Below are 115343 nucleotides of genomic sequence, written 5' to 3' on the forward strand. Positions count from 1 at the left end.
AGCATGCCATGGATGGCGCCGGCCACGCCGGCCTCGGACTGCATCTGCACGAGCTGCGGGATGGCGTTCCAGAGGTTCGGCTGGGACTTGCTGGACCATTCATCGCACCACTCGGCCATGGGGGAGGACGGAGTGATGGGATAAATGGCGATGGTTTCGCTCAAACGATAGGCGACGGAGGCGACCGCCTCGTTGGCATCCAAAGTTACTGGGGCCTTCATAGTGGAGCCCAACGTAACGCCATCAATCCCAAACCGACTCTGCGTGTGTTGGCGAAGACTGTGCGGGAATTGTCACTCGGGACAACGGAGGTTGTACGGAAAGAGCGCGGGGGCGGGCGCGCGTGAGGGGGGTTTTCAAAAGAAGCGTCCTTTGTGGCTAGAAAAGGGGCGGTGCTGCCGGGTCGGAGGATCTCGAGGATGGAAGCTGAGAAAATAACCGGGCAGAGATGAAGAAATGAGGGGCTTGGTTCTGAGAAGGGAGGCGTTATGCCGGAGCGATGGGATATGTGACTCGAGCGCGGCTGCATGGACGCAGTGCCGGAGGCTCCACGAAGGAGCTGGCAAGCGAACATATTGCAGTGCCGCACATGAAGGCTCATCGAGCGGGGAGGCTGACCGGTTTCCATCTCTCGATGAAATGACGCGGTGGCCACAGGACAGGCTCACCAGGCGAAAAGCGAAGATGTGAGGCGTAGCGTGGCAAATGAGGAGATGAGAAGGCATCTTGGGCTGGCATCAAGGCCGGGCGAGCGGAAGTGCTCGTCCTCATCGAACGAATGCCCCGTCCTTAGCGAGTTCGGCTCCAACTCCCTCATCCCTACGCTAATGATGAGATGCCCGATGGCATAACGAATTTTCGAGTGCTTTGCGGAGACGGGCGCCCGGTTGTGGACGTTTCTCGTGATGCTGTTCAAAGCCGACTCGGTTTAGTGAGCCAAAAGGGCCGAGCCGGCTGTTTGCATGTTTGCGAGTGTTGCATCCCTAGCATGGTTTGGAGCGGATTATTGGGAAATAGATTGGTTCGCTGAATGTTTCGGCTTTCATCCTTTAGAGTCTTATGGTATTTCTCCTTATAACCATGAGCGTACAAAGCGAAACAAATCGTGTGCAGTACTGGGGCAACGGGACGACGACGACGGCCTATCCGGTGCCGTTCTATTTCTTTGAAATCGGCGATCTCCGAGTCGTAGTGACGGATGCCGAGGGGGCTGATATCAAGCTGGCGGAGGGTAGTGACTACTCCGTCTCGGGCGCAGGCAATGAAAGTGGAGGCGCGATATGGACTGTTGCAGCCGTTCCGCCGACCTCGCGAGTAACGATCTATCGCGAAGTTCAGGCAGTGCAGTCCACAGTCTACGAGGAGAACGGGGAATTTCCCGCCAAAACCCACGAGCGGGCCCTTGATCGGCAAACCATGCTAAGCCAGCAAAACGCCCGGGCATTGGGCCAGGCACTGAAGGTGCGGGAGAGTGATGGTGAAAAATCGCCCCTGACCACGGTGACAAACTCGGTCATTGGATTTGGTGGAGACGCGCAGCCTAGGACATTTACGCCAGAGCAACTCGCGGTATGGCTGAATTTGACCCAGCAGTTCTTCGGCGAAGGAACCAAGACATGGCTGATGAACTCTGATCGGACCTCAGTGGTTCCAGAGTTTCTCGGGCAGGTGGGAGTGCAACTGGAAGACTTCACGATCTGGGTTGCGACCGGGACTTCGGCGGGAGCATGGGTCGCCCCGAAAGCGGGGATTCCGGACAACTCTATCCTTACGACCATGCTGGCCAACGGCGTGTTGTCCGCGGATTCCGCCGGTCGTGCGAAAATGTCCGACTCATTTCTCACACTGGCAAAGATCGGATCTGGAATCTTCACGGCGGACGCAGCAGGCCGAGGAAAGTTCGGCTCCGGTTTCGTGGATTCCAGCCTTTGCGCATCGGGTTTGTGGAATGCCATCGCCCCGGTAGGGGCAATTATTCAGACGGTAGGCGCATCCAGTAATGCGGAAACGACGCTTAGTGCGCAGATTCCATTCGGCAATGCGAAGCCTCAGATTTCTGATGGGACGCAGGTGATCTCTGTGTCAATAACTCCGATTTTATCATCAAGTAAGATTCGAGTTCAATATAATGGGCCATACTCAGCGTCATCTGCAACTGGAGCCTGTTTTGCTATTTTTCGTTCTGGCGTAAATGACTGTTTAGTTAGTTCCTACTGTTCGTTTGGTTCCGGGGATTATGGGGTTAATGTGAATTTGGATATGATTGATGTGCCGGGAGGAGGGGTTAAAACTTACTCTATCAGGGTTGGGCCTGTTGTTTCGTCTGTTATTTATTTGAATCGCCTTCACACTTATGGTTCTAAGTTTGGAGGATCGCTTGCGCAGGTGTTAACTGTGCAGGAAATTAAGGGGTAATTTCGGATTTGTGAAACTCGCGAGCGCTGATTGCTCTTTTGTTGAGCTTGAGGTGTCTGGGGTCGGGTTGCATGTATTTCACTGGATGGATGGTGTGGCGTATTCTTCGATGTGTTGATTCTTGGTTGGATGAACTTCGTTTCGCTTTGGCTTTTGCGTGCGGGGTTTTTGAGGAACTTCTTACTTTATATCTTAATGTTGTTGCATTTGTTGATCTGCCTAATTTTGTGGCAGGATTTGCAAAGCAGGCATTCGCTTGTCATTAAAATGTGTGGTCATTCAAGGAGTCGATGTTGCTTGAGTAATCTGCGCGTCCGGCAGGTTTTGGATACACGGGCCGATTCACATTCCCGAGTTTTTTGAGAAAATTGCACTATTTTTACAATTATGATTATTGAGAACTTTCGAACCATTATTGTTGATTTAATCCCGACGCTCGATGTTGGTATCTATGCCGCAGGCGACGTTTTGTTTGATCGCTCTATTCTCGATATCGGGAACTATGCGAATCCAGGACAGAATGCCGTGCAAAAAATCCGTGGCCGTATTCTCTCGGTTGGAGTTCTTGATAAGGATGACCAGGGTGTGACAATGGACCTGTGTTTTCTTAAGGCTGATGTCAGTCTGGGTATAGTTAATGCCGCACCTTCCATTACGGATGCGGACGCCGAGAATATTGTTGGGTTTGTTACCGTTGCTGCGAGCAAGGACCTTGGTGGTTGCAGGTTTGGTCAGGCTGACTGCGATATCCGGTTCTCCATTACCGGTGAGACGCTCTATTTGGCGGGGATTACGCTGGGCGCGCCGACGCACACGGCCTTTGGGTTGAAATTTCGCATCGTGCTTGAGCTTGAGGAGGGATACTGATGGCTGTTCCCTGGCGATCCTCTGGAAGGATGGATGCCGATGTGCGAGGCTATTGTGATCGCACAGGGGCAACTGCTTCGACAGCGATCAACAATTTTGCCCGCGGGCTGAAGGGGATGGGAATGTGGGAGAATTTTGCATGTTTCCTCATGCCACAGACTCAATCCATTGGCTCAGGGTCGTTTCTGCCGTGTTTTGGCGGATCGGGTGCGGGAATCACTGGGACTCTGATAAATGGCCCGACGTGGGGCTTACAGGGTATTACATTCCCGTTTTCCTCATATATTGATGTTAGCGGTGCGAACAGTCTCTTTCGCAACAAGGGTGCCGGCTGGGTCTGCGCAGTGTATTCAGATGGCGATCCGTCGGGTGGTGACTCGGGACGGTCAGTGGTTTGGTTCTCGACAGGTATCAATACCGCAGTTCGTCTGGCTCTCTGGTCTCGCAGAAACATGACGTATTCGGTGGGGTTATCCAGGCGACTCGACACGGAAGGCGTTGTTGAGAGTTCCTCGGGCACAGCCCCCGGAACGGGATTTCATTACCATGACTGTGTCGCCCAGTGGTCGGCCAACACTCTTGCGAGTCGCATTGACGGCGCTGCAAACCCGGTGGGGGCCTTTTCCTCGGCGGGTGTAACGGCCGACATAGCAAGCGCATCTGTGCGCATCGGGTCATCGGCTCCAGGGGCTAACCGTTTTAGCGGAATCATCTCGATGATCGCGTTCTCTGACCGGGCGGTTACGTTGGCAACCTCGGAGGCATTTCGAAGCCTTTATAAATCCACCGTAGGAAGGGAACTTGGGCTGCCATGAGCTTTCAGCAAATTGAAAGAATAGTGGCATTTGACTCCATGCAGGTTGGCGCACTGTTGGGCACGGCGTTGGAATGGTTTGGTGAGACGGTCCCGGACGGCGCGGAATCTATCAGAACCATCGGCGCATTTTGGGACGATGAAGGGAGGACCCGCATTCGCGCAGCCAGCCTGGTCGATGGAACGATTTCGGGAATTCCTCTCGCGGACGGGCGGGTTGCATTCCAGTGTCTCTGGCAGAGCGATCTCGTTGACGCCTGGCAGGAGGGGCTGTTTCCCGGTGTAGTGGAACTGACAACGGAAGAGCTGTCGGCTCTTCGAGTAGTGGAGGTGGAACCGTGACAGAGGAACTCAAGGCTGCCGCGCAGGCAGGAGACCGTTTTGCTAATATTATCCTTCTGGCTTACAAGCTGGGCGGATGGGGTGTGTTATCGTTGGCGCTGTTGGTGGCTCTTCGGTACGTCTGGGACGAACGGGCGACGACGAGCCAGGTGCTTATCGCGGAGTTGCGTGACGGAAAGCAGGCGCAACTCGAGGTGATCACGCAAAATTCGCTCGCTTTGCAAAAAAGTGCGGAGTCGCAGCAGCAGGTAGCACGCGCGGTGGAGCAGCTTGCTGCCGAGGTGCGGAGAAAGTGAGAAAGATGAAATTGAAAACAGGTATTTCCAAGGTCGGAGCCGTGGTCTTTGGAGCCGCGGCCGGGGCGATCGGGGCAGTGGTGACGGGAGGCGTGACTGCGGCGGTACAGTATGTGCAGGCCAATGGCGCGACGCAAAACTGGCAGGCGGTGGGGGGTGCGGCGGCAGCCGGAGCGGTGCTCGGCGCGGCTGCGTACTTCTTCCCGTCACCGCTGCGGGAGCAGTCAGCACAATGATGAAAACGGGTTTTCTGGAACCTCTTCCGGGTTTCCGCTGGATGAGCTACAAGGACGGGCGGCAGACGCTGATTGATTCGCTAGTTTATGTTTCCCGGGGTGGTGAGCGGTTCGAGGTGCCAGCGGGATTTGTCACGGACTATGCTTCTGTGCCGTCGCTCTTCTGGAATATTCCAGGTTTCGATCCTTACGGCCCGGCGAAATTTCCGGCGGTGCTTCACGACTGGCTGTATTCCCTGCGCGGAGGCGAACCCCATGAAAAGAAGCGCGAGGAATGCGATGCGCTCTTCCTTGAAGCCATGCAGTCGGTTGGGGTTGGTTGGTTGCATCGACGGATCATCTGGGCGGCGGTACGGCTTTGTGGGGGACTCTGGTCGATGTCTCAACCCTGGGTGAAATGACGACGAAACCCATGCTGATTGACGGATCTCTGGCGAGGCTGATACCCACACCGATCGACATCGCTGCCCGCCATGTCGGGGCACGCGAGACATCTCGCAACAAGGGGCCGGAAATCGCGCTGTTCTGGAATGACACGACCTACCCTCGGGGCAATGAAAACCGTGAACCCTGGTGCGCAGCCTTCGTTTGCTATTGTCTGGCGGAGGCGGCCCGGCAGGGTTGGCGACCAAAGGTCAAGACACTCCCGCGCGAGGCGGCGGTGCGGTATTTCCTCGACTGGTGTCGAGGTCGCTATGGCGTGGAGGTCTGGGCGAATGACGGGAGGCGATTGCCCCTGGCGGGAGACATTGCGGTGTTTCTGCCTCGCCTATCCCACATCGGGTTCGTCGAAAACGTCTCGGGGAGGACGCTCGGCACGATCGAGGGGAATACCGATGACGGAGGCGGCCGCGAAGGGGACGGAGTGCATCGCCGCCAGCGTGCGCTCTCTTTTCCGGGGTGGTTTGTGCGGTTTCTTTCCTTCGCGTAATGCGTGGTCTTGTGTACTGTTCTGGCATGTTCCGGGTGGCAAAATTCCTGCTGATTTCTCTGGTCGCGCTGGCTGTGGAGGTTCCAGCGATCCGCGCCATTGGGCCATCCCGGGACCAGGACTATTTTGTCCGGCCGCAGCCCAGCCCGTTGGCCACACCGTATTCCGCACCTCTCTCGGGTATCGGCGCGGCGATCTCCGAGGACTCGGGCGTATGCCGGATCATGCAGATATTGCCGGATTCCGGAGCAAAGGCCGCGGGCCTTCTGCCGAACGACGAGATCGTGCGTATTGATGGAACCTTGATTGCGGGGTTTCCTCTCGACGATATTGCCTCGCTCCTGCGGGGGTCTCCGGGGACTCGCGTACTCGTGACGATCAAGCGCCCCGGTGTGGAAAAGCCTCTCGAGATCTGGGTGATTCGCGCGCCGATCAAGGTGCGTTGAGCTGTACGCCTCTTGCGGGCGATACGGGTTTTTGGCTTGGTTCCGAAATCGATATTTGATAGTTTCTCCTTATATATGTCGGGAAAGCAACGGATGAGACGAAGCGCGGCCCTCGGCGAGGTGATCTGCGAACGTCTGGCGGCTGGGGAAAGTCTGCGACGGATTTGCCGGGATGCCGGGATGCCGTCCCTGGCTTCCATTTATCGCTGGCTCCAGGCGGATGAGGCGTTCCGTGCGCAGTACGTGCTGGCGCGAGAGCACCAGGCGGACGCGCTCTTTGACGAGATCCTCGACATCGCGGATGACGGGACGAATGACTTTGTGGAAAAAGAATCCAAAACCGGCCTACGAACCATCGTGCTGCGGGAGGAGGCAATATCACGCTCTCGCCTGCGGGTGGAGGCTCGGAAGTGGATGATCGCCCGCCTCGCCCCGAAGAAGTACGGCGAGAAGCACGAGCCCAAGGGCGAATCCTCCGATACGCTGCTCGACTTCCTAGATGGAATCCGCGCGGCGGGCGAGCGCCGGGAGGGAGCGGAATGAAGATCGACCATCTCAAGGACCGCCTCTGGAGGCTGCGCAACCTCTACTCGATCAAGGATGCCGAGACGGGGCGGGTGATCCCCTTCGTGCCGCGTCCCGAGCAGGAGGCAGTGTTTCAGGCCCTCGCCGGGGGACATCGCAAGATCATCATTCTCAAGGCGCGGCGCCTTGGGATGAGCACGGCCATCGATGTCTATGCGGCGGACGAGGCAATATTCCACGCCGGGCGGCAGATCAGCATCGTCGATCGCAACCAGGATGACGCGGGCAAAAAGCTGAGCGGCATTTGCAAGGTGGCCTTTGAGTCGCTGCCGACGGCAATCCGCGAGCGCTTCCTTATCGTGCGGGACAACGACAGCTCGTGGCAGATCCAGACGCTCTCCGGCGATACCGTGAGCGCGATCTATGCTGGGAAAAACGCGCGAGGCGGGACGAACCAGCTCCTTCACATTTCCGAGTGGGGCGTGATCCAGGCGGATGATTCCGGGCGTTCCGAGGAGATCCTCACCGGGGCGCTGCCCTCGGCGGAGCATGGCGTAACAATTATCGAGACGACGTGGAAGGGCGGGCGCAACGGCCACCTCTGGACGCTGGTGAAAGATGCCCTCGCCATCCCGGCGGAGCGGCGCACACTCCAGGACTGGCGCTTGTTCTTCTTCCCCTGGTGGAACGATCCCACCTACCGCGAGGCGGGCGACGAATCGCGCATCGATCCGGAGCTGCGCGCCTACTTTGCGGAAAAGGAGGCCGAGATCGGGTGCACGTTCGACCTCGCGCAAAAGACCTGGTACGCACGGCGGCGGGCGAGCCTCGGAGTCTTCATGTACCGCGAGTTTCCCACCACGTTTGACGAGTGCTTCCGTGCGCCGATCGACGGGGCCATCTACGCGCCGCTCCTGGACAACCTGCGGCGGCAGGGTGCGATCACCGGCGGGCCGGTCGATGGGAGTGGACTTGTCCATACGTTCTGGGATCTCGGGAGCCCGCTGAATACTGTCGTGTGGTACGTGCAGTTCGTCGGGCGCGAGATCCGCGTGGTCGATGTCGATCTCTCAAGTGCGGACACGCCGCTCGACCTCACTCCCGTGCAGCGTGTCTCCCGCATGCTGGCCAAGGGTTACGTTTACGGAACCCACTACCTGCCGCACGACGCGGCGGTGACGGAGCGCAGCGGGAGGACCTTCCAGAGCGAACTCACGGCGGCGGGCCTGGTCAATACCCGCATCATTCCGCGCACGGCGGACATCTGGGTCGGCATCAACCGCCTGCGTCAGCTTATGCCGCGCATGTCATTTCGCATCCCGGCCTGCGAGGCGGGTCTGGATGCGCTGGCAAATTACCACACGCGCAGCCAGGGCGAGGGTGGCCGGGCCAGCGACGAGCCCGTGCATGACTGGTCGAGCCACGCCGCGGACGCCCTGCGCATGATGGCCGAGGCGGAAATGGCGGGGATGATCTCCTCCGGCGGCGCGGCGGCGCATTCCGGCCGTGTGGCGGTGAAGATGGCCGGCCGCACCAGGCGCTTTACCGCGCGGCATTAGCTTTATGAAACACCGTGAGCCGCCCGTGTTCCAGATCGCGGAGATGTACCGTGCCCAGGCCACGCGTTTGTCGTTTCGCGAGGAGCTCGATGGGTATTTGCAGCATGGCTACGTTTTCAATACGCCCGCTTTCTTTGTCATGGGGCGTGCAGTGTCCCGCCACGCGAGCCTTGAGGAAATCGTCGACCCGTGGCGGGTCTTCGCCCGGGAGGAGCAGGATGCGTGGTTCCTGGCCGCGCTGGCGGGTGACTGGCGCTCGCCGCTGCACCTCTTTCCGTATTCCCTCCCGTGGATCGGGTGGGAGAGGGGGCTGAAGAGCGGCTTGCGCTTCTGGCCGCTGGCGAGGGTGGCGCGCTATCGCGCCTGAGGATTGCGCCTTTCGCGGAAACTTTCCGCAAATTTTTTCACCAGCTGCCGAGCATCCCTTGCATGGGTTGCATGACTTAGGTTGCGATTAGCGTTCGTGGCTTAGTTTTTACTTCCTGTTTCTCCTTAAATGTGTATTGTTAAGGATGTCGAGCGGAGAACTCCTGGTGAGCCCGCCCACGGCGATTCCCGAAGGCTGGGACCTGCACGGTTGCAGATAATCCAGTCGGCCGAGGGGCGAACCAATTCCAACCAAGGAAAAAAACCTATGGCAGCTATCAAGAGCATTCCGGAATACTATGTGACGGAATACGAGACAAACTGGAGCCACAAGGCCCAGCAGAAAATCTCCCTGCTCAAGGATCAGGTGATCCTCGACAACATCGACGGCAAGGAGAAGAGCTACAACAAAATCGGCACGGTCGAGTTTCAGCGGGTGACCGAGCGCGCGGGCGCCACGCGAGTGAGCGACCTCAGCCTCGAGAAGCGCTGGCTGCGCCCGTTCCCGTTTGACGACACGAAAGTCTTCGACGAGTGGGACGAAAAGTTCCTCGGCGAGATCAGCCTGCCGTCGAGCCAGCTCATGGAGGCCCAGGCGGCCGCCTATGCCCGGCTCGCCGATAGCATCATCCTGCAGGCCGCCGTGGGCGATGCCTACACGGGTGAAAACGGCGCGAGCGTCGTCTCCCTGCCGTCCTCGCAGACCGTCGCGGTGAACTACGTGGAGAGCGGCACCGCTGCAAACAGCGGCCTCACCATCGGCAAGCTGCGCCGTGCGAAGTACATCCTCGACGACAACGACGTCGACGACATGGAGCCGCGCACCGTCGCGTACTGCGCGAAGCAGCTCCAGGATCTCCTGCGCTCCGTCGAGATCGGCAGCAAGGACTACAACGCTGTGCAGGCGCTGGTCGACGGCCAGGTGAACAAGTTCCTCGGCTTCACCTTCAAGCGTGTGTCGAGCAAGGTGCTGCCCATCTCGGGCGGCGTGCGCCAGGTGGTCTTCTGGGCGAAGAACGGTCTGCGCCTCTCCGACAGTGGCAAGCAGACCCGCATGGACATCCTGCCGACCCAGTCGCACGCGCTCCAGGTGCGTTCCGTGGGCGTGCTCGGCGCGACCCGCGACGAGGAGGCCCGCGTGGGCATCATCTACTGCGACGAGACGGTCTAAGCAACCGGCGAGGAACCTTAGAAATCAAGTAAACATCATGGCAACAGTGAAAACTGACGTGGCGACCGCGCAGAGCTCGAGCAATCCTCGGGACCGCGGCGATGGCAACAAGGTGACGGGCGACCTCCGGATTGCGGAGGCTGTCTATACAACCACGACGGCCCTGGCCGCGAACGACGTGATCGATGTCGTGACGCTGCCCGTGGGAGCGATCGTGCTCCCCGAGCGCAGCTGGGTGGCCAGCGAGGGCACCGGCGGTACCGGTACGGCGATCGCCAAACTCGGCGACGCGCTGGACGATGACCGTTACTCGGCCACCAGCGTGGCGATCGCCTCCGCCGCCTCCTCGGCGGTGACGGCGGCTGCGGCGACCAGCGTGGTCGTGCGCACTCCGGTGACGAAGGACACGGCGACCGTGAAGGCGACCGTGGCCCTCTCCAGCGGCACGGTGACGGCGGGCAAGGTGGTGCGCTTCAGCATCGCCTACCTCCTCCCGTAAGGGCGGGCGTCCTGGTTGATACCCCGCATCCCGGCCTCGCGCCGGGGTGCGGCAATCAGCCCGGAGCCTTCGCTCCCGCATTCCCTAATAAAAATCATCATGGCAGCAAACCCGACCACCATCTGCAATCTCGCCCTGGCCCACCTCGGCGAGGATCACCTCATGAGCCTCGACGACGACTCGCGCGAGGCGCAATTCTGCAAGCGCTTCTACGACCAGACGCGGGACGAGGTGATACAAAGCCACCCGTGGAATTTCGCCATCCGCCGCGCCGTGCTTTCCCGGCTCGCGGAGGCTCCCGCCTTTGGCTGGGCCTGGCAGTATCAGCTCCCCGCCGACTGCCTGCGCATCCTCCAGCTCAACGGCCACGATGTGTCGAAGCGCGAGGGCCGCTACGAGGTCGAGGGCGGCCGCCTGCTCACGAACGACGACGAGTGCGCCGTGCGCTACCTGCGCCGCGTGGAGGATGCCGCGTTGTTTCCTCCGCTCTTCGTCGAGGCGGTCGCTCTGAAGATCGCCACCCGCCTGGCGAAGCCCCTCACCGGCAGCACCTCCGAGGTGGAGCGCCTGCTCATCGAGTACGAACGAATCACCAAGCCTCTCGCCATGCGCGCCGATGCGCTGGAGGGCCGTCCCGCCGTGCGCCCGGCCTGGGTCGAGAGCGATTTCGTGCGCGCCCGCCGCGGAGGCATCTAAAGATCATGGCCTATCAGCTCATCCCCAGCTTCAACGCGGGAGAAATCTCGCCCTATCTCGACGCCCGCAGCGACCTGGAGAAGTACGCCTCCGGCTGCCGCCTGCTTGAGAACTTCATCATCCTGCCCTACGGCGGCGTCTACCGGCGTCCCGGCACCGAGTACCTCGGCCGGGCAAAGCATGCCGACTCGCGCTGCCGCCTCATCGGGTTCAACTTCTCCATCACCACGCGGTTCGTCCTCGAGTTGGGGAGTCAATACGTCCGCTTTTGGTCGAATGGCGTCCCGGTTACCACCACCGGCGGGCTGCCGCTTGAGCTCGCCACGCCCTACCTCGAGAGCGAGCTGCGCGACCTCCAGTACGTGCAGATCAATGACGTGATGTACTTCGTCCACCCCGCGCACGAGCCGCGCAAGCTCACGCGCCGGGCGGATACCGACTGGACCTTCGCGCCTGTCGCGTGGGACTGGCCTGCCTTCCTTGATGACAATACCGACGCGACCACCATCACGCCCAGCGCCACGACGGGCACGGGAATCACGCTCACCGCGTCGGCGGCGACCTTTGAGAGCGGCCATGTCGGCGCGTACTGGCAGATCGCCCACGCCCGGGCCAATGCGTCGGTGACCGTCTCCATCACTGCGAGTAATACCTCGTCCTCCCTCGCCGTCATCGGCAGCTGGGAAATCACCACCTACGGCACGTGGGCGGGCACCGTGCAGGTGCAGCGCAGCGAGGATGGCGGCGCGACCTGGGAGACCATTCGCTCCTTCGCCTCCGAGAGCAATCGCAACGTCTCGGCCACCGGCAAGGAAAACAAGGAGGTCCTCCTGCGCCTCGCCGTCGCCTTTACCTCCGGCTCCGGCACCGCGCGGCTCGAGGCCGTGCAGTCGCGCGAGTACGGCTTTGTGAAGATCACCGAGGTCACCGACTCCACCCATGCAAAGGCCGACGTGGTCAATGCCCTCACCGCCACCACGGCGACCAAGGCCTGGGCCGAGGGCGCATGGTCGCAGCGCCGCGGCTACCCGCGCACCGTCACCCTGCACGAGCAGCGGCTCTACTTTGGTGGCACCAGCGCGCGCCCGCAGTCGCTCTGGGGCAGCGTCATCGACGACTTTGAAAACTTCCGCGTCTCCTCGCTGGACGACTCCGGGTTGTTCTTCACCCTCTCCGCGCAGGAGTCCAATCCCATCCAGTGGCTCCTCTCCCAGGACCAGCTCCTCATCGGCACCGCCGGCGACGAGTGGACGCTGGGCAGCAGCGACAGCAACTCCGCCCTCACGCCCACCAACGTCCGCGCCGCCCGCCAATCCAGCTACGGGTCAAAGTCCCTCCGCGCCCTCATCATCAACGACGTCGTCCTCTTCGTCCAGCGCCAGGGGCGCAAGGTGCGCGAGCTCGTCTACTCCTTTGAGAAAGACGGCTGGGTCGCGCAGGATCTCACGCTCCTCTCCGAGCACATCACCCGCGGCGAGGTGCTCGAGTGCGCCTTTCAGCAGCAGCCCGACGCCATTTACTGGACCATCACCGGCGCGGGCCAGCTCGTCGGCATGACCTACGAGCGCCTGCAAAACGTCGTCGGCTGGCACCGGCACACCACCGATGGCGCGTTTGAGAGCGTCGCCACCACCTACGGCGCGAATGGCGCGGACGAGGTCTGGGTCGCCGTGCGCCGCACCATCGACGGCCAGGAGGTGCGCTACATCGAGCGCTTCCGCACCGACTTCCGCGAGACCTTTGAGCAGGAGGACAAGGTCCACTGGTGGTACCTCGACTGCGCCCGGAGAGTAGTCAATACCCCCGAGTCCGCCACCGTCTCCGGCCTCGATCACCTGGAGGGAAAGAGCGTGGAAATCCTCGCCGACGGCGCGGTCTCGCCCGGGCGCGAGGTCTCGGGCGGCGCGGTCACCCTGCAATCCCCCGCCGGCATCGTCCTCGCCGGGCTGCCCTTCACCTCCACCCTGCGCCCGATGAAGCTTGAGATGCCCGACCAGCAGGGCGCCTCCCGGGGCCGCAAAAAACGCATCCACCGCATGCTCCTCTCCCTGCACAAGTCCCTCGGCGGCGAGGTCTCCAGCGACGGCGGCGCGCGCTGGGGAGCAGTCTATTCCCGCTCCACCGGCGACCACATGGACGACAGCCCGCCCGTCTTCACCGGCGACAAAAACGTCGTCGTCGCGGGCAGCCATGCCACCTCGGCCGACATCGCCGTGCGCCAGGCCCAGCCCCTGCCGCTCACCGTGCTCGACCTCGTCCTGAAGTGGGAGGTCTATGGAGACTGAGGCCGCATCGCACCGCCCGATGAAGCCGTACCTGCAGCTACGAGAGTTCGACCCCGCGCGGGATTACGCCATGATCGAGGAGTGGCACGCGGAGCATGGGCGGTGCGCCCCGCCGCTCCAGATGCTCCCGCGCCTCGGCATCATCATCTACGAGCAGCCCTCGGGCCGCGACCTCGCAGCCATCTGGCTCTACATGGACAATTCCGTCGGCGTCTGCTTCCCCGAGCAGATCGTCACGCGGCCCGGGTTGGGAATGAAAGCGGCGCGCGCCGCGCTGCTCACGGGGCTGGATTTTTTGAAGCGCCGGGCGAGGGCGCTGGGTTACTGGGCCATGGTCGTGCACACGCTGCCGGCCATCGCCCGCACATTGAAATCACGCGGGTGGGCCGCCACCTGCCCGCCGGAAAAGATCACCATGATCACGACACTATTGGAGGAGGAAAACGATGGGTACGGGAGCTGAACTGGCACCTTATTTGATTGCGATGACTGTGACCTCGATTGCCGCATCGGCAGCGAGCACCGGCATCAGCATGTACTCGCAGCAGGAGCAGGCCAAGACCGCCAGCGCCATTGCGGATTACAACTACGACATCGAGCGCCAGAATGCCGAGGTGCAGGCCAAAATGGCCCAGCAGCAGGCCCTCTGGCGGCAGCAGGCCGCGCAGGTCCAGTATCAGCTCGACCAGAACAACGCGCAGTACATGGATCAGCAGGCGCGCGCCGTCCAGATGCAGGCGGAGGAAAAAGCCCGCCGCGTCCGCGAGGAAGGCGAGCGCACCCTGGCCAAGCAGCGCGCGCAATACGCCGCCTCGGGAGTCGTTAATGAAGGCACTCCGCTTGCCGTCCTCAGCGAATCCGCCGGGCTGATCGAGCTGAATGCCCAGGACGCCATTTACGAGGGCGACGTGCAGTCCCGCGACTGGCTGCGCAAGGCCGAGGAGGCCCGGTATCAGTCAAAATTCAGCCTCTTCGACCAGCAGACCGCCGGTTATGAGGCAGCCGCCGCCAAGGCGGGCAAGGTCATCAGCCTCCAGACTGCGGAGTTGAACCGCGCCGCTGGCAAGGCCCAGGCCGAGGGCTACCGCATCAGCTCCTACGGCACTCTGCTTGGCGGAGTCTCCGACATCGCCAGCACGGCCAGCTATGGGCTCGACCGATACTCCAGCCTGCGCAAGGACGACGCGCTCAAGTCCACCGCCGCGAAAACTTCCACCAACTAAGCAACCACCCATGTCACGAGTCTATTTGCAGGAAATCCCCAACGCGCCGCAGAGCGTGGGCGGAGGGGTGATGATGAGGGCCGACGTGCGCGTGCCGGGCAATGTGGCCGGGAGCCTGTTGCAGGCCAAGATCCCTCAGGGAGCCTTTGACGGTCCGGCGCAGGGCATGGCGGCAGTGGCGCGCGGGCTGGCCGAGGCGGGGAAGATCCCGATGAAAGCCTATGCCGCCATCGAGCACTGGCAGCAGACCGAGCGCGAGGTGCGCGATTTCAAGGGGCTGACCGACATCGAGCTGAACTACCGCAACGCCAATGCCTCCCTCGACGAGCAGCTCCGCACCCAGCCCGAGAGCCAGTGGCCCGCCGCGATGAGCGCCTTTGCCAAGTCCACCCGCGACTACGCAGCCAAGCAGCCGCTGAGCGACGCCGCGCGAGCCCGGGCCGACCAGTACGAGCGCAGCCAGCTCATCGGGGCGCAGCAGCGCATGGTGAACCGCAGCCGCTCCGACCTCATCCAGGGCGCGCGGGATTCCGCCATCACGCTCAGCCAGCAGCTCAACGACACGGGCCGTTACGAGGACGCCGTCACGCTGATGACCCAGGCGCGCGACAGCGGGCTCATCACGGTGGACGAGGAGGAGCGCTTCCACCAGCAGGCCATCGTGCGCCTGAACCACCGCAACATGCAGCAGCTCATCGGCTCCGATCCCTGGATGGCGCAGAGCGTGCTGGAGGAGGATGAAAAGCTGAGCCAGCACCCCGACGGCCGCGAGCACATGAGCTACCGCGCCCTCACCGACGACGACCGGGCCAATTACCTCACCGCCGCCCGCCAGCAGATCACCGAGCGTCAGCGCACCACGACTGCCGGGCTGGATACCGCCATCACCAGCGGCCAGCTCCGCGACGCCGCCGACCTCAGCGCCCGCGCCGCCCAGGCCCATTTGCCGAAGGAAGAGGTTGCCTCGCTCAAGCGCAGCCTGCGCGACATCCCCGTCGACACCGAGCCGACGCACGCCCGCTACCTCGCGAATCAATCGCTGCTCACCACCGCCCTGGAAACCTACGACCCGCAGGCCGATACGGGCGACGCGGGTTACGCCGCCCTGCGCCGCAGCATCCGCGAGAATATCCCGCTGGCTCGGCGCGAGGAGTGGTTCCAGCGCCTCGACGCTCGCCGCCAAAAGGGCCGCAGTGAAACCTCCCTCATCACCGGCAACCTCTACGAACAGCTCGATCTCGTCGCCCGCCACATCGGCGGCAGCGAGAGCGACCCGCGCCGCGTCGCCACCCTGTGGTCCGGCGTGCAAGCCGTGAAAACCGCGCTGCCGGAGTATATAAGGAGGAACGCTAATGCCACCCCGGCGGAAACGAAGCGCTGGATGATGGGATTCCTGCGTCCCGACGTGATGACAAGCACCCTCAAAAGGAATCGCTGACGATGTTGATTGAGACACCCGGCTCGAATGAGCCCATGGACGAGGTATTGCCGCGTCCCTTCACCCTGGAAACCCCGCCGCCCAGACTGGACTCCTCGCCCGGCCAGCCGCAGGGAGCGGAGACAAACCTGCTGCCGACCTCGCCCAGCCCGGCGGGCGACCGCTGGATGAATATCTTCCATGGCGACGAGACGTGGCAGGGGCGCTGGAATCCGGAGAACGACGTTCTGCTTTCGTTCGTCGACGACCCCGAGAGCTTCAAAATGTCGGTGGGCAACGCGCATTGGATCGCCGACCAATACGGCGAGACGCTGGACGCGGTGGGAGCGGCCTACCCGATGGCGCAGATGCTTGTCTCGCAGGAGCTGCTCGGCCACATGGACGGGAGCGACGAGGACGTGTTTCGAGCCATCGGCGACAGCCTCGTGCCGACGCTGACCATGGAGGACATCACGGGCGTGCGCGAGCAGCCGCTCAGTCGGCTGGAGAGCTACGTGCCGCGCTCGATCTACCTGAGCAACCGAGTGTCGGAGCTGGAGGAGGCGATTTCCTACAGCGATCTCGGGCGCAAGGTCTTCACCCTATCCTGGTCCGGCGGGCTGCCTCCGGGAGTGTCGCTCAGCGACGCGGAGGCCGAGCAGATCGGAAGGCAGGCCTGGCGTGAGAAGAGGGCGGAGGAAAAACGGCGCAAGTCGTTTGAGAACTACGACGAGTTTCAACTGGAAAAGACCCTCTTCGGGTCGATGGCCGAGAGCAGTCTCACCATGGCTGAGGGTCCGGTCTTCTGGCTGGACAAGCGGCTGGAGCTGCAGCCCGGCCTCGGGTACGAAGGGACGACGGCGGACACGTGGATGAATGCCACGCTGGGCTTCTTTGAGGGCCAGAGAAAGCTGGCGCGGGAATACTACGCGGTGGACCCGGAGTTTGCGGAGAGCTACGCCGGGAAGGTCGCGGGAGCCGTGGGCGCAGCCGTGCCGCAGCTCGTGGCGATGCGCGTCCCCATCGCGGCCGTGGTGGGAATCGGCGGTCAGTCGTTCCTGCACGCCTGGGAGGATGCCGAGAATACGGCGATGCGGCGGGGCGAGGAGTTCGATCCAAACCGCGCCTATGCCTACGCCACGACGATGGCGGCGCTGAATACCGCGCTGACCTTCCTGGAGTTTGACAAGGTGCTCGGCCCGTGGAGGAAGGGGCAGAGCGAACTGCTGGGCGACAACCTGATCAAGCTCTTCCAGAGCGCCACAGGGGCAGGAGCGGTCAATGCCGTGCAGGGAGGAGTCAACGACCTCGGAGCCACCGCCTTCGGCATCGAGACCCGCAATCCCTTCGACCTGGAACGCCGCTGGGACGACTTCACCGTCGGAACCGGCGCAGGCATCGTGCTCGGCGCAGGGGCGAGGGTGGCATTAGCCGACATCCCGGAAACGCCCACGCAACGACCTCCCCTGAAACCAGGCATTACCTTCGTAGATTCGCTCGGGAAGCAGGAGGTGCCTATTCTTCACGAGGACCTTTCGGTCATAAAGAAAAAGGAGGAGGCGGATGTCAGCCTTGATGCCAAAACGCTCGAAGGGACGGGCAAGTTAACGGTTGAAGAAGCAGTTCGTCTCGTTAAGGAACATCCGAGTCATATCGTTACTGAGGCCTTAACCGCATGGTTTGGAAAAGCGCATTCACGTATTCAAAGTGGAAGGCTTCTGGCCTATAAATATGTACTAAAGAGTTTTTTGAATAGATTGCCGCCTTTTCAAGCGGGAGATCGTGTTTTATATCGGGGGTTTCGCTTCCGGACAGAAGAGGAGCGATCGAGTTTTCTAAAACAGTTTTCTGGAGCTGAATGGCTGAATGCGAGGCCTTTCTTGAGCGCGTCAACAGATGTGGCTGTGGCGTATGAATTTGCAACGTATTGGCCGTATCCATTGCTAATGGAAATTCGCAAGTCGCATTCAGCACGAAATATTGAGCCCTTCTCGTTCTTGGACGAGCGATACGCTTATCAAAAAGAGCTGCTTTTTACTGATGATGCGATCTTTCGGGTCCTTGGTGTTGTCAAGCTTGAGGAGAATGGGCGCGTGATGTATCAAGTGATCGTGGAGGAGAAATAATATGGAGGAGAAAAGAAAAAAAAGCTGGGAAGAATTTCGAAAGCGCCTTCCAGAAGGTCCAATCTCAAGTGAACAATTTGAGCAGCTTCTTTTGGCGGCGATGAGGGAAGCTGACGATTTTGAGCCGCCGAGTCCGGAAAGAATGCGGGCTTTCGACAGATTTTGGGACCCGGACTACGATCCTTTTCGAGAAGAGGAGCCGCCCGATCCATCGGGTAACGGCAAGGCTGCGTCGTAAGAATTGATGTGACGCATCTGCTTGACCGGACGAGGATGGGATTCCGTAGGACGGTCGGTTGACGTGAAATCGACCCGGAAGTAGAATATGCAGAACAAAACGTTTTCAGTTCCGAAAGAGGCTTCCCCTGATGTTGTATTGGAAAAAATCAACCAAGGACTGAAGCCGATTTGCCCGGTTTGCAAAGGGGAGATATTGGTTGCTCGTCGCAAGGGCGACGGCAAAGCGGAAGGCGCTGTCTCCAGTTTGAGATGTCGTTCCTCCGACAGTCATTTCTTTATCCATTTTCTATTTATGGAAGATGCTCGACGCCTTGAGGCTATCCTCGAGGAGAAGAAGCAAGGAAACGAATAGTTCTGGGATGTGAAAACTGGGAGACGGGAAGGGATCGGGCCTATAATATACATGTCGCGAGGCGTGTAAGCGGTGATCGGATGCTTCAGAGAAGAGTCGCGATTTGGAGATTCGCTGCGCAAACGCGAACCATGGGAGTATTGCCTAGAATGCGTTCTCCGAGGTCGAACATGTAAATTATAGGCCCGACCCCTTCCCCATACGCCCTGGATCGCCGAGCACCTCGGCGAGTCGCACGACGCCGTCACCCGCGCCTACCCCATGGCCCTCGGCCTCACCTCCCTGCGGCTCCTCGGCCACATGGACGGCACCGACCGCGATGTTTACCATGCTATTCGGCTGAGCCTCGTACCCGAGCTGACTCCGGAGGACGTCGCCAAGGTGAAGACAGTTCCCTTGAGCCTCACTCAGTATTACCTGCCGGACCTCGTGGATGAGGAAAACCGGGTGCCGGAGCTGGACGAAAGCCGCGCCTATTTTCAGATCGGCGAGTTTCCACTCAATCTTCCGATAGCGCAGCATGAGGACCGGACGCCGGGAGAGATCGAAATGCTCGGTCGCGCCCGCTGGGACAAGAGCCTTGAGCAGAAAGGCACGCCTGCGCCGCAGCGCAATGGCAATCTCGCGACCGACATCGTCAAAAGCTTCTTCGGCGGTATGGCGGAAAGTTCTTTCACGATGTTGGGGGGGCCAAGTTCTTTGGAGATAAGGTGGCCGAGTTCATTCCCGGTTACGAGGGGTCATTCTTCGATAAATCGACAAACGCCGAAATCGCCCTCCTCCAGTGGCAGCGAGGCATTATGCAGAACTTCTATCACGTCGACCCGGAGTTCGCGCAGAGCTATGCCGGGGAGCTCTCGAGCACTCTCGGTGCGACGGTGCCGCAGATGTTGTCGATGACGTTGCCGCCCGTGGCTGCGACCATGATCGGCGGGCAATCCTTCCTGTACGCTTGGGAAGATGCGGAAAATACAGCCAAGCGGCTGGGCCAGTCCTTCAATCGCAACCGGGCCTTTGCCTATGCGCTTACGATGGGAGCGGTCAATGCGGCGATGACGATGGTGAAGTTCGACCTGACCGTGAAACCGTGGCTGAACGCGGAGGGCCGATCGCTGGTCAACAACGCCTTCAAGCTCCTCCGCACCACACTCCTCGGCACGGTGACCAATGTCGGCCAGGGAACGATTAATGATGCCATTGCCTCAGGTTTCGGCATCGAATTTCGCAACCCCCTCGACCTGGAGCGCCGCAAGCACGACGCCCTGCTCGGTGCGGGAACAAGCCTCGTCCTCAGCCTCGGCGGCATGACATTAGCTCCCGCCGCCGAAAAAACCGCCCAGCCCCCGCCCGAGAAACCCGGCGTTATCTTCGATAAATCCCTCGGGAAGCAGGAGGTGCCTCAATCGCCCTTGCCGCCGAAGACAGACGTTGAAAATTTACGGTTAACCCCCCAAAGACTTGCGGATAATTTAAACGAAAGATCGGTCGCGTTAAATAATGAAGGAGCGAGATACGTCCTTCCGAAAGATCGAACTGCGGTCAATGAGTTTGTCAGAACTACGCTAGCTGATTTTCGCGCGAATGGAGGAATTATCCGGAATATAAAAACTCCTCAGACCTTTTTTGGGCGATACCATTCGAAGAATAACATTATTGAACTTGCGCCCGGAAGAGGGCTTGATACGCTTGTTGAAGAGTTGATTCATTATCGACAGGCGCAGGAAGATAATCTGGTTGGAAGGTTGTCGTTTCCTGGAATGCCTAATCGTTACGAGGCAGATGCGGTAGATCGACTTATAGAGTTGGGATTTATTCCGGTTAACTAAAATTTAATTTTATGATTTATCAGGGAAAAAGATATGGCGTTTTTGGTAAGGAGCTGGATTTCCTCGTTAAGAGAGTTTATGAAAAAGATGCTTTGGCTTCCATCGAGGCGCATTTATGCCCGCAGTGTTCTGCGCCTTTGAAGGTAGGCTTTTATCCCGATGGCAAAGCATTTCTTATAGGTTGCGAAGGGAAAGTTCCTCACTATACGCAATGCCAGTATATCGACACCCCGCCGGCCTGGTGGCAGGAACGGGTAGTGGAGGTGACGGAATGGCTTGAATAACTCGCTGTTTTGGAGAGATGCAGGGAAATCCGCGGAAGTGAAAGACTACATTTTTAATCAACTGAAAAAGGGTAAGGATCATCTTCGAAACCTGGATATGAATGTCACTCAGGATATTCCAGGAGAAGAGGTGTTGGGAGTTTATCGAAATAACAGTGGAGAGAATATTTCGTTGACGGACGTGGCGTTGCATTCCCCTTCAATCGGTAGAATTGAGTATAAACAGATTGATGATGTTCATTCTGTCGGGGAAGCGACGAAAGTATGTGAGCTCATTTTGGAACTAATGCGGCAACCATAGCAAGGCGGGTGCCAGCTATTTTTGGTAATGGTGCCGGAGGCAGCTTCTTGGAGATGCAGTGGCCGCGTTCTTGCAAGCTTGCCTCGGATTCGCTGGAACATGCCAACACACGGGCCCTCCCTCATCCAGTGTTCGTCCCCGGCAACCTGGGGGTTCCCGTGGCGGGATGTTTCACCGGGGGAACGCCCCGCGAAGCGGGTTAGGCATGCGACTGCTTTCGGCTCTGTCGCTGCGGGGCAGCTTCTCATGGCGGCGGCGAGGAGGCAATACGGGATGATACCTCGGGCGCGCGTTAGGCCGGGCGGTTCGCGCCTGATCTGCGGTGGCAAATGATTCGCCGGGGTTCGTCTCCTGATGGTTTCTGCTCCACCCGGGACCCCCCTTGCTTTTCTGCCAGCGCCCCATGGTCGCTCGTTTTCAGGGCTATGAGTGCGCCGGTCGGGGCGACAGCCCGTATGGCTGGCCCCGTTTCCCCCTCGCCTTCGCCATGCCGTCCACTTTGCCCTGCGACATCGTTCACGATCCGCCGCAGTTCGGGGGCCGCCGCCCCTTGACAGGGCTCCCGACCTTTGCAATGTAGTGCGCGCCATGCAATTGGTTTCGCGTGTCCTGAGGGAGGACGCGTGCCGATCCATTTCAAAACCCCGCCCACGTCCCATAATGTCTGTCCGTCGTTTATCCGTTTTCGCTCCACTTGCCTGCATCGGCCTCGCCCTGTTCGCCGTCGGCTCACCGGCTCGCGCGGGCGGAATCACGACAAACTGGCTGCCCACCGGCCCGGGCGATTTCATGGAGAACGCCAACTGGTCCGACAACGTCCCGCAGATGGAGGGCTACGGAAATACCGGCTTCTTCACCATCAACAACGGCGGCGAGGCGCAGCTCTCCGTCAGCCACGAGGTCGCCAGCGGCCAGCTCGGCCAGACCACCGGGCAATCCGGCATCCTCACCCTCCAGACCGGATCGAATCTCATCCTGAAGCGCAATGACCTGGAGGACGACGCCTACGGCACCATCTATGTCGGCGTGGCGGGGCAGGGCGCGCTGAATCTCACGGGCGGCACCCTCAGCGGGGTGGACCTTCGCGTGGCCAGCGCCTCCGGCGGCACCGGCAGCGTGACCTTCTCCGGCGGCGCGCTGAATCTCTCCGGCGTCCTTTACCTCGGCGACGGCGGCACCGGCACGCTCAACCAGACCGTCGGCGTATCGACTCTCTCCAGCGCCATCATCGGCGCATCCAGCACTGGCTCCGGCAACCTCACAGCCACCGGCGGCCTCCTCGATATTGATTCCCTCACCGTCGGCGGGACAGGGGAGGGAACTCTCTCCGTCGGCGGCACGGCCACCCTCCAGACCGCCTCCGTCGTCGTGGGAAGCAACTCCGGCTCCACCGGCACGGCCACCCTCAGCGGCACCACATGGACAAACTCGGGCAATGTCACGGTGGGCGGGGCCGGGCAGGGCAGGCTCACCATCGAAAATGGCGCCTCCCTCACCGTGAACGGCTTGCTATCCCTCTCCGGCACCTCCGGCGGCAGCGGCGCCCTCGTGCTGGATGCCTCCACTCTCGATGTCGGTCTCTTCCTCACCATCGGCCAGAGCGGCAACGGCACCGCCACCATTTCCAATGGCAGCACGCTTACCGCCGACTCCATCGTCGTCTCCGGCGAGTCCCCCGCGCCCGCCTCCTCCCTCACTGTGACCGACTCCACCATCATCGCCGGGCAGATCGCCGGCATGAGCAATGGCAGCGCCTCCTTTGCCGACTCCACCATCCGCGTCACGGAGGACAATGCCGCCTACTTCCTCGGGCTCAACGAGGTCTCCCTGCTCGGCGCCAGCAATACCTTTGATACCCGGCAGTATCACATCAGCACGAGTACCGCCCTGCTCGGCACCGCCCGCCTCATCAAGACCGGCGCTGGCAGCCTCGCCCTCCTCGGCGCCAGCAGCTACTCGGGAGGCACCTACCTCCAGCAGGGCGAGATCGTGGTAAACAATGCCTCCTCCCTCGGCACCGGCGCTCTTGAGATGGACACCAGCGAACTCCGCTCCACCGCCACCGCCACGCTCGCCGTCACCGAGCTCACCGTGAATGCCGCCCAGGCCGCCACGTTCTCCACCGCCGCCTCCACCACGCTCACGCTCGACCTGGCGTCTCTGGACCTCGGCGACGACGCCACCCTCCGCTTCGGCAGCGCAGGCAATACCGGCACGATCCTCTTCGGGGCCGACACGGTGAACGCCACGCCCGGCGGCACCGGGATTCTCAGCCTGGAATACGGCACCCTCACCGCCACCGACGCCGCCCTCGGCGCCATCGCCTCGCGCGTGAGCAAGGTCTTTGTCAAAGACGGCGCCGTGCTCAACTTCAACGACCAGTCCTCCTCCGTCGACATCGGCATCCTCGAGGGCGACGGTATCCTCACCACCGGCAACAGCGTCCAGACGACCGTCACCGTCCGCTCCGGCCGCTTCGGCGGCCAGCTGGCCACCCCCGGCCAGATCGTGAAGGAAGGCTCCGGCACCCTCACCCTCTCCGGCGCACCGCAGATCTCGGATGGCATCACCGTGAATGCCGGAACCCTCCTCGTGAATGGCGCGGCCAGCAGCGATGTCTTCGTCACCGATGGCACCCTCGGCGGCACCGGCTCAGCCGATGTCATCACCCTCCAGGGCGGCACGATGAATCCCGGCGAGATCGGCGAGGCCGGCACCTTCACCGCCGATTCTCTCGTCTGGGTCGATGGCGACATGGTCTTTGACCTGGGCGCCACCCCTGCCGCCTCCGACCAGCTCATCCTCACCGGCGGCCTCTACGGCCAGGGCACGACCTACAGCTTCCTCTTCAATCTCGCCCCCGGCGCCGTCCTGAATACCACCTACACCCTCATCACGTTCGGCAGCCAGGACATCGCCTTGAACGCCTTCACCATCGCAAATACCGACGGCCTCGACGGCACCTTTGCCTACAACGGCTCCGCCCTCGAGTTCACCCTCACCGCCATCCCCGAGCCCGGCAGCCTGCTGTTGGCGGGAGCGGGATTGGCTGTCATGGCGATCAGTCGGTTCCGAAAGCGTAAGTCCCCAAGCGCTTAAGAAATAGCGGGAAAGGTGTCAGGCGTGTAATATCCGTTTTCGCGAAGCGTGCAGGCTGTGATCCGGTGCTTCACGGACAAAGGCACTGCGATCTGGAGATTTCCTGCGCAGCCCCCCGCCATGGAACATCGCCTCGGATGCCTTCGCCAGTGGAACGCCGCTGCGAAGCGGGTTGGGCATGCGACTGCTTTTGGCCCTGTCGTTTCGCGCCACAGCATCCCACGGCAAGGGCGATGAGGCCATACCGTCGGATGTGCGCTCGGATGGATGGTGTGCCGAGTCGGTCCTCGAGTCGACGGCGGGTGCTCTTCAATGGGTGCCGATCGGTTCCTCGGATTGCGCTGCGCACAGGCCGCGCTTCGTCCGGCGACCGACAAAATCCATGAACATCTTTCCCTCCCGGGTCCAGTCCTCGGACTGACCTGCGTCGATGGCCTGCGTCACGTTTAGCCCGCTCCGGTAGAGCAGCTTGTAGGCTCGCTTTACGTTGGCGCGGTTCTCGGTGCCGATGCCCTTGCGCTTCATCCCGATGGCGTTGATGCCGCACACCCTGTTGATGATTGCTCCGACGGTGAAGGGAGGAATGTCTTTGCTCCAGGCGGTGCCGCCACGGATCATGCACATCGCGCCGATGCGCAGGAACTGGTGAAAGACCGATGCGCCACCGAGAACGATGTCGTCCGCGGCGTCCACGTAACCGGCGAGGAGGCAGTTATTCGCAAAGATGTTGCGGTCTCCGATGGAGACATTGTGGCCGAGATGCACGCCGGCCATCAGCAGGTTGCCATGCCCGACCCGGGTCGATGTTCCTTCCTTCGATCCGCGATGAATGGTGACGTATTCGCGAAACACGTTGTCGTTTCCGATGACGACTCCGCTGGAGATCGAGTCGTTGTGCGCGAGATCCTGGGGGGGCGATCCGATCACCGCGCCGTAACCGATCACATTTCGGTCGCCGATGGTGACTTTGTTGGTCAGGACGGAGTGCGCCTGGATGACGCAGTCGCTGCCGACGGTCACTCCGTCCTCCACGATGGCGTACGGTCCGATTTCAAGATTCTCTCCCAGTCGCGCAGAGGAGCCGACGATCGCCGTAGGATGGATTTTCAAATTCGTGTCTGCGGGATCAATGCCCCGTGGCTTCGCTGGCGGTATATAGTCATCACGCCCAACTAAATCCACCCGATATATTTTGGAAATTATCATTATCTTTTCATCATTCTGATTTTCAGATAGATTCATGGGATGGAACTCCGCCATCTCCGCTACTTTGTGAGCGTCGCCGAGGAGTTGAGCTTTCTCGGGGCGGCCCGGCGGATGAACGTCTCGCAGCCTCCGCTCAGCCAGGCGATCAAAGAGCTGGAGGAGGAACTGGGCGCCCGCCTGTTTAACCGGACGAGCCGCAAGGTGGAATTGACTGACGCCGGGCTGTTTCTGCTTTCCCGGGCGCGGAGCATCCTGGCGCAGATCAGTCGCACCGGAGTGGAGCTTCAGCTGCTCCAGCAGAAGAAAGAGGTCCTGCGCATCGGTTTTGTTCGGCCCATTTCGATTCTCCCGCCTTCGATGAAGGCGTTTCGATCGAAATTCCCGGACGTTCATTTGACCCTCGTCCCTTCGTCGAACAGGAACTCCCGCGATTTTCTTACCAATGACGAGGCCGATGCAAATATCGGCGCCTACCTCCCTCCCGACGCCCAGATCGACTCCGTACTGTGGGCGGAGATGACCCTGCAGGCCATCGTACCCGATTCCCACCCCCTGGCCGGTCGCGCGGAGGTGACGATGAAGGACCTGGCCGATTATCCGCTCCTCCTGCCCGGATTGTCGAACCCGACGCACATGGGCCGCGAGATTCTGCAATTCTGCCGCCAGTCGCGCTTTTTTGATCCGGCGACGACCGTTCATTGCGACGACCTCGATGTTCTCCTGGCGATGGTGGAATCCGAGGCGGGTATCGGCATCGTGCATGGACTTCACTTGAATCGCGCCCCGGGAGAGCACTCGCCCAAGAAACCGGGCCCCTGGGTGCCGATCCTCATCAGCGGCAAGACACCTCCGCTCCAGGTCGGCGTCATGTGGCGGAAGGATCGTGTCAGCCCGGCGCTTTCCGGATTGCTCGAGGAATTGGAATCCCGGCTCGGCGAGGTGGTCAGGGCCTGGGATGCCCAGCCGGGCCTCTCGCCCTTTCGCCGGGCGATCTCCTGGCATCCGATCCGGGCGAGGCAGAGGAGAACCCGGCATTCCCGGGGCGGGAGCGACGTCCGCGAGACGGGTTAGGCCTGTCGTGTTTCATTGCGGCGTTTCCTCGCGGAACGGAGGAGGTAAGACATCACGGAGGGCGGCGGGCCGGATTTGTGGGGCGCTGTATTTTTGCCGTCGTGCGGCCCGATGACTATGGCCGGTCGCTGCTCCGGTTATGCGCTCCCAAGCGGCGGTCGATCCCATGAATGCGGCAGAAATTCCATGAATCCGGCGGGCCAATAAATACCAGGAATCACCCGCTCCTGGGGGTTGACTCTGCTCGCGGGCAGGAATATCTGGCGACTCGATTTAACCAAGAAATCCCAATTAACCAAAATCGAAATATTAGATATGAATCGATTCTCTGTTGTCCTTAGGAAGCATGGCGCAGGCGTCGCACTGAAGGCGGTGCTTTGCCTCGTTGCGGCCGTGACGGCATTGATTGGCTCGGCACCATCGGCGCAGAGTGCGGATGCATTGATCAACCTCCAGTTTGGCGGCAGCGACGCCACGGCCTACACCGGCGCAGCGGTGATCGGGAGCGAGGGGGACTTTTGGAACCTGAAGACCGGAGGCAGCAAGACGAATACAAGCCTGCTAAGCTCCACCGGCGCAAACACGGGTGTCACGGTTTCCTTTACGTCGCAGTATTTTGGCGCGGTGTCTCCGGATCAACCGGGCAGCTTCGGTTTCTATGGTACCTCATATGCGGACCTGATGCAGGGTTATATATATGCCTTCGATGGTACGCCTCGCAGCATCAGTTTTTCCGGTCTCGCGGCGAGTTCCTCCTACAGTGTCTACGTCTATACCCAGGGTGACTCCGGTGCGACCGACCGGCAGCTGACCATTACAACGAACGGAACGACGTACACCGCGCTGCCGAGCGTGGCGACGGAGAGTACCTTCGTGGCCAGCCAGAACTATCTTGCCCTTACCGGCATCTCGGATGCGCAGGGCGTGCTCACGCTCACGTACAACTTTGCCGCAGGTGAGGCGAATATCAACGCCGTCCAGGTTAATGGCCCGGTCGCCGTGCCGGAACCCTCCACCTGCCTGCTGCTGGGGGTCTCTGCCATCGCGGGGATCGGCCTCTTGCGCCGCCGCCGGAGCTGATACCGGATACTCTCCTCATCAAAGGGCGCTGGCTTGAGAAAGTCAGCGCCCTTTGTGTTTTGTCGTCGCGGTGCGAGCGAGCGGGTGGGTCGGCTCGCCAGAGACGGGCAGGCCGGCTCCGGCACCGGGTCTCGATGACGGGGAAACAGGCGGGAGCCGAGACACGGAAACCGGCATGATATTCGGGACGAGGCCGACGGAATATTTCGTGGGCGGTGAGCATCTGGGGGCTTTTTTCCTGACCCGCGATGGGTATGGTGTCGGCGTGAAGCTCGGTGTATCGTTCGACCCGGACCGTCGCGATGGCCTTTTCTGGAGGCTGCAGGTTTTTGGCTGGGGCTTGACGCTGATCATCTCGGTGGCGATGACCAGCTACCTTTCGCTGGAGGACGGACTCGTCCTCTCGCTCTTCCGGACGGCGTTTGGCGTCGGGGTATCGACGTATCTCCTGCGCCCTTTGTACCGGGGCCTGCGCGCTTCCGGGCCGGTTATCACGCCCGTGCGGTTGTTCACGATCGTGGCGATCTGTCTGGCGCTGGGAGTGGCCGATACGATCACGACGCTGGCGCTGGCCGACGTGCTGGGGGTGAGTCGGGTGATGGATGCGCTGCGCGAGGTCTTTAGCGTGAGCCTCCTCATGCGGGCGGCGTTGTATGCGTTTTGGAGCATCCTGTACTTTGGCATCCTTTCGCTGCTCGATGCCCGGCAGGAGCAACTGCGCGCTATCCGCACGGAGGCCGCCCTCCGCGCGGGAGAGCTGCAGTTGCTGCGCTCGCAGGTGAAGCTGCATTTTCTCTTCGATTCCATTTCCTCCGTGCTGGCCGCCTCGGATGACCCTCCGGCCGTGCGACGGCTCACGCTGGCGCTTACGGATTATCTGCGCTTTGCGCTGCAGCGGCGCGCGGATTTTGAGCCGCTCGGCGTGGAGCTGGCGGCACTGGAGAGTTACCTGCGGGTGGAAAAGGCGCGGCTCGAGGAGGCGCTCGAGTATATGGTGGAGGTCGATCCCGGTGCGGGCGACGTGCTGGTGCCGGTATCGCTCATCCCGCCATTGCTGGAGAATGCCGTCCGTTACGGCCTGCTCGCCCCGATGCGCCCGCTGCGAGTGGAGATCGGCGCGGTGGTCGAGGGCGATACGCTCGTCCTTTCCGTGGTGAACTCCGGCTATTGGGTGGAACCTGCGGAGAGCACTTCCCCGGGGTCCAGCCTCGCGAATCTCCGTCGCCGTCTCGAGCTGCTCTATGGTGATCGTGCCTCCCTCACGCTCACGCCGGGCGAGACGAGCGTGGCCGCGCGCATCTCTCTACCCGTCGTCCCGCCGTCGACGACCGCCGTACCAGCTGGCTCGGTCACTTCAAGGAGCGGCTCGCGGAGTGGACATCGGGCGGGGACGATGCCGTGCCGCGCATCCCCTCCGACGAATCTCTCGCGCCCATCCTCGCCGCCATTCTCGCCGGGGTGCCCACCATCCAGCCGGTGGCAGTAGCCAATACAGGTCAGGTGACCGGGCTTCCCACCGGGTCGGTCGTGGAAACCCTGGCCAGCTTTTCCCACAACATCCTCGCTCCGCACTCCTCGGGGCCGCTGCCGGAGTCCATCCGCGCGCTGGTGGAGAAGCATTGCCTCATCCAGGATCTCACGGTGGCCGCCGCGCTCACCGGCGATCGCGAGAAGGCCCTCCAGGCCATGGTCGCCGACCCGCTGAACAGCCTCCTCGATTTCCGCGACATCTCGCACCTGCTCGATGATCTCCTCGAGGCAAACCGCGAACTGCTCCCGCAGTTCTTCGACGAGGCATCCTGTCCCGCCTCTCTGCTTGAGGGCAAGGTCGATCGGGACGTCGTTTTATCTGTCCATGCTGCCTGACAACAGGTCCGCTCCGTTCTGGAGCGGGCCTAGGTGGATCGGTCGAAGGTCTCGAGCGTGATACGGGCGTGGACGGGTTCGCCTGCGAGATAACGTTGGATGTTGGATAGCGCGAACTCTCCGCACCGGGGATGCTCGTCCGACGTGGGTCCGCCGATGTGCGGCGAGAGAATGGCGGAGTTGACGGAAAACATCTCCGTCCTGCTCGTCACCGGCTCCTCGTGCACGACATCGAGCGCGACGCGCAGGCGACCGGACGCGGCCTCCTGTTTCAGCGCGGCTTCGTCCACGGTCAGGCCGCGGCCCACGTTGACAAAGACGGCATCATCCGGCAGGGAGGCCAGCAGATTGCGGGTGACGGAGAGCTGCGTGTGCGGGGTGAGAGCCTCACACTCAAATAGGATCTCGCTCTGCGCAAAAAGCTCTCCTAGCGAGGGCAGCGGCGTCGCGCCGTGGGCGAGAATGCACTCGGGAGGAACGCCATCGGAATACACCGCCACGTCGACCCGGAAGGGATGAAGCAGATCCAGCAGGGCGCGGGCAATACGGCCAAATCCATGAATGCCCACCCGTCTGCCGTACAGCGATTTGGTTCTTAATACGAGGGCCGGATTTGCGCGGAGCGGGCCGTAGTCCCGGATGTAGGAGTGCCAGTCGGAGACATTGCGCAATGCGGCAAGGGCGAGCAGCAGCGCCTGTTCGGCGACTTGTTCGCACACCGCGCTGCCCCAGTTGCTGACGAGCCCGCCTTGCTCGATGAACCAGCGCGGCACCACATTGCGCACGGACCCGGCCAGATGGCAGACATAGCGAGGCAGCGGTTGCCCGGCGGCTGGCTCGGGCAGGAGGGGGGTGGACCAGCAGGCGATGATGATGGTCGGTTGAAAGCGGCGCAATACGCGGGGCCACGGCTCGGTGGTATCCAGCGGATCGTACCACTCCACGGCGACCTCGCCCATCGCGTCGGGATCGAGGCCGGGAAGGAAAAGCTCCTGCTCGCGACGGCTGATGGCAAAGAGCAGCCGCTCCGTGCGACAGGCGGTCGCCGAGGCGGGGGACGGCTGGCTTTGGTCGAGGGTTTTCACGGAGTTTCAACCAAGGGTTCGGATTCGACCGCCGCGGCGGACTGCTTTGCGCGGGTGGAGCGGCGGCTTGTGAAAATAAGCAGTCCGCCGACGCCGGCGATAAAGGCCGCGCAGAATGCCACGGCGATCCGCCCCTCCAATGTATTGGGAACCAGCAGGAGCAGCGCCATGAGCCCTCCCCAGACGACCGCCATGCGGCCGATGCGGAAGGATTGACGCGAGATTTCCGCCGGAGAACACGTTTCCTTCTCGGACAAGGGCCGCCGCATCGTGGCAAAGAATGCGTCGACCTGCTCGCGTCGTGCGGGAGAATGACGGCTGCCCGGCAGGAACCCCGAGCCGAGATACCAGAGCGAGCCCAGGGAGAAGCTGATGAGCGCCACCAGCGCGTAGGAATGCGTGCGGATGTACTCCAGCCAGGGCGTGAAGCCCAATGTCGCCGCCAGCGACTGTACGCCGTGGATGTTGGGCAGCAGCCCGAGCAGAGTGCTGATCGCGAGGCAGAAAATCACCGTCGTCCACGCGGCCCAGTCCGGCGAGCGTCGCGTGATCAGGCACCACAGCGTTGGCACGGCGGTGGGGATGCCGAGCATCACGCTGGCATTGAGCATGAGCTGCAGCACGCCTACGTCTTTCCACGTGCTGTAGAGCAGGGCCAGCGAGATGATGAGCAGGCCGCAGACGATCGTGGCCGCCCGGCCCGCCACGACGAGTTCCCGCTCCCCGGCCTGCGGACGCAGGATCGGCAGGTAAAACGAGCGCACGAAGATTCCCGAGTTGCGGTTGAGCCCGTGATCCATCGAGGACATGGTGGCCGAGATCATTCCCGTGACCATCAGGCCGAGAAGGCCTGCGGGAAGGAAGCGATGCGCTATGGCCACATAGGCTCCCTCGGCAGGCTGCGAGAGTCCCGGCATGAGCGCCGCCATGTCCATGCCCAGCGCCCGTGCCGCCATGGGTGGGACGAACCAGATCAGCGACCCGATGGCAAACAAGCCCGCCGCCAGGAGCGACGCCCGCCTCGCATCGCGGCCATTGCGAGCGGAGAGGTAGCGCGTTGCGCCGAGCAGATTGTTCCCGGCGGAAAGGCGTTCCAGCAAAGTCGCGACCACCCAGAGAATCCCCATGCCGCTGGCCTGCGAGGCCGTGAAATCGAGATGCGTGGCGGGCAGTTTCTCGATGAGTCCGGAGAAACCGCCGACCGCCATCAGCGAATGCGCGAAGACCACCAGCGTGATACCGAGCAGCATCAGGGCCTGGAGAAAGTCCCCCGTCGCCACGGCCCATGAGCCTCCCAGCGTCGTGGCGATGAGCACGACCAGCCCCGCGCCGATGATGACGAGCTTCAGGTCAAATCCAAAGGCTGGCGCGCAGAAGATGGCGAGTCCGTAAAGTGTAATGGCTGATCCGATGACCTGGAGCGGAAGCGTCATCCAGGTGAAGAACTGCTCGTTGATCCGCCCGAGCCGCGCTCGCACCGCCTCCATCACCACCACGACCCGCATCTGGCGGCACGGCTCGGCCAGCCAAATGGCATTCAGGACAAAGGAGAGCGTATTCCCGAGGTACATGACCAGTACGATCGCGCCGTATTGGTAGGCCAGGCCGGCTGCCCCCGTGAACGTCCACGCGCTGAAGGACGCCATGAACGCCGAGGCCCCGACCAGCCACCAGGCCATCTCGCCTCCGCCGCGGAAGTATTCGCTGCTGTTGCGGGCAAAGCGGCGGGAAAGCCACCCCACGCCGAGCAGCAGGACGAAGTACAGCGCGACGACGGCGTAATCGTAGATGGTCAGCATGGATCAGCGGATGCGCTCGATGATAAAGTCGTCGATGAAGAACTCACCCGTGCCGCGCCACAGAAACACCGCCGGACGCATGGCCGTCGTGTCCTCGGGGATGACGAATTCGGCCTCCACCTTGGTCCACTTGGTGGGAAGCGGCGCGGTGGCGAAATCCTTGGGGGCATCCTGGGGAGAGAGGAAGAGGGATTGGCCCTGCCAGTCGATGGTCACGATCCCGACCGAGTCGCGACCGTTCATCATGTCCATCCTCAGCAGCATGCCGGACTGGTTGTTCTGCCCCTCGAAGTTCTTCCCCGCCTTGACCCATAGGGACACCTTGAACTTTTCACCGGGCTCCACCGGGATCGGCGTGCCTTTGGGCGAGATGGAGATCCGCCCATTATCCTCCGAGGCCAGCCGGGCGCAGGCCTTGCCGGCGTGCGGAGAATCCTTCACCACCTCAAACGTGCAGTGCCGGTCGAGGCTGTCGTTGGGGATGTACGGAGCGTTCCAGCCCGTGGTGTCTTCCTCGAAACCCGGATCGCGTACGATATTCTGGGCGAAGAGGGTGGAGGCGGTGAGGGAGAGTGCTCCGGCGAGGAACAGGGGAAGGTGTTTCATAAGGAGGGGTGATGTTAGGATCGAATTAGGCGGAGGCCGCCTTGCGACGAATAAAGCCGATCGCCGCACACAAACCCAGCGCGGCGAGCGCGACCGTGCCCGGCTCGGGTACCGCGGTCACGGTGAACTGCAGGAGATTCCCGTCGCCGCCGTAGGAGAATGACCCCGCCCAACCCGCGGACTGCGTGGCCGAGGACAGCGCAAAGGTGCCCAGCGCGATGCCCTGTGATGTCCCGCCGAAGCTGATCAGGTCGTACGTCGTGCCGATGATGGCGCCGCTCGAGCCGAGAAGGTCAAAGACTACGCTGCCATTGCCTCCCAGCGCCGATCCCGTCATCGAGGCCGATGTCAGCGTGATCATGTCCTGCACCACGCCGAGCCGGAACTCGATCGTCGCCTGGCCCAGGAAGACGAGGCCTTTGGACGACGCGTTGCCGCCCGAGATCGTCATCGTGCCGACAGCATCGGCCGTGCCCGGCTTGAGCGTGCCGCCGCTTTCGATGGTCACATTGCGCGCGGTCGATCCGGTGGATAATGCGATCGTGCCGTTGACCCCGAGCAGCGCACCGTTTTTCACGACATAGTCTCCCTGTCCCGTCACGCCGGTGAATCCGGAGCCATAGGTGCCGTTGAGGAAGAGCTTGCCTCCCTCGACCGTCGTGGCGCCCTCATAGCCGCCGGTGCCGGAGATCGACAGAATGCCCGTCCCTGCTTTGGTAAAGGCGAGCACGTGGTCGGCGCGCGTGAGGTTTTCCCCGATCGTTCCGCTAAAGGTCGTATTGGTCGACTGCTCCACCCGCAGCGTACGCGTCCCTCCGGTGGTGGAAAACTGACCCGGGAACTTGATGTTACCGTTGCCGGAGAGTTCTCCGATCGTTGCGACATTCCCGATGATGCCCGGGCCGATCTCCAGGTTGCCGCCGGAGGCGAGATGCACCTTGGTATTGACGCCTACCGAGTTCACGCCGGTTCCCGTCTGGCTGGCGATGGTGAGGCTTACCGTGGAAACGGTCGAGCCATTCACCGTGATCGTGCCATTCCAGGCGGTGCTGCCGGTGAGCAGGACTTTCAGGTTCAGCGATGTTCCGGACGTGCGCTGATCGGTCAGGGAAAAGTCTCCGCTGCCTCCCTGCGTGATGGTCAGCCCGCGGGTCGTGCTGGTCGCTCCGGAGCCAGAGGCATACAACGAAGCACCGTTTTCGATCGTCACGGTGGTCGCGCTGACGTTCCAGAGATGGATCGGCGCGTTCGATGTTACGATGTCCGCCGCGTTGGCGTTTGTCCAATAGGTCGACGGCGATCCCGTGGAGGTCGTCGCCCAGACGAGCGAAGTGGTCGATGTGGTCCAGTCGCCGCTCGTGCCGGTCCAGTAGTAGGTACTGGCCGGGAGGCACGAGAGCGCCGCGAAGGCGGAAAGGCCCAGGAGGCGCGTGGTGGTGAAAAGTGTCCGGTGCTGGTGGGCGGGGCGGAGGCTGGCGGGGGTGGAGTTCATATGGGTCGGATGGTTGCGTCGGGGGGAAGGTGGGAACAAGGGGTTTGTCTATAACACAGTTTAGTAGAGAGCATTCAGGCTTGGGCGTGAGCGGCGAGGGAGGGTGCCGAGGATTCGTAAAGCCCGTGACGCATGGACTCCATGAGCCAGACGGGCTGGATCGCGTCCTCCAGGCTGGGACGCAAAGGAGCCCCGGCCCGCACGGCATCGAGGAAGGCTTTCATTTGCGCGGCGAATCCCCATTGCACATGGTCCGGCCCGCCTTCGCCGCGCTCCTCGAGGATGAGGGAATCATTATGCCAGATGCGCAGCAGCCCCGGTTTATCGGAGCTTCCCCAGATGGGCAGATCCACCGTGGCGGAGGTTTGTGAGCCGTGGATGGAAATCCGCTCCAGCGTCGCTCCGCCCACGGGGAGGAAGTTGCACCGGACGAGCGCGCCGCTGGCGCAATCGGCCTCCACCGTTGTCGCGGTCACGCCGGGAGGCAGGGACTGATAGTGAAAGCGCGCCTTCGCTGCCGGAGATCGCGCGACGAATCCTGAGGCGTCCAGGCCATGGATGGCTGTGATGGAGAAATCGGCCTCGGTTCGCTGCCAGCGGATCATGTCGTAATTCACCTGCCAAATCGCCTCCGGGTTGATGAGGTCCGACAGAAGCTGCTGGGCGCGGGTCAGCAGCGGCATGAAGCGGCGATTGAAGCCGACCTGCACCGGAGTGCCATGCCGGGAGGCAACCTCATTGAGCATCTCGACATCATGAACCGTGAGCCCCGGTGGTTTCTCCAGGAGGATTGGGATCTGGTGGACCGCCAGGGACCCCATGATGACGACGGCGCGCTCCGGCGGCAGGATCAGGCAAAGGGCATCGGGAGTTTCCTCCTCCAGCATTCGCTCGATGCTGCTGTAGCTGCGCCGGAATCCAAATGTCCGCCGGAAGTCCTCGGCCTTCGCCGCATCGAGATCACAGCACGCGCTCAGGACGATGCCGGATTCCTCCCGTGCCAGGTGGTGGAGGGAGGGTCCGTGGGCCACGGTGGCATGGACCCCGCACCCGATCAGGCAAATCGATACGCTCATGGTGAATCGCGACGAAGCTTCGATCACGAGCCCGCGCGTTGTCCAATGGGCATCTATTCACACAGTTTATAAAAAAGGCCGTTCGCCTTCTGCGCTTGGCGGGTGAGAGATTACACCCTGCGCGATTTTCCGGTGCGTGCCGCCGTTTTGCGCTTCGCGGCAGGCGCGGGACGCAAGGGAGGGAGCGTGGTTCCTTCGACCCATGTGCCCTCGATAAGGAGCCGTTGCGGCACAGGCGGCACGCCGCGCTCGCCCCGCTGGATCATGGCGACGAGGAAGTCCGCGCTGGCCTCCCCGACCAGCCGGGAGTTCTCGCAGACCCCGGCCAGCGGGCCGTTGGGTTCGAACATCATCGGGCAGGCGATCGCCACGTCGCGGGGGAACCGGAAGCCCGCCTCGATCAGCATGTCCCGGACATCGAGACTGATCACGGCGGCCTCGGGGCGTACTTCGCGCATCCAGGCGCTGAGATTCTCCGGAGTCGTCCAGCCCGGCTTGAGCGGCGTCAGGAGAGGCTTTTCGCCATGGATCGCCATTTCCGCCAGGTAGGCCGCGAGGCAGTTGTGATCCACGCGCTCGTCCTGCAGCAGGCTGGAGGCAAAGGCAATACGCTTGTAACCCAGCCCGCGCATGCGCTGCATGGTTTGCAGCGTGGCCCGGTATTGCGTGGCTGCCACGCAGTGGAGCAGCGGTTGCAGCAGGGTGAAGCCAAATGTCACCGCCGAGAAATGCTCCCAGGGGAAATCCAGCGTGGCATAGGGTTTCGGCTGCGGTGCGACAAAGATGCCTGTGATGTTGCGGGATCGCAGGATGCCCGCCATGCGCTGCGGCGAGATGTCCGGCGTCTGGAGATCGAAGACCTCGACCGTGTAGCCATGGCTCTGCGCGCAGGCGACGGCGCCCTCGTAGTTTTGTTGAAAGATGGGAATCTTTCTCCAGTCGTAATGCGGCAGCGTGTTTCCCAGCCAGGCCAGCGTCCCCTGGAAAACTCGCGGACTTTGCTGCCTGCGATACACCGCCAGCGCGGACAGCATGGGGTCGGGCTGATAACCCAGCTTGCGCGCGATTTCCTGGATGCGTTCCCGGGTCGCCACAGGAATGTTGGGATGATTCTGCATCGCCAGGCAGACCGAGGAACGATGCACTCCCGCCGCCCGGGCGACATCCTGCTGGGTGACTCGTTTGGGTTGTTTATTCAACTGTGTTATAAAAATCCCTTTTGCTCCTTTTGTCCAGTGGCAATAGGCTGCACCACGTTACTCGATTCCCCCCTTAGGATATGCCCGCACATTTTCCCCATCGTGACCCGCGCTCCTGCCGCGCGTTCTCTCTGCTGGAACTCCTGGCCGGGATCAGCATCACCGCGCTGCTGGCCGCGCTCCTGCTCCCGATGATTGTCCGGATGAAGACGCAGGCCGCCGAGACCCGGTGCCTTGCCAACCTCCGCACCCTGGCCCAGGGGACTCTGCTCTATCAGGCCGAGAATGGCGGGCTGCTGCCGCCGAACTATGCCTTCTCCGGTGGGACTCCCGAGCAAATCTGGACCGTCGAGCTGCGGCCCTACCTGAAGATCGATGACAAGGGGCGCACCGGGGCCGGCATGGAGCAGATGGCCAAAATATTGACTTGTCCCGCGATCTCCCAGCCTGCGGACAAACCGTCGAAGTGGTGGGAATCCAATTACGCCGCCGGACTCTGTTTCGGTTCGGATGGATCTCCCCAGCGGATCGCAGGTCGCAAGGCCTCGGCCACCGTGATGTTTATGGAAAGCAAAGACAGACTGCGCTCGATGTACGCAACGCCGCTGCCTTGGGAGAGCGTGCCTTACCGCCATTCCGATGCGGTGCAAATGGCATTTCTCGACGGGCACACGGAGGCTCGCAAGCAGGCGGACATTCCGAAGTCCTTCGACGATCCGTTCTGGGGGGCAAAGCCGTGAGAGCAGTCGCGCCCATGGTCGTTGGACTGTGTCTCGCCGGTGCCGCCTCCGCCTGGTGTGCGGACGAGAGCGCAAAGCTGATCACCCCGGATGAGGTGGCCGCCTGCCGCGCTCAGCACGAAAAGGAGTGGCTGGCAAAAACCGCCCCCGGACAGCCTCGCCTGTTTTACGACAAGGACTCCTGGCCGGCAGCGGCGGCGCGTGTCCGGCAACTCGGCGGCGCCGGGGCGAAGTGGCGTGCATTCGCCGAGGAAACCGCGCAGGCGATCATCAAGCAGCCGCTCCCGGTTTATCGTCCTCCGGAGGAGTTTGTGGGAAAGGACAACTCGATCCTCCAGGCCCGGGAGGAGCTGTGGCAGCGCGCCGTGGGCAATAACATCGCCTTCCTCGCCTTCATGGCCCGGCTGGATGATCGTCCGGAGTACCGAGCCTACCTGCGGGAGCTTGTATTGGCCGCTCTCAAGCTGGATTCCTGGGGAGTCGGCATCTGGCGCGATTGCGACCTGGCGGCGGCGCACATCCTGAGGGGCGTCGCCATGGCCTGGGACTGGCATCGGGACATCTTCTCCGAGCAGGACCAGTCGTTCATCCGCGAGACCATCGCGCGGCGCACGCCGACGATGCTGGGTGGTCTCTACGGAAAGATCTTCTGGGGCAGGGAATACCGAGCCAATCACAACCACATCAGCGTGGCCGCGCTCGGGCTCACCGGCCTTGCCTTCCTCAATGACCTGCCGCAGGCGGCCGACTGGCTGGCGGCCTCCATGCTGGACTATGAACGTGTCGCGGCCGACATGAACCCCGACGGCAGCTCCGAGGAGGGTCTTGGCTATGCGAGCTATGGGATGAATTTCATCCTGCAGTTCATCGAGGGGACCCGCACCGTCACGGATTCTGCGAAGTTCTACGACTCGCCGTTCCTGAAACACGCGGCCAACTACCGCATCGGCTCCTCGACCCCCGGCCTGGAGGGCGTCCTGCTCTGGGGAGACGCGACGGGCAAGGACTACTACGGCCCGCAGCAGATCCTGTGTCGGCTGGCCTCGCAGTACGGCGATGGTGGTGCGCAGTTTCTCGCGGAGTCGCTGCCCTTCCTGCCGCGCGGCGCGGGTCCGGAGGGTAATGCCAATGACGTGCTGGCCTTTGCCCTGCTCTGGAACGATCCCTCCGTGCAGGCCCGCGCCCCGCAGCAGCTCGACTACCGCTACAAGGACTGGGAGGTGCTCACCACCCGCAACAGCTGGAAAAACGACGCCTATCTCTTCACGCTCAAGGCCGGGTTGAACAACCTCCATCACAGTCACCTCGATGCCGGGGCGATCGCCTTCAACCTGGGCGGCTCCTGGCTGCTGACTGCTCCCGGGTATGGCGACCACGGAGCGCCGGGATTCTGGGATCGCGAGGGCAAGCGATGGACCTTCTTTTCCAATGCCACCGAGTCGCATTCGACCCTGTTGATCAACGGAAAGAACCAGCGTTTTGATCGCGAGGCGGGTGCGTCCGTCCTCAGCATGGTGTCGGCACCACGGAGCATGTTTGCCTCGGTGGACATGACGCGGGCCTACGATGGGGTGAAGAGGGTGGCCCGCCGGGTCATCCATCAGCGCGACGAGTATCTCCTGGTCCTTGATGACGTGGAGGGCGCGGAGTCCCTGCGGGCGGAATGGCTGGCCCAGGTCCCGCCCCGGGCGATGGTGCAGGACGACGGGGATGTCGTTGTGACCGCTAACTCCACGGCCAGCATGCGTCTGCGATTGCTGGGAGGTGCGGCGGTCTTTGCAGAAAGAGCGCCGACCGTGGAGCATTTCAATCTCCCGGCGGGCAAGATGAAAACCCTGGCTGCCGCGCAGGAGGGACGACAGGTTCGTTTTGCCGCGCTTATCCGGCCCTTTGCCGCTGGGGCGATTTATGAACCCTGGAAGACGGAACTGGCTGGCGACGCCGCGAAGTCCCTCGTGACCATCAGCGGCAACGGCTGGGTGGACACTGTGGAGTCCTTCGCTGATCCCGAAATGATCGGTCAGGTGGGCGACAAGGAGGTCGGCGGCGAGGCGAATGTCCTCTCGGTCCGCCGGCAGGCGGGAGTGATTGGAACGGTGATTCTCGCCGGGGCGAAAAGGTATGCCGGATCGTCCTGGGGGTTCGTCTCGCAGACTCCCGTGGACCTGATCGAGGAACCCTCCGCCGAGGGCGAACGAAAGATCTCGCTCGCCCGCGAAATCAAGGGCGATGTCCGGATCGATGCTTCCCATCAACTCCTGGATGAAAACGGCCAGGTGCTAAGCCCGGGCGAAGGCGCTACCTTAACCCCCGGTGCGTACACGCTGCGCAAGACTGCCCCGGCGGCGAGTTCCTAGCGCGGAAAGGCGCTAGATCGCAAGATCTCTGGGCACCTGCTGGACGCTTAACCCGCCATCGATGATGACGCCTGCTCCGGTCAGCGATGGGGCGGCGTCGCTGGCCAGGAAGAGCACCGTCCTCGCGATCTCATCCTGTCGGGTTGGTTCACCAGCCGGGATGTTGCGCCGCCTGCGCTCCGCCACCTCGGGCGACAATGCGTTCCAGCGCTCTGTCCACACATAGCCGGGCGAGATGGAGTTGACGCGGATTCCCTGCGGCGCGAGGTCCAGCGCCATCGATCGCATCAATCCATCGAGGGCGGCCTTGCTCGTGTTGTATCCGCTCCGGTCCCAGATGGCGCGTTCGCCCGCCAGGGAGGAAATGGTGATGATCGCGCCGCCGCCCCGCTTTACCATGCCTCGGGCGGAGAGTTGCGAGCACCGGAAGGTGCCGAACAGGTTGACCTCGATCACCTCGCGAAAGAACTCCGCGCTTTGCTCGAGAAATCCCGACGTGCCAAGGCCGAGGTGGGCCGCGTTGTTGACCAGGATGTCGGGAAGGAGGTCGCGTCTTTCGAGTTCACTGAACGCCTCGTCGATCTGCGGTTGCCGCGCAAGGTCAAACGAAATCGCCTCCACCCGTGCGGCGGGGATTTCCTCCCTCAGCTGCGCCATGGCCGCGTGGGTTTCCTTTTCCGTCGGACCATGGACGATCACCCGCGCGCCGGAGCGGGCAAATGCGCGGGCAATGGAAAACCCGAGGTTCGCTGTCGAACCCGTGACCAGTACCGTGCGGGCGGAAAAGTCAAACATACCTAATGCGTGGCGCCAAAGGTTGCGGTTGCCGCCTCGGGGCGTATGTCGGTGAGGTGGCCCGTGTAGTGGCGCAGATCATGGACCTGATAGGGATGCCGGGCGATGGCTTCCTCGTTGATTTCCACGCCGAGGCCGGGCGCGGAGGAGATCGTCATTTCTCCCGCCGAGAAGTGGCAGTGCTCCGCCGCGACGTCCTTGCGCCAGGGCACATCGGTGGCCATCGTTTCCAGATAGAGAAAGTTTGGCGTGCAGGCCGCGAGTTGCAGGGTGGCGGCATTGGCCACGGGGCCGGAGGGATTATGCGGGCAGAAGGCCATCTGCCAGGTCTCCGCCATGGCCGCGATCTTGCGCAGCTCCCAGATGCCCCCGGCGTGGGAGACATCGGGCTGGAGGAAATCCGCGCAGCCTTTCTCGAAGACCTCGCGGAAATCCCACTTTGTATAAAGCCGCTCACCCAGCGAGATGGGCGTGGAGGTGCCGGAGCGCAGTCGCGCGTAGTTCTCGAGATTGCCGGGAATGAGCGGCTCCTCGAGCCAGAAGATGTCGAAGTCCTCGAGAGCCTTGGCGATGCGGCGGGCGGTCGGCAGGTCAAAGCGTCCATGACCTTCGATCATGAGCTCCGCGCGCTTGTCCACGGCTCGCGAGACGGCATCGATCACGGTCAGCGCCTTTTTCAGTTCAGCGCTGGAGAGATGGCGAAAGGCTGCGCCAAAGGGGTCCCACTTGAGCGCCTTGTAACCCATCTCCACGGCGGCGACGGCTTTCTCGGCAAACTCCCCGGGCTCCCTCGCGCTGGCGAACCACGCATTGGCATAGCACGGCACGCTCTGCCGCACGGCTCCGCCGAGGAGCTGATACACCGGCACGCCGAGGCTTTTTCCCTTGATGTCCCAGAGCGCCATCTCGATGGCGGAGAGCGCGCTGGTCAGCACCGGGCCGCCCCGCCAGTAGGCATCGCGGTAGGCGTCCTGCCACCAGCTTTCGATCGCGGTCAGGTCGCGTCCCTGCAATCCGCGCTCCAGCTCCTGCAAGGCCGCCACCATGGCGTGCTCGCGGTACTCCAGCGTGGCCTCGCCCCAGCCGTGAATGCCCTCGTCGGTTTCGATTTTTACAAAGACCCAGTTCGTCCGGTAGGCGTCACAGACGTGGGTGGAGAGTCGGCGGAGTTTCATAGCGTAAAGGGTTTGCCCAGCGGCATCTCATGCGAGGCGATGCCGGCTTCGCGGCAACTGGTGATGAAGGGCGCCGGGTCTTCAGTATTCTCGGCGAATAATCCGTAGTGCATGGGCAGGGCGACGGGAGTCTCCAGCCGTCGCGCCGTCTGGAGGGCCTCCTGCCAGTTCATGTTGCCGAGGCGGCCATTGATGCAGATCAGGAGCGCGTCGGGGGCGGTGGTCGTGGTCGAGAAAAGGCGGTCGTCGTATTCGGTATCCGCCGTCAGGTAAAGCCGCCACCCGTCCGCCTCGATGACGAGGCCCACCGCGCTGGGATCGCTGTGGCGGGCAAAGACCGGCGTGATGTCAAATGGCCCGAGCGTCACCGGATGCCCGATTTCCAGGAGGAGGGGGGAGTCGATACCCAGCTCCGCGAGGTGCCGGTGTGCGCGCTCGGGCCCGCCGAAGGCGCACCGGGGGTAGTGCCTCGCGATCATGGCGATCGTCTCGGGATCGAGATGATCGCCATGATCGTGGGTGCAGATCACCACGTCTGGCCGCAGGTCCTCCAGTGCGAGCGGAAACCCGACCAGCCGCGTGACTTTTCCAGCGAGGCTGTCGCTCATGTAGGGGTCCACCACGAGGCGAAATCCGTCTGCTTCAAAAACGAATCCGCCCTGTGTCAGCCACGTGATGCGGGGAGATGACAGGGCTTTCACGCCACTCCGGCTCCCGCCATGGCGTGCGGGGCGGGCTTCCTCGTTTCGGCAGCCTCCAGGCGCAACGCGAGCACTTCCTTGCCCGCGAGCTGGAGGTCTTCAGTGAGATCGCGCTCATCCTCGGTCTGCAGGTCGACCAGCCGGCATCCGGCGATTTCGTCGCGAAGATGCAGGCGGAACCGGCGGCTCTCCTCCGCGTGATTGATGACGAGATACAGGATGCCGCCGGGTCCGCTCAGGCGGGCGACTTCCACATCCTCCGCCTGTCCGGTGAGGGTGGCGGTGGGTTGCGCTCCGGAGGCGAGCACTTCGCCCTGAAGCAGCCTGGTCATTGCCTGCTGCGGGTTGCGCTGGTATTGACGGAAGACCTCCGTGCCGACCAGCAGTGTGGACCCCTTGCCGTGGCGATGCCGCACCGCGGCGATCTTGCCGTCCGCGTACCGGGCCGCAGGCGTCCCGCCCGCGAGCTCAAATTCACTCCAGAAAAAGCAGACCTTCGCCTGCCCGTCCGGACATTGGATGACCGGCGCGGTCTCCTTGCCCTCGCGATCGCTCGTCCAGCAGCCGAAGACCTCGTCCAGCCCGAAGCCGGGCGCCCGGTATTGCAACCGTCCATCCTGGTCGCGCAGGCCAAAGGTGCTTTCCGCGATCACCGTGCCGCCATTGGCGACAAACTGCCGGATGCGCCCGGCCACCTCCGGCGAGAGATTCTCCGCCATCGGGATGAGGAGCAGCTTATACATTGGCAGCTCGTCGAGGTTGTTTTCCGCGATGCAGTCCGCCGGGATCTGGAGGTCCCAGAGCAGCTTGTACGCGCCGACCCGCGAGTCGTGCGCCTCGACATAGGTGTACGGATAATAATCCCCGCAGATCGCCTCGGTCTGGATCTGCTGGTCCTCCAGCGTGAGGATCGCGGCCTGCCGCTCGGGGTACACGGTGTTGATCAGCCGGGCATTGGCCTGCAGCATTCCGGAAAATTCCCCCATGTACTCGGCGCGGCTGCTCGGGCTGCCGTCCCATTTCATCAGGTGAAACAGCGCGACCTGGGAATCCCCGGCGCGGCTGCGATAATTCCACAGGATGATCGACTTCGCGTTGTGCGCGATGAGATGCCAGAAGGTCATGAGCCGCTGCGCGCGGGTGATCATGCGCTTGTTGGGGCCGACTCCCGTCTCGAGGACGAGCATGCGGCGGTTCACATCCTGCGAGGCGCTGCGCAGGCGGCTGAGCTTGTAGGCGGTGAGATAACCGGGGCCGAGATCGTGGAGATGCTCGACCGTGTAGCACGACACGCCCATCATCGTCAGCGCCTCGCCCGCCCGGCCAATGTCGAGCCCATACCGCGGCGTGGAGAGCGGTCCCTCGGTCGCCGCCATGTGGTAGACAAAGTTTGACGTGGTCGGGCGCCCCGATGGATCGATCCGCCGCACCATCTGCGTGATCTCCGACATGGTGTCGTAAAGGCGGAACTGGTTGAATCTCACCCAGTCAAACCAGATCGGCAGACCGCAGGCATAGGCGGGCGCGGTGATGTCCTCCCAGCAGGTGTGCGTCACCGGATACTCCGTGCTCCAGACCGCCTTCAGCTTCTCGATCGTCCCATATTTACGCTCCAGCCAGCGGCGGAATTTCACCTGGGTGTGCGGGCAATAGCAAAACATCGACTGCGGTTCGTTCCAGATCATCCAGGCCGCGAGCGATTCGCGCCCGGCATAGCGGCGCACGGTCTGCTCGAGGAAACGAAACGCGTGGCTGCGGAAAACCGGATCATCCGAGCAGATGATGCGCTGTGGCGTGATGGAGTGCGTCGGAGCTTCCGGCGTGTTCATCAGCGTCTGGCAGCGCGCATCCTTGAGCAGATAGGCTGGGGGATAGAGGCCGCAGAGATTCCAGAAGAGTCCGCCGAAATTCAACACCACGCCGATGCCGTGCTTCTCGGCGAGATCGAAGAGGTGGTCCTGTTTGTGAAAATCAAACTCGCCCTCCACCGGCTCGATGCGATCCCACGGGGCAAAGATCCGCACGGTGTTGAAGTTGAGGCGCTTCATGGTGGCGAGGTCGCGGTCCCACTCCTCCATCGGCCAGTCGAGACCTTTGGCGTAAGGGGCGCAGGATGCTCCGAAAAGAAACACCTCGTCGTTAAGTGGGTTCGGATAAGAGGCGGACATGGTTCTGAAGAGACGCCTCACAATCTCTCGCCGGGACCGTCGCGCATTCAATCGGCGCGCTATCGAACAGTTCGACTCCCGAGGAGAAAATCAGTCATTCTTCGCTCGCGACTTTCGCCTCGTCGGAGTGGGTCCCGGTGCAATATCCCGCACCGTCGGCCCCGGAATCCACTCGCTTTCCAGGAGCAGTCCGGTCTGGAACGGCGGCAGCCCCGACTCGCGGCGATGAATCTGCCCGACCAGCGAATCCACCGCTTTCATGCCCTCGCGCTCGGGACCCTGGTACATCCCGGCGACGCGCCCCCGCAGGGCATCCGGCAGGTCGAGCAGGGCCATCCCCATTTCCTCCGGCACCTTCACGTCGATCTCGCCGATCCAGTCGAGAATGAAGTCATTGAGGCAGATGCAGGCATCGGGCCTGTGCTTTTTCACCCAGTCAAAAAAGCGTTTCTTGCCCTGGGGGCGGGGAGCCTCGGCGGGGTCTTCCAGATAAAGCGGAGGAGGGCCGGAGCGGGAATAGTCTATTCCCGCCAGATAGCCGGAGGTGAATCTCTGCTCCAGCAGTGTGTCGAGCCACTTGTCCAGAACGAATCCTATGCGCGTGTAGCCTGCCGCGCTTAGTCGCCGACACGCCTCCAGCGAGGTGGCATAGTGATCGTTGGCGACAAAGTTCAGTCCGGTGGACTTTGGGTGATTCCCGATCACCACCGAGGGCAGGATCGACCACACCGGGCGGCACCGTTCGATATCCGTTTCATCGCGCGAGCCGTAAATGATGACGCCCAGCGCGCCCCGTGCGACGAGGATGCGACCGAGTCGTTCCGGGGTGACGTCGGGCTCGTGAAGCCAGAAGTGATCGACGCTGTAGCCGAGCAGTTCAGCCCGTTCGCGGGCGCCCTTGAGCCGGTCGCTGACCACCGGCACCTTGAGATCGATGCGCTTGACCTTGGAAACATTGATCAAGGCCAGCATGGCGACATGGTTCTGTTTCCGCGACCGGCGCAGCTCGGCCATGAGCCGTGCGACGAGGGCATTGGTCTGGTACCCCATGCCCTCGGCCACCCGCTGGATATGCTCGCGGGCCTCGGGCGCGACCCGGGGATCGTTGCGCAGCGCGAGCGAGACCGTGGACTTTGCCACGCCGGCCGCTGCCGCGATCTCAGCCATGGAGGGGGAGGTTCTCTGCTTCATCGAACGGTTCGATCCGAACATGCTTGAAGGCCGGTGAAATGTAAATGAACTTTGGACGCGAACTGCAGCACCGCGACTGATAGTGTTAGCGAAAAGCTGCGCGAGCTTCCCAAAGGATCATGCCCCCCATCCGCCATTGTCACTTAGTATTTGCCCGAGCCTTCACGCTTGTCGAGATGCTGGTCTCGATCGCCATCGTGAGCGTGCTGATGGTCCTGGTCTTCGGCGTGCAGTCCAGCGTGCAGGCGAGGGTGAAGCAGGCAAAGTGCGCCGCCAATCTCTCCACCCAGGCCAAGGCGGTGATGTTCTTTGCCGCCGATAATAATGGCCGCTTTCCCTATGGCTGGAATGTCTGGTACCCGACCGTGTGGCAAAAGGACATCTCACCCTATCTCGGGATTCCCACCACTAACACGCGATCCACTCCGGGCATCGTCTTTCAGTGTCCGATGATTACGCAGGGCGATATTAATATCGCGGGTGCAGGCGCGGTCAGCCATGGCATGAATGAGTTTATCATTCCCCAGGTGGCGCTGCAGAGCGATACGCCGGTCAAGACCGTGCAGAGCCTCGCCACTCCGTCCCGGGTGCCGCTCCTCGGCGATATCTGGCTCCAGAATTCCGACCGGATGATCGCCATCAGCAAGGTGCCTGCGGGCAACACGGGCAACGTCGCCTTCCGGCATAACATCTCTCCCGCCGCCCGGCCTGCCAAGGTTCCGCGGCCCTCCGGCTTGACGAGTTTTGGCGGAGGAAAAGTCAATATGGTATTCTGCGACGGCCACGGCGAGGCGCTTTCTCCCGAGGAGGTTGCCAATGCCGGGGACAATGTCCTGGTGTGGAATCCCTGGAAATAGCTGTCTGCACACCCGGTTTTCTATGATACGCAAGGTCACTCTCCTCCTCATCGCTGCGCTCGCCGCCCTGGCCGGCTGTTCCGCCCGGGCCGGTGCCCTCCCTCTGCCGTCCAGATCCCCGGAGTCGCCGGTGATTTTCTGGGCGCACTACATGCCGATGGTTCCGCACGGGCACATGCACGCGCATCCGTACTCCGGCGGGAACCATGATGCGTGGCCCTTTGATGCGCAGCACGCGCTGCTTCAGGAAGACTACGAGGAGGATATTCGCCAGGCTCTCGACAGCGGCGTGAATGGCTTTCAGATGCTCATCTTCGTTCCCGAGGACATCTTTGAAGCGGCGAGGAAGGTCCGCAAGGAAACCGGGCGGATGTTTTATATCTCACCGCAATGGGCCTACGCGAATCCGAAGACGTTTGAAGAAACCGAAAAGCGTATCGTCGAGTTTTACGAGAAGCATCTCGATGACCCGCATGTCTATACGAAGGATGGCTATCAAATTCACTTCGTCTGGGAGTCGGCCAGGACCTCCGACGTTGCGGCGTTGCAGAAGAAGCTCCAGGATAAGGGACTCAAGATCGTGCTCGCGCCGACCATTCGCAGCCTGACGAGTCCCGATCTCGACCCCGCTCGCATCGCTGCCCTGGGCCTGCGGGCCGCGGAGGGCTGGATGCATGGCGCCCCGGAGGGGGAGGAGCCTCGTGCCCTCACCGAGAGCCTCGCCGGGCCGACCGCGGGGGGCTTCCTATATGTTCCCTCCATCGCCGCGGGCTACGATAGCTCGAATCGCCCGGGGCAATTCATCCATGTGCCGTTTCACGGAGTCCGCACCCTGGTCGATTCATTGCGCACCTGGGTTTCCCTCGGCTATCGCCAGCTTATGCTTGTGACGTGGAATGATCCCCAGGAGTCGCTTGAGATTCCCTCCAGTCGCAACATCTGGGGACATAATGAAATCCTGAGCTTCTTCCACGGCGTGGCCGATGATGGGAAAAGCCCGTTCGCCGACTCGAAGGTCGTGGTGTCCTACCCGGTCGAGTGCATGGCGGGTGACCAGTTTTTCTTTCAGGTGGTCGGTCTGCCGGCACGCGGGAAGACTCTCGAGTGGCGCGCGCAGGTTGCGCTGCACCCAGTGGGAGCCTCCGACGCGCAGGGCGCGATCGTCTTGCGCTCGATGAGCGAGGGCGCTGCCGATCGGGAGAGCCTGCTCGAGATGCGCTGGGATACATCGGGCGTGGTCGGCGTCGTTCCGGCGATCCAGCCGATCGTCTCTGTGGACTATCGCGAGTCCGGTGGAGAATGGCAGCCTCTCTATCAGAATGTCGCGCTGCCGCCCACGCGCCTGCGGTTCAATCTCATCCAGTACCCCGTGCCCTACGCCATCGATCTGGCCCGCATCGCCATGGAGCCAAAGCTCGCTCTCTCCGTGCAACCGGGCGGCCTGCTGGATACGGTCGCACTCACCATCGACGGCGACGCGAGCACGATTCGCAAGGTGAACCTTACTGACGGCACCCGGAGCCTTGGCGCGTTTCGCGAACCCGAGGCTGCGGGAAACTTTCCGCTGCGCGATATCTTCGTGCGCATCGAGGCATCGGAGGATCGCCCTCTCACTCTGGCGGTGGAGGGCGGCGTCATTCGCGATTTCTACGGAGTCGCCGGTCGCCCGAATGACGCGCTGAAGACCGTGAACGCGCCGTCCGCGACATTCTCCATCCGTCCCGTGAACAGCGAGGCCCGCTCGCGTGTCGCCCGGCTCGACCTCTCGCCGGATGCCCGGCTCACGCTGAATTACGTCAAGGGCGATCCCTCGCAGGCCGTGACGGCAAATCTCGATGAGCTCCGGCGCGGAGCCTCGCGCACTGTTTCGATCGGCGGCAAGCCCGCCACCCTGAGCATGATCCTCACCGCCGACATGACGGATGCCAATATTGACTATCCCGTCAAGACCGGTCCATGGCAGCGCACCATCCCGCTTCACCTGGAGGAGGACGGTCCGATGCTCCTCCAGGCCATGGCACTGCTGAGGAACGACCGCGTCGCCATCTCCCCGCCCGTGTGGGTGGAGCGCCCCGGCGCCGATCCGCTCGTGGCCGCCCAGTGGTTGGCGACGGAGGGGACCTTTGAGGATTTCGTGAATCCCTCCTCGGAGACCACGCTTAATCCGCTTTCCCTCGACCACGTGATCGCGGGCTTCGTTCCCCGGAGCGAGATTCCGTGGTTCCACCTCGACCTGGAGGAGGGCGCTGGGACGCGTCTCAATGATCGCGGCATCAGCCAACAGGCCGGCCGCGCCAGCATCGAGACGGGAGGATTGAAGCGCGACGAACTCTTCAAGCCCGGAATCGTGGGCGACTGGGAGTGGCTGGAGAGCGGACATCGCGGCCGCGCTCTGCGGTTGGGTGGGGATTCCGTGATCCGCTTCCGCTCCAAGTCCTCGCCCGTGGGGGCGCAGACCACGAGCCTGTGGGTGGAGGTGCAAGCCTCCGGGCGCGGGGAGAAGTCCCGCTGGTCCACGCTCAAGGCCGGTCCGTTTCGCCTGGAGATACTTTCCGGCAGGGAGTCGCTCCTGGCCTTTGATCGCGGCGGCGTCAAGCTGGAGCGGCGCGTGGAGACCGCGTTCCTGCCGGGGTGGAATCACCTCGTCTTTGTCTATGACCTCTCAAGCGTGCGGGCGTATCTCAACGGCGCCGATCTCGGCGAGGTGGCCGCGGGAAAGCCCGCCTATCAAAGGACGCACATCATGCCATCCATCGGTTTTTCCGGGACATCCCCCGACGGCCCCGCCTTTACCGGCGTGCTCGACGACGTGCAGGTCATCGGCGCCGGACTCGGCCCCGACGGCGTTGCCGCCCTGGCAGTATCACCTGATCCTAATATTTCCAACCCGAAAGCCCCATGAAAAATCCGGTCGCCACATTCCTCGCCGCAGCGTTGATCGCGCTGCCTTTGACCCTTCACGCCGACTCTGTCGAGTATGACTTCGACGCCTTGAGCGACGGCTTCCTCCCGAAGCGCGATCAATGGCAGGTCGGCATCAATGTCTGCTATCCCCAGGTCGGCCCGGGCGAGGGGGCAAAGACCGCGCAGGTCGCCTTCATCAAGGGCGGCGCGGGTGGCGTGATGCGTCCGATCGGGAGGGAACCGTTTCAACCTGTGCCCCGGTCGGGCTGGATCGAGCTGGATGTCCAGTGGACCGGCCCGGCGGAAAAGGAGCGTTCGGTGGTGGAGGGTTTGACCGTGGAGAGCGAGTTTGCTGACAAGCCCGATCTCTCGATCCTCGCTCCCCGCGTGGGCATCTTCTCCGCCTTCAGCGAAGCCCGCAAGGAGCAGGTTAACCAGGTCCTCCTCGTCGTCTATCGCGGCGGGAAGGAGGTCTTTGCCCGCGCTCCTCTGCCCGACACCATCCAGGTCGGCGACTGGCTGCGCGTACGGCTCGAGATCGACTTCTCGGCCAATGGCGGGAACGGCTCGGGCAAGGTTCTCATCAAAAACCTCGCCAAACCCGACGAGGATTTCGTCGAGACCGGCATCAAGGCCGTGGACCTCAACATTACGGAACTCCGGGGCAAGGCCGCAGACCCCGCGAACTGGAACGCCTGGTTCCTCCGCATGGTGAACTCCGAGGGCAATGGCAACACCAGCATGCCCGTCTCCCGCCTGTCCGCCGGTACGAACTAACCATTACGATCCGCCTCCGGCCACCCGCCCGTTTTTTCGATGGCTATCGAACTGTTCGATGGTCACCGCCTTGTAACCGGATGCGTTTCGTCAAGAATTCCCCTTAGCAACCAGCCTTCACCCACCCATGAAACACCTCACGATGTCCCCCAAAACTGTTTCCATGCGCCATATCCTCCCTGCCGTCGCGCTGCTCCTCACCCTCTCGTGTTCGCACGCCCAGGTGATCTACCAGGAGTTGTTTAATAACACCGCGGGCAGCAATCAGTCCGAGAGCACCATCGGCTGGACCTCGTACTGGGGCAGCACCGGTACGATCATCACGGCGGAGATCGACAAGACCTTCATCGCTCCGCTGGGCGGGAATCCTTCTACTCCGAATGGTTACCTGGCGTTGAATAACTCCTCGCTGCTTCCCAACTATGCCAACAGTTTTGCCATCGTGGGAAACTTCGCCACTGGCTTGAATGTTTCCGGCAGCACGATCACCTGGACGATGGGCAACAACAGCACGGCGATGACCGCTCGCCTGCTCATTCAGATCGGCGGAGATGGCACGGCGGGCAGCGGCGCCTGGTACGCTTCCAACCAGGCCTTTTCCAATTCCATCGTTTACAGTTCGCAGGCGGCATTTGCCAGCGCGACGACATCGAGCGTGACCCAGACTCTCGCGTTTTCCACCGCCGCCGCCGACTGGCGCTCCTTCACCCTCACTCCCGGCGCGGCCATGTCCCTCGGCAGCGTCCTCGGGTCAAACCTCTCCTCCAGCCAGATCACCGGCATCGGCCTCCTCGTGGCGACGCCCAACAGCTCCGTCATCGGCCGCTTTGATACTCTCACGGTTACCGTTCCCGAGCCGTCCACCATCGCGATGTTTGCCGGTGGGCTGGCCTTTGTGCTATTTGGCTATCGGGCGCGCCGCAAGGCTGCCGCTCCGGCACGCTGAGCTGATACGCTCCCGCTCCCTCATGATGCGAAATACGATGCTGGCCGCTCTGGCGGCCCTGGTTGCAGCCTGCCCGCTGAGAGCGGGTACGGGCTCCGTGGTATTCAAGGAGGATTTCTCCGATGGGACTTATGGAGAGAATCCTGCCTGGACCGAGGCCAACCCCAATCTCCCCTGGACCGTTGGCCAGGACGGCGGGCGGTTCTTTGTCGAGCCATCGGGCAAGATTCCCTGGGACTCGCTGCGCATCGCGATTCCGCCGCTGTCGGATGGGAGTTTTGAGCTGCAGTTTGACGTGAGGTTTCGGAGCGAGGAGGTTCTGGGTGCCAATCGCTTCTTTGTCATTCTCGGCAACTCCGAGGACAACTTCCGTGGCTATCAGCTCGATGTCGCCCAGGGAACGACGAACAACTGCACACTATCACGCATCGGACCGGACGGCGCTCAGCCCTTTGCCTTCATCTCGGAAAAAGTCGTCTTTCCGGAAAATACCTTTGTGCGGGTAAAGTGGACCCGCCGCGCCGATGGCTCGATGAGTGTCGTGATCGACGGGCAGGAGTGTTTTTCGGCGACCGATGCCGCCTACTCGCGCTTCGACCGCCTGACGATCGGCTCCATTTCGCCTGCCCAGCGGAGTGCCTCGGGCGCCGCATTTACCCAGGCCTTTGCGGATATCGTGTTGACTGCTCCGGTGGAATGAATCCGCTGCGCAATCCCATGCTGGGAGCGACCCTCTCGGTATGTATGGCCTCTGCTGGCTGCGGACCGCAGGGAGGGTCGTCCGGTCCGGCGGGATTCTCCACGGAGCAGCTTCCCGTCGAGCGCTTCGATGTCTATCCCGCCGGATCGCTGCCGCCCTATCCGTGGCAGCCCGTGGGAAAATTCTCCGACCTCGCCCGCATGGAGCTCCGGCCGGAGGGAGAGTCTCGGTTTATCGCCAATGCCGTCACGGGCAAGGGCCTCGTCATGGAGGATCGCGACCCGGCGGCCGGGGCGGGCTGCGGCATCTCGTACACCTTTGCCCCGCCTCCGCCCGGCCCGCTGTATCTCGGGTTTGACTTCAGGAACACAGCGGGGTCGACGCTGGATTGGGAGTGCCGCCTCGACGACTCGGCGGGGAAAGGCCTCCGCCTGCACATCGCTCCCGGCGGAGAATTGCAGGCCGGGGAGATCGGCGGTGCGTTGACGCGCGTCGCCCCGATCAAGGCCGACACCTGGTATCACGTCGCGGTGCGCATTTCCGGAGCAGGTGAGGCGACGGTCGCACTCACCGAAAGCACCAAGCCCGAGGGGGCGGCGGGCTCCGCCTCGATCGCTCTTTCGGAGAAGGACCTTGCGTTCACCCGCCTGAGCTTCCGGAATATCGGCAGCCAGGAGCAGACAGGCGGGTGGGCGCTGGATAATGTCCTCATGGCTGGTCGGGTCGACGCGCCTCGCGATGCGTTGCTCCCGTTCAAGCAAGCGCCCCTTTCCGTGCTCCGCGCCTCCCCGCGCAAGGTCTATGCATATTATTATGAGATCTATCCCTCCGGGTATTCCGACAGGGACCCCGGCCTCGCTCCGTACACGAAGAAGCTCTTCAACCCCTCGCTGACTCCTGCCGATCGCGTGAAGTCCGGCACGGAGCTGCTCTACCGTCCGCTGCCCCGCCCGCCGATGGAGCCGGGCCTCTCCGCCGACGAGGTGCTCATCCGCGCGATGGAGGAGGAGGTGCGTCTCGGCATCCAGATGGGTCTCGACGGGTTCCTCCTCGATTTCTTTGCCCTGCCCGAGAGCTATCCCGATGTTGCCAATATCAGGGAATACAATCGCCGTTCCTTTGCGCTGATGGATGCCGCGGCGCGGGTCGATCCCGGGTTCCGGATCATTCCCGCCATCTACGCCGGGCCGAAGCCTCCGCCCGGTCTCCCGCCGGATCAGGATATCGAGTCGGCCTGGACCGCGGCCTATGCGGATTCTCCCATCGTGCGGAAAATCCTCGCCCACCCGCAGCTGCTGCGCACGGAAGACGGTCGCGTCTACCTGAGCAAATGGGGTACGGAAATGTATCCTGCCGCCTGGTGGCAGCGCGTCGTCGATCGGCTCGCGGCTCGCGGCGTCCCTGTCGCCTTTCTGGGGCAGTTCAATGGACTGCCTGCGGCCCGCCTCCAAACCTACAGCGCACTCTGCTACGCGATGGCCGACTGGGGGCCGCGCACGCCCAAGGATTACCGTTGGGTGGAAAAGGCTCGCCCGCTGACGACCAAGGTCGTGTCTCCCGTCGTCTTTCAGGACGTGCGTACTCGCGAGCGCGTCTATTGGGAGGCCTGGGGTAGCGAGGCGTTTCGCAACATGTGGCAGTCGGCCATTCGCGACGGTGCGGACTGGGTTTTCATCACGACGTGGTCCGACTACTCCGAGCAGGCGCAGGCGCCCTCCACCGCGATCGGCTTCGCGCTTTACGACCTGAATGCCTACTACATTCAGTGGTTCAAGCTGGGCGCTGCGCCGGTCATCGACCGCGATGTGCTCTACTATTTCCATAGGATCCAGCACACCGATACCGCCTCGCTGCGGGGCGAACCGTGGAAACTCATTCCCGAGGGAAACATGACCGCGCGCAATGACATCGAGCTTCTCGCCTTCCTCAAGGAACCTGGCGAGTTGCGTATCCAGGCGGGTGGCGAGACCCGCTCGGAGATGGCGGGAGCAGGCATTACGTCGCTGAAGGCACCCATTTCAACGGGCATGGCCTTCACTCCGGTTTTCTCCCTGCTGCGCAACAACCAGCCCGTGCTGCAAGGCCGCAGCCGGTATGCGATCCTCGATCGGTTGGAGTATCCGAATCTCCTGTATCATGCGGGAATCCTGACCAACGACGATCATCTCCAGCCTCCCCGGAATCCATGAGCATACTCCACAGGGAGAGGCGGACCTTGCCGATTGGGTGTGCGCTCGCCGTCCTTCTCCTCGCTCTCCGTCCTGGCATCGCGGGGGAGGCCGAGGCCGGAGCTGATGTTGCCCGCGTTTTTGCCGCCGCCAGAGCCGGTGCGCCGCTCCGCTATGTGGCGCTGGGAGGTTCCATCACCCAATCCGGAGAGGGGTGGATCGGCCCATGGCTGACCGAGAAATTCCCCTCCAGCCGTGTGACGACGGTCAACTCCGGCATGAGCGCCACCGGCAGCGCCCTGGGCGTTTTCCGCATCGAGCGCGACGTGATCGCCCATCAGCCGGATCTCGTCGCCATCGAGACCTGCGTCAACGATGACAGCCTGCCCGATGATGTCGCCATCCGGTATTTGGAAAGCCTCGTCGTCCGGCTCCGGCAGTTGCCCCATCCTCCTGCCATCATCTTCCTCGAGGCTGCGGCGAAGCAAGGCAGCAGGATTCAGCGCCATCGCCAGGTGGCCCGCCATTACGGCCTGCTTGAGGTGGACCTCCAGGCCGCCATCGACGCGGAACTGAAGCGCACCGGCCAGGATTGGACCGCCTTTTTCTCCGACGCCGTCCACCCCAACGAAGCGGGCAACCGGTTTTACGCCCGTACGATCGAGCAGACCCTCGCGCCCCTGCTGGACAAAAAGCCAGTGGATGGCCGTTCGGTATTGCCTCATCCCATCAGCGAAAAACCGCTCATTCTCGATGGGCGCATGGTTCCGCTCTTTGGCATCACCGGCGTGCCGGGCTGGAGAAAGAACGCCTCGCCGCCTTTCTGGATGGACGCATTTTTCAATGGCACTCTCTCGGCCTCCGAGCCGGGCGCGGCGCTGGAGATTCCCTTTCGCGGCACCTGGGCGGGAGTATTCTATCCGATGGACAAGGGCTACGGCACATTCGACGCCAGCATCGATGGCGGCGCCCCCCTGCGCGTCGCGCCGAATACCCGAGGCGGGTACTCGCTCGACATCGTGGGTCGCGATCTGCCTGCGGGCGAGCACGTCCTGCGCATCACGCTCCCTGCGCCGGATTCCACGCCGGGGGTGAATGGTGAGGTGCGTCTCGGCTACCTGCTGGTGGCCGGGGAGGGGACCCAATAAGAGCGTTTATGAATCACCTCAGGATATTTGCCGCCCTTCTCTTTCTGGCCCCCTCCGGGGGATTGCACGCCCAGGCCACGCCCGCGCCGGAACCCGTCCGGCCGGCAGTGGAGTGCGTGCCACGTGGCGGCCTGCCCAATGTCTTCGCGAAACTCAAGGCAGGCGAGTCGGTGAAGATCGCCTATCTCGGCGGCAGCATCACGGAGCAAAAAGGCTGGCGCGTGCTCAGCCTGAAGTGGCTGCGCGAAAAATACCCCTCCGCACGCATCGAGGAGATCAATGCCGCGATCGGCGGCACCGGGTCCGACCTCGGCGTCTATCGTCTGGAGAAGGACGTGTTGCGCTTTCAGCCCGATCTCCTTTTCGTGGAGTTCGCGGTGAATGACGGCGGGACGCCGTCGGGGAAAATCCGCAAGGCCATGGAGGGCATCGTTCGTCAGACGTGGGCGGCCGCTCCTCGCTGCGACATCTGCTTCGTCTACACCCTCGTCACGGTGAGCTTCCCCGCCGTGCAGGAGGGGCGTCTGACCCGCGCCGCCAGCGTCATGGAGGAAGTGGCCGACCATTATCAAATCCCCAGCGTCCATCTCGGCATCCAGGCCGCCGCCCTGGCCAGGGATGGAAAGCTCGTCCCGGCCTCGCCCGACGCCCGCGTCGAGCAGGTTGCGGGGGATGCGCTCAACGAAGCCACCCCCGTGCCCAGGGACGCCCAGGGGCGCATCATCTTTTCCAAGGATGGCGTGCATCCCTACACCGATACCGGCCATGTGCTCTACACCCAGGCATTGATTCGCGCCCTCACGCAGATGGAACCACAGGGCAACCCTGCGCCGCACCCCCTCGTCGCACCGCTGGATGCGGACAATTGGGAACACGCCCGCCTCGTCGCGATCAATGATGCCGCCACGATCCGGCGGGCCGCATCCGACGCCAGTGTATCGCCTGATCCCATGGCTGCGCGTTTTTCCAGCCGCCTTCCGGGAATCGCGAAACTGCGCCCCGGCGATTCGCTCGATTTCCGCTTTCACGGCAGCGATGCCTTCCTCTACGGCGTCCGGGGGCCGGACTCCGGCGTGATCGAGATCACCCTCGATGGCGTTTCGCGCAAGGTGGTCAATTTCGATCGCTATTGCGGCTACCACCGGCTCGTCACGATCCCCATCGGGGAAAATCTGCCCGACCGCCCGCACGACGTCTCTGTGAAGGTGCTCGATGATCCTGTCGCCAAGGGCGAAATCCTGGCAGGCAAGGGGCTGGAAGACTGGAAAGCCCACCCCGCCGCCTTCACCGGGTCCGACTGGTATGTCGGCGCGGTTCTCGTCCTGGGCAGGACCCTGCCGGGCCAGTCCACCGAGTAGTCTTGGACGATTCCCGGCCCGGATCGGGCGCGCACGGGCCTCTGTTTTCCATGCGGCTTTGCCCTTTCTCGCGCCCCTTTTCTTCCGAGTGTGACGACTTCGGAGTTCCGCTGCATTTCGCTGCCAATGGGCGGTTTATGCAACATTCCTCCACCGGGGAACCTCCGGCTTTCACCTCCCGATTTCATGGCGGATGGCTTTTTCTGCTTTATGTGCTTATAAGCAAAATCTTGATACGAAATCCGTATCTGTTATCGTGATTTTACCAATGGAGAATGATCCGGCGGTGAAAACTGCTTATACTCAATGAAAACACCCCTTCGTCGTATCTCCATGGCCATTGTCGGACTCTCATTTGGACGGCATATCGTGGAGTTGTTGCACTCGACGCCGGCCAGTGAGTTCATTGAGCTGAGCGCGGTATGCGACATCCGCAAGGACCTCGCGGAGACCGTGGGCCGGGAGCGAGGAGTGCGTGCCACCGATTCCCTCGAAGAACTGCTGGCCGACCCGAAAATCCAGGCGATCGGGCTTTTCACCGGCCCTTATCGCCGGGCTGAGCTCATCCGGACGGTTTTGCACGCCGGGAAGGATGTTCTCACCACCAAGCCGTTCGAGCTGGATTCCGCCGAGGCCGAGCAGATCCTGCGCGAGGCGCAGCAGTTGGGTCGGACGATTCATCTGAATTCACCCAGCCCGGAGCCGACGGCGGATATCCGCCAGGTTCTTCAGTGGAGGGATCAGTACGACCTCGGGGCGCTGGTTTCTGCCCGCGGCGATGTCTGGGCCTCCTATTTCGAGAAATCCGACGGCTCCTGGATGGACAACCCGGACAAGTGTCCCGGCGGAGCGATGATGCGCCTGGGCATCTACCTGATCAACGACATCCTCCAGCTCGCCGGTGTGCCCAACGCCGTGAGCTTTGCCTCATCCCGCATTCGCACCGGACGACCGACTCCCGACAATGCCCTGCTCACGCTTTCCTTTCCCAGCGGCTGCCTGGGTTCGATCCACACGTCGTTTTGCGTCCGCGATGGTGACCAGTATGGAAATGGACTCAGCCTGCATTTTGAGCGCGGGAGCATTTACCGGAATGTCGGCAGCGAGCGCGCTGTCGCCCGCCCGGAGCGCGCACAGCTTTCCCTGGTGCGCCTGGATGGGGACTCCCGCGTCGTCGAGGTGGCCTCTTTTGATGAGTGCTCGGGCGTTTATCAGTGGGAGGAGTTTTACCGGGCGCTTACTCTCCGTGAGTCGATATCCGAGGAATATATCAACCGCATCGTGGCAGGCGTGAGAGTCCTCGAGAGCCTCCGGCACCTGACCGTGCGCCGGGATCGCTCGCCTGCGACCTCCCCGGTGGAGGCGGTGGCGGTCTAGGGGTTTCCCGGACCAGCCAGCACCAGCCGCCCCATGCCGGCGGGAGAGCGATGGGCCCTGCCGAAGACCACGGGCGCCCAGTTTGTGATCCGTGGCTTGCCGGACGCCGCGGAGTAGTCGAGCCGGAGGAAATTGGCCCGCAGTTCCTCGCCGGTCTCGAAGGTCGTGCGCCCGAGTCGTTTCAGGAGCGGACTGGCTGGCAGCGCGACCGTGACCTCCCAGCCCGGGGCGATCGCCCGGGCCTCGACCCGCATGCCGGGAAGAGTCCATTCCGGAAAAAACCACGATTCCCTGCGTATGACGTCCTCATGAATGGTGAAGTCCTCATTGGCCACCGGCTCTGCCGAGTACACGTGCAGTGCGTCAAACGATCGCCCCTGCGAGTCAAATTGCAGCTCGGCAAATACGCGGCCATCGCCGACCGGGTCCAGAAAGATCTCCACGCAGTCGGCGACATGGAGCGGGCGCTCCGCCGTCGGCGTGGCATCGAGATTCACAGGCGTGCCCTCCCGGCAGGTGAAGCGGACAAAGAGGTGATCGCGGGTCCAGAGCAGGCGCACCGTCGTCTGTTCCTCCCCCTCCGGCGCTGCGTTCAGCGGAGGCGACAGGGCCGGTATCCTGGCTGCTGTTTCCCACGCGGATTCCGCCGGCCAGGCCGCGCTGGCTTGTGTCATGGGAATAGTCAGTTCCGGTCGATCCGCCGCGCGCATCGTGGCGACCCAGCACATCGCAAAAAGGAGGAGCCTCATGGCAGCAGGGAGCGAAGCAGGTGGGTGAGGCCCGCCCGGTCAAAGGCGCTGAGCAGGACGATCAGCCGACCGCGCCCGATCGCTTTCTCCAGGTAGGCTGGTCCGCTGAATTGGTGATGAGCGAGGTGATGGACTCCACTGGCTGCTGTCGGGAGGAACCAGAAGTTGCGCCCGTGGAGTGCGCGATTTTCCAGGCTGCCTGCGACGGAAAAGCCGGGTTGCAGATGCAGCATTTCGCCCGGCGTTGCCGCGCCTTCCGGCAATCCCTCGAGCGGAGCGATGGGGCGGACGTTGTTCTCGAGGTCGAGACGGCCAAAATCCGCCGTCGTCACCAGGGTTCCGCCGCGCCTGAGGAAGTCCTCGGCGAGTTCGATCCTGTCCGCCATTTGAAAGTGCGGGGCAAAGACGATCTCGCCCCGGGTGAGGGCCTCATCGTACGGGCCGACAGCCACATCGGGCCAGAGATCGCGCAGTGCGGCGAACCAGTCCTGCTCCAGAGTCTCCCGATAGCTCCAGGCCGCGCCGGGCTGCGGTCGCGTTTCCTGCGCCCAGTGCTGGCCAAAGTCAAAGACCAGGATGCGTCTGGTGGACACGGCGGCGGCCGGCGCGTCGAGCCGCGCGATCGCATCCCGGATGGCCGTCGCCATGCGGGTCGGTCTGCCGTCGTGGCGCAGCACCGCGCCATGCTCCATCTCGCAACCCGCCGGATGCTGGCGCAGGTGCCAGTACAGGGCGTACTCCGCACCGGCCTCGGCGCACCGCTTCAGGTGCGTCCCCAGTCGTTTCAGGTCCTCGGGATAGAGGTTCTGGGCGTTTTGCTGGCCCGCTTTCTGCTCCAGTACCCACAGTGGCTTTTCATCCAGGCCCCGGAGCAGGGCGAGCTCCAGGGCGGAGCCTGCCTCATCCTCGATGTAGTGACTGATCCCGATCGCGTCCAGGTGAGGTCGGAAGCTCCAGCGATCAAAGGGCGTGTCCCACGAGAGATTGAAGAAATTGGTGGTTACGGGCTTGGCCGTCCCGGCAGTCCGGAGCGCATCGGCCTGGGCGCGGTAAAATCCCAGCCAGTTGTCCGACCGGAATCTCCTCCACGCGAGTTTCAAGGCCGGAGCATGTGCGGGAAACGCGCGGTGCGGAATCGGGATCTGGCTCCAGTCGGAGTACCTCTGCGACCACACGTCCGACTGCCATGCGACGGCAAGTGCATCGAGCGTGCCGTAACGCGCCTCCAGCCAGCGCTGGAACTGCGAGCGGCACCCGGGGCACCAGCAGGTAAAGCCGTCGCCCGCCAGTTCGTTGTCGATCTGCCAGCCGACTACTGCGGGGTGCGTGTCGATGAGCGATGCCAGTCGCACTGCGGTGGTGGCGCAGAGATCGCGGTAGCCCTCGTGCGACGGGCAGTAGTTTCGTCGCACGCCCACCGGCACCGGGCGGTTGTTTTCATCGACGGCAGTCAGGTCGGGCCATCGGTCAAAGAGATAGGGCGGCGGCGTGGCGCTGGGCGTGCACCAGATGACGGAAAAGTCCATGCGGTAGGCGGTATCGAGAAAGTCCTCGATCCACTCCGTGCTCCACTCGCCCGGGCGGGGCGACAGCCGGCTCCAGCAGAACTCCCCGCACCGCAGCACCGACAGGCCGGTTTCCCTCGCCACGGCGAGATCGGCCTCCCACTTCGGGCGCGAGCCGAGATCCGGATAATAGCTGGCTCCGGTCCTCACTGCGGTTTGACCGTGGCGCCCTGTACCAGGCGGGCGAGCGTGGCGGTCTGATCGGGCGGCAGGGTGGCAAGGATGATGTTGCGCCCGGCGGCGAGGGTCGTGATGTTCCAAATGGGCTTCTCCATCACCTCGTCAGTGGCTTGCGGGCCGGTCCTTGCGGACTTGAAACCCTCGATCCCCGCAGACTTGAAACCCTCGCGCGTCATTTTCAGGACGCCCTGGCTGGCGGCGCTCTCCTCCGCAAACTCGATGATCTCAAACGTGTTTCCGTATGCCTTGAGCGAGGGACCGCTCAGCCAGCGCTCGAGGGATTTTTTCCCGAGGAAGCCCGGCACGAGGTATTTGTACCGCCACATGCGCGCAGGTTCCGTCCCCGTCGTTTCGAGCACGGCCCGGTATTCGTTCGCCGGGATCTGCGACCACCCGGCGAGGTATGCCGGTTTACCGTTGATTGTGATGGTCTCGGGCAGGTCGACGGGCGCGGGATCAGTCAAGGGATCGAGATCGAGCAGTGTGGTCTTGGGCCGGGAGACCGTCCCGGCCGGGACGATCCCGTTCAGCATGCCGTGTTGAAATGCCCGCACCGCGGCCAGCACCCCGGCGTCGGAGGTGCCGCTGATCTTGACGAGCAGAGTGCCATCCGGAGCCGCCTTGGTGCGCCGCGAGTGCAGGAACGGGTTGCGGTCGCTCTCGATCCAGCCGACGTCACCTTCAAACTGTCCCCACCCGAGCGATTGCAGGCGGCGTGTTTCCTCATCGATGCCCACCATCTCGCCCAGCACCTTCTTCATCAACGGGTCCTGGGAGGGCCGGCCGATGACGACCAGGTGATTCTGCGCGGCGAGATTGTAGGCGGCAGGCTCCAGCAGACCCTCGCTGGTTTGCTGTGCCGTGGCCCGGCTGGACCCGGAGGCCTGCAGCGCCTTCAGCAGGGGAGCTGTCTCCGCGAGCTCCGCCGCGGCGTTCCGGATTTCCTCGGGGGCGTTTTCGCTGGTGCAGACGAGCACGTCGGCGGCCATCACCGGCCCGGCGACAGCGAGAACGAGGGCGATGAGCACGGATCTATTTTTCAAAGCTGAACTCCACTTCGTTGGCCCAGTGCGCGATCCAGTCGGGATGGAAGCTCATGGGGTTTTTCTTGGATACGCTCCTTCCAGCGGCGAGCTCCATGCCCGGGCCGCCGTTGTCGTTGACCCGGAAGGAAAATCTCACCGTCTTGCCTTCATCCAGCGCCTTCTTCACGAGCGGAATCTCCGACCACGGGATGGCGGCCTCGATGATGCGCGTATTGCCCTCGTGCTTGATCGCGAGCTGTCCGTCTTCCACCGCGCCCTCCTGGGGGGCGGCGGGCTGGCGCGGGTAAAAGTGCTTGCGCACCATGCCTGGCACGAGGCTGCGCCAGATTTCCGTGCCTCCGCCGTATTTCCCGGCCACGGGATTCAATGCATACTCGTAGTCGGTATCCTCATAGGGAATGAAGCGCGGCATCGTTCCCGGAGGGTGTGAGATGCTGGATGCCTTTTCTCCGACCGGGATCACGTTGAAGGCGATCTGCACGTTGTCAAACTTTGGCGCGCTGCCAAAGGGGAGCGCCGGACGCTGACGATAGGAATACCGGCGCACGCCCTCGGGCCAGCGATGCTCCACCCGCGGGGCATCGTCCAGGAAGCGCACGCTCGAGCCATCCGGCAGTCGAGGCTCCGCCCCCGCCACGACAAAACCGTCGCGTCCGTATTTTCCGATCCAGTTTCCGGCCGTGTTGAGGTCGGTGCCGAGGAGCTTTGCCGCCGGGCTGCCGTTCAGGGTCACGCCCTGCGGAGCGGGATCGAGGAAAATGCCGCTCAGCGATGCTCCCAGCCACGAACGGGTGCGGATGATGGCACGCACCTTGCCGGAGACCAGGAAGGACACATGGTTGCCCGGGCCGTACTCTGCGACGGTCGTGCGGGCCAGCGATTTTCCGGTCTCGGGGTCCTGGAGGTCCAGGAGCACATTGCGTCTGCCGTTCTTGTGCCCGTCCCAGTCGACAAAGTAAAAGGTCACCGTGGTCGGTTTTTCCACCGAGAGATCGACGGCGAGCGCCTTCGCGATGCTGCTCCAGGCTGTGTGGCTGCGCTGGTCTGGCGCGCCGGGCATCTGGAGCGCGGCGGCCTCGCGGATCGGCTGGTTCCACGTTTCGTCCTTTTTCAGAAAGGTCCTTTCGCCATCGTACTCGTACGAGACCTCGGGGTAGAAGTCCGCGTCCAGGTCGCGCTTTGCAAAGCGCAGTGTCCCGTCCGACGGCGTGGTATCGAGGATTTTCGCGGCGAAGTAGAAGGCCTTGTCATCATAGCCGAGGAATCCGCTGGCGGTTCCAGAGGACTTGCCGGTGTCGTATTTGACAAAGGGCAGCCACGCAGCCTCCATGACCGTCGGTCCATCCTCGTCGGCAGTGACCGGCTGGGGCAGCGCGCCCTTCCAATCCTCCAGGTTGCCATCCACTGCGATGGTGCGCCTGGCGATCTGGTTGACGTGCAGGCTTTCCCGGTGCGCGGCGCTGCCATCCTTCCCGGCGTCAAACTCGACGCTCAGCGGATACGTGTTGTCGGGCCGGGGCGTCCCTCCCTTTACAGGGATCTTGATCTCCCGCGTCTCATGAGCCTGGAGCGAGACCTCCTTGGGCAGATCGAGCGTGAGATCGCCGAGCGAGGCCTTCAGCGTTCCCTGCACCGGGCGGTTCAGGATGTTGGTGAGCGTGAGGCGTAGCGTCGACTCGCGATCCACCGGCGTGAGCATGTCGTGAGCGACGATGTCCACCGGTTCATAGCCATCGATGCGGGCCTGCGCGACGGCTTTGGTGAGACGCTCAAAGGACCCCGGCTTGCCATTGGTGCGGAGAAAGAATCCCCGGCCATCCAGCGGCACCGTGATCTGACCGCCCTTGCCGGAAACCGGATTGCCATAGAAATCCGCCAGCACAAACTCCCCATCCGGGTTTTTTAGCGTGAGCGTGGCACCCTGGAGCGGCGGGCGGCTCTGGAGTTGCTTTTCCAGCGCCTCGCGCTCGGGAGACTGGGCGGGGAGCGCGGCGAGCTTTGCCTCGATTTCCTTCCGCTCCCTGCTCGTGGACAGGCCCTCGACCTGGCGGAACAGCATGAGATCGGGTTCAAAGGACTCGCCCATGTCGCCGACCACCACGATCGTTCCGTCGTCGGGCTGGCCTTTCAAGCCGTCAAAGACCATCACCCACGGCAGTCCATTCTTGAAGAGGAGTTCGCGGAAGGGGCGCTCGCCCAGGAAGTGATTGGCCGCGCCCACCGCCGCGGCGGTGGACCACGCGTCAAAGTTATGCAGCTTCTGCCGCGTCTTGTCGGGCAGCTCGACCTCCTTTTTGATCTCCCTCGAGACATTGCCAAAGTACACGCCCATCGCGCGGTCGTAACCAAAGGCTCGATTGGCCGCGATCACCGCTGCGACGCGATCATCCGTGTTGGCCACCCAGCTTTCGGTATCCCAGATCTTGACTCGTCCCCGCGGGCTGTCGCGATCGATCCACTTGCGATAAATGGAGGGCGTCGATGGTCCCTGGTAGTGGATCGCACAGACGTCGAGCCACTTGAGAAAGGTGTCCGACCCGTCGGCGAAGAGCTTGTCAAAGGTGTTCGTCGAGGAGTCGCACCCGGCGATCAGTACATCCGCACCGTCCTTGCGCGCCTCTTCGACACCCCTGGCCATCGCCGTGAATATCTCGCGGAACCGTTCGGAGTCCGCTCCCCATCCCGAGATGGAGATGCCCTCCCAGGGTTCATTCCATAGCTCCACGGCGGTGACGGGACCCTTGGGCCAGCCGTACTTGCGGCAGGTGTCGGCCACGAATTTCTGGAAGTCCGCATCGTACTGCGGCAGCCAGGCATAATCCTGCTTTGTGTCGAGCATCACCCCGTCGGCATCGAGATGCGGCCGCGTGCGGCCGAGCGCCTGCGTCTCGTTGCCGCCTCCATTGTTAAAGACGAGCAGCACGGTGATGTTGTTTTCCTGGTACTCCTTCAATCGCTGGTCGAGGAGCGCCATCTTCTTCTCGTAGTCCTTTTGCGTGGTCGGGACGTAGCCAAACTCCATGCGGATCGCCTGGATGCCGAGCCGCTTCAGGATGGGCACTCCCGCGGCGTCGTCGAGCGACAGGGTCGGGTACTGGATGCGCTCGGGGGAGGCGGCAAACGTGCGCGCGCACGACGTGGCCAGCCGCCGGCCGATCGGTCCGAGGTCGGCCACGATCGCATAGGCGCCAAACTTCTCCGGGATCTTCGGCGCAAACTCGACGATCTGCGAACCATTGGCTGGAATGTCCAGCGCCACCTTGCCAGGCATCGGGTCGCCTTGTCTTACCAACTCCGGCAGCCAGATGTCGCCCGGGATTCCCCGGGTGCCAAAGGGAATGACCTCCATCTTCGCCTCGGTCTTGATCGGCGCGTCCGTCTTGTTGGTAAAGAGCAGCTTGAGCCTCGGCTGCTCTCCCGGGTAGAGCACGTTGCCCTCGGGCGTTCCCTCGAGCAGGGTGACCTCATAGGGATACGTGCGCTGGTTGATCTTTACTCCGAAGACCTCCTCGTAGTTCTTCATCTGCTCGCCTGTCTTCATCTGGGCCAGGGCGGAGCCGGTCAGCGCCAGTGCGGCGGCCAGGGCGGGGAGAGTGTATTGGCTGAGCCTCATTGGTGGGAGATCTTGATGTTGTCGATGGAGGCGGTGAATGTGCTGCCGTAGTTGCCGCCGACCGCGGTGCCGTCGCCGACGCGGAACCCGTGGAAGATGCCGAACTTTTCGCCCTGCAGCTCTTCGGTGAAGGGCTCGTCGTTGACGAAGACCTGGGCCTTCTGCTCGGAGAGATTGAGCACGATCTTGACCCGCATGATCTCGCCCGCGGAGAAAGGCTTCAGCTTGGGGCCGCGCCCGTGAGTGGCGTCGGTGAACCCCTCGGTATTGAGCGCGAGCTCATCGCCCCGTTTCCCGACCGCCGAGACGCGATAGGCGGCTCCGCCGGGGGCGTTGTAGATTGCAAAGGTCAGCAGGGTCTCCATGTCGAGATCCTCCTTTTGCGCGTTGACGGCATTGAAGGTGAGTTCGTCGATGGTGAACTCCCACTCCACCGTCACGATGCCCGAGGAGTATTCCTCCTTGGTGGAAAGCTCAAAGCAAGGCATGTACCGCTCGGTATTGGCCTTCTTGAAGACGAGCGGGTTTTTTCCCAGGTCTCCGGATTTGGCCTCGACGATCAGCGTGTTCGCCGCGTCGGAGTACGTCTTTTGTGGCACCTCGCACGGGGGATCGAACGGGCCGGCCTCCAGTGCCGTCCCGGGTTTCATTTCATCAAAGGTCAGGTTCCATAGGATGTCCTCCGCCTGGACGGAGGAGAGAAACAGGGATGCTCCGACAACCGGAATGAGGAGGTGAACAGCTGAGGCGATCTCGCGTTTTTTCATGAGTTGGCTGGGGTTGGAATGATTTGGATCATACGCCCGTCGTTGGGTGCGCAGGGAATCTGGAAATGCAGGGCGTCTCCCTCCCACCGGGAGGGCACGATCTCGGCGCGATCGAGGTCGACCACGCGGAAGGATGTGCCTTGCAGCGAGGGGGCGAGCAACGACGGCTTGACGGAAATGTCGAGAGTTCGCGCCCTGTCGCCCTGGTCTCCCAGGGCGAGGAAGAGACTGTCGCCATGGCAGAAGGCCGTCACGGCCAGGCCGCTGGGGAGCGTCAGCGGATTCCCGCTAAGCTGCAGGCTCAGGTCGGTGAGTTGACGGGCCTGCGGACCGGTGAGCTTGCGAATGGGGACAGGCGAGAAAAGGGTCGCTCCTGCTCCGGGGCGCTGCGTGATGAAGGCGAGAGGCAGCCCTTCGCTGTCGGTCACGGTCTGCGTGCCGGACAGCGCCGCCCACGAGGTCCCGTCCTTCCTTACGCCGAAGAGCTCTGCAACTTCGCCCCCCGAGCCGCTTTCGCCGATGGCAAAAAGCGGGGTTCCCGCTTCGTGCAGCCGCCGGAGCTCGGTGGTTTCCCAGCCTTCCGAGTCCAGCCCCTCGAGGAGGACCAGCGGCTGGCGGCCCGACCAGTTCTTCAACGCATGTGTATTCGTGACAAAGCTGATCGGCAGCCCGCTGGTGACGAGTTTGCCGTAGAGCTCACCGGCCAGTTGATCGACCTGGTCGGAGCCGGCCCCGGCATAAAGGCCAAATCCGAGCCGCCCGGCCTTGGGTTCCATGCGGCGCTCCTGCCACGGCCAGGAGACTACCAGCCCAAACCCGGCTGGCTTTTCCGGACGGACATGGATCATGAGGCTCTGCACGCGATTGAACTGCGTCCAATCCTCAATCGTATTTTTCGACCCGTAGCCTCCCTGGAGGGAGAAGCCAAACTCGGAGTACGGATGAAACGTGCCGTCGGTGGCGACGCGACCGGCCCAGTAGGTCGAGTACCATTGGCGGCGCGAGGGCTCCACCGCGCCACTGGGTGAGAACCATGTGGGGTTCGCCTGGATGCTGCTGACCCATCCCCACTGGTTGTAGGCTCCGGATTCCAGGTTGGGATTGGCGCTGACGAGGCCAAAGCGATACCCGATCGATCGGTAGAGATCCTCGTTGCGAAGCTCCCAGAAAAGGTCGGTGCCGACCGCCTTGTGGGTCTGGCCGAGCTTTTCCCCGAGCGGACCGCCGGCCAGCGGGAAGCTGCCGTGCGTTTCCACGGTCATGGTGATCCCGGCATCGGCCAGCCGCTTCTGGCTCTCGAGCACGGCGTCGGCGTACCGGTTGAGGTGATACCGCTGGTATTCATCCGCATGCTCGGTGCAGATCTCGGCTGCCAGGTCCTTGCGGGTGCGCCTGGTCAGGCCCGGCTGCCCCTTGGCGCGGAGATATTCATCGAAGTCGACGATGTCGGCCCAGGCAAATGTCGCGTTGATGGGCACTCCGTTCCATCGGTCGCTCAGGGTGATGTGGATCGACTTCTTGCCCTTCCACTGTCCCGACTCGAATTTCTCGAGCAGCTTGTCCGTGGCCCAGTCCCACACATAGCGGCCGGAGGGGAATTCCCTCCAGGGGTCCGTGTAGTGACTCATCCCGACGGGTGAGAGGAAAAATCGCCGGCTCGACTCGGCATTGTCTTTGCCGATCTCCATCATGTCATGCGCCCAGGCCCAGGCCTTGTCGTCCGGGCCGCCCCATCCCTGGGTGTCCTCCGAGGTTCCCTTGCCAAACTCGTCCAGCGCGACGAATCCCGGCGAGCAGAGCAGGCCCATATCCACCTCGCCCAGCGCGGAGCGGGGACGCAGGGCGGGAGCCGCTTCCGGGACGAAATACACCGGCAGGGCGGCGAGAGTGCTCTGCCCCTCGGAGGTATGAAACTCGGCGCTGATCACCATCTGGCCCGCGCTCTCCGCCGTCGGCGCCTCGACGGTGAAATCCTGCCGCGTGAGAGGATCGAGCGTGATCTCCTTTTCCAGGAGGATTTTTTGTTCGCCGGTGCGCAGATCCGTGGCGGTCACCTTGAGCGTCCCGGTCACCGCGGGAGGGAGTTGGGTGGACGGCCAGCCGAGCACTTCCCATTCGCCGAGGGCGGTGTTGGTCGGGATTTCCTTCCCGTTTGGTCCCGGCCGGAAGGGCGCGGGTTCGAGCTTGGCGTCGCCTTTGCGCCGCGTCATGACGAGGGTGCATTCCGTCGCCGTGCGCGGGGTGAAGGCGTCCTCGCGGGAACCCTGCGGGTACGGCGCTCTCTCCACGCTTGCCGCCGGCTCGGCGGCATCGCCGGCCTGGAGTTGGTAGTTCGTCGGGTTGGCCCGGTCCCAGTCGCGATACCCGGTCTGGCCCACCAGGCGCTGCCCGGCCATCGTCACCGCCTGTGGCCAGGTGAGCCGCAGGCGCTGCTCATCCGCGCTGCGCCCGGCCCAGTAGCCGTAGATGGGAAATTTCCCCCTCACGCTGCCGTAGCTGACTGCTCCGTCGTTCAATCCCTGTGTGGAGGGGTTTTCCGGCCACGCCAGGTCTGTGGCGGTGCCGAGAGGTGCGATATTGTGCAGCGCATTGGCCACCTGGATCGTGACCTTCGGCGTGTCTCCGCAGGGGTAAACGTACCGGGCCAGCGGAGTGCCGTTGCCGTTGAGGAAATCGATGCCCCCGGTCGGCCATCCCTTGGACTCCTTGAACTTTCGCACATCCTCCCCGCTCAGCTGGATCGTGACGGCGGGAGTCCGGTCGACGATCGCCTGGGCGGAGGCAAATGTCTGGTTGCGCGTGCGGTCTGCGATCGTTGCCTCGAGCCGGATGAACTCCGGCGACACCGTCGGGCTGTCCTCCGGGACCAGCGGTACGGCGACCGATGCCGTGCCCTTTGGTGGTACGGTGACTTCGGACGACACGCTGTTGAGAAGGTCTCGGGTCAGTCTCCGCACCTTGGCAAACAGTACCGCCTGCACGGCCTGGTCGGTGGGATTGACGACCTCCACCGTGAGCGACTTTCCTGGCTGGTGATCCGGGATGGATAGCGTGAGCTGGCTGGCAACGGAATCTGCCGGGGAGGGTGCCACGGGGCAGGCCGCGAGGAGCAGTTCCTTCAGAAACTGCGGATACCCGCTCCACTCGGTCAGGCGGCTGTCGAAGAGGCTCCCGCCAAACACGAAGACCTTGCCCGCATGGACGCGTCCCTCCACGAGCAGCGGCAGGCCGCCGCCCTGGTCGCTCTCGAGCAGGACTTTCCAATCCGTGTTCCAGGCGGGCTTGCCCATGGCCTCCCATTCGTAACGATGCTGGCCGGTCTCCATCGTGGAAAGCGGCAGATGCAGGTCAAACCTGCTCGCAAGCGCAAACCCCGGAGTCTGCGCCACCGCCTCCAACGGAGACCCGGCAGGGAGCCGGGCCCCCGTTTCCCCCCGCCGATAGTGTTCCTCCAGAGCCGGCCAGAGATTGACCGGCAGGAGCGAGGCGATTTTTTGCAGGGAATTGGCTTTTCCCGAAATTGAAACCACCAGGCTCCCGCCCTGCTGGAGCACGTCTGTCGCGGTTCTCAGTGTTGAGTCGGAGATGGTTGCCGAGGGATCGAGGAAGAGGATGCCGGGAGTCTCTCCCTCCTTGATCAGGCGCGCGCCGAGCGCGGTGACGGTCTCGGTGAAGATCGCCGGAGGGCGCGCGCCGAGAGTCAATACATCCGTTCCCTCGAGGGAAACGGGCGAGGCGAAAAGGCATCCCGGCAGCACGATGCAGCCGAGGAATACTCTGAGGGATGGCGGGAACATCTTTTTTGCTAATAAGCAACAAGCTTATGGAACGCAAGTCTCATTCGGGCCTTCTTGCCCGCCTCCGAGGAAAAATCGAAGGAATATTCTCTAGTTCGTCCGATTTTGCTTGGTGCGCCTCGAGGAAACAAGTGTGGAAATCTTCTTGCCAGAAATCTGCTAATAAGCAAGCATTCGCCCGTCATGAAGATTACCCCCTTCTCTTTTCCACGATTGATTGTGCGGTGCGGAGTCCCCCTGGTCTGCCTTTCCTTGCTTACCGCAGCCCGGGCGCAATGGATCGGGACGACCACCAAGCTGGACTACAACGACACGGCAAACTGGAAGGATGGGATCATCAATGATGTGTTCCAGGGGCCTTACAACTGGCCAAGCTCGCCGGGCGTCAGTAACTCCAACCAGTTCTCCTTCTCATCGGGAAGCACGACGGTCTCCACCGGCTCCATCAATGCCCAGGGGCTGGTCGTGGGACAAAGCATCACGGGAACAGGCATCCCGGCGGGGGCCACCATCACCGCGATCAATAGCGCGAACTCCATCACGATCAGTGTGCCGACCACCGGCCCCAGCTCTGGCAACTACACCGTGGCTGCGATCAACAACGCCTGGGAGGTCAATCTCGGCGCCACGCGCACGATCACCGGAGGCTTTACCTACCAGAATACGGACCCGGCTAACGTGACCTTTACGCCGCTGGCGACGGGATCGACCTGGACGTTTACCTCGGCGGCCCCGGTGATCACCGTGGACATGGGGCTTCCCGGCGTGAACCGGACTCTCCAGATGGGCGCCGCCTCGCGTCCGCTGAATTGGGTGTTTCAGAATGGAGTGGCGACCTTTGCCATCAATCCCACGCTGTCCAACGTCGGCCAGAGTTCCAATGTGGATACGATGGTGCTTTATACCAATATCACGGGTGCTTCCGGGATGGAGAAGACCGGCGGTGGCCGACTGGAGCTCTATCGGACCGCGACCGTTAATGGCGACGTGAATATCAGCGGGGGCGTGATGCGCCTGCGTTCCTTCAGCGACACCGTCTTTGGCAAGATCGATGGCGCCTCGGCCATCAATATCAAGAACCAGGGAGCGACTCTTGATTTGATCATTTCTCATGCAACTGGAAACGTGCTGGCGGCCTCGACCGACATCAACCTGCAGGCGGGTGGAGTCGGGATCGCGGGCAATACCAACCAGCAGATCGGCGACGTTCATCTCGTCAATGGTCGCGGCATGGTGGGCAACTACTCCGCCTCGGATAAAACGCTGACCCTCTCTTCGCTGAGCCGGGAGAACTACTCAACGCTCAGCCTCGTGGGAAACAACCAGAACGGTCGCGGCGTCGGCACCGGCACCCTGATCAAGATATCGGGCGACGATTCCAACATCCTCGCCGATCTCTTCGGCGGAGGAGGAGCGGCTGGCAGCACGACGATGAGCATCCTCCCGTGGGCCAGTGCGGTCTCCGTCAATGCCAACGAATTTTCCACGACCGATAATAGCGCTTGGTCCGGCGTGGAACTGGTCACGTACACGACTGCGGGCGGCTTCCGCGCCCTGAGTGCTTCGGAGTACTATGCCGCCAATGGCACCAACCTCCTGTCCGGTGCCGGGGTCAATGACAACGTCAAGCTGAGCTACGCCGCCACCGTGGGGTCAAATCTCACCATCAACGCTCTCGCTCTCGGCGCGACCAACCTCACGCAGACCATCTCGTCCGGCACGACTCTCACCATTGCCAGCGGAGCAATCGTGACGGGAGGAAACTCCGGCACGATATCCGGTGGCATGCTGAGCGCAGGCAATCGGGCGCTCATCATCTCTGGACGAAGCTCGCTCACGATCTCGTCCTCCATCACCAACTCGATCACCGACCCGACCAAGGCCGGCCTGATCCTGGCCAATGTGGGAGCAGGAGTCTATCTCACCGGGACGAATACCTATGGGGGCGCGACCGTGGTGCAGGGAGTTGCCACCTTCAACAGCGGCTCGGCTCTCCCGAGCGCGACCGAGTTGCGCGTTGATACAAGCGGGCGGGCGATCGTCGGCAACGGCATCACGGCCACCGTGCGCACCTTGTCGGGCAATGGCGCCCTGGAGTTTATCTTTGCCAATAATAGCAACAGGCTCAATGTCGGCACGGTCATGGTATCGGCCGGGAACACGCTCACCGTCGGCGATGGCGGAACGATCTCTCCGGGGGATTCCGCCGGGGACGCACAGGCCGGGAAACTCGTGCTGGGCAATAACGTGAACAACCTCACCTTCCAGGCAGGCTCGGTCTTTCTCGTCGACATCGCCAGCGCGTCTCTCTTTGACTCGCTCCAGAATACGAATACGAGCGGAACGAATACTCTGCGGATCGATGGCGGCACCATCCGGCTCACGTATCTCGATGGGTATACTCCCGAGGAGGGTACCTCATGGCTCTTGACCCAGGGCTTCGGCGCCAGCGCCGGCAATGTGGCCAACATGAGCGTCACCGATACCGCCGGCTACACCTACTCGCTGTCGCTGCAAAATAACAACCTCCTCCTCACCGTGACCTCCGTGCCGGAGCCGGGAAGCCTCCTGCTTGTCCTGGCCGGTCTGGGCTGGCTGGTGGCCCGCCGCAGGCGCGCGTAGGCTTCGGGCCGGGCTGGTCTTTGCCTCATCGGAAAATGGCTCCGGAGCGCTCAATGAATCGTAGACGTTAAGAAGCGTTTCGGAGTATTCTGCCGCATTCATGGCTAGACCAGCCCTTCGGAATTCATCGAACAGCTTGAGCCTGACTCTGGCAGCGCAGGATCTCAAACAGCCCCTTCACGTGCGCGTCAGGCAGATCTTGCGTGAACGCATTTTGAAGAATTTCCAGCACGGCGAGAGATTCTATTCCGAGCGTGAGTTGATCCAGAGCCTCGGGGTTTCGCAGCCGACGATCCGGCGCGCGCTCACCGATCTCGCCGGGGAGGGGTATTTGATTCCCGACCCGCGCCGGGGATTTTTCGTCCAGCACCATGCCGAGACACGCTACGTCGGCCTCATACGCCCGTCGTGGAAGGCCGTTTCCTATTCCGACGAGGACGTGGCGTATTCGGTGGTCTGCCGGGAGTTGAATTACCAGTTCATCCCTCATGACATGCACAAGGGCGATTCCGTGGATGCACTCATGGCATCTCTCACGCGGAAGGCGACCGAGGAGCGCATCCTCCTGGCCGGGCATACCGTGGAGGTCACTCTGGAACTCAGCAAACGGCTGCAGGCCGAGGGGTATCGCCATCTCGTCGTAGGTTCGCTCGTTCCCGGCATCTCGGGCAGTTCGCTCTCCATCGATCACGATGTGGAGACCGACCTCATCCTCGATCATTTGCTGAGCCTCGGCCACGAGCGCATTGTTTTCATGGTCAATGAGCCGCGTATGCTGCTCATCACCAGCCTTCGCGCCGAGACCATCCAGCGAAAGCTGAAGGAGCGCAAACTGCCCCATGTGCAGGTCGTTTTTTGCGATACGAAGAACTGGGAGAGCTCGTTCCAGGCGGCTCACAAAAAGGCGCACGAGTTGCTCCGCGGCAAGACTCCACCCACGGCGATCGTGCCACTCTCCGGCGTGGGCGCCTGGGCCGTACTGCGCTACGCCGTGCAAAACCGTATCGACGTCCCGGGGAAGCTCTCGCTCGTCAGCTTCGATCCGATGATCAATTCCGACATCCTGCCGATCGCGATGACGGAGCTGACCTTCTCCCAGGTCGCCCGGGCGCGTACCGCCATCGATTTGCTCTGGTCCGACACGACGATTCCCGCCCACATCAAGGTGACTCCGTCCCTGAGCGTGCGGGAAACGACCGGGCCGGCGCGTTAGCGGCAGGTCACCAGCCTCGCCCCCGCCTTGGCGCGGAGCACCGTGCGCGTGGCCTGACATTCTTCATCCTCGGCGACGGGTTCTGGAGTTTCGCGCAGGATGCGATCGAGCAGCACGGAGAGTTCCTGTGGCGCTGGAGCGAGATCGGTGAGGGGACCCAGATCGTTCTCACCGATGACCAGGCGTGTACGTGTGCCGGAGTCCGTCGCCTCGACAAACCCGAGATTGCCCCAGATGCGCAGCTCCTCGTGTCCCCAGTGTCCAAACCCGCGCTGGCTGGCATAGTTGACCGTCGCGGTGGCGAGCGCGCCGCCGGCAAGGCTCATGGTGACGACGACGGCACTCCGCAGGTCCCCGCGGCCGGTCAGGCCCGTTTGCGTTTCCTCCGCGCGCACATCGAGCGCCGCCAGGCCGGTGCACTGTGTGATGTAGCGCACTGCGTGAATGCCCACCTGGAGCAGCAGCCCGCCATCGATCGCCTCGTCGCCCGGCCTCCCCGCGTGATTCGGATAGGACTTTTGGGCATAGACCTGGACGATGTCGCCGAGCACGCCGGAGCGGACGATTTCGCGGATGCGCCAATACGGCTGTGCATATATCGTGCCGCTCATCTCGCGGAAAACCCTGCCGCTGGCCCGGCTCGCCGCGAGGATGCGATCGAGATCCCGCTCGTCGAGCGCGCAGGGCTTTTCCGCATAGACATGACGACCGGAGCGGAGGCAGGCGATGGCCTCCTCCGCCTGCTGGGCGCGGATGGGTGAGCAAAGCGAGACCAGCTCGACCCGGGGATCGTCGAGCAGCGAGGCGAGGGAGGCATGCTCGATCGCGCCGGGGGCGAGTGTGCGGACAGCCTCGCGGGCCGTCTCGTCCAGCATCGCATGGGCGACGATCTCCGCCTCCGCGGAGTCCTGGAGCTGGTGATGGATCTGGTGACCGTTCGAGCCGTAAAGTCCTATTCCGAGCATTGAACGGTGAGATGGCGGCGGGTGCGGCAGTTGTGAACGGTGAGCCGGCCTGCCGGGGTGGTTTCCAGTTTCATGTCAAAGTCTTCGGACCGGGCGCTCATCCCGCCCGCGATGTCCACCACATCCAGCGAGGGGCTGCTTTCCACCGTGAGCAAATAGGCGACCGGGCGATCATGAGAGAAGTCCCCTCGGATCTCCCGGGTCTCGTATGGCGCTCCTTCCTTGGTGGAGCGATCGCGTCCCGGCATTTCCCGGAGTGCGAGGGAGGAGTGAATACGGAGATAATCGCCCGCGCCTGGCGATGGGCCCCGGCCGAGAACCACCGGCGCATCCGCAGGCACGTGAAACCTCACCACCTGCGGGAGTGTGGTGGTCGAGCGATCGACCAGGAGAAAACTCCGTGCGCTCAGTTGCACCGCCAGCCGCCAATGGGTCACCGGCCGCTGCAGGGCAAAGTAATCCTGCCCCGGCGTTTGCGCCATGCACACCGGCGTGCGGGCCAGGGCATACGGGTAGGCTCCCTCCGCATCGTGCTCCGTGATCCAGCCCCGATTGAACTGCCAGAGATAGTTCAGCGGGTGAATGTCGCGCAGGCTCCATCGGCTGTGGCCATCGGCTCGCACCTTGCGCGGGCCGTTCTCCTGTGGGTAGCTGAAGGCGGAGTCGACGATCCAGGCCCGCCCGGCCGTGAAGAGCTGGATGCTCGCCTCGTCGTTGTGATGATGCGCCCACGCCTGGCCGCAGCGCAGCACCAGCAGCGAGGGGTCGGCCTCCGTCCGGAAAAAATACCCCAGCCCCTGCACGTATTCATTTTGACGTGGGGGAGGCAGGGGATCGACCGGGAGGGAATCGACGCCGCCCATCTCGCGATAAGCCCAGGCAAGCTGCCCGGCCAGCGTGGCATCATGCGGGACGAGCGCCCGGACGAGGCTGCGGTACACCGGGAGATACAGCTCTCTTTCGACGCCATGATCGCCCAGGGCCACCGTGTGGGCATTGCCCCCGAAGCTGGCATCGCGGGGGGCCAGTGTTTTCAGGAGCGAGGCTGCGATGCGATGAAAGGAGGGGTTGGCAAATCCCTCCTCCACGCCATCATCGCGCCGCCGCATCAAGGTCGGGAGCACGGTCCAGAGCACGTGGTGAAAGTAGGTGTGACTTTCCTCCCACACGCCGCTCGCGGGATAGACATGGTACTCGAGCTGCCTCTTCCACATCGTTCCGAACCGCTCGCGCCATGCGCCCGCGTCGGGATGTCGGTGAAAGACCTGCGCTCCCATGCCGCCGACATTGAAGATGTCTGTGAAGAAATTCTGGTTCGCCATGCCCGCAAAGGATGGCTCCAGCGTGAGCGAGGCGTCTTCCGTCGTCATCGCCGCCCGCCCCGGATAATAGCTCTCCCGATGGAAGAGCTGGATGAGAAAGGCAAACCAGCCACGCGCACGCCGGTTCTCCGCCTCCGTGACCTCACCCGATGCGACGAGGCGCTCCCAGTCCTCCATGTACGGCGCGAGCTTCCGGCTCACCACGGCATTGGTATAAGCTGCTCCCGACCCTTCCCAGAACCCGAAGACCCGCGCCTCCAGGAAGTCGAGGATACCGCGGGCGGGCGTCGATGCCGGTTGGTCGTGTTGCGCCTTTGCGGCCTCCTGGGGCCAGTCCCAGGTGAGGGCGAGTTGATCCTGCAGGGGAAAGAGTCCCCGCTGGATCGAGATTTGCCGCAGTCGGCTTTGCTGACGCCGATAGCGGGGTCGGTCGGGCTTGTCCTCGAAGTGCCCGAGCGGGTCGGCCGGGCCTTCCTCGAGCGGACGCAGGGCGCTCTCTGGCGCCAGCATCAGGGCAAAGGAGCGCTTGCCGGAGTACAGCCATCCCTCGACGTTCATATGGGCATCGCTGCGATGGGCGGAGCGCAGTGGGACGCTCTCCGGCGAGGGCGTGGCGTCTGCCTTCGCATCGGCAGGCACGAGCCTGCGGCTTTCCGGATCATCCTGCCACCAGCGGCGGGTCCACGCCTCCAGGAAGTTGTGCGAGTTCCCCCGCCAGCCGCCGCCATCGAGGGTGACGAAGCCGATGGCATCGCCTCCAGTCGCGAGGGCAAACCCATCGACGAAGTCCATGAGCTGCGAGTATTGCGTCCAGCAGGCCAGTCGGGCGATACGCCGGTCATAGGAATAGTGCAGATGCTCGCGGGCATGGGCCGCGGTGGAGTCGAGCCGGAGAAAATCCCTGGGCAGATCCTCCGACGTGAAATCCCACACGATCTGGTCGCCGCTCCCGGCCTCAAATGCTTCGTCGACCCTCACATGGTCGGCAGCCGCATCGAAGGTGAGGGTCGCTTCGTGGAATCCTGTCAAGCCGATGGGCGTGCGATGCCGTATCACCGTGCGAATGGGACCGCTCTCCACGATCTCCACGGCGGCCTCGCCTGCTTCCCCGCGGGTGTCGAGAAATGTGGTGCCCCGCCAGGGCCCGGCGCCGATGCGCACTCCTGCGATCGGTCCGCGCGCGAATGGCCCGACTGGATCACCGCTCGCCGGACGCGGTACCCGGACCGCATGCAGCCCGTTTGAAATCTCGATGAACCGTTCGCCGGTTTCCATCGCGACCGCATGCGCGGGCACTGGAGGCGCGGTCGCCTCAGCCTGCAGGGCGAGCTCGTCCCCCGCGTTGACGGCGACCAGCAGGTAGACCTCGTCCTCCCTTTGCCGCGAGCGCTGCGCGGGCAGGCGGCGGCCGGATTCCGCATCGCGGAAGTGAAATACCTCCGGGAAATCTTCAGCCTCGGAGAAGGAAATACGGAGAACCTGTTCCTCATGGGAAAGGCCGGTCGTCTCGCGGATGATGAGACGATTCTGCCTGTCGCGAGGCAGGTGGAGCGGCGGCGTGCTCATTGCGGGCGTCCCGCCCATGCGTTTTGGACTTCTTCCATGCGTTTCTGAAACCGGGGGGGCAGCTCCAGCGCCTTCGCGGGAGGCTCCTTGTAGGTGTAGGTCACTTTCACGGTCGGCGATTCAAAGACGACCGGGAGACCCGTGTCCGCGTCGAGCCAGGCGACATTTTCGCCGAGCCGAAAGACCAGGCACTTTTGCTTGCCCACGACAGCCTCTCCGGCAGATGCGGCTTCCTTGATCCAGCCCAGCTCCTCAAAGTCTCCCTGGTTCTCCGCCTGGTACAGGTCCATGCCGGGCGCATAGACGGCGACATGATCGGGAGCGGCTTCATTGATTGAAAACCGCATCTGCCCGGCCCGCCATTTCTCCCATCGCGACCCATCGGTCATTCGCACCTTTTCCCTGCGGATCGCTCCGGTTTGCTCGAGATCCACCGTCTGGGGGCGGGGAAACATCGCGAGAAACTCCGCCGCAGCCTGGACCTCCTGGGATTCCTTCGAGTGGTCGGCGGCTTTGTAGGTGAAGCGCTTTTCGAGCGCGAACGACCCCGGGAGCCGGGGAATCCTTGGCGCGGGCGTCGTTGCAGCGTCTTCTCCGTGCAGGCTGAGAATGGCGGCTGCAACGCACAGGGTGACAATGAGCAAAGGTCTTACCATTCGAAAACAGGCTCCAGGTTTTGATCGATCACCTCTCCGGTGAAGCGGTCTATGGCGACATGCAGCCAGTAGCGGCGCTCTCCCTCCACGAGGAAATCATTCAGGTTCGCCGCATTGGGCTTGAAGCGCCCGGCCTGGGCGATGACATCGATCATCAGGTTCCACGTGCGGGTGGAGGTCGTTCCCGCGAGGGCACGGATCATGGCTTCGCGCTGGGCCTTGTTCCCGGGATTGGCTGTCGTGACGGAGGTATCCTGCGGAAAGGCCTGCGGCAGTTCGGAGATATTGACAAACGGCCCCTGGCTCTGGATGCGCGTGGCGATGGCCTGCGCGAGCTTCTGGATGTCGGCGGCGCTCGATAGCTGGGCGTCGACGTTCTGAGGATTGGAGGCATTGAACGTCCGCACCGCGCCGGAGAGGAGCGATTTCAGCACCGGCTCGGGTGCGGAGTTGATATTGACTTTGCCTGCCACCACGGCGGGCGGGAACTTGCTGTCCCTGGGTGTTTCCGGCCCGATGCAAAAGAGGTCGAGCAGGGCAGAGTCGGCGCTGTTCGTGCTGATGAGATTGAGGGTCTTCCAGGGATCGTCGCGGAAGGCAAAGCCGATCTCCCCGACGCTTTGAAACGGACGATCCAGGACGAGCGGACGCTGGCCGGTCGCCCCGGCGGGAAGCGGATCTGCCCCCGCCCAGCCCGCGGCGTCGCCCACGCGGCGGATGGCGTCGCGGTCCGTGTAGTAGGAGGGTGCGGAGGTGGCGCTGTTGTTCACCCAGTTGCTCCAGAGAGTCGGACTCTTGGGGAAGCGCGGTCCCACCGGTGCGGACGTGTCGATCGGATTGACCGCATAGGTCTCCGCCGTGGTCAGGCTTTTCCGCGACGGCATGTTGAGCCGGGCGGTGCGCGGATCAAGGAGGGCGGTCACCCAGGCATCCTGGTAGTCCTTGAGCGGGACGATGTTTTTGTTGTTGAGAGCGCCTGCGCCGAGCTTGGACCAGCCGGGATCGGTTGGTTCCATATAGGGATCGCCTCGTCCATCACGGCTCGGGATGAATCCCCGCAGCACCTGATAGGTGCGCCACGTCCCGGCACTTTCCTCATACTGAAGCTCGACGACCAGCGGTTTCACCCAGGTGTAGTTGGCGGCGCGGTAGCTGGCATCCGCCGGGAGCGGGGAGGGGGTGGCGGCGTTGCGCAGAGGCTTGCACTCGATCACCTTGTCCTCGTGTTCCGGGCTGAATGACCATCCCATGTAGATGCCCGCGCGATCCCATCCCAGGCTGGTCTTGATCCGTCCGTTGGGGTCGTTGAGATTCTCCCCGCCACTCGAGTCGCTCGTGAACGACTTGTCGTAGGTGAGTCTCTGAGGCTCGGCAAAACGATTCGTGTAATCGGCGATGTTGAACGCGATCCATGCGGGTCCTGCCGTATTCGCACCGTAGACCGACGAGCTGATTGCGCCGGGCCGGAAGACCCTCGCGCTATAGCTGGTCGGCCCTGCTGCGGGCGTGCCGAAGATCTTGGGAATCCCTTCGCCGCTGGTGATGGCGAGCCGGAGCCGGGCCGGACCCGTGGCCGGGGCGATGGCCGCGTTCTGGTGTGGGTTCCACAGCGCGGCCGTGATCCAGCGATGGACGTAGGCCTGATAGGTGTTGGGCGAGACGACGCCCCCCGGGGGCGGCCTCAGCGCGGTATCGGCGAGAGCGTTGATGTAGGGGAGATTTTCCACCCCGTAAAAGGACTCGCCGTTCAGGATGATCTCCGTCGGGTAGCCGTCCGTATCGGCCTGGTCGATGAGGTTCGCCCCGATCTGCATGATCTGGTACTTCTCCTGTCCATTGACCAGTTTGCCGTCCTTGTCGGAGCGCACCAGCGGGCTTTCCCAGGTCATCGCGTTGAGCCGGTAGTATTCTCCGCCCGTCGACGACCCGGGCGTAAGCGGATTTCCCGAGGCCAGGCCCAGGCTGCCCTGGAGGATGCCAGCCTGCAATATCTCGAAAAAGTCAGGTTCCCGGTTCTGGCTGGCGACCTCTTCCAGCGTCAGGATGCGGCCAGGTTGACCGTGATCGTAAACCCACGCACCCGAGGCATTCCGGCGGAGTCCAAAGGTGTTGTAGATGTCGTCGTCCGTCACCCCGGCTGGGCACGTCCCGTCATGCCGCACCCAGCCGAGCTTGCTCAGGTCAAACCGCGAGGCAACCAGCGGCTCCCCCGGTTTCGCCTCGGTCCCGTTCAGCCGTGTGAAGGCGGACTTCACCCGGACATTGGGGAAAAAGCGATTGGCTGCCACCGCGTCGTCGGCCCGGTCCTTGTAGGCATAGATCGAGCTGGCGGAGGTCGAGGTGGAGGAGTCGATACCATCATTGCTTCCGCCCAGGTCCGAGGCATTGTTTCTCGGTCCGAAGCTCGGGGCGTTTTTCTCCCGTGAGAAGGTGGTGAAGTTCTTCAGCAGCGAGGCATCGGCGCTGATCTTGCTTTTCCAGAAGTCGATAAAGTCCTGCCGGCCGATGAAGGCCTGGTCCCCCGCCGCGGTCGTCAGGAATCCCTTCTCTGCCGCATGGTTCTTCAGGTAGTTCGTATAATCGGAAATCGACGCCGCATTACGCCACTCGACCAGGGAGGCGATGTCGCCCGCGCTGAGCCCGACCTGGGAGAGATCGGCATATCCCTGGTTGCCCTTGCGGGCGGAGGCGTTGGCGGAAGTGCTGGCCGGGTATCCTGCCGCCGCCACGTCGAGCAGACCGCCGACATCGTAGATCACATAGGCAAATCTCCCGATGACGTAGCTTTCATTGGTCGCGGAGGCATTGCCCAGTTGGGAGAGCATGGACTGCGCACCCGCGGCATCAGGCAGGAGACCGGAGCGCGTGAGCAGGATCCACGACGGGGTGTTGGTCGTCGTGAAGTTCGTGCCAAATTGCGGCAGCGCCCAGCGGGAGAGGCTGATGTACCGCCCGTTGGCCGACGGGGTGATGGTTGAGTTTCCATTCGCCGCCCTTACCGGACCCGCCGAACTGTACCCCCCGGATGCCGGCCAGAGGCTTGATCCGGCGGCGCTCCATCTCACCAGATTGGTCATGTCGGGCATCGAGCCCATGCGAAAGGGCCTCATCGTCCCATTGGTGCTGGGGTTGAGGATCGTGACCCCGTTGATGGCATTGGTCGACGAACCGCTTGCCATCTCTGCGATCAGATCTCCCGTGATGGACTCCATGGCCGTGAGCGCCACCGTCTGGGCGCGAGCCTGTCCCGCGCTGGAAAAGGAGATCTTTCTCTGGACCAGCGCCCGGTCAAAGTATGCCAGCACCAGCACGGTCAGCAGGACGAGGATGCAAAGCGTGACGACCAGCGCGGCGCCGGTTTTGCTGCGACGCAGGGCTTTCATTCTTCCGTGTAAAAAATGCGTTGATAGATCCTCACCGACCCCGCGACCGGTACCGGGATGCCGACGCTTCCGGGAAAGCCTGCTTCCGAGAGTCGCTTCGTCCATTCCTCCATCGGCGTCTTTGTGCCTTGCGGATCAGGCAGGGCGTCCGCCAGCGCCTTGAGCTGTGCCGGAGTCAAAAGCCCGCGGTTTCGCTCATCCAGCGCGGCGACGGAGAGTACCACTCCGCCCAGCTTGCCTCCATTGAGCTTGCCCGGGGCGGCGCTTGTCCACTGGCCTGTCCGCTTGTCGAGATAGCTGACACTGAAGCGGAAAATGGTCGGACCCAGGGCCTCGTAGGCAGTCTCCTGCGGCGTGCTCGGCATGGCTCCGTTGGTGGAGAATGCGAGTTTGGACGCGGAGCCTCCGTCCCAGTCATATCCCAGCGTGCCGCGCTCGAGGACATGGGAGGAGGGGTTGATGCGATAGGAGACCGTGGCCAGCTTGCGGGTGCCTTCATAGGCGGAGACCCTCCCGAGGAGATTCACCTGGTCGTTGCCATTGATCCGGCTGATCTCCCAGTCGGTATCCGGTCTGCGCACTCGCGAGGACCAGTCAATGCCAAAGCGATCCATGGCCTGCCGGGCATCGCCGAGGGCGTCGAGGCGGTTGTTCTCTCGCGTGGTATTGCGCGAGGTGTCTGTGACGAGCTGGGTGAGGAGGAGCACGAGGATCAGGAACACGGCCAGGGCCACCAGCACCTCGATGAGCGTGAAACCCCGCCCGGGATGGAAATGGGAACCCTTCATGGCGCGATGGCGGCGGTCATCTCCACGGCATTTGCCGCGCTGTTTGTCGAGGCGGGCCACGCGGTGCTCAGATGCAGAAAGGCGGGCTGGCCGAAGCCGCTGGCCGGATACATCGTCGCCGCGACGCGATAGCGGGCTCCCTGCGCCGAGGTGACGATCTGGCCATCCTCCTTGAGGTATAGCTGTTGGGTTTGCCGGGTCGTGGCGTTCAGGGCAGGCAGAGCATAGCGGGCCGACTGCGCGGTGGAGGGAGAGTGGCGGCGATCCGCGATCATGTCTTCCATCAGGGTGATGGCCCGCGTTTCGTCGATCGTGTCGCGGTTGCTTTTCATCGTCATCGGCAGCAGGCCGATGATGGCAATGATGGCAAATGTCGAGATGCCCAGGGCGAGGACCACCTCGACCAGGGAGAAAGCCCTCTCAACCTCACAAGACCGCTCCATGGCACCCTATTGGCGGAATACCTCGGCATGCCCGTTCAGACGGGCGAGCTGGATGCCCGCGACCTCCTGGTTCGGGCCGCTGCTGAGACCGATCAGCACATAACGCAGCGCGCCTGTGCACAAACCCACCTCGCCATTAGGTTTGAACTCCACGGCCTTGAAGGTACTCGCTCCCGATTGCCCGGGCAGCTTCACCTCAAAGGCGTACTGGGACTGGTTGAGCGCGGTGCTGTTCTGCCTGTCCACGCCCGGCAGGCCGGCGACGCCATCGGCATCGATAGTTATATTTCTCAGCGTGGTCGGCTTGATCACCACCCGGGTATTGCCTGCCTGCAAATCCGTGGACTGGCCGCTGCGCGAGGACAGCGCGGTGATGACGAGAGAGGGCACTCCGTCGACCGTCTTTTCGCAAAGACCGAGCCATACAAAAGTATTTTGCGACATCGCCGTGACACGAGCCTCCTCCAGCGCGCCCCTTATGGAAAAGACATTGCGCGTCATGTTCTGCCCGCGCATCAGTCCGCTCACAGCCGGCATCGCCACCCCCGCGAGAGTCGAGATGATGGCTATCACGAGGAGCAGTTCCATAATGGTGACAGCCCGCTGCCGATGCAGGCGGGCAGATGTCGGGGGGCGAGAGCTGACCATGGCGGGGGAATTCATACTCGACTAGGGGAAAAGTAACACGCTCCAATCTGCTTACAAGCACATTTTCTTGAAACAATTCCCGCCGCTCATTATTACCCGCCGATGCACTTCATCGATTGGTTGCTGATCTCCCTTCCCCTCGCAGCGCTGCTTTTCGTGGCGGTGTATACCAGGCGTTACATGAGGGGCGTTACCGACTTTCTGTCCGGTGGCCGCATGGCGGGTCGCTATCTGCTGGCCGTGGCCCGTGGTGAGCAGGGGCTCGGCGCGGTGGTGTTTGTTGCGACCTTTGAGGTGATTTCCAAGTCCGGCTTCGTCCTTGCCTGGTGGGGGTGGCTTAGTATTCCCGTTACACTTATTGTGTCCATCAGCGGATGGGTGATCTATCGCTTCCGCGAGACGCGCGCACTTACGCTCGCGCAGTTTTTCGAGATCCGCTATAGCAAGAACTTCCGCATCTTCACCGGCTTCCTGGGCTTCGCCGCAGGCATGGCAAATTTCGGCATCATTCCCGTCGTGGGGTCCCGCTTCATGACGTATTTCCTCGGGCTGCCGCCGACCTTTCATTTTCACCAGTGGGAAATCCCCACCTACATCCCGCTCATGGCGCTGCTGCTCGGGATCAGCCTCTTCCTCGCGCTCTCGGGCGGATTGATCACCCTTATGATTTCCAACTGCCTGGAGGGCATGATCTCCATGGTCCTCTTTCTCGTGATCATCTGCTTCCTGCTCACGATGTTTAGCTGGAGCGAAATCTCCCAGGTGCTGGAAAACCGCCCGCCGGGCGAGTCGATGCTCAACCCGTTTGATTCCTTCGGGGTTAAGGATTTCAATATCTGGTTTGTCCTAATGGGGCTGTTTAGTGCGGTCTATCGGACGATGGCCTGGCAGAACCAGGGTGCCTACACCGGAGCCGCCATCACGGCCCACGAGTCCCGCATGGGTGGCATCGTCGGCGGCTGGAAGGGAATGGGCAATGGCGCTGTCATCACCCTGCTCGCCGTTTGCGCCCTGACGTTCCTTTCGCATCCCGACTTTGCGACGCAGGCGCAGGCCGTGCGCGCCCAGGTGGCCGAGATCGGGCAGCCGCAGCTGCAGTCGCAGATGACCATTCCCATTACCGTCGTGCACATGCTACCCATCGGGATCAAGGGGCTGCTTTGCATTGTTCTGCTCATGGGCATCTTTGGCGGCGATGGCACGCACCTGCTCTCCTGGGGCAGCCTGTTCATTCAGGACGTGGTGCTGCCCATCAGGAAAAAAGCGTTTACGCCAAGGCAGCACATCCTGCTGCTGCGCTGTTCCATGATCGGCGTTGCGACCTTTGCCTTCATCTTCGGCTGTTTGTTCAGGCAGACCGAGTACGTCATGATGTGGTGGGCTGTCACCGAGGCCATCTACGTCGGCGGTGCCGGTGTCGCCATCATCGGTGGTCTTTACTGGAAGAAGGGCACCACGGCGGGCGCCTGGTCGGGCTTGCTCACCGGCTCGACGCTCGTCACCGGCGGCATCCTGGCGCGACAGATCTGGGGTGCTGACTTTCCGCTCAATGGGGCGCAGATTTCCTTCTTTGGCTCGATCGCGGCCTGCCTTGTTTACGGCATCGTTTCGTGGCTGACCTGCCGGGAGGATTTCAACATGGACAAGATGCTCCATCGGGGGATCTACGCCGTGGAGTCGGAGCAGCAGTTCAAGACACACTCGGAGAAGCGAGTGACCTGGGGCAAGCTCATCGGTCTCGATAACAACTTCACCCGCGGCGACAAGGTGCTCGCCTGTGGCCTCTTTGGCTGGAGCATGCTGTGGTTTGGCGTGTTTATCATCGGGACAGCCTGGAATCTCATCGCGCCCTGGCCAGTCGCCGTCTGGTCGAGCTTCTGGTATGTGGTCTCGATCGGCATTCCCATCTTCTTCGCCTTTGTCACCGCGATCTGGTTCTCCTGGGGCGGCATCCGCGACATGCGCCTGTTCTTCAAGCGCCTCAAGGAGGAAAGCATCGACGTCGCGGATAATGGCATGGTGGTGGATCACCACAACCTGGCCGACCGCGGCATCGACCAGAAGACCCCGGCGGAACGATAGCCCGGTGAATGACCGGTCCGGGGTCGCTGTCGGACCCCGGGGGGTGCGGCGGGTGGTCGCTCGCGGCTGCGGGCTCAGTGCGGGGAGCTTCCTCTTTCCCGGGTGAATCGCCGGGTCCAAAGGAGTGGGTTTTCGCCCGCGTGCGCGGAGCGGAGCGTTTTTTAAAAAAACGTGTGAATAGTTTTGCCTGGGCGACGATTGCGGTACGCGGCGCTGGGGCAATCGCGCTACGTCATGCACTCAGGACGTCTTCCCATGGGTGCGTCTTCCAGCTTCCAGACCATCATGCCACTGCCCATCCCCAGTCCTCTTTCGAAGGCGCTCCTCGTATTGCTCGGAACGATCTCCGGAGCGCTCCCGCTCCTGGCGGAATCACCTGCTCCGGATAACAATGCGATGACCTCGGGTCCAGCTCCGGCGGGCAAACCCTGGGAACCCGCCTGGGGATTCTGGCCCGACTATCCGGCGGACTGGCAGCGGACTCATTGGGGATTTGTGGAAAAGACCAAGGCGGGTGGCTGGGACGTGCTTTTCCTCGGCGACTCGATCACGAAAAACTGGATGCAGCAGGGCCGTCCCGTCTGGGACGCCCATTATGAGCCGCTGCACGCCCTGGATATCGGTATCGGCGGCGACACGACGCGCCAGACGCTCTGGCGCATCGAGCACGGCGCGCTCAATGGAGCGCAGCCCAAGGTCATTGTGCTCATGATCGGGGTCAATAATGTCAACGCCCGTGCCGCCACGGCCGAGGAGATCGCCAAGGGGATCTCGGAAATCCTCGCTCAGATCGAGGCCAGGCTCCCTCAATCCAAAATCCTGCTCCTGAGCGTGCTGCCGGTCGGCAATCCTTCGCTGAATCCGGAAGTCCAGAAGGTCAATGCCCTGCTCCCGAAGCTGGAAGGCGGCAAGGTGCGTTTTCTCGATCTGACCTCCCTTTTCGCCACACCTGACGGAAAGCTGATCCTGGAAAATTACAAACCCGATCAACTCCATCTCCTGGAGCCAGGCTACGTGGCCATCGACAAGGCGCTGTATCCCGTGCTGCTGGAGATGCTGAAAAATTCCTGAACACCATGGCTCTTCCGCATTTTCAAGGCATCTTCCCCCCCCTCGTCACCCCGCTCTCGTCACCGGACAAACTCGACGTCGCAGGATTGGAGCGACTGATCGAGCATGTTCTCTCCGGCGGCGTACACGGACTCTTCATCCTCGGAACGACTGGCGAGGCGCCCAGCCTGGACCATAACCTCCGCAAGGAACTGATCCAGCGTACCTGCCGCCAGGTGCGGGACCGCGTGCCGGTATTGGTCGGCATCACGGACACGGCGATCGTCGAGGCCAAGGAGATGTCGCGCCTCGCGGCGAACTACGGAGCATCCGCCGTGGTGCTCGCGCCTCCCTACTACTTCCCGAACAGCCAGACCGAACTCGTCGAGTACATCGAGCGTCTCGCTCCGGCACTGCCCCTGCCTCTGGTGCTCTACAACATGCCGACGCACACGAAGACGATGTTCGAGCTCGACAGCCTTCAGCGGCTGATGGAGGTGGAAAACATCATCGGCTTCAAGGACAGCTCGGGAAATATGCTGTATTACCATCAGGTGCTTTCCTCGCTCTCCATCCGCCCGGACTGGTCGGTCCTGATGGGACCCGAGGAACTGCTGGGCGAGGCGGTGCTCTTCGGCGGGCATGGTGGCGTGTGCGGTGGGGCAAATCTCTGCCCGCAGCTCTACGTCGACCTGTACGAGGCGGCGAGATGGCGCAACATCGAGCGCGTCCTCGACCTGCACCATCGCGTGATGCGTATTTCCTCAACCATCTATCGCGTGGGCAAGTACGGCTCCTCCTTCATCAAGGGGCTGAAGTGCAGCCTGAGCCTGCTCGGCATCTGCGACGACTTCATGTCGGAGCCGTTTCATCGTTTCTACGACGTCGACCGGGCGAGGCTGCATGAACTGCTCGAGGAACTGGGCGTGACGGTTTCCAATCCTTATCCCGCCTCCGACGATCCCGTTATGACGAGCCTGATGCGCTAGCGCGTATTGGATCAACATCTGCCCGGCGGCGGTGGGAGCCATCCAGGCGCGCCGCCACCATCGCTAATGTCTTTGGCGGCTTCTTTGTATCAATCCCGCCAGAGCCTCAGGGCTTGAGCACCGAAACGCCGAGGATGCCGAGCGTGGTGGACTGCGCCGCGTCTGCCGTCACCTCGATATGGGTGATCGCGCCATCCGGCGATGGGTTGATCCACTCGAGCGTGTAGAGAAAGACATGGCGGCGGATCGCGTCGGCCGAGCCGTCCTCCAGCATCGGCGCGAAGCGGGAGTGCTGGAAATCGAAATGCGGATAGTCCGGCCACCAGTCCTGAATGTTGGCGGTTTGCAGCGCCTGCTTCATCTCACTCGGCGTGATCTCCGGCGGCGGCTTCCCGAGCGAGATGATCGGCACCTCGCCCAGTTTCTTCTTGCCGTTGTAAAACGAGTAGACGGCAAAGCGGTTGAGGAACTTTGAGTAGCCGCAGGCGTGCAGGATGTAGATCGCGCGAGCGGGCTGGTCGATGGGGCACTTCACCTTGGTGGGGAGCTTGCGAGCCTTGCCCACCGAGTTGACCAGCGACTGGAGAACGATCACGCCGCAATCCTTCCGGTTGTTCCCGCCCCTGACCTGAAACGGGATGCCGTGAATGGTATGCCGACCCGGCTTCAGGTTGCGCAGAGGCACGTCGCCCAGCCACCCGCGGCGGAAGTTGATGGGGCGATTGACAAATTCGCTGATGTCGATCGTGGAGAAGCGACTCTCGGGCACGTGCGCGCAGCTGTCGTATGGGCGCAGCCAGGCCATCTCGACATCCGCCTCCAGGCCGGGGTCAAATCCCCGGGTGTCGCTGGATCGGGCGGCCAGCGCGTTCTTGGAAAGCGTGGCGCGGGAACCGGGCGCGAAGGTCGTGGATTCGCGCAGGACGAGCTCCTGCTCGAGTCTCATGACCGAGGGACGAGGCAATATGCCTGTCTGCGCCTTGAGCGCCTGGGCGCGGCGCAGGAGGAAATAGACGGTCTCGTGCAGGAGAGTGATGTCGATGGCGGTCGAGCTGACGGAAGGAGTCGAGACGTGGAGGGCCTTGAAGTCGCCAAGAAAAACCACGGAGAGCCGCGACGGGACCTTTACGCCATTGCGGGAGAGTTCGTCGAGGAAGTGCTGGATGGGGTATTCCTTGTCGGTGTAGACGACGAGGGCCGTGCAGTCCTTCCAGTCCCCCTTGAGCTGACGGGCGAGCTTCTGGATTTCCTCGGGCATCAATTTCATGCCGGAGCCGGGAATGAAGCGATCCTCGGAGGTGGTGAAGCGGTACTTCCGGCACAGCCAGCGCCACTGGGAGAGAACTCCCATGGAGGCCGAGGTGCGAGGCGACAGGGCCAGGAGCGCCATGTCGGTGTGCCCGAGATCCGTCATCTGGCGAAAGATCACCTCGAGGGCCTGGTCGTCGTCGCCGATGACAGAGGAGATATTGCGTACGCGATGGCCCACGCACACGACGGGAATATCCTGGTCTGCCAGCTTCGACGCGACTGTCTCCCACGCGGCGGAGTACGCCTCGGAGGGTGGAGCAAAGACCACGCCGGGGGATCGCTCATGCAGGAGACGCTTGAGGATGGCGACCAGCTCCTCGGTGGAATCCCACGGGTAGATCGTGGCCTGAATGCCCATCTCCTTGGCCACCTTGCGATAGCTCGGCAGATAGATGGACCGGCGCGCGACCACGACATCACACGGATAGAGGCTTTTCTCCGGTGCTCGTTTTCCTGCGATGAAAAGCTTGTATCCCTGCCGGTCGACCATGCCCTGGAGGGCGAGATTGGTCATCGCGCGATTCAGCGCATAGTAGCGGATGCCGAGCTGCCCGCTCAGGATACGAACCGAAGGAAGACGGGATCCCGTGGGCAGGCCGCACGCTCCCAGCCATTCGCGGAGACGGTCCTCAGCCTCTTTGACATCGTGCCCGCAACTCATCCCGATTTTTTAAATATTATGATGAGCATTTGCAAGACACGAGATCGTGAGGGCTGCCATGGTTAGTGATACGAAGTGCCCCGTCAATAGTCCCCGGAACAGCCCCCTGAGTGTGTCAGTCGTCGGCTTCAGGCCGTAAAGCCTCGGCATAGTGTGGGAGCAGGGTGAGGTCCCCGCCTGGGATGGTTCGAAATTTTTAAAAAACCGGCATGTGTTTAGCTAGAGTTCCCGGGATTGCCGTTCCGCGACGAGGTGGAAGGAATTATTCACGCTTTAATCACCTCCACCCCCGAAATGATCATGAAGCACATCGCGACTCTTACTTTGAACAGTGCCGCCACCTGGACCCTGAGGAAGGGAATGACGGCCCTCCTGCTCGCAGGCGTTTGCGGCAGCGCCCTCACGACCGCGCGCGCCGCCAGCTATACCTTCGACGCCAACACCTCGTCCGCCGGAGTCCAGGACGGGGCGGGCACCTGGAACACCACGCTCTCGAACTTTTGGAACGGGACGAGCGATGTTAAGTGGCCTAATCAGGATACCGACGTGGCGGTCTTCGGCGCAGGCGGAGGCGCAGGCACCATGACCATCACGACGGGAACCGTGACGACCAATGGGATCACATTTGGGCCCGTGGCAGCCAACTCTCCCTATGTGATCTCAGGTGGCACGATCACGCTGGCTGGCGCGAACCCAACAATTACCGTGAACACGACCAATGGAGGGACCATCAATTCAACCCTTGTCGGCACCCAGGGTTTCATCAAGGCAGGTACCGGGGGGCTCACGATTGGAGCGACGGCTGATCTCAGCAGCCTTTCAGGAACAATCCGGGTCGACGCCGGGTCGATATTCCTGGCCGCCAACGGCGCCGCGGCAGCGTGGCAGCTCAATTCCAGTTCGGCTACCCTGGGGCTGTCCTCCTACTCGACCGTGAGCATCGGCGAGCTCTCCGGGGTCGCCAATTCAAGCCTTCGCACATCAGGTGGCGCTCCCGTTGGCAGCTATACACCGACAGCGTCGATCGGCGCCCTGAATACAAACTCCACCTTCGCGGGAAAAATCTACGGCACCATCGCGATCACCAAGGTGGGCACAGGAACCCTGACCCTTAGCGGCAGCGGTAATACCTATACCGGAGCCACGATAGTCTCCCAGGGAACGCTCCTGCTCTCCGGCGCGGGGGTGATCTCTTCCAGCAGCCCGTCCGTCGATGTGCAGAGCGGAGCGACGCTCGATGTGTCCGGAGTCACGGGAGGAGTCTATACTTTTGCCGCCGCCCAGCTCCTCAAGGGCGCGGGAACGATCAAGGGCAACTCCATCGTGAGTGGTTCGCTGCAACCGGGCAGTTCGCCGGGCATCCTGAGCTTTACCAACAACCTGACGCTGGCCAATACCACCCAGACCACGATCGACCTCGCCTCGGGAACACGCGGAACGAACTTCGACGGCATCAATGTCGGCGGCGCTTTGGTCTACGATGGCACTCTGACGTTTTCCATCGGAGCGGCTCTGCTGAACGGCACGTATAACATCTTCGACTTCGCCAGCAAGTCGGGCGCCTTCGATCTGCTCGCCTTCAGCGGCGGCGTGTACGCGGGGACATTTGTCTACGACGGCACCGCGCTCTGGACGGCCACCGACACCAATGGCAGCGGTCAATCCTTTACCTTCGACCAGGCCAGCGGCGACCTGACGGTCGTGCCGGAGCCGAACACCTGGACTCTGGCTCTGTTTGGCGCGATCGCCGGGTTGATCCTGATACGTCGCCGCAGGGATGCGGCTAAAGATTGAATTGAACTGCCCTGGGCCAACGATCCATCCTGCATGCAGCAGTCCTTCCAAAAGCCACCGGGAACAGTCATCCGGCATCAGCCTGCCGTCTCCGGCCTCTTCATTGGGTCGCCCAGCATCGCGATCCTGGAGGATGGCACCTATGTTGCGTCGCATGATTTCTTTGGCCCGGGTTCCCGCGAGCACGAGCGTGGCGGCACATTGATCCATCGCAGTACAGATCGCGGCCTCACCTGGAAGCAGGCGGCGGCGATCGAGGGTGCCTTCTGGTCGGGGCTATTCGTACACGACGGCGCACTCTACCTGATGGGGCTGACCTGCCACCACGGTCTGCTGGTCATCCGGAGGAGCGAAAATGGAGGGCGCAGCTGGACCTCGCCGGTCGATGAGCGCTCGGGGCTTTTGACGCCGGAGGGGCAGTATCACACCGCGCCGATGCCGGTGATCATCCACTCCGGCAGGATATGGCGGACCATAGAGGATGCCGGGAGCGGCACGAACTGGGGGCAGCGTTATAATCCGATGCTGATCTCGGCGCCCGTCGGAGCCGATCTGCTGGATCGGGCGAACTGGACCTTTTCCTCCATGCCTGTGCAGTCCCCTGACTGGCTCCAGGGAGCATTTGGCGGCTGGCTCGAGGGCAATGCCGTCACCCTGGACGACGGGCGCATGGCCAACCTCCTGCGTATCCACCATCCTCGGGGAGAAACGGCTGCGCTCGCCATTCTCAATCCGGATGGGCACACCCTGACCTTTCACCCCGACCGTGACATGGTGGAACTGCCGGGAGCCGCGACAAAATTTGCCGTGCGCAAAGACCCCGTTTCCGGAGCATGGTGGACGCTGGCCAACGCCGTGCCGCCCCGCCACGCGCAGGACAAGGACCATCATACCCAGATCCGCAATACGCTGGCTCTCCTGCGCTCGACAGATCTCCGCCACTGGGAGATGCGCTACATCCCTCTTTATCATCCGGACTCTGCACGCCATGGCTTTCAATATGTCGACTGGCTCATCGAGGGCCGCGACCTGGTGTTTGTCAGCCGGACGGCGTGGGAGGATGCCAGCGGCGGCGCGCGCAATGAGCACGATGCCAACTACCTGACGTTTCACCGCATCCGCGACTTCCGCGAGCGCGAACTTACCGACTCCCCGGCGAACCCGTTCCAGCCGGAACCGGACACGCAGCCGGCCGCAGTGGCATCCTTGCAGTTAGCCACGCAGGCCGCCTGAGCCAGGGCTTCACCGGAGCGCTTTATTTCGACCTCCCGTCGCCGATCTGCGGGCGGAGAAGCATCTCCGTGGAGGCTGGGCGGCCTTTGGCATAGGGAGAGAGCTGCTCGATCTCAATAAAGGGATTGATGCGATCTCCAAGGTACACCTGCGTGAGCAGTCCCCGGTCGGGAACGGATGATGAGAATCCCGACTCCTCTCCACGCTGCATCTGCAAGCTGTATTTCCCGATCCTGGCGAAGATTGTCTGCGGAAAGAATGCGACTTTCTCGTTCCGGTTGGCATGCCACAGGGTAACTGTATCGCCTTCGGTACGACTCAGCACGTGCGCCAGCGGGACATCGACCAGGATATTCGGTCGCCGATAGATCGGCACGAGGGCATAGCCCAGGGGCAGTTCCGGCGTCACAGCCCGACGCACGGTCACGGTCGCATTTCGAGGCAGTTGCACGATATGAATGCCGTAGAAACGCCCTCCCTGCCACGAAAGACGGCAGTGCAGCACGTCGCCACGCCAGTCATAGGTCCGGGTGAGAGCCGGGTACTGTCGATCGGTATGCGGATGAGTCAGCGTGAGCAGCGAGCCGGAGACCGTCACCTTCAGGGCGGTGCTGGATTCCCAATCGCGCGGCGGGGGCCAGGCAGGCTGCCAGGCCGATTGTGGGCCGAGCCAGCCGCGATGGCCGCCCCACGAGATGCCCTCGCGGGAGGATTCGTAAAGGAGGTTGCGCCGATCACCGAGTCGCGTGATGGACACCAAGCGGGAACGCTCTTCCGAGACGGTGGCGACCCACCCCTGCGAGGTCGATTGCCACGCCTTCTCCCCGCGCCAGAGGACCGGCGTCCATTCCGCCGCTGACAGGCTCGAGAGGAGGCACAGCGCAAGGGCCAGCAGAGCGAGCATACATTTCGCCGCACCGCCGACGCTCCGGCTTCTGCGAAAAGACGCGCGTTCCTTCGTCGGCGGACAACTCGGGATCAAGGGGGTATCCATTTTCTGTTCCTGCACTGATGAAGGAAACGAGCTTTTCCACAAACCAAATCATCGGGTGGAAGAAAAGACTATGCCAGATTGTGCAAACAAATCTCCGTGAATGATTCGCCCGGGAAACAAACCTCTCGATCTCTCCCGCGCGGAAAGCCGATATTTTCCACAGCCGAAAGCTCTCTGGAGCATCGGTCTTCCCCAACCACAGGAATGCGTGAGCGAATACCCGACCTCGCGCCGAAAATCTGCCTAATCCCTAACGCACCAGCCCCAGCATGCCATCCCTCATCACTAATCGCCACGGCTCAGCCCGTGTCACCCGCCTCGCTGGGCGCACCTCGATCGTCCACCGGGCCAGCTCCTGGGATGCCGCCTACAGTCACCACCCGCAGGTGGCTGCGATTGGCGGTCGCCTTTGGGCAACCTGGTCGCTGGGGCATCTCCATGAGGACGGGCCTGGGCAGACCATGGTCTATGCGACCTCCGATGATCTCGGCCACACCTGGACGGCCGCGCGGACCCTCGTGCCAGCCGCGCCGGGTGAGCATGGCCCGACCTGCATCACCTCAGGCGGGTTGCATGTCGGGGAGGACACCATTGCGGCGTATGCGTCCAGTTATGAGATCACTCCTGCGGCGATGGCGCTGTTCATGGAGTCCGGCCTCAACGGCTGGCACCGGCCGGGCCTCAAGACCGTGCACCGGGTCTACACGGGCGTGCATGTCTCGCGGGACGGCGGGGCGACCTGGAGCGAGACAGAGAGCAGGCTGCCCGGCTTCATCCCCAACCTGAGTCCCGTGCGTCTGGACTCGGGTCGATTGTTCATGACAGGGCATCTCCGGCATGCCTGGACCGACGATCCTGCCGGACTTTCCGGCTGGGAAATCGTGGGGCTGCCCGGCCTGCCGGATGGCTTCTTTGAACGGGCGGGCGGGTTTTGCCCGGTGACGGGTCAGCTTGCGGAACTCGGCATCTGCGAGGGCGCGGTCTATGAAATACCAGGTCAGCCTCTCCGGATGATGCTGCGCTCCAATCGCGCCCGTCTGGCCGTGGCCGAGAGCCGCGATGATGGCGCGACCTGGAGCGAGCCGCAACTCACGGACTTCACCGATTGCGGCAGCAAGATGCAGTTTGGCCGCCTGCCCGACGGGAGATATTTCGCCCTCAGCTGCCCGGACCCGAATGTCCCTACGTCCTGCCTGCGCCGCACGCCACTGGTGCTGGCGGTGAGCCGCGATGGCAATGTCTTTGACCGGCATTTTCTCCTGGGAGATGAGCCGGACGCCCCGCTTCGCTATCCCGGGGCATACAAACACGGTCGCTACGGTTACCCGTACAGCCTGGTCGTCAGTGATCACCTCGTGGTCATCAACTCGGTCGGCAAGGAAGACATCGAGTGCCACGTCTTCAGCCTTCGCGATCTCGAGGACTAATCCTCCCGATCAGCAGAACTTTTTCTCTCCACGGAAGAACACTCCCTCATGACAAAGCTCCCTCATTTTCTCGCCACCGCCGCCTGCGGTCTGATCCCGCTGGTCCTCCACGCCGCCGACCCTGCGGAGAGCATTCCCCGCTCAAAACCCGCCGAGGCGCTGCCCGATGCAGCTGATCTCGTCGCCTGGCCTCTCAGCCCGTACCCGGTAATCGCCAGTGATTCCGTCGCCAATGCTGCTGCGTGGCTCCTTGACGCCCCGGCCGGGAAGCATGGATTTGTCCATACACGACCCGACGGCCAGCTGGAGTTTCAGGATGGCACGCCCGTGCGGTTCTGGGGTACGACGACCGTCTTTGGCATGACTCTGCCCGACACGGCGGAGGATATTGGCAGGCTCGCCGACTCCATCGCCTCCGCCGGGTACAACATGGTGCGCTTTCACCACAACGACATCCCCCGCCGGGGACTCGGCTATCTCCAGGAAGATCCCAAGAGCAATTCGCTGCTCCAGCCCAATGAAATGGACAAGCTGGATCGCTTCGCCTCCGAACTCTACAAGCGCGGCGTCTACGTCTACCTCGACTTTGCGGATTTCCGCCCGTTCCTGCCCGAGGATGGCATGGACGACGGCGAGGCCATGAACCAACTCGAGAACCGGGGTTGGAAAGGAGTATTTCCTCATCCAAAGATCGTGGAGGCGTGGGAGCGTGCGGTGACGGAGTTCCTCAGCCATGTAAACCCCTACACCGGTCGGAAATGGGGCGAGGAGCCGGGAGTCGGTACGGTCGAGATCATCAATGAAAACGGACTCTTTTGGGACTGGAACTTCAAGGTGACCGACGGCGTGCGCGCCTGGCACCAGCAGGAATGGAACAACTGGCTGCTCGCCCGGTACAGGAATCGCGAGACGCTGGATGCGCAGTGGACGGATGCGGCGGGAACGAAGGGACTCTTTGCTGATGAAGATCCAGCGAAGGGAAATGTCTTCGCCCCCAAGTTGGGCCGATACCTCGAGTGGGATCGGCCATATCGCTCCAAGACCAAGGGAAGCTCGCGGGTGAACGACTGGTACGCCTTTCTCGCCGACCAGGCGACGGGCTTTTATCGCGAGGCGGCGAAACACATCCGCAGCCTCGGCTTTCAAGGCGTGATCGTGGGTTCCCACGAGTTGCAGGGGCCGATCAATCAATATGCCGAGGTGCAGGGCACGGGCACGATCGCCGCCCACCTCTACGCCCATGGCGGCCTGCTGGCCTGGGATGCCCGGCCGGGGGTGCGGGGCGTGGTGATGGATGGCGTCGACGCGAGTACCAGCAACTGGTTCTCCAACCTCCCGCGCATCAAGGTGCGCGGCGCGCCGGGCATCAATGGCGAGTGGACGGGGCGGAGCCTCACCATGAGCGCGGATTGCAACCTCGCCATCGCCGCGATCACCGCGCAGCAAAAGGTGACCCAGAGCCTGCACTTCAGCTTCGGGCATCGCTGGGTGGGCGAGCCGGTGCCGGATTACGATTTCTCCTACAAGTGGCAGGAATATAAAAAAGCCATCACCTTCAACTACTCCTCCATGCATGACGTGCCGTGGATGGCGGTCAACCGCATCTGTGCCGCACTCTTCATCCGGCGCGATTTCCAGAAGAACAAGGCCAAGGCGGATATTGCCTTTTCCTCCGCGGACCTCCGTGAGCAGAATCTCCATGCGCTGGGCCTGAGCGGAGGCGGCGGCACTATTGGCGACGCGGCGTTGTTTCTCCCGATCCTCCACGAGGTCGAGTGCGTGTTTTTTGACGACGTTTATGAGGGCGACGCCGATGTGGTCTTCATGACGGGCCGCACGGCGAGCGGAGATTACCGCAAGGCGAAGCACGCCGTGCTCGTGGGGGACAACCCCTATACCGATCCGCATCACAAGTCGCGCGATCTCGGGCTGCCCGCCCGCACCGTGCGTCCTGAGGCCCGGATCGTAAATCTCACGACGCCCACGACATTCACCGTCTCGTGGCCATGGCCGGAGAGCAGGCAGCTCACCTTTGACGCGCTGGAGGGCGCTGTCGAGGCGGCCTCCATTCCCGAGGGCGCGAAGCCCATCGGCCTGAGCGCGGACGGGAAATACACCCTCGGCTGGCTGGATGATCGCTACCTCGTTCTGCCCAACGGACGCGCCTTCCAGGAGAAGATCGCGGATGTCCAGTGGCTCTACCGTCTTTATCTCGCCGCCTGCCAGCGGTGGAAGATCGACACGGCGGATAATGCGCCCGGAAAGAGCTTCATCCAATCCGACACGCGAGAGCTGACGATCGATTGGGGGCACGGCACGACGATCGTCGACACGGAGCGCACCCAGGGATTTTCGGGCCTCATGGGCTGGCGGGAAAAGAACACGACCAAAAACCTCGAGGCCGCGATCGACCTCCCGTACGGCAATGTCCTCGCCACCAGCACGGACGGCCAGCCGCTCGGCGACTCGCGACGCATCCTGCTCGTGGCGGCGGCGCGAATGCAGAACACCGGCCAGGTGCTCGGTCTCGATGCCAAGGGATTCCCCAACTACACCAGCACAGGCAAGGCTCCGGCTTTGATCGAGGCGCTGCGCGGTCGCGTCAGTCTCGCCTCCAGCCTGGCACCGAAGCTCAAGGTCTACGCGCTCGATGTGGAAGGCCGCCGCCTCGGCGAGGTGCCCGCGACGGTGCAGGCTGGCAAGCTGACCTTTGATCTATCGCCAAAGTGGGGCACGCTCTGGTTTGAAATCGCCACCGCGGATATCAAAGGTCCCGCGGCGCCGGACAAAACCGTGTGGCCGCTGGCGGAAAAGCCCCGCGCTGCATCGCCGAAGCCCGAGATGATCGCGCTCGCAGATTACTACCGCCTGGTGAATCGCTCGCTGGATCGCGACAAACCGACCGATACCAAGGCGGCGCAGCCCATTGCCAGTACCATCGACGGCGCGGTCTTCCAGGCGTTGCCGCAGGGTGGCGCTCCTGCTTCCAGCCAGATCAGCATCCCATTCGTGCCGAAGGGCACAGTGACAGCGGACGGAAAACCCGATGAACCGCTGTGGAAGGCAGCGCTCAACATCGACATGAACGAGGACAAGATCCCCGAGTGGCATTTCTTTGGCACGCACATCGTGGAGGGCAGGCGACTCCATGACGAGGGCGGTCGATTCTGGTTTGTTGCGACCGATGAGGGTCTCGCCGTCACCGCCTACATCCGCAAGGGCGAGCCGGGCGTGGTGATGGAAAAGCCGGACTGGTTTCAAAATGACTGCCTGGAGATCCTGATCGATGCCGATGGCAAGGGCGGGAAGCCCGACAAGCAACTCTTCCTCGCTTATCGTACACCGAAAACCGACCAGGCGTCCGCCAGCGATCCCTCGATCCAGATTGGTCGGGCAGCGGATGAGAGGGGATACCTCCTCGAGGCGCTCATTCCGTGGCAGGCACTGGGCTTCACCGGGCGACCGACAGGTGAGTTTGGCCTGGAGATGCAAATCGACTTCGCCCGCCGCGGACTGGGCCGCGCCTTGCAAATGGTCTACGGCACCGGGACCAATGAGGCGTTCATTCAATCCGAGAACTATCTCAAGGCCCGCATCGCTCCCTGAGTTGCCACCTACCAACCCTCCTTAGCTAATACGACATCATGACGCTCCGACTCGCCTCCCTGTTTCAAAATCATGCCATCCTGCAACGCGACCAGCCGCTGCCCGTCTGGGGATGGGCCGAGCCGGGAGCCCTGCTGCGCATCAGCCTCGGCGGTCATGTGGCCGTGACGCAGGCTGGGGCGAGCGGTGACTTTCTCGTGCGCATGCCTGCACTCCCGGCGGGCGGCCCGCATACGTTGTCGGTGACGATTCCGGCCACGGAAGAAACCCTCGCAGTAAGCGACATCCTGATCGGCGAGGTGTGGCTCGCCTCCGGCCAGTCGAATATGGAAATGACGCTCGAGGCTTGTCTGCCGGTGTGCGAGACCGATCTGGCGACCGCCGATTTCCCGGAGATCCGATTTTTCAACGTGCCAAGGCGCGCGCATCTCGGTCCGGAGCGAACCGTGGAGGGAGAATGGCGGACGCTCAACCCGGCCGTCGCGCGGGAATGCTCGGCGGTTGGCTTCAGCTTTGCCCGCCGGCTGCATAGCGCCCTGGGCGTTCCTGTGGGCGTGATCTCGTCCTCCTGGGGCGGATCGAACATCAAGAGCTGGCTCAGCCGTTCCGCCCTGGCGCATAATCCCGCGACCGCACAGTGGCTCGCTGATTTTGAGAAAGTCGCGTGGACGGAAACTCGCTGGGAGGCCATGAGCAATCCCGATCCCGACGGACGCGTCTGCAATCTCCCCAAGGACCCAGGCAATACCGGCGTCGAGCGCGGCTGGCATCTGCCGGGCGAGGTGGATTCCGACTGGCAGAGCATCGACCTGCCTGCGACCTGGCAGTCGGCCGGGCATCCGAATACCGGCGTCTTCTGGTTCCGGCGCGTGATCGAGATCCCTGCATCCTGGCGCGGGCGCGAGCTCGTGCTCAGCCTCGGAGCAGCCGACAAGCAGGACATCACCTATGTGAACGGCATAGAGGTTGGCCGCATGGGGAAGGATCGCGAGGACGCATATTGGAATGTGCCGCGCGTCTACCCGGTGCCGGGCCACCTCGTGGAAAGTCCCACGCTGACCATTGCCGTGCGGGTCTATTCCTTTGTCTATGATGGCGGGCTGAGCGGCCCGGCGGCCTCGATGAAGATTCACCCCGCCGACAGCCCGGCAGACTGTCTGCCTCTGTCCGGCGAATGGCGATGCCATCGTGAGCACGACCTGGGACTGGTCCTGGAGACGCATTTGATGGGGCAGGGCGAGCGCAATACCCCGCATATCCTCTTTGATAACATGATCCAGCCCCTCATCCCCTACGCCCTTCGCGGCGCGATCTGGTACCAGGGGGAGTCCAATGCCTCCGAGCATCATACCTATGCGCGATTGCATCGGGATCTGATTCTCGACTGGCGCAGGCAATGGGGGCTTCCCGGGCTGGCCTTTCACTTTGTCCAACTCCCCGGCTTTAAGACTCCTCAGGACCATGAACCGGAGAGCACATGGGCGCGACTGCGCGAGGCCCAGGTGGCGGCGCTGTCGCTGCCGGGAGTGGGGATGGCCATCACGCTCGAGCTCGGCGACGCCGACGACATTCACCCAAAAAATAAAATGCCCGTCGGTGAGCGGTTGGCGCAGTCCGCGCTCTCCATCACGTACGGAACCGGTGCGACGGCCAGCGGGCCGATGGTGGACCATGTGGAGATCACGGGTTCCCGGATCCTCTGCAGTTTCCGAAATGCAGAGTCCGGACTCGTGACGACGGACAAGACATCGCCGCGCACCTTCTACGTGGCGGGAAGCGATCGCGTCTTTCATCTAGCCGAGGCCGTTATCGAAGGAAATACCGCATCCGTGAGCTGTCCTGCCGTGAGCGAGCCTGTGGCCGTACGGTACGCCTGGGCTGACAATCCGGCCGCCGCCAATCTCGCCAGCGGCGAGGGGCTGCCGGCGAGCCCCTTCCGCACCGATACCTGGTAGGAGGTTCGGAGGGCGGAGGGAATGAGGGCTCCCTCTCATCGCCTTCCCTGACAAAAAGACAGCTGCCAGATCTTTCAACCTGGCAGCTGCAATTTCCCCCAAAGACTCTTGCGCTCTCCGGGGAAGGCGCGACTGTTTCCTGCCTTAAGAATTGCGACGGCGGAAGACCAGCAAACCAAGCAGGCTGAAGCCCACGAGCGCCACGGTGCCGGGCTCCGGCACGGCGGTGAGGGTCAGCACGCCGGTCGAGTAGTCAAACGTTCCCGCAGCCTCGGCCTGGGAGAAGGTAATGCTGCTGAAGGTTCCGGTTTGCGTGCTGAATCCGGTGAACAACTGATACGAACCCACCTGGGTGGCTAGCGAAACGTCGATCACGAGCGCACCGCCGTAGGTCAGGGACAGCCCCGTGCCCGAGAGGGAGATCTGGTCAAATCCGGAACCCGCACCCAGCGTGCTGTTGACCAGCTCCATCGTCGTGGTGGAGGTCGAAGCGAGCGAAAGGTTGCCGCCAATGGTGACGATACCCGCACTGTTTCCCGGAGCGAGATTGCCGCTCACTGTCAGCGTCTTTCCGGACGCCAGGAGGACGCTGCCGTAACCGGAAAGCGTCTGGGACGCGCCGATCGTATATCCGCTCGTCTTCGACGTGACATCCAGCGTGCCCTGAGAGTCGCTGGTGCCGAGGTTGATGCCCGAGCTGTTGGAGATCGTGCCACTAGCCATCAGGATCAACGTACCGGCGGAGATGGTGGTGGCACCAGTGTAGGTATTGGCGCCGCCGAGCGTCTGCGATCCAGAGCCGGTCTTAGTGAAGCTCATGCCGGTCGCGCCATCGGCGATCACTCCCGTGTAGGAGTAGGATTTTCCGGTGCCGGTATTCAGCGTGATCGCGGTCAGACTGCCCGTATAACCCGAGTTGATTACTGTGGCCAGGGCGGTGCCGCCAGTGAGACCTCCGAATGTCGATGTCGTGATTCCGGAGAGGTTGATCTTTCCTGGACCAGTGGTGTCGATGGCGCTATTCTGCAAGGCCAGACTGTTTCCGAGAACCAACACGCCCGTGTTCACCTTGGTCGCGCCGGAGAAGGTATTGGCTCCATCAAGGCGCAACTGAGCGTTTCCAGCCTTGATCAGCCCATAGCCATTTCCCCCATCTCCGATGGCTCCTCCGACCGTAAGAGTCCGTGCGGAGTTTGTCGATGTCGTCGTGACTGTGCGAGTAGCGGACAGCGTCACATCGCCCGTGCCAAGGTTCAGGTCGCTTCCGCTGGCCCCGGCAGCTCCGAACGTGAAGTCGGCGTTCCAAGCCTGGGCATTGTTCGTGGTAAGCGTGCGAGCAGATCCATAGCCATTTGTAATGGTGCCTCCATTGATCGTGAAGGTGCCGGTTCCCAAAGCGGTAAGAGAGTTTCCGAATTCCAGAGTACCCGCGTTAAGAGTTACACCTCCAGAAAAGCCGCTAGTACCTCCGCCAAGATAAAGCTTCAACGTTCCACTTCCGTTCTTGACCAAAGAAACGGCATCGGCCGAACCGTTATTGATTCTGCCCGTCAAGGATATGACGCCCTGGGCGCTGGTGTTATCCACGGTAATCACCTTTGTCCCGGCATTTCCTCCCTGGAACGCGGAGCCAATCGTAAAAGCCTTGGTCGAGGCATTCGTGATAACCAGAGAGCTGGCATTGATTCCGATGGGAACGTTGGTGATAGTATCGCCATTGCTCGTGCTTGTCTGATTGATCTGGGCTGCACTTGCGCCATTGTTGAAATACAATGCCGTATTGCCTGACAGACTAAAGGAATTCGTCCCGTTGGTATCACCAATATTCAAAACGCCGATTATTTTGTTGGTTCCATCTACAGTAACTGTCTGATTTGCAGTGAGGTCGTAGGTGAAGGAGGCGACATCACCGATGGAAGATCCCGGGATCGTGTTGTTTAGCCAGTTTGAGGCGGTTGTCCAGTTGCCGGTGGCATCGACATTCCACGTGCCATTGGCTGCCTGACTGATTGGCGAGGAACTGACAAGCGCGGCCAGCGCGGCCAGCGGGAGCGCGGATCGTGACAAGATTCTTTTCATGGATGCTGGTGATTTTCGGGGTGAGGGAAACGGAGTTTCGAAAAGTGCGAGCGAGGATTTCATGCAGCGGGGTGGGGGTAGAGTTTCGCTTCGAATTTAATTAGCACCCGCCCAATTCCATCAAAAGGGAATAGCCTCCATATGCCCCAGATTTACACCGTTTTGTTTGAACAATACGCGACGCGTGCACCCGGCGACAGGGAGTCCATCTTCGAACCTGCATGGAAACAGGCTTCCGTAGCTTTGGGCTTGTTTGCACGGAGTGTGGAAAACGCAAAACGCCCGGACGTCATCATATGCGACGTCCGGGCGTGCTAATGGTTTTTGCTAGCCTATCTCGCTATTGCTTGGTCTTGAACATGCCAGCCCATCCGGCCCAAAGCTCATTGGTCTCCGGATTAAAGCGCAGCGTTTGAGGGCCGACATAAGGAATGTTTCCCGTGATGTCCGTCCAGGTGTCTCCTCCATCGGTGGTCTTGTGGATTGAGCCGAGCCGGAGGTTGCCCCAGTTGGTTCGCGAGACCCAGATGATGTTCGGGTTGGTCGGGTGAACCTCGATGCCCACCATGGCGCGCGGTTTCTCGGGGAAGTTGGTGATCCTCGTCCAGGTCTTGCCCTGGTCCTTGCTGCGCCAGAGTTGCTCGCCGGAGCAGTAGATGGTGCCGTCGGTGGCGACGACCACATTCCAGACAAAGACCTCATTGCGGAAGACCTGTTCCCAGGATTCCCCTCCGTCATTGCTGCGCCAGACGCCTCCCCCATTGCCGCACGCACCCCAGAAGACGCGGTTGGAATCGGTGGGGTCCACGGCCAAGCCGTTGTACATCCGGCGGCCAGTGGGCTGGGAGGTGAGCTGTTTCCAGGTGGCGCCGCCGTCGAGCGACTTGAAGATGCCGCCGCCCATCTTGCCGGGCTCGGGATCGCCGTCGATGCCCAGGTACACGACCTGCGGATCATTCGGGTCCACCGCGAGAGCACGGGGATAGCCGCGGCCCCACATGGTATTTGGCATGAGCACGTAGTTCGGAATGCCCTCGCGGATCACCGTGAAGGTATTGCCATCATCCTCACTGCGGATGATGCTCTGCGGCTTGGCCGTGCTCCAGGGCGAGCAGGTGGAGATGACGCGTGTGCCGCCATTGACGTCATTGACGGCGAGACGCCAGTTATGCCCGCTGAGGTCGTCCGTGTGCTTGAGTGGCCAGAGCTGTTTCCAGGTCTTGCCGTTGTCGGAGCTGACGAGACTTCCCTCATCCATGGCCGAGGCATACACCTTGCCTTTGTGGAAACGGATGTCGGTGATGCAGGAGATATCCGCGCCACGGCAGCGCTCTGTCCAGACGGTTCCGCCATCGGTGCTCAGGCTGGGACGCCAGTTGGCGCTGAGGAAGATCTCGGAGGGATTCAGCGGATTGATGGCGATGTTGGTCGGGGCGCTCAGGCGCGCCGATTTGCCGTCCGCGGAAAGCATGTCCATGGTGGGATTACCGCTGGCCTCATCCAGGTCGATCTTGTTGGAGTATTTCCCCGCGGCGCCGCCCTCGAGGGCCTTTCCACTGGCCTGCCAGGTATTGCCTCCGTCCTCGGAGGAAAGGAAGACGCCCGTCCAGCTGGTCTTGCCGATGGCGCAGACGTTGAGCGGATTCGCCGGGTTCACTGCAATATCAAGCACGTCGAACTTGTCGGGGAAGCTGTCGGAGATTTTCTTCCACGTCGCGCCTCCATCGGTCGACTTCATCACGCCATCGGCAAAGAAGGAGCCGTAAATGATGTCGGGATTTTTCGGATCAAAGGCGGCTGACGATGCCTTGGTGGGAGTCTGAAGTTCCTTCCAGGTCTTGCCTGCATCCTTGCTCATGACCAGCCCGAGGGCGGCAGTGGCTACAACGACCCGCGAGGGATCGCTCGGGGCCACGGCGACGGAGTAAAACGTGGAGGCCGGTGCATCTCCGAGATGAATGTTTCCGGCAGTCTGGAAGGCCTTGACTGCGTCGGGATCTGAGAAATCCGCGAGCGGAACGAGACGCGGTTCACTGCCGCCGCCAGCCGGAGCAAAGGCGAGGTAAAACCGCTTTAGCCGCGCTACCGCCGGAGTGGTCGGGATCGGGCCGGAGCACGTAAGGTCAAATCGCGCGATGGATGCAAAGTCGGGATTCACCGGCTGCGAGGCGGCCTCGGGGTGGGCCTTCAAATACTGCGGATCGTAGACAAAATCCGACGCCTTGAGGACCACGTCGCTCCAGTTGGTATTCTGATAGAGCGTGTTGAGGTTCTTGCTGCGGTAGGCGATGCCGTCCTTGGTCTTCATGATGAAGAACGAGTCCTTCGGCAGAGTGCCGTCGCCTTTGAAGGTGAATCCGATGCCCTGGCTGTTGGCTCCAGATTCTCCCGCGGGGAGTTTTGGCATTAACGTAAGGGCGCCGAAAAAGGCGTTATTCACCTTCCCATACTGCACGCGCAGCACGCCGGGTTCCTCCTCCGGGGTCTTTTCCTCGTAGGCGACCGCCCAGGTCTGCCCGCCATCGGTGCTTTTATAGACTTTTCCCAGCGGGCTGGTCGCGTAGACGTTGCTGCCATTCGACGGGTCGACCGCTACGGAATGGATGCTCTTGTTCTTTTCGCCGGTGATCCGGAGATCGCTCTTGTCGGTGCGCGGGAGCGTCACCCAGGTCTCGCCCGCATCGGTGCTCTTGCAAAGCCCGCCTTCCGTCGCAGCGTAGACGGTGTCGGGATTACGCTGATCGACCGCGAGGGAGAAGACGCCGTACGAGGCGAGCCCGTTGTTGATAAGCTTCCAGTTCAGCCCATGATCCTCGGTCTTGTAAGCTCCGCCGACATCACCGCCCATGTAAATGGTGCCGTCCTTGGCCGGGTGGTAGGCTGCGCAATAGAAGAAGCCGCCTCCGCCCCAGCCGGAATGCTCCCAGGTTGTGGAGGCGCCTGCGGCGTCGGCGGTCTGGGCCCGGCTGTCGACCAGGCCTGCCAGCGGCAGCAGCGCGACGAGCGGGAGGAGTTTGCGGACGAATCGAGAGGGAACGGATTTTCTCATGATGCGAAATATATGGTGAGGTGAAAGGGACGGGGTGAGGAAGATCAGACTTTGGACCAGTCGAAGACGACGCCGGTGTAGAGGTCCTTCTGGTTGGCGAGACCCTCGTAGATCGAGTGGCAGTCGGCCGGGCTGACGAGGTGGGTGAGGAGCGGGGCGGTATTGAGCTTGCCCTGGGACATCATCCGCAGGAGTTGCCGCACGTTGTTCTCGATGGAGTGCTTGCAGAAGCCTGCCGGATCAGCCAATAGCGGATAACGCCACTCCAGGGCACCCTTGACCGTGGTCTCGGCATTGCAGAGATGGAGACCGCTCAGGAACGGCGTGACATCCGCGACATGCGGAGCGCGCGGGCTGCCGAGCAGAACGATTTCGCCAAAGCGGGCGGCCAGCTGCGGGGCGCTTTCCATCGCCACGGACGAAAGCCCGGTGGCCTCGATGACAGCGGCACACATCCTGCCTTCCGTGATGGCGGCTACCTGCGCCTTCATTTCCGGACCAGGAGCGATTGCATGCGGGACGCCACAGGCCTGCGCCTGCTCGCGGCGACGGGCCGACGGGTCAATGCCGATGACCTCGCATCCCGCCAGGCCAAAGAGCTGAGCCGAGAGATTGCCGACGAGGCCGAGACCGATGACCGCTACAAAGTCTCCCAGCTCCGCGTCCGAAGTCCTCGATGCCGCCATGGAAACAGCGGCCATGCGGGCAAACGTGGCCTTCACGGGGTCCAGGCCTTCCGGCACGGGAACGACGACAAACTCGCCGAGGATGTGCTTGGCGTGGCGGCCAAAGGAGAGGACGCGCTGGCCGACTGAGAGATTCTTCACCTCATCCCCGAAAGCCACAACCCGGCCGACCGAACCATAGCCGGGAGAGAATGGCAGCGGCGCCCAGCTTTCCAGGCCGGCCCGGCAGGCCAGCTCGGTGCCTGCGCTCACGATGCTGTATTCGTTTTCAATCAACACGTCAGCCGGACGGCTGATCTCAGGCATGGGAAACTCCTCGAGCTCGGCGAGGCCGGGTGAGGGGAAGATAACGCGAACGGACTGGGTTTTCATTGGATAAAAGGGCGAGGGACGCTCTCAGTACCTGGCGGACTGGGTCGTGATCGGAAAGTCGTCGGTACGGAAGGGCGAGGCTGGAAATCCCTCGGCGTTGTAAAGGTTGCAGGTCGGGTTACTCGACCAGGCGTAGCGCACGGCGACGGGTGACGGTACTTGCGGCGATGAGACAATGACCTCGCCGCCTTCGATCTTTGCGTCGGCCCATTTCCACTTGCGATCCTCGCCGCAGATGGCAAAGCCTTCCAGCTCGGAGGAACTGTTGCGCACGGTCGGGGCTTTTGCTCCCGTCTCGGAATCGACGCTATAGGTCTCCGGCAGGGGCCTGGCGACGAGCCCACCCCCGGTGCCACTAAAGGTGAGGCGGATCTTGTCGCCGTCGACCTTCATCGACTGATAGACCGGGCCGGAGCCGACGATCTTGTGGCCATAGGTGCCGGCGAGAGCGAGCGCGGAGAGGCGTGCGCCGACATCCTTTTTATTGCGGGGGTGAATATTCACCGAATCACCCAGATCGATCAGCACGGCCTCACCGGTATTTGGCAGTGAGAGCGCCAGGGATTGTGCCTCCCGCAGTTCGGCCCAGTTGGAGTCTCCTGGTGCCGTTGGCTTGTCATTCTTGTTGGCGAGCTGGCAGATGTAAAAGGCAAAGTCGCCCTGCCCCCACCGGCTTCGCCAATCAGTGATCATCAGCGGCAGCGCCTTGCGATACTGATAGGCCCGCTCGATGTTGTTCTCTCCCTGGTACCAGATGACGCCTTGGATGGCGTATGGGATCAGGGGATAAATCATGGCATTAAAGAGATGGCTCGGTGCCTGCCAGGAGATCGGTTCCACTCCGGGAGGAGGAGGAAGCGCGGCGCGAGCCTCTGCGCTGAGCGCGGGAAACTGCTGCTCGACGCGTTTCATCCATGACCCCGGAATCGCGGGCCTTCCGATGGTGATATAGGAAACCGAAAGGTCGCTGGCTGGATGAGTGAAGCGGATGGCGAGAGTGGACTCCCCCGGTGCGAGGGCGGAGGTTGGCACGGTGTAGCGCCGCGGGGCGCGGGACTTCGCCGCCTCCTCAAGCGAGAAACGACCGATGGATTTGCCATTCCAGAAGACCTCCTCGATGCCCGCAGTCCCCTCGCCGACAGAGATCAGCAAAGGCCGGGCTGCCTGCTCGGGAGTGATCTCGACCGTGCGGCGCAGCCAGATTGCCCCGGCGTCTCCGAGCTTGCCGGGAACTGTTGCGGGCTGCCAGCTCTCGTCGTCATCGGGCACCGTCCCGGCGGGCTGATCCTGCCGCTGGTTGGCATCCTGCCACTCCGACATGGCCAGCAGGTACTCGCGAATGCGGCGCGAATATGTCCGCAGATCCTCGTCCCGTTTCTCCATGCCAGAGGCGATCTCGGGGTCCGAAAGCAGCGCTTCCTTGCTCGTCCATGTCTCGATCGGAGTGCCTCCCCAGGCGGAAAGGATCATGCCCACCGGAGCCTTGACGCCCTCCTGGATGAACTTTCCAAAATAGTACGCGACAGCGGAGAAGCTGGCGATGGTATCCGGCCCCGCGATCACCCATTTGCCCTGGTATCCCTTGATCGGAATGGCGGACTCGGCCTTGGTCACGACGAACAGACGGAACTGTGAATTGGTCGGAGCAGCCAATTCATTTGCGGCCTCCGGCGTTCTGGCCAGGGTCCACTCCATGTTGGACTGGCCGGAGGCGAGCCAGACCTCGCCGACCAGCACATCCGGGATGGTGACGGTATTTTCGCCCTGCACGACAAGATCAAACGGCCCGGCTGCGCTCTGGCTCAGGTCGAGCGCGACCTGCCAGCGCCCCTTGTCATCCGCGACGGTTCTCGCCACCGTCCCGCCCAGCGAGACTGTAATCTCGCGACCCGCATCGGCCTTGCCCCAGACCGGCACGCGTGCGGCCCTCTGGAGCACGGCGTGCTCGGAGAAAATCGCGGGCAGCTTGACCTCCGCCACGGCCATCGCAGCAGGGAAGGCAAGACCAAGGCATAGCACGATCCAAAATGGTCGTCTCATAAGCATTTCGCAGGGGGAAGTACGGGGTCGGTACGACAGCGGTCGGTCACTCCTTGATCACGCAATCGACGATCGAGAAGCCGGCGACCGGAGGCCCGAAGAACTGGATGCGCACGGCGGAGATGCTGGCCAGTTGATCCTGGTCCGCCAGCCCCTTGAGCGCCTCGGGCAGGCTCATCTTGATGGTATTGCCTGCCTCCGCTGCGCTGATGTCGCTCTTTACGTTAAACTTGCCATGCACGGTCTCGCCCTCCTTTGTGAGAAAGGACAGGGCCACCTGCACCGGCTGCGGCGCGCTTGCGGCCTGCCCCTGCGCGTCCTTGCCGGGTTTGAAGGTGATCTCCAGCATGCCGCTTTCGCGGAGCTTGTCGGTCAGGTCGAGTCCGCTGCCCGGATTGGCCGAGAGCAGGACACCCCCGAATGGCTGGACGCCATTCTGGATGCTCACCTCGAGCACGGTGGCGCGCTTGCCTGCCGCGTCGACCTGGAGGATCGTCGGGCCGGACCAGGACGAGGTCTTCCAGCCATCGGCCAGGCCGCTCTTGGAGGAGTACACCTCAAAGGGGGAAGCCGCGAGAGCCGCGGCGGACAACAACGGGAGGAGAGGCATCATTAAGCTAATGGCGCGAAGTTTCATAAGCGAATCGGGAAGGGGGTGTTCGTTAAGCCAGAAGGAACTCCCATCGCGCACGACATGACAGCCCAAAGTACCCGCGAGAATCGCATTTTCAGAAATTTGTTTAAACAAATCGGTCTTCCACGCACCTGCGCCGGGAATTCTCTTTCGCACCCTGATGCACTGCGTTAATGGTCGCTCAAATGTCCTATGGCGTAATACTGTCGGACTCCGTCCAGACCCTGCGACGCTGGCTGGAATCTTCAAATCTCTCCCCAGGAAACCGACTCCCCTCCGAGCGCGTGCTGGCCCGGGAACTCGGCTTGAAGCACAATGCCATCAATCGCGCAATGTCGCGCCTTTTGGGTGAGGGCGTGGTGCGCCGAGATGGATATAAACTTTTCTACGCTGGCTCGGAGAAGCCGCTGGAGAGCCGCTTCGCCTGCGACCTGGTCATCGCGCGGAGGTCGTTTTTTACCAAGGGCTACATGAAGCTGGCAAAGGAGTTGTGTATCGATCTGCGGATTCACCCGTACGACTCCGGTGGTGAGGCGTTGAGCTATTTCTATCAGCTCGATACACCGGAGACGGAGTGCGTGATATTTGAGCCTCCGCATCTCATGACCGTCTCTCTTTGGGAGCCTGCGGTGAGGAAGCTTCTCTCGCACGACATTCCGGCCATCAGCGTTCGGCAGGCGGCTCCCGGCCTGCCCTGTGTTGATCCCGACTATACACGGGCGGTGGAGCTGGCCGTATCTCATCTCCGGGATAACGGACACCAGGAAATGGGCTTGCTCACGATCTCGCCACGCTCGGAGTCCGCGCGGGAGATCCTGTCCGCCTGGAAATCCCTGAGGCTTCAGAAAGGGCTGGCTGCCACGGCCCGGCGTATCGCCTACTACTCCGACGGGCGCGAGGATGACATCCAGATGATCGTCGAAAAGCTCGACAGCGACTGGCGGGGCGTGTCAACGCTCGTCATCTACGCCGAGCACGATCCCATCGTTCCTCATTTGCTGGAGCGCCTGTCGCGCAAGGGACTGCGTGTGCCGCAGGATCTCGCGGTGGTCTGCATCGGCGACCTGCCTCATCTCGCAGTGACGAATCCTCCGGTCACCACGATCTCCTTTGACGCTCCGCTGATGCAGGAGGTGATCTTTGGCCTGGCGCAAAGGCTCACGCGCAGGCGACAGGATCTCCGCAGCCACTCCTCCGCGCCCAGGATTCGCGTGCAGCCTCATCTCATCCGGAGGGCGTCGACCGATGCTCCCGGTCCCATGCCGGTCCGGACGGCCTCGGCCTCCCGACGCGCTGATGTGTTGACTGCGGATCTGGCTGCGGCGCCGTCCGGTAGTACGGAGGATTTCACCCGGATGCTTAATCGCCGCTATCCGCTGACCTCGAATGCCAATGAATCGCGTTTCGAGCAGATTGATATCGAGGCCTTCGTCAATCGCCCGCTGAATTTTCGCAAGGGGTGGCTTGGCGACCTGCCGTTGACGAACTTTGCCACCGGAAGGCACAAGATCCATGGCGTGCCATTTCAAGTTCTCGGAGGCCATGCGCGCGAGGATTGTGGTGTGATCGTCTTTCGCTCCACGTCCAACAAGACCGGCAATTCGCGAGTCCTGCCATCGCGTCTGCGCATCCCGATCGATACGACCGCGCTGGCCATCTACATCCTGCACGGCTGCGGCTACAGCCGATACCTTTCGCCCTTTGCGCAATATGACTTCTATGCCGGCCGCAGGCACCTCGGCTCCGTGCCGCTCGTTTCGCTGGGCTATCCTCCGCCGGATGGAGATACGCGGAATTTTGAAAAGGAGGCGATGAAGGCCAATATCCAGGACTGGTGGTCGGACTTTCCGCATCTCGACTTTCCCCACGCCTGGAGAGCCCCGGTGATGGAGGGAAAGACCGAGTATCTCGATCGCAACGTCTATCTCTATACGCTGGAATGGAGGAATCCTTTCCCGGGTCGCACGATCACTCACATGGAGATCGCAGTCGATGCGGAGAAGCCTACCACGCTCGGCGTGCTGGCCGTCTCCGCGCTCCGGCCGGAACCGGAAGAGGACTGACTGTTTGCCAAGTCGTACGGGGAGGGATGGCGAGTTTGTTCGAACACTCGGCTGAGAGACTGCGGCCGGAGTCTTGTTTAGGATTTCAGCATGGGGAGAGGCGCTCGCAGAATGCAGGGAGATGTCCGCTCTTGGTTATGCAGCTCCCGCTGGTCGTCTCGACCATGCCCTTCTCGCTCCCTCCCTGACTCAGGCCGCGCTGCGCAAAGAGGGCCGGGAGTTGCGTCCCTATCCCGTCGCAAGGGTTTGCATCGAGCCGCATGCCGTCGGGCTGGCCGCGGGGGAGCGGGCGCTTCTCGACGGTGCACGCCAGGTGGACATGGTGAGCCGTCTCGCCGTCCGGCCCTCGATTCACCTTCGTTCGGAAATCGACCATTTTCTCACCCTATACCCATGAATCCCCTGGCCCATTTTTACCCCTCCTCGCTGCCTCGCTCCACTCACTTCCGCGCCACGGCCCAGGGGGTGGAGCTCGATGTGCTCGCTCATCCGTCTGCGGATCACACCTCTTTTGAATGCGACGGCCCGGTGACGATGGAGATCGCTTGCAGCGAGTCCCCCTCCGATGTGAAGGTGCGCCCGCTCCGCCTCGGCATCGAACCGCGCGTCGAGGGGAATCGTATCCGCTTCGTTGCCCCGGGTCCCCAGGCACTCCAGGTCGAGGTCGATGGTTGCAACCTGCTGTACGTGTATGCACTCGCCCCGGCCCGTCCGGCGCCGCAGGGTCCCGATGTGCGTGTCTTCCGGAGCGGTGCCGTGCATGAGGCCGGGCTGGTCGTGCTCAGGGATGGCGAAACCTGCTGGATCGAGGCGGGTGCCGTGGTGCGTGGCAGCATTCGCGCTGCAAATGGCTCGGGATTTCACATCGGCGGCTACGGCATACTCGATGGCGGATACTGGCCGGAGCACGAGGGCCGCTGCCGCAAGTCCATTGTCCTGGACCATTGCAGCGACTCAGTGGTTGAGGACATTCTCATGCTGGGTCCCACCAGCTGGATGCTGGTCCTCGGCGCGAGCGAGGATATCACGGTCGAGGGCATCCGCCAGATCGCCGGCGACATGAGCTCCGATGGCATCGATATCGCAGGTTCGCGCAGGGTGCGCATCTCCGGCTGCTGCCTGCATAACGGCGACGACAACATCGCCATCAAGGCGATCTGCAACAAGTCCGGGCAGGACGAGCGCGTTCCCCTCGGGTTCCCAGACGAGGACTGGGACCACACGGTCGAGGATGTCGTCGTAAGCGGATGCATGCTTTATAATACGCATGGCGGCTCCGCGATGGAGATCGGCTACGAGACGATCACCGAACATATTCGCAACATCCGGTTTGAGAATATCGACGTCCTGGCGGTCCATCAGTTCGGCTCGGTCTTCGGCATTCACAATGGCGATCGCGCCCGGGTTGAGAATGTCGTCTGGGATGACATCCGCATCGAGCATCACTTTGATACTCTGATCGATTTCCGCGTCCTCCGCTCGCGGTGGAACGTCGACGCCGAGCGCGGCTTTGTCCGCAACATCCAGATCCGCAATGTCGACGCCCTGCAAAGCGTTCACAATCCCGGCTACACCGTTAGCATTATCAGCGGGTACGACGCAGACCACCCGGTCACAGGGGTGGCGGTGGAGAACTTCGTGCTCGGCGGAAAACTGGTGCGCAGCGCCGATGATCTCGATCTCGTCACCCGCCACGCGCACGGGATCACCTTTCACGCCCAGCCTCCGACGCCATCCGCACCTCGCGCGAGCGAACTCCTCGCCACGCCGTAGGTCCATCGCGCCCTCCCCACGGGTCAGAAAATTCTCCCGGTCTGCTCCGCCCCGGCCAGTTCCACCCGGCCCGGCGCAGCACGTTTATTTTCAAACCAAACAATCGATGCAAAAGCTAAAAATAGGAATGGTGGGAGCCGGTTTCATCGCCGACTGGCACCGCAATGCGTTTATCACCCTGCCCGAGGTGGAGTTTGCCGGCATGTGCCGGAATGACTCCGGGGCCAGCGACCCGCGGGCGACGGAGAACCAGGCTGCACTGGAGAGGAAGTGCCGCGAGTGGAACATTCCCGTGTATCAAAACTTTGACGCAATGGTGAATGATCCCTCCCTCGATGCCCTCATCATCGGGAGCATCAATCCCTTTCACCATGCCCAGATCCTCGCAGGTCTCAAGGCGGGCAAGCACCTTCTCGTGGAGAAGCCTGTCGTCACCGACCTCGCGGAGGTCGACCAGATCAGCGACCTCGCCGCGGCGAGCGGCAAGGTGGTTTTCCCCGGTCACAACTTCGTCTATCGCGGAGCAGTGCAGAAGGCCCGGGCGATCATCGAGAGCGGTGCGCTCGGTCGTCTCGTCTCCTCCTCATTTATCTCCAGCCACACCATCAGCGAGGCTCACGCCACGGGCTGGCGTGCGAGGAAGTCCCTCTCCAAGGGCGGTGCGCTGATGGATAGCGGTCATCATCTCGTTTACCAGATGATCTACCTGCTGGGAATGCCTGTCGCGCTCCAGGCCTTCTGCTCCCGGCAGATCCTGGTGAATATGGAGGGCGAGGACACGGCTCAGGTCAGCGTGAAGTTTGCCGACGGCTCGGTGGGAGTGATCCTGCAATCCTGGGCCTCCGGGATGGACCAGGGGATCAGTGGCATACGCATCCTCGGCGAAAAGGGCAACCTCATCATCACCGATGCCCTCTACCATAATGGCGAGCGCATCGACGGGGATGTCGAGTACGGCGATTCCTTCAAGGGCCAGGCTCGGGCCTTCGTTGACGCCGTGCGACTTGGCAGGCAGCCTGTCTCCACCCTGGAGGACGTGAAGAATACGCTTCGCGTCATCTACGCTGCCTACGACGGCGAGGGTACTGTGACCCGGTTTTAAGCCGGGGTCCCCCCGTTACAATCTGCTCACGGCGGAGAGCCACGCTCCGCCGTGGGTGATCCAGCCTTCGTCGGCGAGGGAGGTCGGCGCGTCAAACTCTCGTTTCGGCGGCACATCACAGAAAAACTGCTTGCCGGCGCTGAAGCCGTTTACGATGGCCCCGCCCGGCGAGGAATTCCTGGATGCGAAGAAAAGGCGGCGCGAAAATCCACAACACTTCTCCCTCGTGACTGGCGGGATGAGTCACAGCCCGGATCGTCGCCGCGATGGTTCCCGGGCGGCGGCAACCCGTCAGGGCGAGAAGCGTTTCGCGCTCAGTACGCGGAAGCGATAAAACGAGTCGAGCGTCGGGTCGGTCGCCGAGTTGTTTGAGGAATAGACGGAAGCCGATGCATAATCGGGGATGCGCGTGTCGGCGGGATCGATGTACCGCTCGATCACCTGCGACCCCCGGTACTCGCTGGTGACGAGATCCTTGCCCTCGACCCAAGTGCCCGTATCGGTGCGGCTGGATTTCTTCAGCGTCTGCACACGGAAGTGCACCGTGTACGTGTTCGACTTTGTCGTCAGCCGGGGATAGATCGTTGCGTAGGGTCGCTCCCGGCTGTTGTCGCCGGTTGGCCGGTGGGTGAGCCAATACGCCGCCATGCCGTTGTAGGTGGCATTCGCATTGTTGGGATCATTGGGCACGAGCGAGATGCCGCAGATTTCCGCCGCGGAGCGGAAGATGTCCTTCCGGTCGAAACGTTCGGTGAAGCCCTTGAGCGTCTCCTCCGCATTGATCGGATAGCGCACAGGCAGGGCGGCTTTGTTGCCGGAGTAGGATTTGTAGCGGGTGACATCGCTGTCGGCCACGGCGATAACCTTCTCCGACTTCAGGACCGCGCGGATGCCCGTATCGCGATTGATATAGGTAAAGGGCACGATCTGGTAATTCATGTTGATCCGTCCCGCGGTGGAGA

87 protein-coding genes and 2 pseudogenes (2 of these 89 cut by a window edge) are annotated in these 115343 nt (G+C 62.5%); 54 read left to right on the forward strand and 35 right to left on the reverse strand.

The genetic code is table 11. The features are described from left to right. Positions 1 to 221: the start of a pyruvate:ferredoxin (flavodoxin) oxidoreductase gene (nifJ, locus tag TSACC_RS05220; protein ID WP_075078332.1), read on the reverse strand. The gene continues 3472 nt to the left of window position 1, outside the view; only the first 221 of its 3693 coding nucleotides appear in the window; the start codon lies at positions 219 to 221; its stop codon lies off the left edge, out of view. 859 nt (positions 222 to 1080) lie between these two features. Between nifJ and TSACC_RS05225 the strand changes: the two genes are divergently transcribed. From TSACC_RS05225 to TSACC_RS21675, 21 genes are all read left to right on the forward strand, one after another. Then, positions 1081 to 2415: a hypothetical protein gene (locus TSACC_RS05225; protein WP_153811289.1), complete on the forward strand. Its 1335-nt coding sequence runs from the start codon at positions 1081 to 1083 to the stop codon at positions 2413 to 2415. A 387-nt stretch (positions 2416 to 2802) separates the two neighbouring features. Further along, positions 2803 to 3282 carry a hypothetical protein gene (locus TSACC_RS05230; protein WP_075078334.1) on the forward strand — a complete coding sequence of 160 codons (480 nt, stop codon included), beginning with the start codon at positions 2803 to 2805 and terminating at the stop codon, positions 3280 to 3282. Positions 3283 to 4093: 811 nt separating this feature from the next. Then, on the forward strand, positions 4094 to 4438 hold the full coding sequence (locus TSACC_RS05235) for a hypothetical protein (RefSeq protein WP_075078335.1): 345 nt from the start codon (positions 4094 to 4096) through the stop codon (positions 4436 to 4438). Next, the gene (locus TSACC_RS05240) at positions 4435 to 4734 is read left to right on the forward strand and encodes a hypothetical protein (protein WP_075078336.1); all 300 of its coding nucleotides are present in this window, start codon (positions 4435 to 4437) and stop codon (positions 4732 to 4734) included. Before TSACC_RS05235 ends, TSACC_RS05240 begins: the two co-directional genes overlap by 4 nt. A gap of 5 nt (positions 4735 to 4739) precedes the next feature. Next, complete coding sequence (locus TSACC_RS05245; protein ID WP_075078337.1) at positions 4740 to 4970, forward strand: hypothetical protein; 231 nt, start codon at positions 4740 to 4742, stop codon at positions 4968 to 4970. Between the two features lie 41 nt (positions 4971 to 5011). Continuing rightward, positions 5012 to 5371, forward strand: coding sequence for a DUF1353 domain-containing protein (locus TSACC_RS05250; RefSeq protein ID WP_237763902.1), 360 nt, complete (start codon positions 5012 to 5014; stop codon positions 5369 to 5371). Beyond that, positions 5368 to 5901, forward strand: a complete 534-nt coding sequence (locus tag TSACC_RS05255; RefSeq protein WP_075078339.1) for a CHAP domain-containing protein — start codon at positions 5368 to 5370, stop codon at positions 5899 to 5901. The genes TSACC_RS05250 and TSACC_RS05255 overlap by 4 nt, the downstream gene beginning before the upstream one ends. Before the next feature lie 35 nt (positions 5902 to 5936). Continuing rightward, entirely contained in the window at positions 5937 to 6347 is a 411-nt protein-coding gene (locus TSACC_RS05260) for a PDZ domain-containing protein (RefSeq protein ID WP_237763903.1), read from the forward strand. A 93-nt stretch (positions 6348 to 6440) separates the two neighbouring features. Then, complete coding sequence (locus tag TSACC_RS05265; RefSeq protein ID WP_075078341.1) at positions 6441 to 6890, forward strand: terminase small subunit-like protein; 450 nt, start codon at positions 6441 to 6443, stop codon at positions 6888 to 6890. Beyond that, positions 6887 to 8431 carry a terminase large subunit gene (locus tag TSACC_RS05270; RefSeq protein WP_075078342.1) on the forward strand — a complete coding sequence of 515 codons (1545 nt, stop codon included), beginning with the start codon at positions 6887 to 6889 and terminating at the stop codon, positions 8429 to 8431. Before TSACC_RS05265 ends, TSACC_RS05270 begins: the two co-directional genes overlap by 4 nt. A 4-nt stretch (positions 8432 to 8435) precedes the next feature. After that, a complete protein-coding gene (locus tag TSACC_RS05275) occupies positions 8436 to 8798 on the forward strand; it encodes a hypothetical protein (protein WP_075078343.1) in 363 nt (120 codons plus the stop codon). A 267-nt stretch (positions 8799 to 9065) separates the two neighbouring features. Continuing rightward, complete coding sequence (locus TSACC_RS05280; RefSeq protein WP_075078344.1) at positions 9066 to 9968, forward strand: phage capsid protein; 903 nt, start codon at positions 9066 to 9068, stop codon at positions 9966 to 9968. Between the two features lie 37 nt (positions 9969 to 10005). Beyond that, positions 10006 to 10467 (forward strand): hypothetical protein, encoded by a 462-nt coding sequence (locus TSACC_RS05285; RefSeq protein WP_075078345.1) that lies wholly within the window; start codon positions 10006 to 10008, stop codon positions 10465 to 10467. Positions 10468 to 10566: 99 nt separating this feature from the next. After that, positions 10567 to 11163, forward strand: a complete 597-nt coding sequence (locus TSACC_RS05290) for a phage connector family protein (RefSeq protein ID WP_075078346.1) — start codon at positions 10567 to 10569, stop codon at positions 11161 to 11163. A 5-nt stretch (positions 11164 to 11168) separates the two neighbouring features. Then, on the forward strand, positions 11169 to 13448 hold the full coding sequence (locus TSACC_RS05295) for a phage tail protein (protein WP_075078347.1): 2280 nt from the start codon (positions 11169 to 11171) through the stop codon (positions 13446 to 13448). Beyond that, positions 13438 to 13911, forward strand: coding sequence for a hypothetical protein (locus tag TSACC_RS05300; RefSeq protein ID WP_075078348.1), 474 nt, complete (start codon positions 13438 to 13440; stop codon positions 13909 to 13911). Before TSACC_RS05295 ends, TSACC_RS05300 begins: the two co-directional genes overlap by 11 nt. 22 nt (positions 13912 to 13933) lie before the next feature. Then, positions 13934 to 14671: a hypothetical protein gene (locus TSACC_RS05305; protein ID WP_153811291.1), complete on the forward strand. Its 738-nt coding sequence runs from the start codon at positions 13934 to 13936 to the stop codon at positions 14669 to 14671. Between the two features lie 10 nt (positions 14672 to 14681). Continuing rightward, positions 14682 to 16109 (forward strand): hypothetical protein, encoded by a 1428-nt coding sequence (locus TSACC_RS05310; RefSeq protein WP_075078350.1) that lies wholly within the window; start codon positions 14682 to 14684, stop codon positions 16107 to 16109. A gap of 2 nt (positions 16110 to 16111) precedes the next feature. Then, the gene (locus tag TSACC_RS05315) at positions 16112 to 18214 is read left to right on the forward strand and encodes a hypothetical protein (protein ID WP_075078351.1); all 2103 of its coding nucleotides are present in this window, start codon (positions 16112 to 16114) and stop codon (positions 18212 to 18214) included. Position 18215: 1 nt separating this feature from the next. Further along, positions 18216 to 18452, forward strand: coding sequence for a hypothetical protein (locus tag TSACC_RS05320; protein WP_075078352.1), 237 nt, complete (start codon positions 18216 to 18218; stop codon positions 18450 to 18452). 87 nt (positions 18453 to 18539) lie between these two features. Beyond that, positions 18540 to 18806, forward strand: coding sequence for a hypothetical protein (locus TSACC_RS21675; RefSeq protein WP_153811292.1), 267 nt, complete (start codon positions 18540 to 18542; stop codon positions 18804 to 18806). 177 nt (positions 18807 to 18983) lie between these two features. Here the strand turns inward: TSACC_RS21675 and TSACC_RS05325 are convergent, their stop codons facing one another. Next, positions 18984 to 19328, reverse strand: coding sequence for a hypothetical protein (locus TSACC_RS05325; RefSeq protein ID WP_075078353.1), 345 nt, complete (start codon positions 19326 to 19328; stop codon positions 18984 to 18986). 188 nt (positions 19329 to 19516) lie between these two features. Between TSACC_RS05325 and TSACC_RS05330 the strand changes: the two genes are divergently transcribed. From TSACC_RS05330 to TSACC_RS05340, 4 genes are all read left to right on the forward strand, one after another. After that, a complete protein-coding gene (locus TSACC_RS05330) occupies positions 19517 to 20632 on the forward strand; it encodes a hypothetical protein (protein WP_075078354.1) in 1116 nt (371 codons plus the stop codon). 11 nt (positions 20633 to 20643) lie between these two features. Next, the gene (locus tag TSACC_RS21680; RefSeq protein WP_153811293.1) at positions 20644 to 20916 is read left to right on the forward strand and encodes a hypothetical protein; all 273 of its coding nucleotides are present in this window, start codon (positions 20644 to 20646) and stop codon (positions 20914 to 20916) included. A gap of 37 nt (positions 20917 to 20953) precedes the next feature. After that, entirely contained in the window at positions 20954 to 21217 is a 264-nt protein-coding gene (locus tag TSACC_RS05335) for a hypothetical protein (protein WP_075078355.1), read from the forward strand. 660 nt (positions 21218 to 21877) lie between these two features. Further along, on the forward strand, positions 21878 to 24316 hold the full coding sequence (locus TSACC_RS05340; RefSeq protein WP_075078356.1) for a beta strand repeat-containing protein: 2439 nt from the start codon (positions 21878 to 21880) through the stop codon (positions 24314 to 24316). 309 nt (positions 24317 to 24625) lie between these two features. Here the strand turns inward: TSACC_RS05340 and lpxA are convergent, their stop codons facing one another. Further along, entirely contained in the window at positions 24626 to 25426 is an 801-nt protein-coding gene (gene lpxA / locus TSACC_RS21685; protein WP_075078357.1) for an acyl-ACP--UDP-N-acetylglucosamine O-acyltransferase, read from the reverse strand. A gap of 135 nt (positions 25427 to 25561) precedes the next feature. On the opposite strand from lpxA, the gene TSACC_RS21690 reads away from it, so the two are divergent. The 4 genes and pseudogenes from TSACC_RS21690 to TSACC_RS05365 all read left to right on the forward strand — a co-directional run. Further along, positions 25562 to 26593, forward strand: a complete 1032-nt coding sequence (locus TSACC_RS21690) for a LysR family transcriptional regulator (RefSeq protein ID WP_075078358.1) — start codon at positions 25562 to 25564, stop codon at positions 26591 to 26593. 315 nt (positions 26594 to 26908) lie between these two features. After that, positions 26909 to 27673, forward strand: a complete 765-nt coding sequence (locus tag TSACC_RS05355; RefSeq protein WP_075078359.1) for a PEP-CTERM sorting domain-containing protein — start codon at positions 26909 to 26911, stop codon at positions 27671 to 27673. 637 nt (positions 27674 to 28310) lie between these two features. Further along, a pseudogene (locus tag TSACC_RS22350) lies at positions 28311 to 28643 on the forward strand (histidine kinase); the annotation flags it as partial. A 392-nt stretch (positions 28644 to 29035) separates the two neighbouring features. After that, positions 29036 to 29539, forward strand: a pseudogene (locus TSACC_RS05365) (family 4 glycosyl hydrolase); the annotation flags it as partial. A 29-nt stretch (positions 29540 to 29568) separates the two neighbouring features. Here TSACC_RS05365 and TSACC_RS05370 read toward each other — a convergent pair. The 6 genes from TSACC_RS05370 to TSACC_RS05395 all read right to left on the reverse strand — a co-directional run bounded on the left by TSACC_RS05370 (position 29569) and on the right by TSACC_RS05395 (position 36796). Then, a complete protein-coding gene (locus TSACC_RS05370) occupies positions 29569 to 30624 on the reverse strand; it encodes a hydroxyacid dehydrogenase (RefSeq protein ID WP_075078362.1) in 1056 nt (351 codons plus the stop codon). After that, a complete protein-coding gene (locus tag TSACC_RS05375; RefSeq protein WP_075078363.1) occupies positions 30621 to 32423 on the reverse strand; it encodes a sodium:solute symporter family transporter in 1803 nt (600 codons plus the stop codon). The genes TSACC_RS05370 and TSACC_RS05375 overlap by 4 nt, the downstream gene beginning before the upstream one ends. 3 nt (positions 32424 to 32426) lie before the next feature. Further along, a complete protein-coding gene (locus TSACC_RS05380) occupies positions 32427 to 33029 on the reverse strand; it encodes a carbohydrate binding domain-containing protein (protein WP_075078364.1) in 603 nt (200 codons plus the stop codon). A 25-nt stretch (positions 33030 to 33054) separates the two neighbouring features. Next, positions 33055 to 34521, reverse strand: a complete 1467-nt coding sequence (locus TSACC_RS05385; protein ID WP_075078365.1) for a PEP-CTERM sorting domain-containing protein — start codon at positions 34519 to 34521, stop codon at positions 33055 to 33057. Positions 34522 to 34595: 74 nt separating this feature from the next. Further along, positions 34596 to 35597, reverse strand: coding sequence for a Gfo/Idh/MocA family protein (locus TSACC_RS05390; RefSeq protein ID WP_153811296.1), 1002 nt, complete (start codon positions 35595 to 35597; stop codon positions 34596 to 34598). 110 nt (positions 35598 to 35707) lie between these two features. Further along, complete coding sequence (locus TSACC_RS05395) at positions 35708 to 36796, reverse strand: LacI family DNA-binding transcriptional regulator (protein ID WP_075078367.1); 1089 nt, start codon at positions 36794 to 36796, stop codon at positions 35708 to 35710. A gap of 80 nt (positions 36797 to 36876) precedes the next feature. Between TSACC_RS05395 and TSACC_RS05400 the strand changes: the two genes are divergently transcribed. Together TSACC_RS05400 and TSACC_RS05405 are read left to right on the forward strand one after the other, a co-directional pair. Next, complete coding sequence (locus TSACC_RS05400; RefSeq protein ID WP_075078368.1) at positions 36877 to 37536, forward strand: type II secretion system protein; 660 nt, start codon at positions 36877 to 36879, stop codon at positions 37534 to 37536. Beyond that, positions 37533 to 39893: a DUF4962 domain-containing protein gene (locus tag TSACC_RS05405; RefSeq protein WP_153811297.1), complete on the forward strand. Its 2361-nt coding sequence runs from the start codon at positions 37533 to 37535 to the stop codon at positions 39891 to 39893. Before TSACC_RS05400 ends, TSACC_RS05405 begins: the two co-directional genes overlap by 4 nt. Before the next feature lie 12 nt (positions 39894 to 39905). On the opposite strand, the gene TSACC_RS05410 is transcribed toward TSACC_RS05405, so the two are convergent. The 5 genes from TSACC_RS05410 to TSACC_RS05430 all read right to left on the reverse strand — a co-directional run bounded on the left by TSACC_RS05410 (position 39906) and on the right by TSACC_RS05430 (position 45899). Further along, positions 39906 to 40688: an SDR family NAD(P)-dependent oxidoreductase gene (locus TSACC_RS05410; RefSeq protein WP_075078370.1), complete on the reverse strand. Its 783-nt coding sequence runs from the start codon at positions 40686 to 40688 to the stop codon at positions 39906 to 39908. 2 nt (positions 40689 to 40690) lie between these two features. Next, positions 40691 to 41863 carry a galactonate dehydratase gene (gene dgoD, locus TSACC_RS05415; RefSeq protein WP_075078371.1) on the reverse strand — a complete coding sequence of 391 codons (1173 nt, stop codon included), beginning with the start codon at positions 41861 to 41863 and terminating at the stop codon, positions 40691 to 40693. Continuing rightward, positions 41860 to 42564, reverse strand: a complete 705-nt coding sequence (locus TSACC_RS05420) for an MBL fold metallo-hydrolase (RefSeq protein ID WP_075078372.1) — start codon at positions 42562 to 42564, stop codon at positions 41860 to 41862. Before TSACC_RS05420 ends, dgoD begins: the two co-directional genes overlap by 4 nt. After that, positions 42561 to 44732, reverse strand: a complete 2172-nt coding sequence (locus TSACC_RS05425) for a beta-galactosidase (protein ID WP_075078373.1) — start codon at positions 44730 to 44732, stop codon at positions 42561 to 42563. The genes TSACC_RS05420 and TSACC_RS05425 overlap by 4 nt, the downstream gene beginning before the upstream one ends. Before the next feature lie 90 nt (positions 44733 to 44822). After that, complete coding sequence (locus TSACC_RS05430; RefSeq protein ID WP_075078374.1) at positions 44823 to 45899, reverse strand: LacI family DNA-binding transcriptional regulator; 1077 nt, start codon at positions 45897 to 45899, stop codon at positions 44823 to 44825. Between the two features lie 143 nt (positions 45900 to 46042). Here TSACC_RS05430 and TSACC_RS05435 point away from each other — a divergent pair, with 143 nt between their 5' ends. The 9 genes from TSACC_RS05435 to TSACC_RS05475 all read left to right on the forward strand — a co-directional run bounded on the left by TSACC_RS05435 (position 46043) and on the right by TSACC_RS05475 (position 58158). After that, on the forward strand, positions 46043 to 46780 hold the full coding sequence (locus TSACC_RS05435) for a type II secretion system protein (RefSeq protein ID WP_075078375.1): 738 nt from the start codon (positions 46043 to 46045) through the stop codon (positions 46778 to 46780). Positions 46781 to 46802: 22 nt separating this feature from the next. Further along, entirely contained in the window at positions 46803 to 49682 is a 2880-nt protein-coding gene (locus TSACC_RS05440; RefSeq protein WP_075078376.1) for a LamG-like jellyroll fold domain-containing protein, read from the forward strand. Further along, the gene (locus tag TSACC_RS05445) at positions 49679 to 50461 is read left to right on the forward strand and encodes a hypothetical protein (RefSeq protein WP_075078377.1); all 783 of its coding nucleotides are present in this window, start codon (positions 49679 to 49681) and stop codon (positions 50459 to 50461) included. Before TSACC_RS05440 ends, TSACC_RS05445 begins: the two co-directional genes overlap by 4 nt. A gap of 163 nt (positions 50462 to 50624) precedes the next feature. After that, positions 50625 to 51407: a PEP-CTERM sorting domain-containing protein gene (locus TSACC_RS22250; protein ID WP_075078378.1), complete on the forward strand. Its 783-nt coding sequence runs from the start codon at positions 50625 to 50627 to the stop codon at positions 51405 to 51407. Positions 51408 to 51429: 22 nt separating this feature from the next. Beyond that, entirely contained in the window at positions 51430 to 52107 is a 678-nt protein-coding gene (locus tag TSACC_RS05455; protein ID WP_153811298.1) for a hypothetical protein, read from the forward strand. Continuing rightward, on the forward strand, positions 52104 to 54296 hold the full coding sequence (locus TSACC_RS05460; RefSeq protein WP_075078380.1) for an endo-1,3-alpha-glucanase family glycosylhydrolase: 2193 nt from the start codon (positions 52104 to 52106) through the stop codon (positions 54294 to 54296). The genes TSACC_RS05455 and TSACC_RS05460 overlap by 4 nt, the downstream gene beginning before the upstream one ends. Continuing rightward, complete coding sequence (locus TSACC_RS05465; protein ID WP_084400211.1) at positions 54293 to 55423, forward strand: SGNH/GDSL hydrolase family protein; 1131 nt, start codon at positions 54293 to 54295, stop codon at positions 55421 to 55423. Before TSACC_RS05460 ends, TSACC_RS05465 begins: the two co-directional genes overlap by 4 nt. Positions 55424 to 55431: 8 nt before the next feature. Further along, the gene (locus TSACC_RS05470; protein ID WP_075078382.1) at positions 55432 to 56781 is read left to right on the forward strand and encodes an SGNH/GDSL hydrolase family protein; all 1350 of its coding nucleotides are present in this window, start codon (positions 55432 to 55434) and stop codon (positions 56779 to 56781) included. 306 nt (positions 56782 to 57087) lie between these two features. Beyond that, positions 57088 to 58158, forward strand: coding sequence for a Gfo/Idh/MocA family protein (locus TSACC_RS05475; protein ID WP_084400212.1), 1071 nt, complete (start codon positions 57088 to 57090; stop codon positions 58156 to 58158). Here TSACC_RS05475 and TSACC_RS05480 read toward each other — a convergent pair. From TSACC_RS05480 to TSACC_RS05505, 6 genes are read right to left on the reverse strand one after another with little or no spacing between them, the layout of a single operon-like run. Then, positions 58155 to 58907: a carbohydrate-binding family 9-like protein gene (locus tag TSACC_RS05480; RefSeq protein WP_153811299.1), complete on the reverse strand. Its 753-nt coding sequence runs from the start codon at positions 58905 to 58907 to the stop codon at positions 58155 to 58157. The two genes, TSACC_RS05475 and TSACC_RS05480, sit on opposite strands and share 4 nt — an antisense overlap. Then, positions 58904 to 60622 (reverse strand): beta-galactosidase, encoded by a 1719-nt coding sequence (locus tag TSACC_RS05485; protein WP_075078385.1) that lies wholly within the window; start codon positions 60620 to 60622, stop codon positions 58904 to 58906. Before TSACC_RS05485 ends, TSACC_RS05480 begins: the two co-directional genes overlap by 4 nt. Further along, positions 60619 to 61680 carry a hypothetical protein gene (locus TSACC_RS21695; RefSeq protein ID WP_075078386.1) on the reverse strand — a complete coding sequence of 354 codons (1062 nt, stop codon included), beginning with the start codon at positions 61678 to 61680 and terminating at the stop codon, positions 60619 to 60621. Before TSACC_RS21695 ends, TSACC_RS05485 begins: the two co-directional genes overlap by 4 nt. 4 nt (positions 61681 to 61684) lie before the next feature. Then, positions 61685 to 65311 (reverse strand): DOMON domain-containing protein, encoded by a 3627-nt coding sequence (locus TSACC_RS05495; protein ID WP_084400214.1) that lies wholly within the window; start codon positions 65309 to 65311, stop codon positions 61685 to 61687. Further along, positions 65308 to 66078, reverse strand: a complete 771-nt coding sequence (locus TSACC_RS05500; RefSeq protein ID WP_075078387.1) for a hypothetical protein — start codon at positions 66076 to 66078, stop codon at positions 65308 to 65310. The genes TSACC_RS05495 and TSACC_RS05500 overlap by 4 nt, the downstream gene beginning before the upstream one ends. Next, positions 66075 to 69875, reverse strand: coding sequence for a hypothetical protein (locus tag TSACC_RS05505; RefSeq protein ID WP_075078388.1), 3801 nt, complete (start codon positions 69873 to 69875; stop codon positions 66075 to 66077). Before TSACC_RS05505 ends, TSACC_RS05500 begins: the two co-directional genes overlap by 4 nt. Before the next feature lie 183 nt (positions 69876 to 70058). Between TSACC_RS05505 and TSACC_RS05510 the strand changes: the two genes are divergently transcribed. Further along, on the forward strand, positions 70059 to 72497 hold the full coding sequence (locus tag TSACC_RS05510; protein ID WP_075078389.1) for a beta strand repeat-containing protein: 2439 nt from the start codon (positions 70059 to 70061) through the stop codon (positions 72495 to 72497). Between the two features lie 100 nt (positions 72498 to 72597). Next, positions 72598 to 73710 (forward strand): GntR family transcriptional regulator, encoded by a 1113-nt coding sequence (locus TSACC_RS05515; protein WP_084400215.1) that lies wholly within the window; start codon positions 72598 to 72600, stop codon positions 73708 to 73710. On the opposite strand, the gene TSACC_RS05520 is transcribed toward TSACC_RS05515, so the two are convergent. From TSACC_RS05520 to TSACC_RS05550, 7 genes are read right to left on the reverse strand one after another with little or no spacing between them, the layout of a single operon-like run. Continuing rightward, on the reverse strand, positions 73707 to 74675 hold the full coding sequence (locus TSACC_RS05520; protein ID WP_075078391.1) for a Gfo/Idh/MocA family protein: 969 nt from the start codon (positions 74673 to 74675) through the stop codon (positions 73707 to 73709). The two genes, TSACC_RS05515 and TSACC_RS05520, sit on opposite strands and share 4 nt — an antisense overlap. Beyond that, positions 74663 to 77563: a hypothetical protein gene (locus tag TSACC_RS05525; RefSeq protein WP_075078392.1), complete on the reverse strand. Its 2901-nt coding sequence runs from the start codon at positions 77561 to 77563 to the stop codon at positions 74663 to 74665. Before TSACC_RS05525 ends, TSACC_RS05520 begins: the two co-directional genes overlap by 13 nt. After that, positions 77560 to 78219: a hypothetical protein gene (locus tag TSACC_RS05530; protein ID WP_153811301.1), complete on the reverse strand. Its 660-nt coding sequence runs from the start codon at positions 78217 to 78219 to the stop codon at positions 77560 to 77562. Before TSACC_RS05530 ends, TSACC_RS05525 begins: the two co-directional genes overlap by 4 nt. Further along, entirely contained in the window at positions 78213 to 81602 is a 3390-nt protein-coding gene (locus TSACC_RS21700; protein ID WP_075078394.1) for a hypothetical protein, read from the reverse strand. Before TSACC_RS21700 ends, TSACC_RS05530 begins: the two co-directional genes overlap by 7 nt. Continuing rightward, complete coding sequence (locus TSACC_RS05540) at positions 81599 to 82390, reverse strand: PulJ/GspJ family protein (protein WP_075078395.1); 792 nt, start codon at positions 82388 to 82390, stop codon at positions 81599 to 81601. Before TSACC_RS05540 ends, TSACC_RS21700 begins: the two co-directional genes overlap by 4 nt. Further along, complete coding sequence (locus tag TSACC_RS05545) at positions 82387 to 82833, reverse strand: type IV pilus modification PilV family protein (protein WP_075078396.1); 447 nt, start codon at positions 82831 to 82833, stop codon at positions 82387 to 82389. Before TSACC_RS05545 ends, TSACC_RS05540 begins: the two co-directional genes overlap by 4 nt. A 6-nt stretch (positions 82834 to 82839) precedes the next feature. Beyond that, entirely contained in the window at positions 82840 to 83481 is a 642-nt protein-coding gene (locus TSACC_RS05550; RefSeq protein ID WP_153811302.1) for a hypothetical protein, read from the reverse strand. A gap of 102 nt (positions 83482 to 83583) precedes the next feature. Here TSACC_RS05550 and TSACC_RS05555 point away from each other — a divergent pair, with 102 nt between their 5' ends. The 3 genes from TSACC_RS05555 (at position 83584) to TSACC_RS05565 (ending at position 87602) form a co-directional block, all read left to right on the forward strand. Continuing rightward, on the forward strand, positions 83584 to 85563 hold the full coding sequence (locus TSACC_RS05555) for a sodium:solute symporter family protein (RefSeq protein ID WP_075078398.1): 1980 nt from the start codon (positions 83584 to 83586) through the stop codon (positions 85561 to 85563). A gap of 285 nt (positions 85564 to 85848) precedes the next feature. After that, complete coding sequence (locus TSACC_RS05560; RefSeq protein WP_169809540.1) at positions 85849 to 86634, forward strand: GDSL-type esterase/lipase family protein; 786 nt, start codon at positions 85849 to 85851, stop codon at positions 86632 to 86634. Positions 86635 to 86639: 5 nt separating this feature from the next. Next, positions 86640 to 87602, forward strand: coding sequence for a dihydrodipicolinate synthase family protein (locus tag TSACC_RS05565; RefSeq protein ID WP_075078400.1), 963 nt, complete (start codon positions 86640 to 86642; stop codon positions 87600 to 87602). Positions 87603 to 87708: 106 nt separating this feature from the next. On the opposite strand, the gene TSACC_RS05570 is transcribed toward TSACC_RS05565, so the two are convergent. Further along, the gene (locus TSACC_RS05570) at positions 87709 to 89574 is read right to left on the reverse strand and encodes a substrate-binding domain-containing protein (RefSeq protein ID WP_075078401.1); all 1866 of its coding nucleotides are present in this window, start codon (positions 89572 to 89574) and stop codon (positions 87709 to 87711) included. Positions 89575 to 89874: 300 nt separating this feature from the next. Between TSACC_RS05570 and TSACC_RS05575 the strand changes: the two genes are divergently transcribed. Both TSACC_RS05575 and TSACC_RS05580 read left to right on the forward strand, forming a co-directional pair. Then, on the forward strand, positions 89875 to 91368 hold the full coding sequence (locus TSACC_RS05575; RefSeq protein WP_237763904.1) for an autotransporter-associated beta strand repeat-containing protein: 1494 nt from the start codon (positions 89875 to 89877) through the stop codon (positions 91366 to 91368). Between the two features lie 33 nt (positions 91369 to 91401). Continuing rightward, positions 91402 to 92601, forward strand: a complete 1200-nt coding sequence (locus TSACC_RS05580) for a sialidase family protein (RefSeq protein WP_075078403.1) — start codon at positions 91402 to 91404, stop codon at positions 92599 to 92601. A gap of 22 nt (positions 92602 to 92623) precedes the next feature. Here TSACC_RS05580 and TSACC_RS05585 read toward each other — a convergent pair whose 3' ends face one another. After that, a complete protein-coding gene (locus TSACC_RS05585) occupies positions 92624 to 93505 on the reverse strand; it encodes a hypothetical protein (RefSeq protein WP_075078404.1) in 882 nt (293 codons plus the stop codon). 359 nt (positions 93506 to 93864) lie between these two features. Between TSACC_RS05585 and TSACC_RS05590 the strand changes: the two genes are divergently transcribed. The 3 genes from TSACC_RS05590 to TSACC_RS05600 are packed head-to-tail and all read left to right on the forward strand — an operon-like array spanning position 93865 to position 100583. Further along, positions 93865 to 95022 (forward strand): exo-alpha-sialidase, encoded by a 1158-nt coding sequence (locus tag TSACC_RS05590; protein ID WP_075078405.1) that lies wholly within the window; start codon positions 93865 to 93867, stop codon positions 95020 to 95022. A 48-nt stretch (positions 95023 to 95070) separates the two neighbouring features. Further along, entirely contained in the window at positions 95071 to 98628 is a 3558-nt protein-coding gene (locus TSACC_RS05595; protein WP_075078406.1) for a DOMON domain-containing protein, read from the forward strand. A gap of 38 nt (positions 98629 to 98666) precedes the next feature. Further along, positions 98667 to 100583 (forward strand): sialate O-acetylesterase, encoded by a 1917-nt coding sequence (locus TSACC_RS05600; RefSeq protein ID WP_075078407.1) that lies wholly within the window; start codon positions 98667 to 98669, stop codon positions 100581 to 100583. Between the two features lie 144 nt (positions 100584 to 100727). Here TSACC_RS05600 and TSACC_RS05605 read toward each other — a convergent pair whose 3' ends face one another. From TSACC_RS05605 to TSACC_RS05625, 5 genes are all read right to left on the reverse strand, one after another. Next, on the reverse strand, positions 100728 to 102662 hold the full coding sequence (locus tag TSACC_RS05605; RefSeq protein WP_075078408.1) for a PEP-CTERM sorting domain-containing protein: 1935 nt from the start codon (positions 102660 to 102662) through the stop codon (positions 100728 to 100730). Between the two features lie 340 nt (positions 102663 to 103002). Further along, on the reverse strand, positions 103003 to 105711 hold the full coding sequence (locus TSACC_RS05610) for a WD40/YVTN/BNR-like repeat-containing protein (RefSeq protein WP_075078409.1): 2709 nt from the start codon (positions 105709 to 105711) through the stop codon (positions 103003 to 103005). A 44-nt stretch (positions 105712 to 105755) separates the two neighbouring features. Beyond that, the gene (locus tag TSACC_RS05615; protein ID WP_075078410.1) at positions 105756 to 106769 is read right to left on the reverse strand and encodes a zinc-dependent alcohol dehydrogenase; all 1014 of its coding nucleotides are present in this window, start codon (positions 106767 to 106769) and stop codon (positions 105756 to 105758) included. 24 nt (positions 106770 to 106793) lie between these two features. Then, positions 106794 to 108809 (reverse strand): sialate O-acetylesterase, encoded by a 2016-nt coding sequence (locus tag TSACC_RS05620; RefSeq protein ID WP_075078411.1) that lies wholly within the window; start codon positions 108807 to 108809, stop codon positions 106794 to 106796. A 46-nt stretch (positions 108810 to 108855) separates the two neighbouring features. Beyond that, positions 108856 to 109422: a hypothetical protein gene (locus TSACC_RS05625; RefSeq protein ID WP_075078412.1), complete on the reverse strand. Its 567-nt coding sequence runs from the start codon at positions 109420 to 109422 to the stop codon at positions 108856 to 108858. Between the two features lie 194 nt (positions 109423 to 109616). Between TSACC_RS05625 and TSACC_RS05630 the strand changes: the two genes are divergently transcribed. The 4 genes from TSACC_RS05630 (at position 109617) to TSACC_RS05645 (ending at position 114381) form a co-directional block, all read left to right on the forward strand. Beyond that, on the forward strand, positions 109617 to 111506 hold the full coding sequence (locus tag TSACC_RS05630; RefSeq protein WP_075078413.1) for a substrate-binding domain-containing protein: 1890 nt from the start codon (positions 109617 to 109619) through the stop codon (positions 111504 to 111506). A gap of 121 nt (positions 111507 to 111627) precedes the next feature. After that, on the forward strand, positions 111628 to 111903 hold the full coding sequence (locus tag TSACC_RS22080; RefSeq protein ID WP_075078414.1) for a hypothetical protein: 276 nt from the start codon (positions 111628 to 111630) through the stop codon (positions 111901 to 111903). Continuing rightward, complete coding sequence (locus TSACC_RS05640) at positions 111900 to 113279, forward strand: glycosyl hydrolase family 28 protein (RefSeq protein WP_075078415.1); 1380 nt, start codon at positions 111900 to 111902, stop codon at positions 113277 to 113279. Before TSACC_RS22080 ends, TSACC_RS05640 begins: the two co-directional genes overlap by 4 nt. Positions 113280 to 113385: 106 nt before the next feature. After that, positions 113386 to 114381, forward strand: coding sequence for a Gfo/Idh/MocA family protein (locus TSACC_RS05645; RefSeq protein WP_169809542.1), 996 nt, complete (start codon positions 113386 to 113388; stop codon positions 114379 to 114381). A gap of 291 nt (positions 114382 to 114672) precedes the next feature. On the opposite strand, the gene vccA is transcribed toward TSACC_RS05645, so the two are convergent. Next, positions 114673 to 115343 carry the end of a Verru_Chthon cassette protein A gene (gene vccA / locus TSACC_RS05650; RefSeq protein ID WP_084400220.1) on the reverse strand. 3310 nt of this gene lie beyond the right edge of the window, so the window shows 671 of its 3981 coding nt (coding positions 3311-3981); the start codon falls outside the window, past its right edge — the gene reads right to left on this strand; its stop codon occupies positions 114673 to 114675.

It is taken from the genome of Terrimicrobium sacchariphilum (genome assembly GCF_001613545.1).
Classification (GTDB): domain Bacteria; phylum Verrucomicrobiota; class Verrucomicrobiia; order Chthoniobacterales; family Terrimicrobiaceae; genus Terrimicrobium; species Terrimicrobium sacchariphilum.

What these genes read in the sequence shown, in the direction of transcription:
- TSACC_RS05225 (WP_153811289.1), top strand. Translation starts at nt 1,081, where the DNA reads ATGAGCGTACAAAGCGAAACAAATCGTGTGCAGTACTGGGGCAACGGG.
- TSACC_RS05230 (WP_075078334.1), top strand. Translation starts at nt 2,803, where the DNA reads ATGATTATTGAGAACTTTCGAACCATTATTGTTGATTTAATCCCGACG.
- TSACC_RS05235 (WP_075078335.1), top strand. Translation starts at nt 4,094, where the DNA reads ATGAGCTTTCAGCAAATTGAAAGAATAGTGGCATTTGACTCCATGCAG.
- TSACC_RS05245 (WP_075078337.1), top strand. Translation starts at nt 4,740, where the DNA reads ATGAAATTGAAAACAGGTATTTCCAAGGTCGGAGCCGTGGTCTTTGGA.
- TSACC_RS05250 (WP_237763902.1), top strand. Translation starts at nt 5,012, where the DNA reads ATGAGCTACAAGGACGGGCGGCAGACGCTGATTGATTCGCTAGTTTAT.
- TSACC_RS05255 (WP_075078339.1), top strand. Translation starts at nt 5,368, where the DNA reads ATGACGACGAAACCCATGCTGATTGACGGATCTCTGGCGAGGCTGATA.
- TSACC_RS05265 (WP_075078341.1), top strand. Translation starts at nt 6,441, where the DNA reads ATGAGACGAAGCGCGGCCCTCGGCGAGGTGATCTGCGAACGTCTGGCG.
- TSACC_RS05270 (WP_075078342.1), top strand. Translation starts at nt 6,887, where the DNA reads ATGAAGATCGACCATCTCAAGGACCGCCTCTGGAGGCTGCGCAACCTC.
- TSACC_RS05275 (WP_075078343.1), top strand. Translation starts at nt 8,436, where the DNA reads ATGAAACACCGTGAGCCGCCCGTGTTCCAGATCGCGGAGATGTACCGT.
- TSACC_RS05280 (WP_075078344.1), top strand. Translation starts at nt 9,066, where the DNA reads ATGGCAGCTATCAAGAGCATTCCGGAATACTATGTGACGGAATACGAG.
- TSACC_RS05285 (WP_075078345.1), top strand. Translation starts at nt 10,006, where the DNA reads ATGGCAACAGTGAAAACTGACGTGGCGACCGCGCAGAGCTCGAGCAAT.
- TSACC_RS05290 (WP_075078346.1), top strand. Translation starts at nt 10,567, where the DNA reads ATGGCAGCAAACCCGACCACCATCTGCAATCTCGCCCTGGCCCACCTC.
- TSACC_RS05295 (WP_075078347.1), top strand. Translation starts at nt 11,169, where the DNA reads ATGGCCTATCAGCTCATCCCCAGCTTCAACGCGGGAGAAATCTCGCCC.
- TSACC_RS05300 (WP_075078348.1), top strand. Translation starts at nt 13,438, where the DNA reads ATGGAGACTGAGGCCGCATCGCACCGCCCGATGAAGCCGTACCTGCAG.
- TSACC_RS05305 (WP_153811291.1), top strand. Translation starts at nt 13,934, where the DNA reads ATGACTGTGACCTCGATTGCCGCATCGGCAGCGAGCACCGGCATCAGC.
- TSACC_RS05310 (WP_075078350.1), top strand. Translation starts at nt 14,682, where the DNA reads ATGTCACGAGTCTATTTGCAGGAAATCCCCAACGCGCCGCAGAGCGTG.
- TSACC_RS05315 (WP_075078351.1), top strand. Translation starts at nt 16,112, where the DNA reads ATGTTGATTGAGACACCCGGCTCGAATGAGCCCATGGACGAGGTATTG.
- TSACC_RS05320 (WP_075078352.1), top strand. Translation starts at nt 18,216, where the DNA reads ATGGAGGAGAAAAGAAAAAAAAGCTGGGAAGAATTTCGAAAGCGCCTT.
- TSACC_RS21675 (WP_153811292.1), top strand. Translation starts at nt 18,540, where the DNA reads ATGCAGAACAAAACGTTTTCAGTTCCGAAAGAGGCTTCCCCTGATGTT.
- TSACC_RS05325 (WP_075078353.1), bottom strand. Translation starts at nt 19,328, where the DNA reads ATGCTGCGCTATCGGAAGATTGAGTGGAAACTCGCCGATCTGAAAATA.
- TSACC_RS21680 (WP_153811293.1), top strand. Translation starts at nt 20,644, where the DNA reads ATGATTTATCAGGGAAAAAGATATGGCGTTTTTGGTAAGGAGCTGGAT.
- TSACC_RS05340 (WP_075078356.1), top strand. Translation starts at nt 21,878, where the DNA reads ATGTCTGTCCGTCGTTTATCCGTTTTCGCTCCACTTGCCTGCATCGGC.
- TSACC_RS21690 (WP_075078358.1), top strand. Translation starts at nt 25,562, where the DNA reads ATGGAACTCCGCCATCTCCGCTACTTTGTGAGCGTCGCCGAGGAGTTG.
- TSACC_RS05355 (WP_075078359.1), top strand. Translation starts at nt 26,909, where the DNA reads ATGAATCGATTCTCTGTTGTCCTTAGGAAGCATGGCGCAGGCGTCGCA.
- TSACC_RS05375 (WP_075078363.1), bottom strand. Translation starts at nt 32,423, where the DNA reads ATGCTGACCATCTACGATTACGCCGTCGTCGCGCTGTACTTCGTCCTG.
- TSACC_RS05380 (WP_075078364.1), bottom strand. Translation starts at nt 33,029, where the DNA reads ATGAAACACCTTCCCCTGTTCCTCGCCGGAGCACTCTCCCTCACCGCC.
- TSACC_RS05385 (WP_075078365.1), bottom strand. Translation starts at nt 34,521, where the DNA reads ATGAACTCCACCCCCGCCAGCCTCCGCCCCGCCCACCAGCACCGGACA.
- TSACC_RS05390 (WP_153811296.1), bottom strand. Translation starts at nt 35,597, where the DNA reads ATGAGCGTATCGATTTGCCTGATCGGGTGCGGGGTCCATGCCACCGTG.
- TSACC_RS05400 (WP_075078368.1), top strand. Translation starts at nt 36,877, where the DNA reads ATGCCCGCACATTTTCCCCATCGTGACCCGCGCTCCTGCCGCGCGTTC.
- TSACC_RS05410 (WP_075078370.1), bottom strand. Translation starts at nt 40,688, where the DNA reads ATGTTTGACTTTTCCGCCCGCACGGTACTGGTCACGGGTTCGACAGCG.
- dgoD (WP_075078371.1), bottom strand. Translation starts at nt 41,863, where the DNA reads ATGAAACTCCGCCGACTCTCCACCCACGTCTGTGACGCCTACCGGACG.
- TSACC_RS05425 (WP_075078373.1), bottom strand. Translation starts at nt 44,732, where the DNA reads ATGTCCGCCTCTTATCCGAACCCACTTAACGACGAGGTGTTTCTTTTC.
- TSACC_RS05430 (WP_075078374.1), bottom strand. Translation starts at nt 45,899, where the DNA reads ATGGCTGAGATCGCGGCAGCGGCCGGCGTGGCAAAGTCCACGGTCTCG.
- TSACC_RS05435 (WP_075078375.1), top strand. Translation starts at nt 46,043, where the DNA reads ATGCCCCCCATCCGCCATTGTCACTTAGTATTTGCCCGAGCCTTCACG.
- TSACC_RS05440 (WP_075078376.1), top strand. Translation starts at nt 46,803, where the DNA reads ATGATACGCAAGGTCACTCTCCTCCTCATCGCTGCGCTCGCCGCCCTG.
- TSACC_RS05445 (WP_075078377.1), top strand. Translation starts at nt 49,679, where the DNA reads ATGAAAAATCCGGTCGCCACATTCCTCGCCGCAGCGTTGATCGCGCTG.
- TSACC_RS22250 (WP_075078378.1), top strand. Translation starts at nt 50,625, where the DNA reads ATGCGCCATATCCTCCCTGCCGTCGCGCTGCTCCTCACCCTCTCGTGT.
- TSACC_RS05455 (WP_153811298.1), top strand. Translation starts at nt 51,430, where the DNA reads ATGATGCGAAATACGATGCTGGCCGCTCTGGCGGCCCTGGTTGCAGCC.
- TSACC_RS05460 (WP_075078380.1), top strand. Translation starts at nt 52,104, where the DNA reads ATGAATCCGCTGCGCAATCCCATGCTGGGAGCGACCCTCTCGGTATGT.
- TSACC_RS05465 (WP_084400211.1), top strand. Translation starts at nt 54,293, where the DNA reads ATGAGCATACTCCACAGGGAGAGGCGGACCTTGCCGATTGGGTGTGCG.
- TSACC_RS05470 (WP_075078382.1), top strand. Translation starts at nt 55,432, where the DNA reads ATGAATCACCTCAGGATATTTGCCGCCCTTCTCTTTCTGGCCCCCTCC.
- TSACC_RS05475 (WP_084400212.1), top strand. Translation starts at nt 57,088, where the DNA reads ATGAAAACACCCCTTCGTCGTATCTCCATGGCCATTGTCGGACTCTCA.
- TSACC_RS05480 (WP_153811299.1), bottom strand. Translation starts at nt 58,907, where the DNA reads ATGAGGCTCCTCCTTTTTGCGATGTGCTGGGTCGCCACGATGCGCGCG.
- TSACC_RS05495 (WP_084400214.1), bottom strand. Translation starts at nt 65,311, where the DNA reads ATGAGGCTCAGCCAATACACTCTCCCCGCCCTGGCCGCCGCACTGGCG.
- TSACC_RS05500 (WP_075078387.1), bottom strand. Translation starts at nt 66,078, where the DNA reads ATGAAAAAACGCGAGATCGCCTCAGCTGTTCACCTCCTCATTCCGGTT.
- TSACC_RS05505 (WP_075078388.1), bottom strand. Translation starts at nt 69,875, where the DNA reads ATGTTCCCGCCATCCCTCAGAGTATTCCTCGGCTGCATCGTGCTGCCG.
- TSACC_RS05510 (WP_075078389.1), top strand. Translation starts at nt 70,059, where the DNA reads ATGAAGATTACCCCCTTCTCTTTTCCACGATTGATTGTGCGGTGCGGA.
- TSACC_RS05515 (WP_084400215.1), top strand. Translation starts at nt 72,598, where the DNA reads ATGGCTAGACCAGCCCTTCGGAATTCATCGAACAGCTTGAGCCTGACT.
- TSACC_RS05520 (WP_075078391.1), bottom strand. Translation starts at nt 74,675, where the DNA reads ATGCTCGGAATAGGACTTTACGGCTCGAACGGTCACCAGATCCATCAC.
- TSACC_RS05525 (WP_075078392.1), bottom strand. Translation starts at nt 77,563, where the DNA reads ATGAGCACGCCGCCGCTCCACCTGCCTCGCGACAGGCAGAATCGTCTC.
- TSACC_RS05530 (WP_153811301.1), bottom strand. Translation starts at nt 78,219, where the DNA reads ATGGTAAGACCTTTGCTCATTGTCACCCTGTGCGTTGCAGCCGCCATT.
- TSACC_RS21700 (WP_075078394.1), bottom strand. Translation starts at nt 81,602, where the DNA reads ATGAAAGCCCTGCGTCGCAGCAAAACCGGCGCCGCGCTGGTCGTCACG.
- TSACC_RS05540 (WP_075078395.1), bottom strand. Translation starts at nt 82,390, where the DNA reads ATGAAGGGTTCCCATTTCCATCCCGGGCGGGGTTTCACGCTCATCGAG.
- TSACC_RS05545 (WP_075078396.1), bottom strand. Translation starts at nt 82,833, where the DNA reads ATGGAGCGGTCTTGTGAGGTTGAGAGGGCTTTCTCCCTGGTCGAGGTG.
- TSACC_RS05550 (WP_153811302.1), bottom strand. Translation starts at nt 83,481, where the DNA reads ATGGTCAGCTCTCGCCCCCCGACATCTGCCCGCCTGCATCGGCAGCGG.
- TSACC_RS05555 (WP_075078398.1), top strand. Translation starts at nt 83,584, where the DNA reads ATGCACTTCATCGATTGGTTGCTGATCTCCCTTCCCCTCGCAGCGCTG.
- TSACC_RS05560 (WP_169809540.1), top strand. Translation starts at nt 85,849, where the DNA reads ATGCCACTGCCCATCCCCAGTCCTCTTTCGAAGGCGCTCCTCGTATTG.
- TSACC_RS05565 (WP_075078400.1), top strand. Translation starts at nt 86,640, where the DNA reads ATGGCTCTTCCGCATTTTCAAGGCATCTTCCCCCCCCTCGTCACCCCG.
- TSACC_RS05570 (WP_075078401.1), bottom strand. Translation starts at nt 89,574, where the DNA reads ATGAGTTGCGGGCACGATGTCAAAGAGGCTGAGGACCGTCTCCGCGAA.
- TSACC_RS05575 (WP_237763904.1), top strand. Translation starts at nt 89,875, where the DNA reads ATGAAGCACATCGCGACTCTTACTTTGAACAGTGCCGCCACCTGGACC.
- TSACC_RS05580 (WP_075078403.1), top strand. Translation starts at nt 91,402, where the DNA reads ATGCAGCAGTCCTTCCAAAAGCCACCGGGAACAGTCATCCGGCATCAG.
- TSACC_RS05585 (WP_075078404.1), bottom strand. Translation starts at nt 93,505, where the DNA reads ATGCTCGCTCTGCTGGCCCTTGCGCTGTGCCTCCTCTCGAGCCTGTCA.
- TSACC_RS05590 (WP_075078405.1), top strand. Translation starts at nt 93,865, where the DNA reads ATGCCATCCCTCATCACTAATCGCCACGGCTCAGCCCGTGTCACCCGC.
- TSACC_RS05595 (WP_075078406.1), top strand. Translation starts at nt 95,071, where the DNA reads ATGACAAAGCTCCCTCATTTTCTCGCCACCGCCGCCTGCGGTCTGATC.
- TSACC_RS05600 (WP_075078407.1), top strand. Translation starts at nt 98,667, where the DNA reads ATGACGCTCCGACTCGCCTCCCTGTTTCAAAATCATGCCATCCTGCAA.
- TSACC_RS05605 (WP_075078408.1), bottom strand. Translation starts at nt 102,662, where the DNA reads ATGAAAAGAATCTTGTCACGATCCGCGCTCCCGCTGGCCGCGCTGGCC.
- TSACC_RS05610 (WP_075078409.1), bottom strand. Translation starts at nt 105,711, where the DNA reads ATGAGAAAATCCGTTCCCTCTCGATTCGTCCGCAAACTCCTCCCGCTC.
- TSACC_RS05615 (WP_075078410.1), bottom strand. Translation starts at nt 106,769, where the DNA reads ATGAAAACCCAGTCCGTTCGCGTTATCTTCCCCTCACCCGGCCTCGCC.
- TSACC_RS05620 (WP_075078411.1), bottom strand. Translation starts at nt 108,809, where the DNA reads ATGAGACGACCATTTTGGATCGTGCTATGCCTTGGTCTTGCCTTCCCT.
- TSACC_RS05625 (WP_075078412.1), bottom strand. Translation starts at nt 109,422, where the DNA reads ATGATGCCTCTCCTCCCGTTGTTGTCCGCCGCGGCTCTCGCGGCTTCC.
- TSACC_RS05630 (WP_075078413.1), top strand. Translation starts at nt 109,617, where the DNA reads ATGGTCGCTCAAATGTCCTATGGCGTAATACTGTCGGACTCCGTCCAG.
- TSACC_RS22080 (WP_075078414.1), top strand. Translation starts at nt 111,628, where the DNA reads ATGTCCGCTCTTGGTTATGCAGCTCCCGCTGGTCGTCTCGACCATGCC.
- TSACC_RS05640 (WP_075078415.1), top strand. Translation starts at nt 111,900, where the DNA reads ATGAATCCCCTGGCCCATTTTTACCCCTCCTCGCTGCCTCGCTCCACT.
- TSACC_RS05645 (WP_169809542.1), top strand. Translation starts at nt 113,386, where the DNA reads ATGCAAAAGCTAAAAATAGGAATGGTGGGAGCCGGTTTCATCGCCGAC.